The 115,343-nt window shown below is 47.8% G+C and carries 111 protein-coding genes, 3 pseudogenes, 2 riboswitches and 1 other annotated feature; of the genes and pseudogenes, 31 read left to right on the top strand and 83 right to left on the bottom strand.

The genetic code is table 11. The annotated features are described in order from the left end of the window. Positions 1-74: 74 nt before the first annotated feature. The 5 genes from KJS65_RS01115 to KJS65_RS01095 all read right to left on the bottom strand — a co-directional run bounded on the left by KJS65_RS01115 (position 75) and on the right by KJS65_RS01095 (position 6,020). Positions 75-1,268 (bottom strand): zf-HC2 domain-containing protein, encoded by a 1,194-nt coding sequence (locus KJS65_RS01115; RefSeq protein ID WP_213648217.1) that lies wholly within the window; start codon positions 1,266-1,268, stop codon positions 75-77. Then, the gene (locus KJS65_RS01110) at positions 1,265-1,813 is read right to left on the bottom strand and encodes an RNA polymerase sigma factor (protein ID WP_136606587.1); all 549 of its coding nucleotides are present in this window, start codon (positions 1,811-1,813) and stop codon (positions 1,265-1,267) included. The genes KJS65_RS01115 and KJS65_RS01110 overlap by 4 nt, the downstream gene beginning before the upstream one ends. Before the next feature lie 273 nt (positions 1,814-2,086). After that, positions 2,087-4,747: a ComEC/Rec2 family competence protein gene (locus KJS65_RS01105; protein WP_213648216.1), complete on the bottom strand. Its 2,661-nt coding sequence runs from the start codon at positions 4,745-4,747 to the stop codon at positions 2,087-2,089. A 97-nt stretch (positions 4,748-4,844) separates the two neighbouring features. Then, on the bottom strand, positions 4,845-5,363 hold the full coding sequence (locus KJS65_RS01100) for a deoxycytidylate deaminase (RefSeq protein WP_136606588.1): 519 nt from the start codon (positions 5,361-5,363) through the stop codon (positions 4,845-4,847). 54 nt (positions 5,364-5,417) lie between these two features. Next, positions 5,418-6,020 (bottom strand): helix-hairpin-helix domain-containing protein, encoded by a 603-nt coding sequence (locus KJS65_RS01095; protein WP_213648215.1) that lies wholly within the window; start codon positions 6,018-6,020, stop codon positions 5,418-5,420. Positions 6,021-6,210: 190 nt separating this feature from the next. Between KJS65_RS01095 and comER the strand changes: the two genes are divergently transcribed. Next, on the top strand, positions 6,211-7,041 hold the full coding sequence (gene comER, locus KJS65_RS01090) for a late competence protein ComER (protein WP_213648214.1): 831 nt from the start codon (positions 6,211-6,213) through the stop codon (positions 7,039-7,041). 98 nt (positions 7,042-7,139) lie between these two features. Here comER and leuS read toward each other — a convergent pair whose 3' ends face one another. Then, positions 7,140-9,581: a leucine--tRNA ligase gene (gene leuS, locus KJS65_RS01085; protein ID WP_213648213.1), complete on the bottom strand. Its 2,442-nt coding sequence runs from the start codon at positions 9,579-9,581 to the stop codon at positions 7,140-7,142. Between the two features lie 145 nt (positions 9,582-9,726). Continuing rightward, positions 9,727-9,971 (bottom strand) — a binding site (T-box leader). A gap of 244 nt (positions 9,972-10,215) precedes the next feature. On the opposite strand from leuS, the gene KJS65_RS01080 reads away from it, so the two are divergent. Next, complete coding sequence (locus tag KJS65_RS01080; protein ID WP_127601769.1) at positions 10,216-10,374, top strand: asparagine synthase; 159 nt, start codon at positions 10,216-10,218, stop codon at positions 10,372-10,374. Positions 10,375-10,505: 131 nt separating this feature from the next. Here KJS65_RS01080 and KJS65_RS01075 read toward each other — a convergent pair. From KJS65_RS01075 to spoVAC, 23 genes and pseudogenes are all read right to left on the bottom strand, one after another. Then, positions 10,506-11,114 (bottom strand): annotated as a pseudogene (locus tag KJS65_RS01075) (PhnE/PtxC family ABC transporter permease); the annotation flags it as partial. A gap of 1 nt (position 11,115) precedes the next feature. Then, positions 11,116-11,268 (bottom strand): annotated as a pseudogene (locus KJS65_RS29675) (carbon-phosphorus lyase complex subunit PhnI); the annotation flags it as partial. Then, the gene (phnH, locus tag KJS65_RS01070) at positions 11,256-11,864 is read right to left on the bottom strand and encodes a phosphonate C-P lyase system protein PhnH (protein WP_213648211.1); all 609 of its coding nucleotides are present in this window, start codon (positions 11,862-11,864) and stop codon (positions 11,256-11,258) included. The gene phnH and the pseudogene KJS65_RS29675, both read right to left, overlap by 13 nt. A 12-nt stretch (positions 11,865-11,876) precedes the next feature. Continuing rightward, positions 11,877-12,302 carry a phosphonate C-P lyase system protein PhnG gene (phnG, locus tag KJS65_RS01065; protein ID WP_213648210.1) on the bottom strand — a complete coding sequence of 142 codons (426 nt, stop codon included), beginning with the start codon at positions 12,300-12,302 and terminating at the stop codon, positions 11,877-11,879. Positions 12,303-12,325: 23 nt separating this feature from the next. After that, a complete protein-coding gene (locus tag KJS65_RS01060; protein WP_213648209.1) occupies positions 12,326-13,027 on the bottom strand; it encodes a GntR family transcriptional regulator in 702 nt (233 codons plus the stop codon). A gap of 21 nt (positions 13,028-13,048) precedes the next feature. Further along, positions 13,049-13,690 (bottom strand): DapH/DapD/GlmU-related protein, encoded by a 642-nt coding sequence (locus KJS65_RS01055; protein ID WP_213648208.1) that lies wholly within the window; start codon positions 13,688-13,690, stop codon positions 13,049-13,051. Next, positions 13,653-14,552 carry a PHP domain-containing protein gene (locus tag KJS65_RS01050; RefSeq protein ID WP_213650582.1) on the bottom strand — a complete coding sequence of 300 codons (900 nt, stop codon included), beginning with the start codon at positions 14,550-14,552 and terminating at the stop codon, positions 13,653-13,655. Before KJS65_RS01050 ends, KJS65_RS01055 begins: the two co-directional genes overlap by 38 nt. 269 nt (positions 14,553-14,821) lie before the next feature. After that, complete coding sequence (locus KJS65_RS01045; protein WP_213648207.1) at positions 14,822-15,550, bottom strand: 3-ketoacyl-ACP reductase; 729 nt, start codon at positions 15,548-15,550, stop codon at positions 14,822-14,824. A gap of 137 nt (positions 15,551-15,687) precedes the next feature. After that, the gene (locus tag KJS65_RS01040) at positions 15,688-16,458 is read right to left on the bottom strand and encodes a class I SAM-dependent DNA methyltransferase (RefSeq protein WP_213648206.1); all 771 of its coding nucleotides are present in this window, start codon (positions 16,456-16,458) and stop codon (positions 15,688-15,690) included. A gap of 26 nt (positions 16,459-16,484) precedes the next feature. Further along, the gene (locus tag KJS65_RS01035) at positions 16,485-17,396 is read right to left on the bottom strand and encodes a CvfB family protein (RefSeq protein ID WP_136606595.1); all 912 of its coding nucleotides are present in this window, start codon (positions 17,394-17,396) and stop codon (positions 16,485-16,487) included. After that, a complete protein-coding gene (gene rsfS, locus KJS65_RS01030) occupies positions 17,393-17,740 on the bottom strand; it encodes a ribosome silencing factor (RefSeq protein WP_136606596.1) in 348 nt (115 codons plus the stop codon). Before rsfS ends, KJS65_RS01035 begins: the two co-directional genes overlap by 4 nt. After that, the gene (gene yqeK / locus KJS65_RS01025; RefSeq protein ID WP_213648205.1) at positions 17,737-18,315 is read right to left on the bottom strand and encodes a bis(5'-nucleosyl)-tetraphosphatase (symmetrical) YqeK; all 579 of its coding nucleotides are present in this window, start codon (positions 18,313-18,315) and stop codon (positions 17,737-17,739) included. The genes rsfS and yqeK overlap by 4 nt, the downstream gene beginning before the upstream one ends. Continuing rightward, a complete protein-coding gene (locus KJS65_RS01020) occupies positions 18,287-18,889 on the bottom strand; it encodes a nicotinate-nucleotide adenylyltransferase (protein ID WP_213648204.1) in 603 nt (200 codons plus the stop codon). The genes yqeK and KJS65_RS01020 overlap by 29 nt, the downstream gene beginning before the upstream one ends. A gap of 15 nt (positions 18,890-18,904) precedes the next feature. After that, positions 18,905-19,195 (bottom strand): ribosome assembly RNA-binding protein YhbY, encoded by a 291-nt coding sequence (gene yhbY / locus KJS65_RS01015; RefSeq protein WP_213648203.1) that lies wholly within the window; start codon positions 19,193-19,195, stop codon positions 18,905-18,907. Between the two features lie 54 nt (positions 19,196-19,249). Next, on the bottom strand, positions 19,250-20,116 hold the full coding sequence (aroE, locus tag KJS65_RS01010; RefSeq protein ID WP_213648202.1) for a shikimate dehydrogenase: 867 nt from the start codon (positions 20,114-20,116) through the stop codon (positions 19,250-19,252). Positions 20,117-20,153: 37 nt separating this feature from the next. Continuing rightward, positions 20,154-21,281 carry a ribosome biogenesis GTPase YqeH gene (gene yqeH, locus KJS65_RS01005; protein ID WP_213648201.1) on the bottom strand — a complete coding sequence of 376 codons (1,128 nt, stop codon included), beginning with the start codon at positions 21,279-21,281 and terminating at the stop codon, positions 20,154-20,156. Beyond that, complete coding sequence (locus tag KJS65_RS01000) at positions 21,278-21,805, bottom strand: YqeG family HAD IIIA-type phosphatase (protein WP_213648200.1); 528 nt, start codon at positions 21,803-21,805, stop codon at positions 21,278-21,280. Before KJS65_RS01000 ends, yqeH begins: the two co-directional genes overlap by 4 nt. 98 nt (positions 21,806-21,903) lie before the next feature. After that, positions 21,904-24,132 carry a transglutaminase TgpA family protein gene (locus KJS65_RS00995; protein WP_213648199.1) on the bottom strand — a complete coding sequence of 743 codons (2,229 nt, stop codon included), beginning with the start codon at positions 24,130-24,132 and terminating at the stop codon, positions 21,904-21,906. Continuing rightward, positions 24,129-25,373, bottom strand: a complete 1,245-nt coding sequence (locus tag KJS65_RS00990; RefSeq protein ID WP_213650581.1) for a DUF58 domain-containing protein — start codon at positions 25,371-25,373, stop codon at positions 24,129-24,131. The genes KJS65_RS00995 and KJS65_RS00990 overlap by 4 nt, the downstream gene beginning before the upstream one ends. Positions 25,374-25,379: 6 nt before the next feature. Continuing rightward, entirely contained in the window at positions 25,380-26,336 is a 957-nt protein-coding gene (locus KJS65_RS00985; RefSeq protein WP_213648198.1) for an AAA family ATPase, read from the bottom strand. 245 nt (positions 26,337-26,581) lie between these two features. After that, the gene (gene spoVAE / locus KJS65_RS00980; protein ID WP_136606605.1) at positions 26,582-26,932 is read right to left on the bottom strand and encodes a stage V sporulation protein AE; all 351 of its coding nucleotides are present in this window, start codon (positions 26,930-26,932) and stop codon (positions 26,582-26,584) included. 2 nt (positions 26,933-26,934) lie between these two features. Continuing rightward, positions 26,935-27,948, bottom strand: coding sequence for a stage V sporulation protein AD (gene spoVAD, locus KJS65_RS00975; protein WP_213648197.1), 1,014 nt, complete (start codon positions 27,946-27,948; stop codon positions 26,935-26,937). Beyond that, positions 27,945-28,448 carry a stage V sporulation protein AC gene (gene spoVAC, locus KJS65_RS00970; protein ID WP_244864345.1) on the bottom strand — a complete coding sequence of 168 codons (504 nt, stop codon included), beginning with the start codon at positions 28,446-28,448 and terminating at the stop codon, positions 27,945-27,947. The genes spoVAD and spoVAC overlap by 4 nt, the downstream gene beginning before the upstream one ends. Before the next feature lie 435 nt (positions 28,449-28,883). Here spoVAC and KJS65_RS00965 point away from each other — a divergent pair, with 435 nt between their 5' ends. Then, on the top strand, positions 28,884-29,957 hold the full coding sequence (locus KJS65_RS00965) for a M42 family metallopeptidase (protein ID WP_213648195.1): 1,074 nt from the start codon (positions 28,884-28,886) through the stop codon (positions 29,955-29,957). Between the two features lie 126 nt (positions 29,958-30,083). On the opposite strand, the gene KJS65_RS00960 is transcribed toward KJS65_RS00965, so the two are convergent. Next, complete coding sequence (locus KJS65_RS00960) at positions 30,084-30,632, bottom strand: NADPH-dependent FMN reductase (protein ID WP_213648194.1); 549 nt, start codon at positions 30,630-30,632, stop codon at positions 30,084-30,086. Between the two features lie 159 nt (positions 30,633-30,791). Between KJS65_RS00960 and KJS65_RS00955 the strand changes: the two genes are divergently transcribed. Continuing rightward, on the top strand, positions 30,792-31,151 hold the full coding sequence (locus KJS65_RS00955; RefSeq protein WP_213648193.1) for a LytTR family transcriptional regulator DNA-binding domain-containing protein: 360 nt from the start codon (positions 30,792-30,794) through the stop codon (positions 31,149-31,151). Positions 31,152-31,224: 73 nt separating this feature from the next. On the opposite strand, the gene KJS65_RS00950 is transcribed toward KJS65_RS00955, so the two are convergent. The 6 genes from KJS65_RS00950 to KJS65_RS00920 all read right to left on the bottom strand — a co-directional run bounded on the left by KJS65_RS00950 (position 31,225) and on the right by KJS65_RS00920 (position 35,880). Next, positions 31,225-32,046: an SDR family NAD(P)-dependent oxidoreductase gene (locus KJS65_RS00950; RefSeq protein WP_213648192.1), complete on the bottom strand. Its 822-nt coding sequence runs from the start codon at positions 32,044-32,046 to the stop codon at positions 31,225-31,227. Positions 32,047-32,394: 348 nt separating this feature from the next. After that, positions 32,395-32,904 carry an RNA polymerase sporulation sigma factor SigK gene (gene sigK, locus KJS65_RS00945; protein WP_374706164.1) on the bottom strand — a complete coding sequence of 170 codons (510 nt, stop codon included), beginning with the start codon at positions 32,902-32,904 and terminating at the stop codon, positions 32,395-32,397. Then, positions 32,822-34,516, bottom strand: coding sequence for a recombinase family protein (locus tag KJS65_RS29670; protein WP_244864344.1), 1,695 nt, complete (start codon positions 34,514-34,516; stop codon positions 32,822-32,824). Before KJS65_RS29670 ends, sigK begins: the two co-directional genes overlap by 83 nt. 90 nt (positions 34,517-34,606) lie before the next feature. Next, positions 34,607-34,774 carry a hypothetical protein gene (locus KJS65_RS00930; RefSeq protein ID WP_213648191.1) on the bottom strand — a complete coding sequence of 56 codons (168 nt, stop codon included), beginning with the start codon at positions 34,772-34,774 and terminating at the stop codon, positions 34,607-34,609. Positions 34,775-34,855: 81 nt separating this feature from the next. Continuing rightward, the gene (locus tag KJS65_RS00925) at positions 34,856-35,305 is read right to left on the bottom strand and encodes an ArpU family phage packaging/lysis transcriptional regulator (RefSeq protein WP_213648190.1); all 450 of its coding nucleotides are present in this window, start codon (positions 35,303-35,305) and stop codon (positions 34,856-34,858) included. Positions 35,306-35,433: 128 nt separating this feature from the next. Further along, positions 35,434-35,880 (bottom strand): hypothetical protein, encoded by a 447-nt coding sequence (locus KJS65_RS00920; RefSeq protein ID WP_213648189.1) that lies wholly within the window; start codon positions 35,878-35,880, stop codon positions 35,434-35,436. A gap of 95 nt (positions 35,881-35,975) precedes the next feature. On the opposite strand from KJS65_RS00920, the gene KJS65_RS00915 reads away from it, so the two are divergent. Beyond that, complete coding sequence (locus KJS65_RS00915; RefSeq protein WP_213648188.1) at positions 35,976-36,209, top strand: hypothetical protein; 234 nt, start codon at positions 35,976-35,978, stop codon at positions 36,207-36,209. On the opposite strand, the gene KJS65_RS00910 is transcribed toward KJS65_RS00915, so the two are convergent. Then, positions 36,187-36,369: a hypothetical protein gene (locus KJS65_RS00910; RefSeq protein ID WP_213648187.1), complete on the bottom strand. Its 183-nt coding sequence runs from the start codon at positions 36,367-36,369 to the stop codon at positions 36,187-36,189. The two genes, KJS65_RS00915 and KJS65_RS00910, sit on opposite strands and share 23 nt — an antisense overlap. A gap of 37 nt (positions 36,370-36,406) precedes the next feature. Between KJS65_RS00910 and KJS65_RS00905 the strand changes: the two genes are divergently transcribed. The 4 genes from KJS65_RS00905 (at position 36,407) to KJS65_RS00895 (ending at position 38,331) form a co-directional block, all read left to right on the top strand. Further along, entirely contained in the window at positions 36,407-37,192 is a 786-nt protein-coding gene (locus KJS65_RS00905; protein ID WP_213648186.1) for an FtsK/SpoIIIE domain-containing protein, read from the top strand. A 55-nt stretch (positions 37,193-37,247) separates the two neighbouring features. Next, positions 37,248-37,376, top strand: coding sequence for a hypothetical protein (locus KJS65_RS30040; protein ID WP_280531299.1), 129 nt, complete (start codon positions 37,248-37,250; stop codon positions 37,374-37,376). Then, positions 37,373-37,972 carry a replication-relaxation family protein gene (locus KJS65_RS00900; RefSeq protein WP_213648185.1) on the top strand — a complete coding sequence of 200 codons (600 nt, stop codon included), beginning with the start codon at positions 37,373-37,375 and terminating at the stop codon, positions 37,970-37,972. The genes KJS65_RS30040 and KJS65_RS00900 overlap by 4 nt, the downstream gene beginning before the upstream one ends. A gap of 77 nt (positions 37,973-38,049) precedes the next feature. After that, positions 38,050-38,331, top strand: coding sequence for a hypothetical protein (locus KJS65_RS00895; protein WP_213648184.1), 282 nt, complete (start codon positions 38,050-38,052; stop codon positions 38,329-38,331). Positions 38,332-38,468: 137 nt separating this feature from the next. On the opposite strand, the gene KJS65_RS00890 is transcribed toward KJS65_RS00895, so the two are convergent. The 6 genes from KJS65_RS00890 to KJS65_RS00865 form a co-directional block, all read right to left on the bottom strand. Further along, complete coding sequence (locus tag KJS65_RS00890) at positions 38,469-38,897, bottom strand: hypothetical protein (protein ID WP_213648183.1); 429 nt, start codon at positions 38,895-38,897, stop codon at positions 38,469-38,471. Further along, complete coding sequence (locus tag KJS65_RS00885; RefSeq protein WP_213648182.1) at positions 38,890-39,267, bottom strand: LexA family protein; 378 nt, start codon at positions 39,265-39,267, stop codon at positions 38,890-38,892. The genes KJS65_RS00890 and KJS65_RS00885 overlap by 8 nt, the downstream gene beginning before the upstream one ends. Next, on the bottom strand, positions 39,264-39,500 hold the full coding sequence (locus KJS65_RS00880; protein ID WP_213648181.1) for a hypothetical protein: 237 nt from the start codon (positions 39,498-39,500) through the stop codon (positions 39,264-39,266). The genes KJS65_RS00885 and KJS65_RS00880 overlap by 4 nt, the downstream gene beginning before the upstream one ends. A gap of 118 nt (positions 39,501-39,618) precedes the next feature. Continuing rightward, positions 39,619-39,933, bottom strand: a complete 315-nt coding sequence (locus KJS65_RS00875) for a hypothetical protein (RefSeq protein ID WP_213648180.1) — start codon at positions 39,931-39,933, stop codon at positions 39,619-39,621. A gap of 91 nt (positions 39,934-40,024) precedes the next feature. Continuing rightward, positions 40,025-40,678 carry a helix-turn-helix domain-containing protein gene (locus KJS65_RS00870; RefSeq protein WP_213648179.1) on the bottom strand — a complete coding sequence of 218 codons (654 nt, stop codon included), beginning with the start codon at positions 40,676-40,678 and terminating at the stop codon, positions 40,025-40,027. Between the two features lie 271 nt (positions 40,679-40,949). Continuing rightward, positions 40,950-41,195, bottom strand: coding sequence for a hypothetical protein (locus tag KJS65_RS00865; RefSeq protein WP_213648178.1), 246 nt, complete (start codon positions 41,193-41,195; stop codon positions 40,950-40,952). A 668-nt stretch (positions 41,196-41,863) separates the two neighbouring features. Here KJS65_RS00865 and KJS65_RS00860 point away from each other — a divergent pair. Then, positions 41,864-42,646, top strand: a complete 783-nt coding sequence (locus tag KJS65_RS00860; protein ID WP_213648177.1) for a hypothetical protein — start codon at positions 41,864-41,866, stop codon at positions 42,644-42,646. Positions 42,647-43,244: 598 nt separating this feature from the next. Here the strand turns inward: KJS65_RS00860 and KJS65_RS00855 are convergent. The 7 genes and pseudogenes from KJS65_RS00855 to KJS65_RS00825 form a co-directional block, all read right to left on the bottom strand. Then, entirely contained in the window at positions 43,245-43,823 is a 579-nt protein-coding gene (locus tag KJS65_RS00855) for a hypothetical protein (protein WP_213648176.1), read from the bottom strand. Positions 43,824-44,022: 199 nt separating this feature from the next. Continuing rightward, a pseudogene (locus KJS65_RS00850) lies at positions 44,023-44,223 on the bottom strand (RNA polymerase subunit sigma-70); the annotation flags it as partial. Between the two features lie 242 nt (positions 44,224-44,465). Beyond that, complete coding sequence (locus KJS65_RS00845) at positions 44,466-45,098, bottom strand: VOC family protein (protein WP_213648175.1); 633 nt, start codon at positions 45,096-45,098, stop codon at positions 44,466-44,468. Positions 45,099-45,272: 174 nt separating this feature from the next. Continuing rightward, positions 45,273-45,875: a response regulator transcription factor gene (locus KJS65_RS00840; RefSeq protein ID WP_213648174.1), complete on the bottom strand. Its 603-nt coding sequence runs from the start codon at positions 45,873-45,875 to the stop codon at positions 45,273-45,275. Continuing rightward, positions 45,872-47,014, bottom strand: coding sequence for a sensor histidine kinase (locus KJS65_RS00835; protein ID WP_244864343.1), 1,143 nt, complete (start codon positions 47,012-47,014; stop codon positions 45,872-45,874). Before KJS65_RS00835 ends, KJS65_RS00840 begins: the two co-directional genes overlap by 4 nt. Before the next feature lie 58 nt (positions 47,015-47,072). Next, positions 47,073-48,137 carry a Delta(5) desaturase DesA gene (desA, locus tag KJS65_RS00830; RefSeq protein ID WP_213648173.1) on the bottom strand — a complete coding sequence of 355 codons (1,065 nt, stop codon included), beginning with the start codon at positions 48,135-48,137 and terminating at the stop codon, positions 47,073-47,075. 264 nt (positions 48,138-48,401) lie between these two features. After that, the gene (locus KJS65_RS00825; protein WP_213648172.1) at positions 48,402-49,472 is read right to left on the bottom strand and encodes a lactonase family protein; all 1,071 of its coding nucleotides are present in this window, start codon (positions 49,470-49,472) and stop codon (positions 48,402-48,404) included. A 160-nt stretch (positions 49,473-49,632) separates the two neighbouring features. Here KJS65_RS00825 and KJS65_RS00820 point away from each other — a divergent pair, with 160 nt between their 5' ends. Beyond that, positions 49,633-50,280 (top strand): 3'-5' exonuclease, encoded by a 648-nt coding sequence (locus KJS65_RS00820; RefSeq protein ID WP_213648171.1) that lies wholly within the window; start codon positions 49,633-49,635, stop codon positions 50,278-50,280. Between the two features lie 132 nt (positions 50,281-50,412). On the opposite strand, the gene KJS65_RS00815 is transcribed toward KJS65_RS00820, so the two are convergent. The 3 genes from KJS65_RS00815 to KJS65_RS00805 all read right to left on the bottom strand — a co-directional run bounded on the left by KJS65_RS00815 (position 50,413) and on the right by KJS65_RS00805 (position 54,109). Further along, entirely contained in the window at positions 50,413-51,390 is a 978-nt protein-coding gene (locus KJS65_RS00815; protein WP_213648170.1) for an aldo/keto reductase, read from the bottom strand. Positions 51,391-51,575: 185 nt separating this feature from the next. Then, a complete protein-coding gene (locus KJS65_RS00810; protein ID WP_213648169.1) occupies positions 51,576-53,291 on the bottom strand; it encodes a GMC family oxidoreductase in 1,716 nt (571 codons plus the stop codon). A 23-nt stretch (positions 53,292-53,314) separates the two neighbouring features. Beyond that, the gene (locus tag KJS65_RS00805) at positions 53,315-54,109 is read right to left on the bottom strand and encodes a gluconate 2-dehydrogenase subunit 3 family protein (protein ID WP_213648168.1); all 795 of its coding nucleotides are present in this window, start codon (positions 54,107-54,109) and stop codon (positions 53,315-53,317) included. A 152-nt stretch (positions 54,110-54,261) separates the two neighbouring features. On the opposite strand from KJS65_RS00805, the gene KJS65_RS00800 reads away from it, so the two are divergent. Beyond that, the gene (locus KJS65_RS00800; protein ID WP_213648167.1) at positions 54,262-54,978 is read left to right on the top strand and encodes a hypothetical protein; all 717 of its coding nucleotides are present in this window, start codon (positions 54,262-54,264) and stop codon (positions 54,976-54,978) included. 72 nt (positions 54,979-55,050) lie between these two features. Here the strand turns inward: KJS65_RS00800 and KJS65_RS00795 are convergent, their stop codons facing one another. Together KJS65_RS00795 and tatC are read right to left on the bottom strand one after the other, a co-directional pair. After that, a complete protein-coding gene (locus KJS65_RS00795) occupies positions 55,051-55,251 on the bottom strand; it encodes a twin-arginine translocase TatA/TatE family subunit (protein ID WP_213648166.1) in 201 nt (66 codons plus the stop codon). Next, a complete protein-coding gene (gene tatC / locus KJS65_RS00790; protein ID WP_213648165.1) occupies positions 55,244-56,002 on the bottom strand; it encodes a twin-arginine translocase subunit TatC in 759 nt (252 codons plus the stop codon). The genes KJS65_RS00795 and tatC overlap by 8 nt, the downstream gene beginning before the upstream one ends. Positions 56,003-56,248: 246 nt before the next feature. Between tatC and KJS65_RS00785 the strand changes: the two genes are divergently transcribed. Both KJS65_RS00785 and KJS65_RS00780 read left to right on the top strand, forming a co-directional pair. Beyond that, complete coding sequence (locus tag KJS65_RS00785; protein WP_213648164.1) at positions 56,249-56,998, top strand: SDR family NAD(P)-dependent oxidoreductase; 750 nt, start codon at positions 56,249-56,251, stop codon at positions 56,996-56,998. A gap of 97 nt (positions 56,999-57,095) precedes the next feature. Beyond that, the gene (locus tag KJS65_RS00780) at positions 57,096-57,509 is read left to right on the top strand and encodes a GNAT family N-acetyltransferase (protein ID WP_213648163.1); all 414 of its coding nucleotides are present in this window, start codon (positions 57,096-57,098) and stop codon (positions 57,507-57,509) included. Here the strand turns inward: KJS65_RS00780 and KJS65_RS00775 are convergent. Next, entirely contained in the window at positions 57,506-58,111 is a 606-nt protein-coding gene (locus tag KJS65_RS00775; protein WP_213648162.1) for a pentapeptide repeat-containing protein, read from the bottom strand. The two genes, KJS65_RS00780 and KJS65_RS00775, sit on opposite strands and share 4 nt — an antisense overlap. 282 nt (positions 58,112-58,393) lie before the next feature. Between KJS65_RS00775 and KJS65_RS00770 the strand changes: the two genes are divergently transcribed. From KJS65_RS00770 to KJS65_RS00750, 5 genes are all read left to right on the top strand, one after another. Further along, positions 58,394-59,362: an ABC transporter permease gene (locus KJS65_RS00770; RefSeq protein ID WP_213648161.1), complete on the top strand. Its 969-nt coding sequence runs from the start codon at positions 58,394-58,396 to the stop codon at positions 59,360-59,362. A 20-nt stretch (positions 59,363-59,382) separates the two neighbouring features. Further along, positions 59,383-60,270, top strand: a complete 888-nt coding sequence (locus tag KJS65_RS00765; protein WP_213648160.1) for a carbohydrate ABC transporter permease — start codon at positions 59,383-59,385, stop codon at positions 60,268-60,270. 67 nt (positions 60,271-60,337) lie between these two features. Beyond that, positions 60,338-62,017 (top strand): type 2 periplasmic-binding domain-containing protein, encoded by a 1,680-nt coding sequence (locus KJS65_RS00760; RefSeq protein WP_213648159.1) that lies wholly within the window; start codon positions 60,338-60,340, stop codon positions 62,015-62,017. Between the two features lie 98 nt (positions 62,018-62,115). Further along, positions 62,116-64,023: a sensor histidine kinase gene (locus KJS65_RS00755; RefSeq protein ID WP_213648158.1), complete on the top strand. Its 1,908-nt coding sequence runs from the start codon at positions 62,116-62,118 to the stop codon at positions 64,021-64,023. 1 nt (position 64,024) lies between these two features. After that, positions 64,025-65,569 (top strand): response regulator, encoded by a 1,545-nt coding sequence (locus KJS65_RS00750; RefSeq protein ID WP_213648157.1) that lies wholly within the window; start codon positions 64,025-64,027, stop codon positions 65,567-65,569. 86 nt (positions 65,570-65,655) lie between these two features. Here KJS65_RS00750 and pgmB read toward each other — a convergent pair whose 3' ends face one another. The 7 genes from pgmB to KJS65_RS00715 all read right to left on the bottom strand — a co-directional run bounded on the left by pgmB (position 65,656) and on the right by KJS65_RS00715 (position 75,258). After that, positions 65,656-66,324 (bottom strand): beta-phosphoglucomutase, encoded by a 669-nt coding sequence (gene pgmB, locus KJS65_RS00745; protein ID WP_213648156.1) that lies wholly within the window; start codon positions 66,322-66,324, stop codon positions 65,656-65,658. A gap of 38 nt (positions 66,325-66,362) precedes the next feature. After that, positions 66,363-68,564 (bottom strand): alpha-L-rhamnosidase-related protein, encoded by a 2,202-nt coding sequence (locus KJS65_RS00740; protein WP_244864342.1) that lies wholly within the window; start codon positions 68,562-68,564, stop codon positions 66,363-66,365. A 33-nt stretch (positions 68,565-68,597) separates the two neighbouring features. Next, positions 68,598-69,437: a carbohydrate ABC transporter permease gene (locus KJS65_RS00735; protein WP_213648155.1), complete on the bottom strand. Its 840-nt coding sequence runs from the start codon at positions 69,435-69,437 to the stop codon at positions 68,598-68,600. 14 nt (positions 69,438-69,451) lie between these two features. Then, complete coding sequence (locus KJS65_RS00730; protein WP_213648154.1) at positions 69,452-70,348, bottom strand: carbohydrate ABC transporter permease; 897 nt, start codon at positions 70,346-70,348, stop codon at positions 69,452-69,454. 107 nt (positions 70,349-70,455) lie between these two features. Further along, the gene (locus KJS65_RS00725; RefSeq protein ID WP_213648153.1) at positions 70,456-71,772 is read right to left on the bottom strand and encodes an ABC transporter substrate-binding protein; all 1,317 of its coding nucleotides are present in this window, start codon (positions 71,770-71,772) and stop codon (positions 70,456-70,458) included. Between the two features lie 25 nt (positions 71,773-71,797). After that, entirely contained in the window at positions 71,798-74,140 is a 2,343-nt protein-coding gene (locus tag KJS65_RS00720) for a glycoside hydrolase family 65 protein (RefSeq protein WP_213648152.1), read from the bottom strand. Positions 74,141-74,247: 107 nt separating this feature from the next. Continuing rightward, positions 74,248-75,258 (bottom strand): LacI family DNA-binding transcriptional regulator, encoded by a 1,011-nt coding sequence (locus KJS65_RS00715; protein ID WP_213648151.1) that lies wholly within the window; start codon positions 75,256-75,258, stop codon positions 74,248-74,250. A gap of 196 nt (positions 75,259-75,454) precedes the next feature. Here KJS65_RS00715 and KJS65_RS00710 point away from each other — a divergent pair, with 196 nt between their 5' ends. The 8 genes from KJS65_RS00710 (at position 75,455) to KJS65_RS00675 (ending at position 86,121) form a co-directional block, all read left to right on the top strand. Further along, positions 75,455-77,062 carry a response regulator transcription factor gene (locus tag KJS65_RS00710; protein ID WP_213648150.1) on the top strand — a complete coding sequence of 536 codons (1,608 nt, stop codon included), beginning with the start codon at positions 75,455-75,457 and terminating at the stop codon, positions 77,060-77,062. 5 nt (positions 77,063-77,067) lie between these two features. Then, the gene (locus tag KJS65_RS00705; RefSeq protein ID WP_213648149.1) at positions 77,068-78,870 is read left to right on the top strand and encodes a cache domain-containing sensor histidine kinase; all 1,803 of its coding nucleotides are present in this window, start codon (positions 77,068-77,070) and stop codon (positions 78,868-78,870) included. 6 nt (positions 78,871-78,876) lie between these two features. Then, positions 78,877-79,860 carry a substrate-binding domain-containing protein gene (locus KJS65_RS00700; RefSeq protein WP_213648148.1) on the top strand — a complete coding sequence of 328 codons (984 nt, stop codon included), beginning with the start codon at positions 78,877-78,879 and terminating at the stop codon, positions 79,858-79,860. 43 nt (positions 79,861-79,903) lie between these two features. Further along, positions 79,904-81,205, top strand: a complete 1,302-nt coding sequence (locus tag KJS65_RS00695) for an extracellular solute-binding protein (protein WP_213648147.1) — start codon at positions 79,904-79,906, stop codon at positions 81,203-81,205. 311 nt (positions 81,206-81,516) lie between these two features. Beyond that, entirely contained in the window at positions 81,517-82,893 is a 1,377-nt protein-coding gene (locus KJS65_RS00690) for an ABC transporter substrate-binding protein (RefSeq protein WP_213648146.1), read from the top strand. A 95-nt stretch (positions 82,894-82,988) separates the two neighbouring features. Further along, positions 82,989-83,891, top strand: coding sequence for a carbohydrate ABC transporter permease (locus KJS65_RS00685; protein WP_213648145.1), 903 nt, complete (start codon positions 82,989-82,991; stop codon positions 83,889-83,891). A gap of 27 nt (positions 83,892-83,918) precedes the next feature. Then, entirely contained in the window at positions 83,919-84,764 is an 846-nt protein-coding gene (locus tag KJS65_RS00680; RefSeq protein WP_213648144.1) for a carbohydrate ABC transporter permease, read from the top strand. A 133-nt stretch (positions 84,765-84,897) separates the two neighbouring features. Next, positions 84,898-86,121, top strand: coding sequence for an MFS transporter (locus KJS65_RS00675; RefSeq protein WP_213648143.1), 1,224 nt, complete (start codon positions 84,898-84,900; stop codon positions 86,119-86,121). Between the two features lie 37 nt (positions 86,122-86,158). Here KJS65_RS00675 and KJS65_RS00670 read toward each other — a convergent pair whose 3' ends face one another. After that, complete coding sequence (locus KJS65_RS00670; protein ID WP_213648142.1) at positions 86,159-88,207, bottom strand: methyl-accepting chemotaxis protein; 2,049 nt, start codon at positions 88,205-88,207, stop codon at positions 86,159-86,161. A gap of 256 nt (positions 88,208-88,463) precedes the next feature. Here KJS65_RS00670 and trhO point away from each other — a divergent pair, with 256 nt between their 5' ends. Next, complete coding sequence (trhO, locus tag KJS65_RS00665; RefSeq protein ID WP_213648141.1) at positions 88,464-89,363, top strand: oxygen-dependent tRNA uridine(34) hydroxylase TrhO; 900 nt, start codon at positions 88,464-88,466, stop codon at positions 89,361-89,363. Between the two features lie 532 nt (positions 89,364-89,895). Here the strand turns inward: trhO and KJS65_RS00660 are convergent. The 7 genes from KJS65_RS00660 to KJS65_RS00630 all read right to left on the bottom strand — a co-directional run bounded on the left by KJS65_RS00660 (position 89,896) and on the right by KJS65_RS00630 (position 100,037). After that, positions 89,896-90,657: an AAA family ATPase gene (locus tag KJS65_RS00660; RefSeq protein WP_213648140.1), complete on the bottom strand. Its 762-nt coding sequence runs from the start codon at positions 90,655-90,657 to the stop codon at positions 89,896-89,898. A gap of 118 nt (positions 90,658-90,775) precedes the next feature. Beyond that, positions 90,776-91,750: a diaminopimelate dehydrogenase gene (locus KJS65_RS00655; protein ID WP_213648139.1), complete on the bottom strand. Its 975-nt coding sequence runs from the start codon at positions 91,748-91,750 to the stop codon at positions 90,776-90,778. Between the two features lie 129 nt (positions 91,751-91,879). Next, complete coding sequence (locus KJS65_RS00650) at positions 91,880-93,802, bottom strand: DUF2207 domain-containing protein (protein WP_213648138.1); 1,923 nt, start codon at positions 93,800-93,802, stop codon at positions 91,880-91,882. Between the two features lie 171 nt (positions 93,803-93,973). Beyond that, on the bottom strand, positions 93,974-94,192 hold the full coding sequence (locus tag KJS65_RS00645) for a hypothetical protein (RefSeq protein WP_213648137.1): 219 nt from the start codon (positions 94,190-94,192) through the stop codon (positions 93,974-93,976). 113 nt (positions 94,193-94,305) lie between these two features. Further along, positions 94,306-95,292: a hypothetical protein gene (locus tag KJS65_RS00640; RefSeq protein WP_213648136.1), complete on the bottom strand. Its 987-nt coding sequence runs from the start codon at positions 95,290-95,292 to the stop codon at positions 94,306-94,308. A 208-nt stretch (positions 95,293-95,500) separates the two neighbouring features. Beyond that, complete coding sequence (locus KJS65_RS00635) at positions 95,501-98,830, bottom strand: DEAD/DEAH box helicase (protein WP_213648135.1); 3,330 nt, start codon at positions 98,828-98,830, stop codon at positions 95,501-95,503. Between the two features lie 142 nt (positions 98,831-98,972). Continuing rightward, complete coding sequence (locus tag KJS65_RS00630; protein ID WP_213648134.1) at positions 98,973-100,037, bottom strand: undecaprenyldiphospho-muramoylpentapeptide beta-N-acetylglucosaminyltransferase; 1,065 nt, start codon at positions 100,035-100,037, stop codon at positions 98,973-98,975. 166 nt (positions 100,038-100,203) lie between these two features. Between KJS65_RS00630 and KJS65_RS00625 the strand changes: the two genes are divergently transcribed. Together KJS65_RS00625 and abc-f are read left to right on the top strand one after the other, a co-directional pair. Next, a complete protein-coding gene (locus tag KJS65_RS00625) occupies positions 100,204-100,353 on the top strand; it encodes a hypothetical protein (protein WP_168928783.1) in 150 nt (49 codons plus the stop codon). 92 nt (positions 100,354-100,445) lie between these two features. After that, the gene (gene abc-f, locus KJS65_RS00620; protein WP_213648133.1) at positions 100,446-102,347 is read left to right on the top strand and encodes a ribosomal protection-like ABC-F family protein; all 1,902 of its coding nucleotides are present in this window, start codon (positions 100,446-100,448) and stop codon (positions 102,345-102,347) included. Between the two features lie 65 nt (positions 102,348-102,412). On the opposite strand, the gene KJS65_RS00615 is transcribed toward abc-f, so the two are convergent. From KJS65_RS00615 to pulA, 8 genes are all read right to left on the bottom strand, one after another. Further along, positions 102,413-103,033, bottom strand: coding sequence for a 50S ribosomal protein L25 (locus KJS65_RS00615; RefSeq protein ID WP_213648132.1), 621 nt, complete (start codon positions 103,031-103,033; stop codon positions 102,413-102,415). A gap of 193 nt (positions 103,034-103,226) precedes the next feature. Beyond that, on the bottom strand, positions 103,227-103,679 hold the full coding sequence (locus KJS65_RS00610) for a cupin domain-containing protein (protein WP_136606661.1): 453 nt from the start codon (positions 103,677-103,679) through the stop codon (positions 103,227-103,229). A gap of 223 nt (positions 103,680-103,902) precedes the next feature. Next, a complete protein-coding gene (locus KJS65_RS00605) occupies positions 103,903-105,390 on the bottom strand; it encodes a carboxylesterase/lipase family protein (RefSeq protein WP_213648131.1) in 1,488 nt (495 codons plus the stop codon). 177 nt (positions 105,391-105,567) lie between these two features. Next, positions 105,568-106,254, bottom strand: coding sequence for a thiamine phosphate synthase (gene thiE / locus KJS65_RS00600; RefSeq protein WP_213648130.1), 687 nt, complete (start codon positions 106,252-106,254; stop codon positions 105,568-105,570). Continuing rightward, positions 106,251-107,063 (bottom strand): bifunctional hydroxymethylpyrimidine kinase/phosphomethylpyrimidine kinase, encoded by an 813-nt coding sequence (gene thiD, locus KJS65_RS00595; RefSeq protein WP_213648129.1) that lies wholly within the window; start codon positions 107,061-107,063, stop codon positions 106,251-106,253. The genes thiE and thiD overlap by 4 nt, the downstream gene beginning before the upstream one ends. Next, positions 107,060-107,893 (bottom strand): hydroxyethylthiazole kinase, encoded by an 834-nt coding sequence (thiM, locus tag KJS65_RS00590; protein ID WP_213648128.1) that lies wholly within the window; start codon positions 107,891-107,893, stop codon positions 107,060-107,062. The genes thiD and thiM overlap by 4 nt, the downstream gene beginning before the upstream one ends. After that, positions 107,890-108,588: a thiaminase II gene (gene tenA / locus KJS65_RS00585; protein WP_213648127.1), complete on the bottom strand. Its 699-nt coding sequence runs from the start codon at positions 108,586-108,588 to the stop codon at positions 107,890-107,892. Before tenA ends, thiM begins: the two co-directional genes overlap by 4 nt. A 128-nt stretch (positions 108,589-108,716) precedes the next feature. Further along, positions 108,717-108,822, bottom strand: a riboswitch (TPP riboswitch). Between the two features lie 75 nt (positions 108,823-108,897). Continuing rightward, the gene (pulA, locus tag KJS65_RS00580; protein WP_213648126.1) at positions 108,898-111,240 is read right to left on the bottom strand and encodes a type I pullulanase; all 2,343 of its coding nucleotides are present in this window, start codon (positions 111,238-111,240) and stop codon (positions 108,898-108,900) included. Positions 111,241-111,473: 233 nt separating this feature from the next. Here pulA and KJS65_RS00575 point away from each other — a divergent pair, with 233 nt between their 5' ends. After that, the gene (locus KJS65_RS00575) at positions 111,474-111,878 is read left to right on the top strand and encodes a GtrA family protein (RefSeq protein ID WP_213648125.1); all 405 of its coding nucleotides are present in this window, start codon (positions 111,474-111,476) and stop codon (positions 111,876-111,878) included. Positions 111,879-111,939: 61 nt separating this feature from the next. Here KJS65_RS00575 and gcvH read toward each other — a convergent pair whose 3' ends face one another. The 4 genes from gcvH to KJS65_RS00555 form a co-directional block, all read right to left on the bottom strand. Beyond that, a complete protein-coding gene (gene gcvH, locus KJS65_RS00570) occupies positions 111,940-112,332 on the bottom strand; it encodes a glycine cleavage system protein GcvH (protein ID WP_213648124.1) in 393 nt (130 codons plus the stop codon). A 59-nt stretch (positions 112,333-112,391) separates the two neighbouring features. Next, positions 112,392-113,315 carry an L-serine ammonia-lyase, iron-sulfur-dependent, subunit alpha gene (sdaAA, locus tag KJS65_RS00565; RefSeq protein ID WP_213648123.1) on the bottom strand — a complete coding sequence of 308 codons (924 nt, stop codon included), beginning with the start codon at positions 113,313-113,315 and terminating at the stop codon, positions 112,392-112,394. Between the two features lie 7 nt (positions 113,316-113,322). After that, positions 113,323-113,997: an L-serine ammonia-lyase, iron-sulfur-dependent subunit beta gene (sdaAB, locus tag KJS65_RS00560; protein WP_213648122.1), complete on the bottom strand. Its 675-nt coding sequence runs from the start codon at positions 113,995-113,997 to the stop codon at positions 113,323-113,325. Positions 113,998-114,182: 185 nt separating this feature from the next. Next, positions 114,183-114,292, bottom strand: a riboswitch (glycine riboswitch). 195 nt (positions 114,293-114,487) lie between these two features. Beyond that, positions 114,488-115,324 carry an ROK family protein gene (locus KJS65_RS00555; RefSeq protein ID WP_213648121.1) on the bottom strand — a complete coding sequence of 279 codons (837 nt, stop codon included), beginning with the start codon at positions 115,322-115,324 and terminating at the stop codon, positions 114,488-114,490. Positions 115,325-115,343: the final 19 nt, after the last annotated feature.

The raw sequence follows: 115,343 nt of genomic DNA, 5'->3' as shown, positions 1-115,343 counted from the left end.
TATATCCTATTCTATATCTCCAATTATTGTGCATATAGCAAACCGGTTTATTTTTTATATATTCGGTTCACTTTTCAGGGATTTGAAGAATCCGAGCCGTTAACCTGATAGGTTTTGCTCGTCGTTGCGCCCTGATCATCCGATGTTTGATAGGTAAAGACCGTGCTGTCCGCTGACCATACCCCAGACACCCAAGTGCCTGGCAAATCGATGGTCTTGACTGCCGTCTTCTGCCCGTCTTTATCAGAGACATTATAAATGACCAACTTCTTCTCTTCTACGGAAGCGGCATATTTGCCGTCAGGAGAGTTGAATTGAGCCGCTGCGGCCTTATTAAAACTAGTAATACCCATGGTCATATTATCTTCTTTGACACCCGGATCCTGATCTTTGCTATTCGAATCCGCAGCCGGTGTTTCCGGAGTGCTGCTGTTATCTGCCGCCTTGTTATCCTGGCTGCTGCCACCGTTGCCGTTGTCCACCGGAGTCCCTTGTTCCGGATTTGAGGATTCCGCCGGAGTACCTGAATCCACAGCACCGCCGGAAGCCGATTTTTTCCCTATTCCCGTATCCGCGCTCCGGCTTGTTTTATCATCCGGCTTGACTGGAGGTTCGGTTGACCGCAACGTCTGATCCTTGGACGCATGGTCCGCGGAAACATCCGGCGTCGTCAATTCTGCATCTCCGCTCCCAGCGGAGGATCCATCTGTCGTGTCCTGTTTCACCGGATCACTTTGCTGTTCATCCTGCTTGGGCTTAACATCCTGCTGCCCTCCGCCGCTGCCCGTTGTTGACTCACTTGCGGAAGAAGCTGTTTCGGCCATCTTTTGCTCGGCTTTAAAGGCAGGCTCTTCTGCTGTTGATAAATGCTTCGGAGAATAGTTATATATAGCCACTCCCAGAATAATTACAGCTGCTACCGCACCCATGGCCGTACGACCGGCAACAGAGTTGCGGAATTTGCTTGTACGTACTGGCCGTGTTGGTACGGGAACCATCTCGGCAGGAGCTTCCTCGCGAGAGGCGCTCTTTTCCTGACGGGCCTGATCTATGGCATCGAGCTGAGGCATAATGGCATCGACAATACTGAATTTGGGCGTTACTTTGGGGAGATCCTCAAGATCTCGGGACAATGACTTCAGCATCCGAAAGGTATCCGTACATTCAGGACATTGTTTTAAATGCTCATATAACTGAACGGTCTCTTCTTCGCTTAGATCATAATCCAAATAACGGTGCATCCATTCCACCACCTCTGGACATTTCATCCTGATACACCACCTTTCTGATGCTCTTGAAGCATATTTTGTAGCTGCTGTCTGGCCCTGAACAAATAAGACTTCACCGTGTTTAAGGGAAGGTTCAGACAGTCAGCAATTTCATTGTAGGAAAAGTCCTGCAAATATCTGAGAACAATAACGGTCCTGTGATGATCAGGCAGCTGGTCTATCGCTTCCTGAATATCCTGGGCCAGGTAAGAGGACATCACAGATTGCTCTACATTCTGTTTATCCTGAAATACCAGTTCATGCTCATCGATAGAAACCGTAGGTTTCGTGCGCCGGAATTTATCAATACAAATATTGGTCACGATCCGTTGAACCCATGTTTTAAATTGCGCTTTTTCTTCATAGGAGCCTATCTTGGTGTAAATGCGAATCAATGCTTCCTGAGAAGCATCCATTGCATCCTGTTCATCGTTTAAAATGTAATAGGCTGTTCGATACACTTGATGCTCAATTTCTCTTAATAGGGTGATTAGAGCGTCGCGATCGCCCGATTGAGCGGCTCTTATGAGTCCCTGCTCTACCACAAAGGATCCCCCTCTCCCTGCAATCTTACAGACGTGTAAGAGTGTCAAATTGTTGCAAATTGTAACCAACATTTTTTATCCGTTATAAGACCCTAAAATCTTATGTACGTGAAGATGGCTTTCACCCGCTAATTGCATGGCAATCCCCAATTAAGAATACCAAATTCTAGTGGGCGCGTCACCTCTAATATAAGAGGCACCAACTTATCCATTTTACGTGTTTTTTTCGGTTAATTCTTTAAGATTTTGTTAACAAATGATCTCTTTTCAAATTTAATGGATTAAATCCAATTTAAAGCGGGTTTGTATATTTCCCCGCTGCACAATCATCTGCACTTCACCGCTTAAATCTGTCCGGAATAGTTGGGCCTTTTCCGCAGCAATCCGTTCCACAACATCCGCATGCGGATGCCCGTACAAATTGTTTACACCCGCTGAGATGACCGCTGCTTTCGGCCGCCAATAATGAAGCCAGTCTTCGCTGCTCGACGACTTGCTGCCATGATGGGCAATTTTGATCACATCAACACTGCCTTCCGGCATAGAAAAGGCTCCGGCAGGCATAGATGGCTGCGAAGTCAAGGCAGCTTGTGCGTTTTTCAATCCTATACTCAGTATATCTTCTTCCGCCGCTTTATCCATATCTCCGGTGAATAAAAATCTTCCATCATTCATGGTCAGTAGAAACGCCACCGAGATGTGATTCTGATTTTTTTCGACAGGGACTTCATCCTGCTCCATTTCTTCAAGGAGCGGAGATAAAAAGGAGAGATCGGTATGATCATCCATTTTTAGCTGCATGCCCTGATGAACGGCATATACTGGAATCTTACGGTGAAGAGCCGTATCCATCAGCTTATCGAAGGAAGAGGTTCCCGCCAACGTGCCATTAAAGAGCAAAGCCTTTACCGGAATCTGATCCAACACAGCCTGTATTCCGCCTGCATGGTCTTGATCCCCATGGGTAATGATGACCGCGTCCAGATGATGAATTCCACGCTGCTTTAACAGCGGCACAACAACCTTAGCCCCGACCTCAAAGGGATTTTTTCGTTCCTTCCAGGTATCCTGGAGCTTCCGGAAATTAACGGTGCCTCCTCCATCCACTAGGATATTGCGTCCTCCCGGTGTCGTGATCAGAATGCTGTCACCTTGTCCCACATCCAGGAACTGAACCAAGCCAGCACCATGCAATGACGATGGCCTGTACTCCCAATATATCAAAAATATAAAGACAAGCATAATTGTGGCCATAAGAGATGCAATTTTATAGTTTGGCGGAGACGGAGAGTACGCGGCCCTGCCGGGAGACCCCACGCCTTCAAGCTCAACGGTATCATTTGCATCTCCAGCTGGCAATCTGCTTTTATGGCCAATCAGGTACCGGCTTGCTACATATAAAAGTAGATACAGTACGGCAAAGTAAGTTAGAATCCAAATGATTGAAGGCGATCTCCATATCGTGACAAATTGCGGGTATCCGTTCATCCAGCGGACCAGCCAGAAGGTTCCATCATTCAGGATTTCGGCTATCCACCCTACCGACCTTCCCGCAGGCAGCCAGATCCAGCCAAGCAGCAGCGCTGCAGCGCCCAGAGGCAGCGTGAGAAAAGTAATCAACGGGACCAATACAAAATTGGCGGCAAAAGACAGCAAAGAAAACTGGTTGAAATAATAGATTGTGAGCGGGAAGGAAACAACCTGAGCGACCAGCGTCACCCCAGCGGCTGCTGCGAAGCGCTTTGGAAGAAAGCGAAGAAGCGGGGTCACGAGCGGTACATACAGCATGAGCCCTGCCGTTACGAGAAATGATAGCTGAAAGCTGACACTCAGCATATAATACGGATTCCACAGCATCATAAGGAGAGCTGCCGCTGCCAAAATATTCATGCCATCCTTCAGCCAGCCCTTTCTGGCAGCAAATAGCCCAATCATGCCCATAATGCCCGCCCGCACAACCGAAGGACTCACCCCGGAAATGAGCACGTACACCGGGATCATGATCATAACAATTAGCAGAGACCTCTCTTTCGACACCTTGAACAAAGACAGCAAAAACAGCAAGCTGGCGACATAAACAGCAACATGCATGCCGGATATGGCCAAGATGTGGGTCAACCCAAGCTGGGAAAATTGAGTGTACGTCTCCGGGTCAATATCATCCTGCATACCGATAAGCAGTCCTTTCATGTAGCCTGCATGAGGCTCTTGAAAGATTTCCGCAATTTTACTTCCCAGCCCGCTGCGTATCCGGTCATTCCAGCGGAAGATCGTAAGCGTACTCCAGTGGGAAGGTGGTGAAGCCTGTACATTTTGTATGCCTTTCACTTTATAGAGCCAATGAATATGCTGGGTGCGCAGATACGCCGCATAATCAAAGCCGCCGAAATTTCGTGCAATAGATGGAACCTCAACCGATCCGTTTAGTTTAATCCTGTCCCCCCGCTGCCAGCTTTCTGCTAACCTCTGCTGGTCCTTGCTTTGAAGTTTAACTTGGACCATAACCCGCTCAAGCAACGGAAGCGACTTCATGGAGGATGGTGAATCGCCTGTATCTGCATTCTTTTGTATCATTACTTTTTTCAGTTCAACCTGTAAATCCGCCCTGTCTCCGTCCACTTCGACGGATGAGACGATTACGCCTTCGGCTTGCAGCAGCATTCCACCCATATCAGCGATATCCATGGCCACAGCCTCCGGCAGCACGGTTACATTCCGTGCATCGCTCCACTCCCAGTATATTCCCGATAACGTCAATGCTACCCATGCAATTAACATGCTGCGGAGCAGGTTTCTATGCACCAGTGCAGGAATAGCAAGCAGCAGCGTCATTCCGGACCAGATCATCAATAATCTTAATCCCGAGTATTCGTAGGCCATACTGCTTCCTACCATCCAAGCGATGGTCCAGACGATTAACGGCCTTCCTCTCATCTAATTCCCTCCTTCTATCTAAAAAGGAAGGACCTCTGTCTGCGGCTTAAAGCCGCGGCGGCAGAGGTCCTTCCTCGATTTCTCTTTTTATCCTGTTCTAGTTGGAGACGGTCATCATTGTTTCACGCGGCGGTTCATAGGTTGAAAGTCTGCGAAAAGTGATCCCCTTCTGCTTCATCATCTCCGTGACCTTATCTGTATCCTTTGGATAGGATCGGTGAAATACAATTTCCGTTACCCCGCTGTTGGCCAGCATATTGGCGCAGGTCCAGCAGGGCTCGTCCGTTACATAAACCGAGCTGCCTTCACGGTCAATCCGGTCGGTAAAAAGCAGGAGATTCTGTTCGGCATGAATCGTACGCACGCAGCGCTGCTTTTTGATCATTTCCTGTTTACCGTCATGCTCTACCATTTCGAGTTCCTCTGCAATCATGCAGCCGGCCTCAGAGCAGTCCGGAACGCCCGATGGGGCCCCATTATAGGCTGTGCCCAGCAGTTTTTTTCCTTGAACCAGCACGGCACCAACATGCCTGCGGGGACAGCGGGAACGCGTAGAAACCATGTAAGCAATATCCATAAAGTATGTGTCCCAGTCTTTGCGCGTTTCGTCGTTCACGTTTATCACCTGTTTTTCATAGAATGATTGTAAACATTGTAGCACATCTCCGGGCTAAAGCTCTACGTAGGGCTTCATTTTCTCAAGCATTTTAGCACCAATTCCCTTAACCTTGTCCAGATCGCCCACCTTTTGAAATGGACCATGCTGATTTCGATAGTCGATAATGGCCTGTGCCTTCTTTGCTCCAATGCCTGGTATATTTGTAAGCTCGGAAGCCTGTGCCGTGTTAACGTTTATTTTGCGGACAGATGACGATTCACTGCTGGGAGGATCGGTTGAAGGATTACCCGCTTTATTTTCTGGAACGCTGGAGCTGCTTGCCGAAGAGCCGTTTGAAGCTGCTGTTTGAGACTCTGTAACTCCGGAAGCCGTTCCTGCAGGAGCAGAAGAAACCGCTTGAGTGGTTGGCTCGGTCTTCACAGGTTCTGTAGATGTCTGAGTTTTGTCTTTAGCTGCATTCCCGCCACTTTGCGCTGCTTGTCCTGTGCTGCTCTCCGGTGCCGGCTTATGTTCGTCCTCTAAAGCAGCAGCGAGCTTGGCGTTCAGCGGTTTCCACGCCTCTGCTTCATCTCCATGCTTCATGCCAGACAATAAAATCACGGCGCTTCCTATTATGGCACAGCATATGCTGATCCCTACAGTCAAACGTTTCATGATACACCTCATTTTCATAGAAATGTCTGTCTTTACTTGAGAGAAGCTCACACCTTCTGATCTCTGAAAAAATAAAATGCTCTGCCGGAGCAGTGCCTGCCGAAAAACCGTCATGAGGTGCAGGTTCATACGCATACATTAAGGAGAAGGATTGCGCCGTTACCGCAAAGCACGAAAGGAGGGGACCTATATGAAGGTAGGATTCATCGGAACCGGCAGTATGGGAAGCATGTTGCTCGATACCTTCATTGCTTCCGGTGCGCTCATGCCTCAGCAAATCTTCGCCAGCAACCGTTCATTAGAAAAGGTGAATTTGTTGGCTCAGCGTCATCCCGGACTGAATGTATGCAGCAGTAATGTAGAGACCGTCAAAAATAGCGAAATCGTATTTCTATGCGTAAAACCGCTTCAGTATAAAGTCTTGATCGATGAAATCGGGGATGAAGTGAAGCCTAACCAGATCCTTGTATCGATCACGAGTCCGGTCCAAACACATCATCTCGAAAGCGCACTGACCTGCAAAATTGCCAAAATCATTCCAAGCATCACACATTTAACGCTGAGCGGTGCTTCCCTTTGCATGTACGGCAGTCGTATTCATGCAGAAGACAGGCTGCTTTTGGAAAATCTCCTGGGCTTCATCAGCAGGCCCCTGGAAATCCAGGAATCCCATGTGCGGATTACCTCGGACTTTTCCAGCTGTGGACCTGCATTCATCAGCTTCTTTCTGGATCAATGGATTGAGGCAGCGGTTGAAATGACAGGCATCGGGCGTGAGAATCTCACAGAATTGGCCGGCGAAATGCTGCTTGGAACGGGCAAGCTGCTAACGGAGGGCGGCTTCAAGCCTCATGAGCTTCAGGAAAGGGTTGCCGTCCCTGGCGGAATCACCGCAGAAGCCCTTGCCCTGTTAAAGCATAGTCTGGATGGTGTATTTCACCAGCTTATCTCCACGACTCATGCTAAATACGATGAAGATTTGAGTAAATGCAATACGCTTTTTGGCGATTCCAAAACTTAGCCGTAAAGCAAATGTCTCAATAAAGCAGTGATTCCAAAAAAATCCCCGTACAAAATTAATTGTACGGGGATTGAATGCTTTTCGATCCTGTTTATGATTTAGTTGGCTACAATATTAACCAGTTTACCTGGTACAGCGACCACTTTGCGTATAGTCTTGCCAGCAATGGCCTGCTGGACATTGTCCTGAGACATGCTGTATTCCTGCATAGCTTCCTGGCTCATGTCTTTGGCAATCATGGCACGTTGTACGATTTTACCGTTGACCTGAATGACAATTTCAACCTCGGAATCAACCGTCCATGCTTCATCAAAAGCTGGCCATGCAGCATATGCGATGCTTTCCTGATGTCCGAGACGTTCCCACAGCTCTTCGGTAATATGCGGTGCAAATGGCGCAAGCAGCTGCGTGAAGTCCTCAATCGCTTTGCGCGGAATCGAATCAGCCTTATAAGCATCATTGATGAAGATCATCAGCTGGCTGATCGCTGTGTTGAAACGCAGATGTTCCATATCTTCAGTAACTTTTTTGATCGTTTTATGCCAAACGCGTTTGAATTCATCGCTGCCTTCATTATCCGTAATTTTTGAATTCAGACTGCCGTCTTCATTAACGACAAGACGCCATACACGGGACAGGAAGCGGTGCGCACCTTCCACACCATTTTCGTTCCATGGCTTCGTCGCTTCGAGCGGCCCCATGAACATTTCATAAATGCGGAGCGTATCTGCGCCATAATTCTCAACAATTTCATCGGGATTGATGACATTGCCGCGGGACTTACTCATTTTCTCATTATTTGTTCCAAGAATCATGCCCTGGTTCACCAGCTTCTGGAACGGCTCCTTGGTGCTGACAACGCCCAGATCATATAGAACCTTATGCCAGAAGCGTGCATACAGCAGATGAAGCACAGCATGCTCAACTCCGCCGATGTAGAGATCTACCGGCATCCATTCGCGTTCTTTCTCCTTCGAAATGAGCTCCTCTTGATTATGAGGATCAATAAACCGCAGGTAATACCAGCAGCTGCCTGCCCATTGCGGCATGGTGTTCGTCTCGCGGCGTGCTTTCATGCCGGTCTCCGGATCCACCGTCTCAACCCACTCGGTTACGTTCGCAAGCGGCGATTCTCCTGTGCCAGATGGTTTAATCTGATCAATATCCGGCAGCATCAAAGGAAGCTGGTCCTCCGGAACGGTCTTCATGGTGCCGTCCTCAAGATGCAGGATCGGAATCGGCTCTCCCCAATAGCGCTGGCGGCTGAACAGCCAATCACGCAGACGGTAGGTAGTTTTCCCTTGGCCATTTCCGTTTTCCTCAAGCCAGGTAATCATTGCAGGGATGGCTTTTTCTGTGCCCAGGCCGTTCAGGAAGCCGGAGTTGACATGCTCTCCTTCACCACTGTAAGCCTCTTCCTGCACATTGCCGCCTTTCACGACTTCAATGATTTCTAACCCGAACTGCTTCGCGAATTCCCAGTCGCGTGTATCATGGCCTGGAACCGCCATAATAGCGCCTGTTCCATAACCGGCAAGTACATAATCGGCGATCCAGATTGGCAGCTTCGCGCCATTCACTGGATTGACCGCATAAGCACCTGTGAATACACCGGTTTTGTACTTAGCCAGATCCGTACGCTCCAGGTCGCTCTTACGAGCCGCTTGATCCTGATAAGCTTTTACAGCTTCGAGCTGATCCGGCGTTGTAATCTCAGCTACCAGGTCATGTTCAGGAGCGAGCACGCAGTAGCTGGCGCCAAACAGGGTATCCGGACGGGTAGTAAACACGGTAAGCTTACCTTCATGCCCTTCAATATCAAAGTTCACTTCAGCCCCTTTGGATTTACCAATCCAGTTGCGCTGCATATCTTTAATGCTTTCGGACCAGTCCAGTTCCTCCAGATCCTCAAGCAGACGTTCTGCATATTCGGTAATTTTCAGCACCCATTGTCTCATCGGCTTCCGGACAACCGGGTGTCCACCGCGCTCGCTCTTGCCGTCAATAACCTCTTCGTTTGCAAGCACGGTACCCAAAGCCGGGCACCAGTTCACAGGCAGTTCAGATACATAAGCAAGGCCTTTATTGTACAGCTGGATGAAAATCCACTGCGTCCATTTGTAATAATCCGGGTCTGTCGTGCTGATCTCGCGATCCCAGTCGTAGGAGAAACCCAAAGATTTGATTTGGCGGCGGAAATTGTTGATATTCTTTACCGTGATATCACGTGGATGTTCACCTGTATCGAGAGCATGCTGCTCTGCAGGTAGTCCAAATGCGTCCCATCCCATCGGATGCAGCACATTGTAGCCGCGCATTCTCTTATAGCGGGATACAATGTCGGTTGCCGTATAACCTTCAGGATGTCCTACATGGAGGCCCGCACCGGATGGATACGGAAACATATCCAGCGCATAAAACTTCGGTTTGCCAGATTCCTCTCCCGTTTTAAACGTATGATGCTCATCCCAATACTTCTGCCACTTCGGCTCAATTGCCTGGGCCTGATATCCCTGAGCCTGCTGCCCATTTTCACTCATAATCTGATGTCCTCCTCATACAGTCAGGCGGCCTTGCTACAAGCCGCGATCCAATACTCTTTTTTCATTAATCTTAAAACTTCATACGCCGTTCCTTTCAGAACGGAATCCATTAAAAAAACCCCTGCATCCATAGCGTATTAGCGCTAGGGACGAGAGGTTTGATTCCCGTGGTACCACCCTAGTTAGCGGAAAATATACTTTATTCTCCACTCCCTTTGCACCCTTATCGGAGGTGAGGCGATGGTTCTTCGCGCCGAATCATAAACATTCCGCGTTTCAAACCATGACTCCAAGGCGAGTTCATTCCGCTTCGTCAACCGGCTTGCACCAACCGCCGGCTCTCTGTGTGACACCGCTGAAACTAATACCCCTCATCATTGTCAGAAGTTATTGAATTTGATCAAATCTATAGATTGAGCTAAAGATTGTCTCGTTTTTAGTTCATTCTACGTTAAGTAAAACTACATTAAGTCATATTATATATAAAACCGTCAGGACAGTCAATCGGGTGCATGCTGCGATCTCCGGCATTTACCTTCACCCTCGGCGCGATAAGAGCGTATATTCGAGAGCGCTTTCTGCATACTAAGCATTGTCTGTCCAAACTTATTGAACCAGGGGGAGTGTTCGTATGCGTGAAGGTTTGATTCCTGCCGTTCTTGGAACTGTAGTCTCAGCTTCTGGCGCCGCGCTGCTCGGCAGCAAGTATAAGCTTGCCGCCACGGGAATTCTAGGTTTCGGCCTGGCTCATATCGTGCTCGGGACGATCGATCTGATCGAGCACCGTTAATTCGTTTGGAAGACCGTCCGGAAGCTTTTCGCGCTTCGGGCAAAAAAACCTTGGACATCTGCTGTCCAAGGTTCTTTGTATGCGCAGACTGCTTCATTCACATCGATATCCTGCCTTGCGGCTACCAGATTTTATCCCTGCTTCAGCTTTCTCTTCGCGCGGTTTGCGACGATTTCCAGCAGAATGGCAAAGCCCAGGATAAAGTAGGTGATAGCTCCGATTTCCTGCAGATCGAAGTAGAAGCCGCTGGCCATAAACATATCGTAGCCGATCCCTCCTGCCCCAGCCGCCGCTCCCATCGCAATAGCGACGGAGAAGTTGATTTCGAACCGGAGCAGCGTCCATGACATCAGATAGGATAACGAAGACGGTATGATGGCTTGAAACACGATTTGCCACCAGTTCGCACCGCTCGACTTCAGCGCTTCGATCATCCCCTTGTCCATTTCCTCAAAAGCTTCCGAGTAGGCCTTGATCAAATAACCAATGGAGTGAAAGGTCATGCCGATGACGGCAGCGACGCTGCCAAGACCCGCTGCGACGGCGAATATCAGTACCCACATCACCGTAGGTACCGCTCGGATAAACGCAACCAAGCTTTTAATGATGGCGGCTGCAAGCGGTGAAGACAGGTTGCGGGCTGAGAACAGGCCGAGAAACAGTGCAATGATCGCTCCGAACAAGGTCGCAAGAAAGGCAAGACCCAGCGTAATCAACACTTCGAACAAAGCCGAGGCGAAGGCTCTCCGACATGATCTGGTCGATCAACCCTCTCATCCCGCCTTCGATACGGCTGACGTCCAAAACCTTTCCTTGCTTAATCCGCTCGAATTTGATCCGCTTCAGGGATTCCTCGATCGCCAGCGTTCCGCCTTTTACCGCTACATATCCCATAGAAGCACCTCCCTCTCCTCGATTTGCGTCGTCCGGGGCAGGCATAGCAAATTATTGTTTTCGTCAACGACCAGCATATCTAGACCCAGAGGGTACTCCGCATTTTTCTCCGCCCGCGCTTCAAGCCATCCGGGAGCCAGTGAGATCCGGACAAAGCTTTCGTTCTCGATGCCCGGGCCTTTGAGGCTGAGCTCAAAATCTCCGGACAGCTCTCCCGATTCCACGATCACGGTGGCAGAGGTATGCGGGTCTTGCAGAGTGCCGAGTTTGGCGCTTTGCAAAGCCTTCAGCAGATCCCCTTCATTTGCATCATGCAGGATAAAAATATAATCCGCCTTCTCCGGCTCTGTCCGGGTAGCAAAGGTCAGCTGGTTCAGGAGCCGCGTAAGCTCGTGTTCCCGCTGCGAGTAGATGCAGAAGGTAACCTCCGTATCCAGCAGCATCAAAGCGAGCACCCAGGTGGCGGGCAAACCGCCCCATTCGGCATCGGCATTGTCCGCTTCAGCCGTCAGATCCGAGATCCATCCGGGTCTCGATATGGAGTCCACCACTTTGCGGTAGGCTCGCTGTATATCATGAACCGCGTCAAAGTTCATCGCTCTCTCCCCCTAATCCTCATCCATCGTTTCAAAATCGACCTTCGTTTTGGCGATTTCGCTGAAAACCCGGCTGCGCATGGCAACGATCCGGGCTTCTTCGGCAAGCAGCGCCTGATCCCATGCCCTTGTCTCCTCCAGTCCCGCCTGATACGCCGCGTCGATGATCGCGAGCTGATACGCCAGCTCATGATCATGCCCTTTGACCAAGCCGATGCCTAAGCTGCCTCCGACCTGTGCCTTGCATTCACTTACCAACACTTCTCCCAGATAGAATAGGCTTCGCTTAGCGGTCTCTCTCACTTTGACCATGACCAGTCCCTGGCTCGGCTGCTCGACCAGCTTCACCTTATAACGGTCTGCAATGTCCTGCGCCATGCTGGTAGCGAGATCCCTGGAGCCTTCAATCAGAATTTCGGTCCTTTGTCTTCGTTTCATCCGTTCCAGACCTCCCTAATCGTTTAAAGCTCGTACGTAAAGTAGTCACTCCGGTACATAATCCTCGTATATTCAAGTGGTCTGTTCGTCAAGCTGTCCAGACAGCCGGTCTCCACCACGAGCAGCGGAATAAGGCTGGTGCAGGCAAGCAGCTCCCTCTCGTTCCTCCCGGGATAGGTCACACTGAGCAGCGTCTTCATCGACTCGAACCCCGTATAGCCTCTGCTATGGTAGTAATCGAACATCGAGGTGATTTCCCTGCCCGTCTTCCCAATGTCCGGGAACATCGACTCAGCCACATACGACGCGTGAATCGCAATCGGACAGTTGTCGATGAGGCGAAGCCTGCCAATCCGGAACACCCGCTCTTCAGGCTGCGCTTCAAGCGCTTTATACACTTTGTGGTTATACTCGATGGGGTCGCAAAAAATGTTGCGTGATTGATAATCATATCCCATCTGGATCATCTTCCGGCTGAAGCTTTCGTTGCCCGAGAAGAGTAGCGGGATGCGCTGATGCTGGTCGCGGACAAAGCTGCCCCTGCCCTGCCTGGAGTATACATATCCGAGGTCCTGCAGCTTTTCATAAGCTTTCCGGGCAGTCATACGGGGCACTTTGAACAGCCTGGCCAAATCGTTCTCCGACGGCAGCTTGTCATCCGCCTCATAAATCCCTGCCTCCATATCGGATATGAGCTTATCCATGATCTCCATTTCGTCATGCATCCCTGTGCTCGCCTCCTCTTTTTAGCCCCCGTACTTCCGGATAAAGGAGGCCGTATCGCTCAGCTCTTCGAACCGCTCCATGATGACCTCCCTGGGCCAGTCCCACCAGGCGATCTGCAAGAGACTTGAGATGACATCCTCCGAAAATCTTTTTCGGACCGGTTTGGCCGGGACGCCGACGACAATGGCATAAGGTTCGACGTCTTTGGTGACGATGGCACCGGATCCGATCACCGCTCCGGTGCCGATATGAACCCCCTTCATGATGATCGCCCCATGACCGATCCAGACATCATGGCCGATCGTCACCCGGTTGCTCCGTCGCCGTTCAAAGATCGCCTCATCATCGGTGGTGGCAAAATCGTAATCTCTTCTCCGGTAGGTCATATGGTGCTGTGTGACCCGCTCCATGGGATGGTCCACCGGATTGATGCACACATGCGAGGCAATCGAAGTATATCTGCCTACTTCGGTGTAGTTGATCGTCACGTCGTCCATCGTGTAGGTGTAATCCCCGATATGGGATTCGATGATTTGATTTCTGGGACCGACGGAGGTCCATGATCCAAACATGCTGTGAAGAATATGCGCGCTTTCGTGAATCTCAGGTTCCGGGGTCAGCGGTTTACTTTCCGCAGGGCGATGAATCGGGTGCTTTTCCATGCATGTTCCCCCTTTGCTTCGGTCTTCGGTCCTTGAGCTCTTGGATGCAGGACATGCCCGGATCCTTGCTCCCCAGCCGGACCTCCTTCTCCCCGTAAAACCCATGGAAGTCGGATCCTCCGGTCATGACAAGATCGTAAAGCCGGGCATACTCCATGGCCCGCTCCTCATCACCGGCATCGTGGAGCGGATGCCACACTTCGATGCCCTGAAGTCCCATGCCCACCAGCTCGCGGACAAATTCGAAGTTGCCGTATTGGCCCGGATGGGCCAGAACCGGTATCCCGCCTGCCTGAAGGATGGCCTCGATGGCGTCACGGGCGTGAAGGTAGTCCAGCCGGACGTAAGCTAAGCCGGGCTCCTCACCGTTTCCCCCGCGGGAAAACAATTTTGTGTACAGCTCGCCGTATATGGATTTCGCATAGCCGTTGTCGATCAGCGCGTGCATAATATGCTGCTTGTATACGCCGGTTCCCCCTTCCGCATACCGCAGAACCTGTTCCCAGGTGATGCCGTATCCGGCCTCGATCAGGCGTTTAACCATGAGACGGGAGGCTTCATGCCGCTTTTCTATCATCGGGGTGCATAACTGCTCAAGAGCCGGATGTCCCGGCTCAATGAAATAGCCCAGGATATGCACCCTCTTGCTTCTTTCCAAGTCAAAGGCGGATATTTCGATCCCCGGAATGATTTCGAGCCCGAGCTCTCTTCCCCGTTCTACCATCAAGGCGAGGCCTTTGGTTGTATCGTGGTTCGTTACCGCCAACACGTTAATGTTTTCTTTCAGGGCTGCCTCGGCCAATTCATCAAATGAATGCGAGCCGTCCGAAATGGTCGTATGACAATGCAGTTCCGTCTTGATACCTCAGCACCACCTTATCTTAGAATAAGCAGACAACTGCTGCCGAAACTGATCATGCCCGCTTGGCTGTATCGCTTCGGCTGTCTGTAGTGACAGTCTAACTTGGTGCCAAGTTGCAAGGGTTAAGGCACGGTAAAGCTTCTGTAAAAAAAACGTCGTGACTGTAAAATTTGCAGCGTCTCAAGTTTTTTTCATAGCAAAAAAGCCTGCCTCTTGGCAGATCGGTATCCGATCCAGAAGAGACAGGCTTTAAAGCCATTGATATATTTTTATTGTGGATTGGTTGTCCAAATACCTGCAGACTTCACAAAAACACGGGCTGGAAGCTTTAAGGAGGCCAAAGCGAGCTCAGCCACATCCTCCGGCTGCATCATCCGATCCTCGTCTCCAATGTTCAAATTGTTGTCACGCGCCAAATCTGTATTCACCGTGCTTGGAGTCAGTGCCATTACACGAATGTTCTTTTTGCGTACTTCCTGAAGAAGTGACTCTGTCAGTCCCATGATTCCGAATTTGGATGCGCAGTATGCGGAACCTGTTGCGAATCCTTTTTCACCTGCTGTCGATGAGATATTAATGATATTGCCGCTGTTTTGTTCCATCATGGTTGGCAGAACTGCCCGGGATACGTAATACGTGCCCATCAGGTTTACTTGGATGATACGCTCCCATTGCTCCGGATCCATTTCAGCCACCGTACCAAACGCAGCCATACCTGCATTGTTGATTAGGATATCTATGCTTCCAAGCTCCCGCCCCAGTTTCGATATGGCATTATCTACCTCCGTACGGGAAGATACATCCGCCGTCGCGGTATACACGGAGACTCCATACTCCTTGGTCAAAGAATCACTTAGCGCGTCTAGATCGGAGGCGGTTCTAGCCATCAGACCCAGATGAACTCCTTCTTTGGCTAATGCAGTCGCGATGGCAAGGCCGATTCCCTTTCCTGCACCTGTAATGATCGCTGTTTTATTTTTTAAATTAGTGAGTTTCATTTTCTTCCATCCTTTCTTCTACGAAGCTTCTTTTTATTACCCAGAATACCATGTAGCAAAAAGCCCCGGAAGCCGTGTTCCGAGGCATTATGTTTCCCATTTCCGGATACGGCTAATCCGAATTAGGCTATGCATTGCTATTTAACAGCCACATAAAAAAGCCGCTGGGCATCATCTCCGGCTTCCACCCATTCAAAATCAGCATAGCATTTCACGTCGCGGAATCCCGCCTTGACCAGTTCCGTCTTCATCCATTCCGGATCATAGGCTCGCTGGACATGCGTTTCTTCAAACCGGCGGTAGAGATCGCTCTGCTCTTCCTTCGCGAAAATGCTCAAATGATGTTCGATTTCACACCGGGGAGCATCCAGCTCGCAGGTCCATATGTAAGATACAGACCTGTCATCCCAGACAAAAGGCTGCTCTTCATCGTAACGGATCATCGTATTCGGATGATGCACATCGAACAGAAAAATCCCTTCGGGCTTTAATCCCTTATAGGTTTGAGCAAATGCAGCGGTGACATCTCTCTCTTCCAGCAAATAACTAAAGCAATCGCAGAAGGAAATAACCGCGTCCACCTGCTCCGGAATTTCCCATTCCCGCATATCCTGCTGCACCCAGCGTATCGAGCCTTCACGGTAGAGTCTGCTGCCCTGCGGCGTGCTTTCCATTTTTCGCCTTGCCACAGACAGCATGTCCGCAGATAGATCGATTCCCGTCACTTCGAAGCCTGAGTTGACGAGCGGGATGGTAATGCTGCCCGTACCGCAGCCGAGCTCGACTACGCTTTTCGGCATACTGCCATGTTTATCCCAAGCCTGACGGGCAAAACGAAGCCAATCCGGATAAGGCATATCCTCCATCAATTCATCGTAGACATATGCAAATTTTCTGTATGAAGACATGATGACACCGCACTTTCTGTTCACTTTCAGCTTTCAGTGGAATTTTCCTGTTTCTCAGAATCCGATTTGGCTAAATACGTCCAATTTTCCTTCTGAGTCACAAGTCCTTCCTTCATCAATTTACCCAATGCCCGTTTAAAGGCGGATTTACTGATGCCAAAGCGCTGCTTGATAATATCCGGAGGCGTCGCATCCGAATACGGCATGCCGCCGGCAGGACGTTCCTTCAAGAAGGTAAGAATTCGTTCCGAATCCATGTCACGGCCAACTTCCTTGCGCTGGGCCATAGATAGATTTACACGGCCGTCTTCCCGGATATGACTGACACGGACTTCCACTTCCTCACCGAGTCTTAACAAATTAAGACGCTCTGAAGAGTGAATCATACCGATGACACCGAGGCCTACTACGCCACCATCTACGATGACGAAGGTCCCCATCTGCAGTGGTCTGTATACCGTGGCCTTGAACCATTGGTTCAGCCAGGATACAGGGGCACTGAAGGCATGCCGGGACAATTCCTGCTCTCCCGCCAGTTTGGCACGAAGGCGTCCCTGTTTGTCATGCTCCATAACCACGAATACCGAGTCCCCTACTTGAGGACGGAGCTCCTTCAATTCAGGCAGCTCGCGAATCGGCAGCAGAAGTTGACGGCCGAGACCCATTTCAAGAAAGCAGCCCAGGCGCGGATGCACATCAGCTACTACCAGCTTCGCCATTTCACCAAGTGTAAGGTATGGCTTCTTCATTGTAGCTGCAAGGCGGTCTTCCGTATCGTAGAAAATGAATACTTCAACATCATCGCCCGGTTTGATCTCATGTGTTAATTCCGTATAGTGCAGGAGAACGTCCTGGTCTCCCGCATCCAGAAAGTATCCGTATGGCGACACTTCGCGGAGCACTTCATACGTCTCTATCGTTCCTGCAACCGGACTCATACGTTCTCCACAACCTTGGCATCCGACCACAAGCGTTCGATATTGTAATAATCGCGTTCATCCCGGTGGAAGACATGAACAATAACATCTCCAAGGTCAATGAGTACCCAACGTGCGGAGTTCATACCTTCAATTCCGCGTATTTCCGAGCCAGTTTCTTGAACCCGCTTGCGGATTTCAGTTGCAATAGATTGGACCTGCACGTCTGAGTTACCGTGACAAATCACAAAATAATCCGAGATCAACGAAACGCCTTTCAAATCAAGCGCCACGACGTTCATTGCTTTTTTATCTTCAGCAGCTTCTACTGCCAGGTTTAACAATTGTTCTGATGTAAGGGTCATGAATTCGCCTCCAACTGTTTTATAAGATCATTACGTGCAAATACCGTCAGCGGATAAATAATCTGCCGCCGCGATACTAGCAGGCTAATTGTTGAATCAAAACCTGCAATCAGCCCTTCTTCAAGGCTATGGTGAGCCAGTTCGCGAATATTATTCACGCCGGGAAAATCCCTTCCCGGCTCAATATAATCTGCCAGGCATACCACTTTATCCATGAGTGTCATGCCAATCCGCCCGGATGTATGATACTTGATCGCATCAAGTACCTCCGGGTCTTCAACTCCGTAATCCCTCTTGGCGACAAAAGCTCCCACTTCTGCATGCCAAAGCGATTTATCATAAAACAAAAGGTCCTTGGACAAATCATTCTCCCGGATTACCAATTCCATCTGCTTGACGGGCCAGTATTTGGCAACGTCATGGAGAATCGCAGCTCTTTCCGCTTTTACAGGATCTGCTCCATACAGCCCGGCAAGCTTGACTGCTGATTCCATCACACCCTGTGTATGCTGCCAGCGCATGGCCGGCATCTGCTCCGAAACCAATTTAATCAGTTCTTCCCGGCCGAATTCCATACAATCCGCTCCTTCTGATATAGTCATAGACATTGTCCGTTACCATATAACGGATCGAATGACCTGTGGCCAGCCTTTCCCTGATTTCTGTAGAAGAAATATCAACCTGGGGCATGTCGGCAAGAAGCACCTTTCCTTTTAAATAAGGAGGCAGTGCATCCAAATCCAGCTCGGAACCCGGTCGTCCGACACCGATAAAGCTCATGAGCCCAACCAGTTCCTCAATGCCTTCCCATTTGGGAAGGTAATTGACCATATCGGCACCGATGATAAAGTGGAAATCTATATTTTCAAAAGAGCTGCGGATATCCTTCACCGTATCAATGGTATAGGAAACGCCGCCCCTTCTGATTTCAATATCCAGTGTACGGAAACAAGGATGATCGGAGATCGCTTCGGCCACCATGCCGAGCCGATCCTCTCCGGCAGCTCCGGCCTGTTCCTTATGGGGCGGAATATGGCTGGGCATGAACCAGACCTGGTCAAGCCCGAACGAATCCCTTGCCGCTTCTGCTGCCAGCAAATGGCCGATATGAATGGGATCAAAGGTGCCGCCCATGATACCTACCTTCATGGTGAACCCTCCCGCTTATGGCAATTCTATTTGTTTGTAATCTTTAGATTCTTTGTAAAGAATAATCGTGCTGCCAATAATCTGAACCAGTTCTGCTTTGGATTTCTCCGCAAGCTCTTCAGCAATCTCATTTTTATCGTCAAGGCAGTTGTTCAAAATACTGATTTTCATTAATTCTCTTTTCTCAATCGCATCGTTAATATGTCTTACAAGCTGGTCATTGGTTCCACCCTTGCCCACTTGAAAAATCGGATCCAAATGGTGTGCGAGGGATCGAAGATATCGCTTTTGCTTACCCGTTAGCATGTATATTCATAACTCCTTAATATTCATCTGTTTTGATTTCCCCAAAAAAGGGAGCTAGCCAGCCATACTTTTCAGTACAGCATTTCTCATTGCTGCAACCGGTGCCGGCATGCCGGTCCAGTATTCAAGCGCATAGGCGCCTTGGTTGACAAACATGCCCAGGCCGCCATGCACCGTGCAGCCTTTTTTTTCACTCTCTGCCAGCAATCTGGTTTGAAGGGGGTTATAGATCAAATCGCTGACCACTGTATTTTCCGATATCAAATTCACATCCACCGGCGCTTCCGACATATTCGGATGCATCCCGACCGATGTCGTATTGATCAGGATATCGATATCCTTCAGATACGACGGCAGCTGCTGCATGGATATCCCCCGGATATCGGCAAGCTCCTTCCATTCATCCGCCATTGCTTCCGCCTTATCGGCTGTACGGTTGGCAATGAAGATGCTGTCCGGGCTTTCCAGCGACAGAGCATACACGATGCCTCTCGCCGCGCCGCCCGCACCCAGGACCATGATCTTCTTCCCTCTTAGTTCAGATACCGCCTCTTCTTTAAGTGAACGCACATAGCCAATTCCATCCGTATTATAACCGGTCAATATGCCATAATCGTTGACAATCGTATTGACGGCTCCAATCCGGAGTGCCGTTTCATCCAGATGATCCAGATAAGGGATGACCTCCAGCTTATGAGGAATGGTAACATTAATTCCCCGGAACCCGAGAGCCTTGATCCCTGCAATGGCTTCACTTACCTGCCCAGGCTTCACATGCATGGAAACATAAGATCCGGGCAGCCCCAGCGCTGACAAAGCAGCCTGATGCATGACAGGCGACTTGGAATGAGCTATAGGATCTCCGATAACGCCAAGGAGCAGTGCACCGGTACTTGCGAGTAAATCCGTCTTTGTTATCATGTCAATCATCCTGCCTCTCCCGAATTCTAGTCATGCATCAGATCAGGGAAGGTCTGGCGAGTACTTTCACACCTTTAGGTGCATGGATAGCCGTTAAAGCGCCCTGATCGCTGTTCACCTTCAGCCAGCCGAGACCAGAGATGAACAGATCCATTCTCGCACCCTTGGGCACGCGGATTTCATGTCTTGTCCAATCCGGCATCTGGCCGAGGTTCTCCTTCTCAGGCGGCGCCAGAAGAACTCCCGCATGCTCTTGATATAAAGCGTCGGCCTTCTCTAGCTTGGTTCTGTGAATGTTGAGTCTGCTGCTTAAAAAGCAAGTGAAGGATTGACGGGCACCCTGAATAAAATCAAAGCGGGCCATACCTCCAAAAAACAAGGTTTGTCCCTCATTCAACTGATAAACCATCGGTTTCAGCGGATTTTCCGGCATGATCGCCCCCAAATCCTTGCGGTCCACGAGCTCGCTATAACGCCATGGATATACGATCCCCGGGGTATCGATAATGTGGTGTCCATCATCCAGCGGGATACTGACCATATCCAGGGTAGTTCCCGGATAGCGTGACACGGTGAGTTCTTGTTCCAGATCACTATAATCGCGGATTAATCGGTTAATCAGTGTGGATTTGCCGACATTCGTAGCCCCAACCACATAAACATCACGGTTGCCACGGTATTCGGATACTGTTTCAAGAAGACGCTCAAAGCCCAGATTCCTCTTGGCGCTGCACAGGATAATTTCTTCAGTCTTAAGTCCCTGTTCCTTGCATTGTTTCTGCACCCAGTTAATCACTTTGTTCCAGTTTGTCACTTTAGGAAGCAAATCGATTTTGTTCACGGCGAGTATAACGGGGTTGTTCCCCACAAAACGCTGGAGCCCCGAAATCAAACTGCCCTCGAAATCGAACAGATCGACAATATGAATGACGAGTGCATTCTTGCCGCCGATTTGGCTCAAGAGTCGTAAGAACTCATCCTGGTCCACTGTAACGGAAGAAGCCTCGTTATAGTTTTTAATACGGAAGCAGCGCTGACAAATAACAGGCTCTCTGCCCAGCGACTTCTCCGGTAGGTACCCTGGCAAATCGGGATTTAGCGCCTGCAGCTCAATGCCGCAGCCGCTGCACTTTTTGATGCTTTGTCCGCCCATCGGGTCTTTCATTGATGTTTTTCCTCCTCAAGCCATAGTCCTTTTTTACGCAAACGTTTCAGTGCAATCTTCTCCAGGCGGCGGTTGATTCTTGTTGCCCAGCCTTCATCCGCGATGGAAACCGGAAGCACCAGCACCGTAAAAAGGCCCATGCGGTTGCCGCCGTACACATCGGTCATCATCTGATCGCCGACCACGATGGTTTCTTGATCACGGAGTCCCATCATGCTGATGGCCTTGCGAAATGGCGCATTCCGGGGCTTACGCGCCTGATGCACAAACTGGATATCCAGTGGAGTGGCAAACGCCGCTACGCGATCCATGCGGTTATTCGACACAATGATCAGCTTAAACCCGAGCTTTTTGACCCGCTCGAACCAGGTAATCAGCTCCGGTGTAGCCAGCGGCATTTTTGCGCCAACCAGGGTGTTATCCAGGTCCGTGATGATTCCCCGGTAACCCTTGGCATACAGGTCTTCCAAATCAATATCAAATACCGTATTCACCCTTAATTTAGGGATTAGTATTTCGAACAAATTGTTGTCACCTCAGTTTCATAGGACAAACTATACCATAATCTACGTGGTTAGTAAAAAAGAAAACGCCCGCGAGGGCGCTTTGCGTAAGGTCCCGATTATGCCGCCGGATCCTCTGCCTTTTTAAGGGCTGTTTTAAGATTACGGCTGTGATCGTATACGCTTCTCCATTCGGCTTCCGATACCGAAGAGGGACTATATCTGGCTTTCTCAAACAGCATCAGAAGCGGTCCAAGTGCCGGAGATAAGGTCGGCATTTCCTTTTCCCAGCGATTTACGGATTCACGCAGCGTTTCGTTTGAGCTTCTCCGGATACCTTTTCTCTTCAGTTTATTCAGCCATTGTTCGGTCATCACGATCACTTTCTGATCCTCGGTAAGCTTTCTGCCTTTACGGATGCCGATGAGGAAAAATCTCACACGGATGCGCAGCATCCAAAGGGTATATATTGCAAGCAAAACAATGATAAGGATTGTAATCCAAGCAATTGCCGCACCGGAAAGTCCAGAACCATTCGTACCAGTTCCTGCTGTCGTTGTCTCCTTAAGCACGTCCTGCTCTGCTTCATCTTCAACTTGTGGAGCCGTGACAGGCTTGCTGTCTTCCTTATGCGTAAGTAGCGGCATGTTGAATCCCGGCGTCGCTTCGACAGGCACCCAACCATAAGATCCAAAATAAACTTCTGCCCAGGAATGGGCATCCGCGTTGGTCACGGTATAAACGCCTGTATCAACCACTTTACCCTGTCTCTGAAGTACATCATCCGAATTCATCTGCTGCTGGCCAGGAGCGTACCCTTTGACCCAGCGGGCTGGAATGTTGAGTGATCGTGCCATCATGACCATCGAAGTGGAGAAATAATCGCAGTAGCCTTCCTTAATATCAAATAAAAAGCTGTCCACAAAATCATCGCTTGTCTTTTTGGACAGGTCCGGCTGATTTGTGTATTTGAAGTTATTTATTAGGTAGTTTTGCAGTAATCCTATTTTTTCATACGGGGTATCTGCAGATGACGTCACCTGCTCCGCCAGCTTGCGCGTTCGTTCGGGAAAGCTCTTAGGAATCTGCAGATACTTGCCATCCAGTTTATCTCCATTATAGAGGTTCTTGAATGTTTTACTGCGAATCTCATCTTCCGGAATGACCGGCACTTCCGAAATAACGGTATAGGTCTTCGGATATTGAGGTTGTTTGGAATCGGTATTCCAGTGCAGAGTGGACTGGTTGCTTTCCCACAGCAGTTTGCCTGCATTTACATCATCCATCTGCTTGACCTGGGATACATTGAAAGCCCCAAACAGGACGGGGTACACATTGTCATTCAGCATCGTTACGGTCTGCTCTAATGTCTCCGTCTCTCCTGATGCTCTTGGTTCGCTGCTTCGCAGAGCAGTGCCGATGTTCACATCATCGTAGTCGCTTCCAGAACGTTCATCTGACCAGCCGCTGCCTGAGTACACCTGTCTGGTTTCCCCTCGCCAGTAGCTGCGCTTCTCGGACTTCACCGACATGACAGGCGTATAGTCAAAATTAAAACCTCCGCCCAGGTTATTGTCGTTCCGGCTGTACCCTGAAGTGCTTTTCACTTTCTCGCTTGTCAATTCGCCGCTTACATCCGCAGTATTGGAGCTGCCCCCGGGGGTTCCAACCCAGGCGGTATAAGGATCCGTAAGCGTCGGAGGAATGTTTGGCATGCTCACTCCGGCGATAAAGATAACGGAAAACAAAACGGCAGCATGGATGAAAATTTTAAGGGGGTACTTTCGCAAATGTTTCCATCCAGCAGGAAAGCGTGCCTGAAAACGGCGAAAATGCTCACTGACCAGCCATCCCATTGCCGCAAAAACCGTCCAGGCCACTTCCTGCCACAGATCGCTTATCGTAAAAGAGTCCAGAATACTAAAGGCGATCACGTTAAGACTGGAAAAAACAAGAACCCTGCGCTTGGTATTGACTAAAATGGCGCTGAGCGTTAGCAAAACCCAGGCCCCCGCAGCAATCCAGATATAGGGTGACAAGTGATCCACATACTGCTGAATACGGTTTGCCATTGTACCGGATGGCATGTACACCCAATATTTGACCAATTCTTTATGGATAATATATAAAATAACTGCTCCTTCAAGGATAACACGATACATTCTTTTGGCAGGAAGCAGCATCTCTATAACAATAATAGCAGTCATGCTGATCAGAACGATCGATTTCGTTTCGGTGTACCATGTGAAATCCATAAAAGAAATCCACTGCAATCCCATAATCCATATCCATAATAGAGACAGGGAATAAAAGAGCGAATTTCTTATATAAGCACCCCATGCTTTCATGGCCTTCCACCTCCCAACGCAGCGGGCAGATCATGCAAGCTGGAGACCGAACAACCGAATGTTCCCCGCGCTTTGAGCATGGAAACCCAACCCTGCTTGGCATTACTCTCGCTTTCTGAAGATGACACCAAGATATGGGATGGAGTAAAGCCACGCGTATCCGCCCAGCGCAGCAGTTCCAGTGCTTTTTTTCCACTCTGCGGACTGATGAGAATGAACATGGCGCCGGAAGGGATAAAGCGTCCGCTTTTCTCCAGCTTCGGCTGCAGATCGCCATAACCATCTGCGGTCACATCCACCAAATGATGCATCATCCGCTGACGGTCGCTGTAATTTTCACTTGGTGAAAACATCTTGAACTGATCACCTGCAGTTGCGAGTCCCATGCACAGACGTTCACGTGATGCATAATTAATAAGTGAGGCTGCGGTTGAGACTGCGAGCTCAAAATGGTTGTCCGACTCATAATGGGCTGAAATAGCATCCAGAACGAGCATAATCTTGGGAACGGAATCATATTCGAATTCTTTGGATTTCCAGGAGCCGGTTTTGGCGGTTGCATTCCAGTGGATACGTGAAATCCGGTCGCCGTAGACATATTCCCTCACACCATTAATTTGCGTCGTCTCCCGGCGGGATGCAGCGGCCCTTTGAGGACCTGCAAGCCTGGAGTTCTTGTCCATAATCCTCCACCCTGGAATGGATACTGTCCGCGGAAAAACGCGAAACTGGCCGGGGACATGAAAGCTCCCCTTATGCTCAATAAGTCCGAAAATATCCTCCGTAACGCATTCAGTCTCGGTAAAATAATACCTCCCGCGTTCCAGCGGCGGAGTTTGAAACATCAGCTCGCCGCCTCCACGGAAATCAGGAATCACGGATTCTTCAAAGGACCAGGTCTCTCCGTTATGCCGCTTCATGACTTCACGAATAATGAGATATGGCATCGGAAGGAACCCCGGAACCGCAAAATTCAGACTCACTTTAACCTGCTCTCCTGCATGCAGCGCATCTCCCTGCTCCTGCTCTGCGGAAAGACTGCGTTGGCCGTGGACCCGGCGGATTCCACCCAGGCCGCCTGCAATCAGATATACTACCAGAACACTGATCATTACAAGCAGCATAAGTGCGGTTTTACCTCCCTGAAACAATACGAACAGCAGGCTGGCAGCCCATACTGCAAGCACAATCCAGAAGCGGAGATTCCGTAGAATCGACCTGATTGTCTTCAGCAGCGCCATCATCATTCATCGCTCCAGAGCTACAGGCACATGCACCTGCTGCAGAATATTTTTTACGACGGATTCTGCACTGACGTTATCCAGACGAGACTCAGGACGCAAAATAATACGGTGTGAAAGAACATACGGAGCAAGTACTTTGATATCGTCAGGAAGGACAAAATCACGCTGCTGTATGAAAGCGTAGGCTTTGCCTGCCATCATCAGAGAAAGTGAAGCACGCGGGCTGGCACCGAGGAGAACGGACGGATGCTGCCGGGTCATGCGGACGATTTTCAGCAGATAATCGGCAACGGCATCATCAATAAATATGTTTCGGATTTCCTTCTGCATCTCTGCGATCTGGTCCATGTGGGTTACGGGCTTCAGCTGGTCAACAGGCTGTCCATGCTTATGCTGCTGCAAGAGGCTTCTTTCGGTAGCGGCATCAGGATAACCGAGGCTGATTTTCATCATAAAACGGTCAAGCTGCGCTTCCGGAAGCATGTAAGTGCCTTCAAAATCAATCGGGTTTTGGGTGGCACACAGCATAAACGGTCTTGGCAATTCATACGTCTCTCCATCTACCGTAACATTCCGTTCTTCCATCACTTCAAGGAGAGCCGATTGCGTTTTCGTTGTTGCGCGGTTGATTTCATCAGCGAGCAAAATGTTTGTCATCACCGGACCCGGCCGGAAAAAGAAACGCTCTTCACGGGGATGGAATACGGAGACGCCTGTGATATCGCTTGGCAAAATATCAGGGTTGCATTGTACACGTCTGTAATCTCCGCTCATGGATTTGGCCAGAGCCTTGATCATCTGTGTCTTGCCGGTTCCCGGTACGTCTTCAATCAGAATATGCCCTTCTGCCAGGAGAGCAGTAAGCAAGAGCTGGATTTCAAAGGCTTTGCCTAAGATGCAGGATTCAAGGTTAGATCTAACGGCTGCAATGGTTTGCAGGGATTCGCTGCTTACGGGCATATATTCATGCCTCCTTATATCATGCTATTTTGTGAAACTGTGGAATTGCTTGTGCAGCAAGTTCTGTTAAATCCTGAGATAACAATCATATATCTTACATTGTACATGATATATTCCCCTAAAGTACATTGTGCAGGACTCCTAAATTACTCGTATACCCCAACATACCCTATGGCCGATACAGCAAAACACCCTGCTCCGTATGGGATCAGGGTGAGTGGGATCATGCATTTTCAGTTGTAGTCTTATCCCCGCGGACGAACGACCAAGGCGGCCAAAAACGAGAATATGATCGCCGCTGATATCCCTGCGCTTGTAACCTCAAATATGCCGGTGACAATACCAATCCAGCCGTCTCGCTGCAGCTCGGATAAGGCCCCGTGAACCAGAGAACTGCCAAAGCTTGTAATCGGTACAGAGGCTCCGGCTCCGGCGAATTTAACTAAAGGATCATATAGCCCAAAACCGTCTGCAACCGCACCCGCTACCACCAATGTACTCATCGTATGTGCCGGGGTCAGCTTGAATAAATCCATCATTAATTGTCCGATGACGCAAATTAATCCGCCAATGACAAATGCCCATAAAAATTGCATCATTAACCCTCCATTTCTAGTGCTACCGCATGTGCGATACACGGTATGCTTTCGCCCTGCTGGTAGGACAGAGGAGAAAGCAAAGCCCCGGTTGCAACGACAAGCACTTTTTTAATTTCCTTATTGGTCAGCCGTTTCAGTAAATGGCCATACGTCACAACAGCGGAACAGCCGCAGCCGCTCCCGCCCGCTTTCACATATGTTTGTTTCTGTATATCGAAGACCAGCAGGCCGCAATCATTAAATTCCGTCTCATTCATGGCGACCTCCGCTTTCTGCAGCAATTCCCCGGCAATCGGCAATCCCACGGAAGCTAAGTCCCCGGTGACTACCAAATCGTAATACCCTGGAGTAAGCCCCGTATCCCGGAAATGGGCTTCAATCGTGTCTGCTGCAGCAGGTGCCATCGCGGCCCCCATATTAAACGGATCTTTGATGCCCAGATCCATCACTCTGCCGATGGTGGCCCTGGCAATCACCGGACCGCTGCCCCCCTTGCCAACAACGCCGCATCCGGAACCTGTAACCGTATATTGGGCTGTCGGCGGTTTTTGGGATCCGTATTCCGTTGGATAGCGAAACTGCTTCTCAGCCGTGCAATTATGACTTGCAGTCCCTGCGAGCACACGCTCCGCCGCCCCTGTGTCCACGAGCAGCGCCGCCAATGCAAGACTTTCCATCGATGTGGAGCAGGCGCCGAATACACCCAAATAAGGGACTCCAAGTTTTCTCGCAGCGAAAGTGCTGCTGATGATCTGATTCATCAAATCACCGCCCACAAAAAACTGGATTTGTTCCTTGGTCAGCTCTGCCTTCACGACAGCCAGCTGGGAGGCCTGTTCCAGGAGCTTGCGTTCAGCCTTTTCCCATGTCTTTTCATTGATCTCGATGTTATCGTAAATATAGTCAAAATCACCGGAAAGCGGTCCCTGCCCCTCTTCCGGTCCCACCACTGTCGCACCCGCAAGAAGGGTCGGTCTGGAAGTGAATTCCCAAGTCTGGCCTTTCAGCCTCATGGATGATGCACTCCCTCCAGCCCCAGAATCGCGTACACCAGCCCGACAAAGAATGCCGCAACCGTCCCGAACACGATGACAGAACCGGCAAGTTTAAACATATTGGCACCTACTCCCAGCACATAACCTTCGGCCTTATGTTCCAAGGCGGCGGAGCACATGGAATTGGCGAATCCCGTTACAGGAACAGCGGTTCCGGCTCCCGCAACCTGCGCAATTTTGTCGTATACGCCAAGGCAGGTCAGAATAACGGAAATAATAATCAGGACTGCAACCGTAGGACTGCCCGCTTCCTTGACCGACATGTCAAACCAGGTCATAAAACCCAGCTGAATGGCTTGGCCGATAAAACAAATGCCACCGCCAATTAAAAAAGCTAACACGCAGTTTTTAAAGATACTCCGTGCAGGCTCGTGCTTCTGCGCAATGTTTTTATACTCCTGATGGGTCAGGGTATCCAGACTGAATTTGGCCCCTTTATTTTTTGTATTCGCAGGCAATACCAGCACCTCCTCTTCATCATTCCCTTTCATTATTTGTCATACAAAGGATTGTTATGTATTGATGGAATTAGCGGCTTGAACACACAGCAAACAGCCGCCACAAGCTTTAGCCCAGTGACAGCTGTCTTGGAATGGAAGATACAAATTAATTGCATCCGCCACTCAAACAATTAGAAAAAACACATCAAAACAACGACAAGCAAAATCAACAGCACGAAGACAAGAATCATTTCTTTGTGTGAAGGCATGAACTCCATGGTGATGCTCCCTTCTGCGCCTGAGCTGGGCGTTCATCTATACTTATCGTATTCCGAAAAATTGACGTTGGTGCTTCAGCGGGTCAACATGGACAATCCGACTTCAGGAGTTCATACTATAGGATGGAATTACATACCGTAAGAATAGAACATAAGCAAAGGAGAAATTGAAAGCATGGATCAAAAAACAATGGACATGTTCCGCAAGCTGACGGAATTTTCTGCAGCTTCAGGATTTGAAAAAGAGCTTCGCGCTTATGTAAAGGAAATGATTACCCCATATACGGACGAATTTGTCCAAGACCGCCTAGGCAGCCTCTTCGGCGTGCTTCGCGGAGATGAACAAGGCCCTAAGGTCATGGTAGCAGGACATTTTGATGAAGTGGGCTTTATGGTTACCGGCATTTCCGAAACCGGTATGGTCCGTTTCCAGCCGCTTGGCGGCTGGTGGAGCCAGGCCGTGCTGGCACAGCGTCTGAAAATCATGACACCAAACGGTCCAGTCATCGGCGTGGTTGGTTCCATTCCAACCCATCTGCTGGATGAATCCCAGCGTAATAAACCGGTTGATATCAAATCGATGTATATCGATGTCGGTGCGGATAACCGCGAAGACGCTGAATCCTTCGGTATCCGCCCAGGCCAACAAATCGTGCCGATTTGCGATTTCACACCGCTTGCCAATCCCAAAAAGATTATGGCCAAAGCATGGGACAACCGCTATGGTGTAGGTCTTGCCGTAGAATTGCTGGAAGCTCTTCATAAGGAAAAGCTTCCGAATACCTTGTACTGTGGTGCAACCGTACAGGAAGAGCTGGGTCTGCGCGGGGCTCGTACCGCCGCCAATATGATTCAGCCTGATATTTTCTTTGCTCTGGATGCTAGTGCAGCCAACGACATGACTGGGGACAAGAGCTCTTTTGGCCATATCGGGGAAGGTGTGCTGCTCCGTATTTTCGACCCTTCCATGCTGACACATCGTGGCCTGGTTGAATACGTTCAGGATACTGCCGATACGCACAAGGTCAAATATCAATACTTTGTATCTCAAGGCGGTACCGATGCCGGCCAAGTGCATTTGAGCGGAATCGGCGTTCCGTCAACCGTTATTGGAATCTGCTCGCGGTACATTCATACATCATCCTCCATCATCCACACGGATGACTACGATGCAGCCAAAGAGCTTTTGATCAAGCTCGTGAAAGGTCTGGATCAGACCACCCTGAATACGATTTTGGAAAACGCATAAAAAGAATCCTTCGTAAAATTAAAAGCCTGCGAGCCATCTCCGTTTATGGAGAAAGCCGCAGGCTTTTGCATGATCTGGTTGCAATTGAAAAATGCAAATCTATAACACTCCCTGAGAAGAGCTTACTTACTCCTTCGCCGCCTGTCCCAACTGATTGAGCATTGTCATTAGCTTCTCTCTGAGAAGCTCATCAGAGACTTCATACTCTGTATTGATCTTCTTATTAATGAAAGGGATGCATAGCGATCCACCGGGAGTGATCCGCGCTGTCATCATAAGCAGGGTTAAGAGGAGGGAATCATGCGCTTTTTCTCCGCCGGTCTCCAGTGGTGAGGCACTAAGGACCATCAGCGGCTTTTCATATAATTCTCCTGATGGAACGAGCCAATCCAGTGCATTTTTCAATACACCCGGGATTCCATGCGCATATTCCGGTGTGCTTATGATTAATCCGTCAGCTTCTTTCATCTGTTCTCTGAAACGTGTTACCGAAGCAGGCGGCTCATCATCCAGTTCCGGATTAAAATGCGGCAAGTCTCCAATCCCGTCAAAGATAGATATTTTCATATTCTCAGGTGCCAGCTCTGATAAGGCACGCAGCAGATTTGTATTGGAGGATTTATTTCTCAAGCTCCCTGAAATCCCAACAATATTAAGAACCGTAGTTGAGTTCATACATCACAACCTCCCTCATGTCATGCGATTATAAGCTTTTTTTGTCCAAGCCTACAAAAAAATTAATAAATTTCACAAAAAAAGTATGATATCCTGCTCGGAAATATGTTAAAATGAAAGCGCTAACAGCTATCATCTTCTAAAGGGGGCTTTTGAAAGATGAACCAAACCGATAAGGTGATGAACGAGTATCAGAATTTTGATCCGGTCACCGATGCTTTTTTCTTCAAGACGGGAAGTCAGGAGCAGGTTATTTTTCACGGCAGGAATTACATTATAAAAAAGAGATTATCCGCCGCCGAACAAACTTCGATGAAATCCCTGCCCAATTTTGTACGTGCTGCATCAAACCTCTACGTCAATGTGAACAAAATTACAAATATCGACGGCAACACACTGCATTTCCGTGATGAATTTGCTTATCCCCGCACCATTACGGTGTCCAAGCGAACCCTGGAACACATTAAACAACGCATGCCTCGCACTCCCGGTTTTCTATCTCCGGAGCAGATGATCTAAGCGAAGACTTGCTAAAAAGCGGCAGCTGCCCGGTCATTCGGAGCCCTGCCGCTTTTTAATCGGTTGCTAGATTTCAATTTACCCGAAAGGGTCTGACTTTTCGATATCCCCAAGAGGCTTCGCCGTCCTCAGGCATACCCGGTAGAATCAAACCGCCGTCGATCCGGATCGTAATGCCTGTTATATAGGAGGCATGCTCCGAAACCAACCACAACGCCGCCTGCCCAATGTCTTCCGGCACACCAATTCTTCCGAGTGGAATCGTGGCGCCCACATGATCATGGAGAGGCTCACGTTCCCTCACGAGAATTCCTCCGGGTGCAATGCAATTGACTCGGATTCCATATGGAGAAAGATCCAACGCTACGGATTCCGTCGCCCGTTTCAGCGCGGCTTTGAGCCCTCCATACACAGCATCTCCCGGGTAAGCCCGCTCCGCATGCGTTGAAATGATATTAATGATATTGCCCCCGCGTCCCGCCTCGATCATTTGCTTGGAAGCCTCCCGCATCAGCAGCATCGGAGCACGGAAGTTCAGCTGCATCGTAAAATCCAGATGTTCCAACGGTAACTCGGTTATGGAGGAATACATTCCAATGCCCGCATTATTGATGAGGACATCGATATGTCCCATTACCTGAATCGCTTCCGCTACCGTTCTTTCCGCTTCTTTTGCATCCCTCAGATCACCCTCGCGTACGGTGCATACCCAACCGGACAGATGGGCAATTTCCTCCGCAGTTTGATCCGCCGCCACATCATCCTGATAATGAGTGATCATAATTTCATAGCCGGCTTCAGCCAGCGCCAGGGCGATTCCCCGTCCGATTCCACGGCTGCCACCCGTAATGAGCGCGGTTTTTCTCTTCACAATTTCTTCGGATTGGTTTTGCATATCGTGCCTCCTTTTTCATGCTTGAAATGAATCCGAAAGCCAGGGGCTCACCTCTTTTCATTACAGGTAGACGTTAGCGTTTTCAAAAGATGCTATATACTGATAAAACCCCATCAAGAAAAAAAAGTCAAATTTGGTTAATCATTCAACCAGATAGTGTACAAACCTTAATACGTTATATTTTAAATGAAATGAGATTGAAGAACCTCATCCGAGCAAACACAGAGCTGCTAATTTCCTATATCCTCACATATAAAAGCCACAGGCAGCAGCCAGTGGCCTTTATATTAGGAGGGTTTCTCCTAACTCAAATCAAAAATATAATCTGGGAATTAATCCTTTAAGTACTCAGCCCTTCGCCTTATAAAACTCGTGATAGAGCTTCATCAGTGCTCTCTTTTCAATGCGGGACACGTAGCTGCGGCTGATGCCGAGCTCCTTGGCAATTTCCCGCTGCGTCCGCTCCTCGCCGCCATGCTCCAGGCCGAATCGGCCTTTGATGACCTCCTGCTCGCGTTCATCCAAGATGTCGAGGTTGCGGTAGATCTTGCTCTTCTCAATTTTAAGTTGTACCATATCCGCCACATCATCGGCTTCACTGCCGAGGATATCAATTAATGTGATTTCGTTGCCTTCCTTGTCAGTTCCAATCGGATCATGGAGAGACACATCTTTTCTCGTTTTCTTCAGGGAACGCAAGTGCATAAGTATCTCGTTCTCAATACATCGGGCTGCGAAGGTAGCCAGCTTCGTACCTTTATTCGGCTGAAAGCTTTCAATCGCTTTGATCAGGCCGATCGTTCCGATCGAGATCAGATCCTCCAGATCTTCTCCCGTGTTGTCGAACTTCTTGACAATGTGTAGTCAATACAAGGTCACCTCTATCAATGCCGTAGGTACTGATTTTGCTCAGATACCCGACCAGAGTCAATGTGAACTCATCCTTATCCTCATCGTAATTCAGCACTATTTCATCGACGAGCATATCAAGGATTTTTCTCTTTTCTTCAAATTCTAAATTATCTTGGTTCAGGATCTCGTAATATTGGTCAATACTCTCCTTGATCTTTTCTTTAGAGAGCGACTGTCTGCTGAGCTTTGATCTCTTATCCTCGGCAGATCGTATGTCTGCTTCGATCTTTGCAATCTCTTTATTAATACCGGTCATATCCTGTTCAAACTCTGCTTCACTTATTAGATCCTTACGGAACATCAGTTTTATTTTTTCGCGTTCTTGTTCTTTTTTGCTTAATTGGTCGCTGTATACCTCGATGATATTCTGAAATTCAGCTATTGCATTATTATCCCCGCTGGTTAGGAAATCTTTTATTTCATCTGGGCGTTTCAATGCATCAGCGATCATTTGCCAAACAAAGCTATCAAGAATATCGGCTCTGATTGTCGGAGCAGGACACCTTTCAACATCTCCACCATATTTTTTAGGATACTTATTGGGGCATCTGTAGACTGGGTACCCCATCATCTCACCGCCCTTTTTCGATGGATAAGTTGTCCCATTCCAAATTCTTCCGCATTTTGCGCACCTAACAATGGATTTTAATAGATATTGATTCTTTACATTCTTACCTTTTCTGGTGAAGTTTTTTTGTTTTTGTTGCTGTGCTAGTTCAAACGTACCTTCATCAATAATCGGAGGAACATCGATTGATAGCCATTCAGATTTTTCTCTGATGGAGTACGTTTTCTTTGGGTTTCCTGCTTTTGTCCGTTCCCCTTTAATTTTTTTTGTTTTTCTTCTGTTGTAATAGTATGTTCCGATATATAACTCCGAAGATAAAATTTTACCTAATGAGCTCGCGCTCCAGTTCTTGCTTTCAGCCCTTTTAGGCATTACCCCTAATGAATATAATTCGTTCCCAATTTCCGAAAATGTTTTTTTGTCATAGACGTACCATTGAAATATTAGCTTAACGAATTTGGCTTCATACTCATTTACCACTAAAGCACCATTAACTAGATCATAGCCGTAAGGAGAGATTCTCATGGGCATAACTTTATTTTTGTTAACGGCATTCAAACGTCCCCGCACAGTTCTTTTTTTGATCTGTGCCGATTCATATTGAGCTATGCTGCTCATTAAGTTAAAAAACAATTGCCCTTCTGGAGTATTAACATACTCTGTATCAACGAAAACAAGTTCAACATCTTTTTTCTCAAACTCACGACATAAAGTAAGCTTATCCGTTAAATCTCTAGTAAATCTGTCTGGATGTACACAAACAACATGCGTATACTTCCCCTCAGCAACATCATCTCTTAAACGCGACATTTCAGGTCGTTCTATATCTTCCCCGGTGAACCCCTCTTCCCTGTATACCTTGAGTTCATTTAATGTAAATCCCATTCCGAGACATTTATTAATGCACAAATCTTGTTGAGTTTCGAGACTCGAACCATCTACAGCTTGCAACCCTGTTGAAACACGGACATAAATTGCTGCTGATTTCATATAGTTACACACCTCATTTTTTTGTTTCTACAACACTTATTTATGCTATTGTATTATCAAAATCAACAACATTGCAATAACAAAGCGGTGTCATTGGACACCGCTTTTTGTATCACTGGTATTTGAGTTGTTGAGTTTGCTGAATATTAACTTATATATCTCTCTTAATGGTTCCTTAGAGTTTTCTCTTGCTTCATCCAGTTCCTCCACAGGATCTACAAGAATAATTTTCATGTTTATAACCTTTTCTCCCTGCATCACACTCACTCTCCAATCGTGAGACACACTTCACACTTTACATTTATGTTGAAGGATATTTGTCCTATTACTAAACCGTGATCAAGGTAAATTTGTCTTTTCCACAAGCACATCAAAATTCGAAGCCAATTTATAAAAAGCTTTCCAGCGAATTTTGCTATACTTCCCCTCACTGACCGGCGGCTGAAATACATGATTATATACATGCTGATCAGTGATGTAATCATGCTCATTAGTCATGTACCTTTCATGGATCAGAAATCCCTCCATGCGAGGCATCCTTTTGACGACACGTTCGACCCGTTCACAGAAGGCCTTTTGTTTTGCCTGGGTGTCGACATTATAAATTGCAATGCTGGCCGTTTGATCACTAGTTGTCCCTGTGAAACTCCTTGGAATATCACTTATGCTAGATGTCGTATTTGCCTCACGATCTTCAAAGGAGAGGAACTTATACATCCTGTATCGTTCAAGAATAGCTTCAACGGCCTCCTGGGTTCTTTTGCGATCAATTTCTGGCAAGAAGCTCATCTGACCCACCTTTTCCTCACCTCACAGTATCCAAGGGGATTCCCCGACCGAAGCCGGGGCCATGTAGCAATTAATTAAAATGGCAGATCATCATCACTTTCAGGCATCGTCGGACCATCTTCCCCTTGTTACTCAGAACCCGCAGCAACCTCATCGAGAGTCATTTGGTTCTTATCATCCACATCGACGGTACCGTCCTGGTTGATCTGGCCGCGAACGCCTTCACGGTATTGTTCCTGAGCCTCCCGGAATTCGTCGATATCCATCTGAGACTCCGTAATCGTGAGTTCCACGTCCGTACCTGCCTTCTTGTAGAATTCGAAGGTCTGAGCTGCGGAAGAGTCGCCTTTCACTTCAAACTCCAGAACTGTCTTTTTCGAATCCTTGGCGGATTTCTTAAACTCGGCTGTGAGCTCCACATCATCAAGTCCAGCGATCTGCAGAATAACAACCTCCCGAGTCAGCTGGTTGAGCTCCGGACGTTTCTCGTCCTCTCCTGTTACGTAGAATTGGACTTGCTCCTTTTTGGAGTCCTTCGTTTGCTTATTGAAATGGGCTTTGATTTGAATTTGCATGGATTATTTCCCCTCTCTGTTTAAAAAAGTAATGAAATTCAATAGGATATGTTGTCTTCACCGAAAAAAAATAAAAAATTTGGAGTTGAAAAAAAATGAAAACAAAATTTATTCAAATCAGCTGTTATTCTCATCTGGATTGCAATGGTGACTGTTCATACCACATTACTGCATTGGAAATATTCATTAAATTAACAGGTGGACAGATCGAACCAGGATCGCTTGTTCAAGATTTTGAAATGTTTTTTGAAGATGGTAAGCCTCATACATTCATTTCAATTGATGAGCAAACGTACTTAGATTATGTTAATACTCTCCGCCACTCATAATATACCTGCCGCTGTATCCCTTCCGTGGGGCAGTGATCTCATATTGAAGATCGCTGCCTTTCGGTGCTGGCGGCTTGTCCGCGCCGATTGCCTTCAGGTGTGCGGCCAGGCGCTCAGGCGACCATGTTTCGGTTTTAAGGCCGTTGTCCAGAACTTTCACAGTTTCGTCCCTCCATGCTTTTGTTCTGCCGGTGGGAATGGATCCTAGGAACGTAAAAGAAAACGAATGGTTATTCAGGCAGGTGTTCGGCGCAGCTGCAGAATTGTCCGGGAGTGAGGACGCAAAGACATTTGTAATGTGCATATACAGTACCTCTGTGGCTCCATATGAGTATGTAGCGGCCAATGTAGATGAATGTACTGCCGGGATGAAACTTCCCATCTACGTGGGGCGTAGTCGTTCTGGTGATGTGGCGTATGACATGTTAGAGCATCCGCACTTATTGATTGCCGGGGAGACTGGCAGCGGAAAGTCTGTGGCGCTACGGTCTGTTTTGACAACATTGATCCGGTTGGTCCCGGAACTCGAGCTGTATTGTGCCGACATGAAGCGTTCTGAATTTCATTTATTCCGCGGAGTGGCCCGGGATGTCGTTATGGATGCATCAGGATTGAAACGTATCGTAATGAAGCTGCGGCGGGAGCTGCGGGCCCGCGGTGATCTGCTAGACCGACACGAGGTCGCCCACGTAAATGATCTGCCGGAATGGGAACGGCCGCCATATATTGTCCTCGCGGTGGATGAAGTGGCGCTGCTCAAAAAAGAGATGGACATCATGGAGGGGATTGATGAGATCTCCACGATCGGCCGAGCGCTTGGCGTGTTCTTGATCCTATCTATGCAGCGTCCGGATGCCACTGTGCTCGATGGTAAGCTCAAAAATAACCTGACTGTCCGGATGGCTTTTCGCCACGCGGATGAAATCAACAGCAGGATTACGATAGGTAGCGGGGAGGCTGCAGAGATCAAGCAATTAATCTGAAAAGGGAAAGCTGGTCTTCAAGCTCGATGGCCTGAATTATGTGCAGGGGCCGCACTTGGAGCTGACCAAAGCAAAGAAGCTGCTTGAATCATACCTCCTGGAAGAATCAAAGCCTGAACAAATAGAAAGTGCGGTGCGACTGCCAGAACATGAGGAAGAGTATGTGGAGGTGGGGCTGTTATGATTGCACGAGACAAGGCCATTCTGGCTGATTTGGAGCGGTTCCGATGCTTGTCCCGGGACGACATTGCCGACCTTCATTTTGCATATACCAAGCATCCGGTAACTCACGCGAACATGGTCCTAAAGCGGCTGCGGCGGGACGGCCTGATCAAGTGCTCGACTGAGCGACGGAAGTGTATCTATTTTCCAGCAGAACGTACGATCAAGACGGACTCCCAGAAGATCAATCATTTCCTCGCTATCGCAGACTTCTATAAGCAGGTACGAAGGGCTGAGCAACCTCGGGTGTTTACCGTTGAACCTAAATACGGGAAAGGGATGCCAGAGCCAGACATCTTTATGATTTGGAAGGCAACTCCATGGTTTGTAGAGATCCAGAGGACACATTATACGGATCGAGTCATGTCAGAGAAGTTGAATCGATACGAGCAGTATTTTATCAACGGTGCGTGGGGAAATGAGCCGTGGCAGCCGGTGGGTAAGAAGGTGTTTCCATATCTTTGGATTGTAGGAGTGGGACGGTACAAGGTTGAGGGGCGCCCATTCAAGTTATTTCAGAGTTCGGTAGAGGAAATGATCAGACGAATTAGGACTTGATCAATATATCCAAGATGGTAAACTTTAGGAATAAGAGCAGATCAAGGGGGATGTAAGTGAAAAGGTGCGTTTTAGTAGTGGCGATGTTAATTATCGTACTAAGTGGATGTGGCGGGGGGAATGACAACAGAACTGAGTTAACTATAGATGACCTCGCTCTTGATGCAGTAAACCTATACTTGAAATTTCATGATCTCGGAGATCAATCCAAGGAGGATGCAATTAATTTTATTCATGAACATCGAGAGAGCCTAAGTAATCCAACCAAATTTGATGAACTGGCTAACCTTTTAGATAAGAACGATCTGGTGAAAGCTGAGGAAGTATACAATGAATTAGGTGGAAAACCTATAAAATAAGGTGCACTACTTGAGCCATCGCAGATGATATCTGCGGTGGCCTTTTTGTGTTGGTGGAACTGGATATGTATTTCGACTCCTATGACGTGTGACGCAAAATTATTAACTATTATATTCAAATACCTATAGCTCAATAATTAAAAGTCAGTCTCATCTACTTGAGACCGACTCTTAAACTTATTCAAAGCAAATCTCGTTGAAATGCTCATATTCATAACTATTTCAATATCAGACATCTGAACAATAAAATGTTCGATATCTGCTAAACGGAACGATGGTGTGTACTGTTCACCTCTAATTTGATTAAGCCTTTTCTTTACGCGTGGCATATAAATGCCAAAATGATCAGGATGCTTCACACTCATGACAAGGTCAGTCTGTACTATAGAAAGTCCGAGAGCATAGTCGTTAATTTCATCCCTCGAAAGCCGCTGGAATGGTGCTTCTATGTGAACATAGAGAGTCTCAGCACTCCAATTAATATAACCGCTTTCTGGCTTTATTACCATCCAAGTAGGATACACTCCGTCATAGTTGTAATCGTATATGACTGATAAATTAAACATCAAATTCTACCTTTGTTACTTGTCCTTGAATAAGAACATCACCTATTGGGAAGGGGCGAGGCGGTATTCTTTTGTTTGAGGCTCGAAGGACGATTGTATCGTCTTCATAATAAACTCTCTTTAAAGTCCCTTCATCACCATCAACAATAACAACGCCAATTTTTCCGTTTTGGCAGTGATTTTGCTTTCTGACAAGAACGCGCATTCCTTCATAAATACCCTCGTCTATCATGCTGTCCCCTTTAACGATCAAGTAGAAGTACTCTCCGTTTCCAACGGAATCGCGTGAGGTGAATTCATAACCAACTACGTCCTCTTGTGCAAGTGAGCCATACCCAGCTCTAATTTCACCGTATATCGGGATTTTCACGAGCTCAATTCCAGGTATATATGATGGAGCGGACTCAGAGTCTGAATCTTCTTCTGCTCAGACCTGATCTCGGTGTTGGTATAGAAGCTGGTGTATTCATGATGACAATGAGGGCAAACAAAATAGTTCATCTCAATGCCGTCGTTTAACCTGCGAGACAGAAGCTCCTTGATCTCGAACTCTTGGTCACATTCATTACAGTCGACCCTTTGATACACTTCATTCATTTCCATGTCGTCGCTCCTTTCTATTACGTGGTGGCTTTGATGCAGCAGATGTTCTTTTGATCAACCATTTAATCCATTTCATACGGATCAATCCTTTCCAAAAATAAAAAAGCCGCTGTTTTATTCAGCGACTTCTATCCTTATTGGTTTTGGCCTCAAGATCATATAGAGTCCAATTTTCTACAGGATTGTCTTTTTCCGACCTTCCTGGCTTAATGCAGTGATGTTGAATTAAATAATCGACAGGGTACCCTCTACCTCTCAAGTAAGTGGCACATTTACGTCTCATTTCCTGTAGTCCATTCTTGTGGTTATCTTCAACTGGCTTAAATATAACCTCTGTGTCGCTCTCAACTTCGATGAGCTTTCCAGAATAGAACCCACTTTCTTGGTCACCTTCGGTCACAAGGATATGGGGCAGTTTATAGCGTTGATCCATAATATCTTACCTCCAAATTGTGGAATGTAAGAATATTATAGCAGGCTTAGGCGGCCATTCTTTCTAGGTTTCACATTTTATTTAAGTCACATCAAACCGCCTTGGTGCAGCATGTAGGAACGCTATGATATTCCCATTGTTTGCTCTTTGGCAGCTCTTTGAAATGCTCCATGATCTCAGCTTCCCATTCCTCTGCTGTAACTCCAAAAGACTGCAACTGATCGATCTGCTCACCTATGGTTTGATATTGCTCTTCTGTAATTCTCATGTGCTGTTTTTTCTTATTCATAGCATAGTGTTTCAGATAGGTTTTAAAGTATGGATTCTCTATGTTTTCAAAAGCGATGTATTTATTAAATCTTTTATCATTCGTTAGTATATATCCATTAGTTACTAGCGTTGGATTTTCCACAACTGGAAAACCCGATTCTGGACGTAATGACGGGCTTTCAAAAATATCGAGTTCCCAGGACATGATCTTGCCACGCTCATTTTTGACCGGATATCTGTTTACGTACCCCAATTGCTCGAGCTCCTTCATGCCGGTGCGGATGCTATCCTTTTTCTCAGTTGTGTGCTTGATCAGCTCGTCCAGATAAAACCGGAATGTGTCCGGCTTTGATAGCATGTAGGCGAGTAGGCCACGAGCTTTGAAGCTGAGACGTTCATCATGCAGCATGCTGTTGTCGATCCGGGTGAATGGTGGCGGATCCTTCCCTGCCTTTTTAACTCGATGTGTCGCCACGTCACTCCCTCCAAAATATTAAGAGTTGTGATATAATATTCCAAACTCTACCAGCCCCTGTTTCAGGGCTTGCCCGGGATGGGGAGATGGTTGCTAGCCTGAAGCAAACCACTCTGGAGGAGTGAGGCAATGAGAAGTCGAATTCGATTCGATTTCACCATCACTGTCGGTGATGCACTGGCTTTCATCAGCCTTTTCATCGACATTCTGGAGCTCCTACGAATGTAGGGGCTTTTGCCATTTCAAAAGAAAAAGCACCCATTCGGGGTGCTTAGCTGTTTTTTTCAACTTCATCGATTCCATGAGCTGTAATGATAAATTCCGTGTATCTTCCACCTGGAAATCTCTTTTCGAGTAAGTGCTTTTGTTCAAGATATTCATAAGCCAGATTCGTTTCGCTATCCGACCGAAGATCTTCATTTGAATACTTTTTACCCGATCCATCTTTTTCAAAGTAAATGTCGTATAGCTCCTGAAGAAGTTTGCTCCTCAACTCGATTCTTTCTTTTCCGTCCAATACAATCACCTCCTCGACATCACATTTCGACACCAAGGAGAGATTTTCCTTTTTGAAAGGAGCCCACCACAAACTCAACCACGTAAAACGTAACCTGTGACAAGCTCCTGCATATGAGCCCACCTCCAACAATACAGTTTGAACACAATATATTATCAGTGGACAGGATCGGCGAGGTCGGAACTTTCACCACCAATAGGAAAAGGCCGGCTCATTGGCCGACCTGGTAGATGGGGCATTCATGCCCCTGTGGTGTCCTCTTCTCAATTTTCCATGTTACAAATATATCACGTTTAAAACCTAATGGTTCACAAGCTTTTCGCAATTTTCCCGCAATATTTTCGCAATTGTTTCTTTCAAACCATAAAGATCGGTTTCACCCGGCTTATTTGTATTCAACTTATTTCCTTTTCCCAGCGACTGCTTAGCAATACCAACTCGATCAGAGATTGCTATCTGCAATATTCATGAGCGCTTTTTCCAAAATTATTTCCATTCCGAAGAATCCGCTGGTAACTGACAATAGCAGCACTTTATATCAAATTTTAAAACTAAAAAAGTAAGTTGGTATCTAAAAATATCATTTTTTGTTGGATTAATAGGTAAATGATGGTATGATTATATCCGGGTTAGTAATTTAGCCAAATTATACTAAAAGGAGGATTTATATGAAAAAATTATTACCCATTATCTTTTCCACGTTTTTATTATTTAGTAGTGTGGGAGTAGCATCAGCTTCTAGTGTTGTCCCTCAAGAAGTAGAAGAAAGCAGCAATGTTGCTGTTAGTCAGGATGAGATCAACAACCTTTATATCGACCAACTCGATAGACTAGCTGACTATGTTAAATCTAATAATCATGAGGATGTCTCTAAATCTGTTTCGGATTTTTTAAGCCAAGACACCCTCAAGAATAATGATGAATTAAAGACTTATTTTAATCAGAAAAGTAAAAAATTGAACATCCTCAGTCAAAAACCAAAAGAAGAGGTTGCTCTAAAAAGTATTGAAATTGATGCAAAGACAATTTTGACAACATATGATGATGGAACTCTTTCTATAACAAAAACTACGATGGAACCAGTTTCTAATAGCACTCTGGCTACATATACAAAATGGGGACAATCTACTAAAGATTACTATTCTATTGTTGGAATGAAATTATTTACTATTGCGGTTGGAATTGAGTGTTATTGTGACGGTACAAAGGCTAGTCCTACTGGAATTGATAAGGGTTTTTATGAACGAGGATTTTTATCAGTTTGGCAAGTAAGTGACTGGAAATTTGAGAAGCAAGCTTTCTACCAAACTGATTACGGTGCTTATGTCCAAGGAAACTTCCACTACGGATTTGAAGTTGAGGGAGTGGGGATAGTTATACAAGATAAATTTATTAAGCACCAAGTAATAATTCATAAGGATTGCTCAGTCTCAACAAGTAATAATTTTTAGTTAGGTTTAGGAGGTGGGGCGAATTATCGCCCCACTTTTTTTTAAACCTCCGGGAATGTATAATTATTTTAATGAGAGTGTGAGGAGGGAATTAATTTACGATGTTTAAAAAAGCATTTTGGATAACCTATATTTGTATCGCATTTTTGTTTTTATTGTTTTTCGCAGCGCAGCTTCTAGAACCCACAACATTTGAAATTATAGCTACAATCTTATTGTGTCTTGTAACATCCTTTATTCTTACTGCTCTTATATTCTTAATTATAAGGTTGTTCAAAAAAATCACAAAACACGGCTAAGAGGGCAAAATCTCGAGAAAATTAAAGAAAACCAAAAAACGTCCTCTTCGCCATCGAGGTGAACAGAGGCCGTTTTTGGTTTTTATCGACGTTGAAGATGCTCCTGGAGCTACAGGCGATGAGATTAAACTAGGACAGGGCGCAATCATGCGGACTGCTTATACAGACTCCAGTAAGTCACGCATTTTTTTCTTCTGTTCCATTTTCCGTTTTTCAACAAACGCCCTGCGTTCCTTCCATTCTTCCCAACCTACAGCCCTTCAACCTCTCCCCACCTGATTCATTTCCATTGCCATTAATTATATCAGCTCTTCTTTCGGCCTATAAGTATAAATACTCGGCAATTCAGGTTCATTCCCGGACTTGATGGCAAGATATCGCTCCACTGTCCTATCGTTCAAGACATCATAATCATACTTACCTTCGTCTGTATCAAACCAGAACGTCCAGAGAGCGCCACGTACCTTAACATCTACTACAATAGTTGGTGCGTCGATCTCTTCACTTTCGTCGGGATCACACCCAAAGTCGTCAATGGAGATAACCACACGTTCCAACTCGCGAAGTCTGGTTACATTCTCAATTTCATCCATCACAAAATGTGTGAAATCAGCATTTGTCAGATCGCAGATTTTTCCGTATTCGATACCGTCCTTTGTTTCAAAGACATCTGTAAAATGGACACTGTTGAACCCGTAATCTCCGAAACCCTCTAAATAGACATCGGTGGAAGATTGATAAATTTCAACACGATCAATAATATACTCTGTACCCTCTGTTAACTTCTTAGATGCTAGTTCAGCCTCACCGCCCCATCCTCCCTGACCAGTAAAGCGGACCTTTGATCCTTTCCGAGCTTTAAATATGTTCATGCTCATGTCAACGCCCCTCCTCCTCACTCATAATAATTAGTTGAACATAGCCAAAGTTTGATTTATTTCATTACAGCTTCTCTACAAACTTCTTCGATATTCCGTGGTATTGTACTTCCGGTTTTATGTGAAGAAAGCCTGAATATCGATGTTATACACACAAGAGCATTATCATTTTCGTTACCTTGTTTTGTGACTATAACATTTTGACAATGTGTGCCACCAGCCGCAAATTATGCTCGATCAGCATATTACGGGCATGGGCGTCTCCTTCGGCCATTAACTGAAGGTATTTGCTCTCCTCTTTTTCCGTCAGCGGCTGAGGAAAAGCATTATTTTTTACATAAGATACCAGCAGCGTTAGTTCTTTGATAAACAGGGCAATAAAGCTGAATAATCCAGGCATAAGATGACACCTCCTGCTGAATGACTAGGCACCGCTATTTCATCTCGATGACTCCACGCTGACAAGTGCGGTCTGTTCATTCTATGTAGGCGATGACCCAACTGTGCCTGTACGGGCAATTTTTAGCACATCATGTTGATTTTCGAAACAGTCTTCAAATTGCCGTTCAGAGAGGTTCAGCATATAGCTGCAAAAAAATAAGCGCAACCATGCTCACGCATAAGTGCACTTATTAAGAAACCTCAGTTAAAATTCATAGTCCCATGCCCCGACACACATACGGTTACTGGGAAAATCTCCGAATCCTTTTCGGCAAAGTACCAACGCCGATCTTTTTTCACGATGATGAACAACCCATGCTCATCCCCAACCGGAACAAAGCTGTCACTGCCCTCTCTCCATTTGGGAAAGCCTTCGCTCTGTAATTCTTCCACAAAGAGAGGAACTTCGTCTCTCACAATCCCGATTTCACTCACGCACAGCAGACTTTCAGAGGTAAAAGGCTCTTCTGAAGCATTATCCAGATCATGCCTTGCGATCAGTTCCACAATGTTACCAGCCGGATCTTCAAAATAAACTGCATGGGCATTCCAAGATTCGAAATCAGCCTCGTCTTCGCCTTCCTCACGGTTAAGCTCTACTTTATCCAAAAGCCAGACTTTCGCTTCCTTAAACTGATTTTCCGGAATATTGAAGGCATAGTGATAGAAAGGCTGCCCCTGCTTGGCTTGTTCAAACGTTAGCCTTGTCTGGCCAATTCGCACCGAAAAGAATCCGTCTTGATCTTCAACCACCGGCAATTCCAACGTATCCTTGTAAAAATGTTTCAAAGGTTCCAATTCTGCTGTTTTCAGCTTGATTTCATCAAAAAACATGATGTCCCCTCCTTAGGCACAAAAAAATGATATTATCATTCGGTCCACTTGATCCGGCTTTTCCAATTGCCTCTCGGCTCTGCCATCAAAAGGACCCACCGCCTGCCTCGGCAGCCAAAAAAACCGCCAAGTACATGGATTGTTGTACTTAACGGTTTTTTTCGAATTTTACAGTCATTTGAACCAGCCCTTCTCTTTAAAGCGCGTAATGGCTTCCACGCGGTTCGTGACCTGGAGTTTATCGAGAATGACGGAAATATAGTTCCTCACAGTTCCTTGCGTGATATACAATTGACTGGCAATTTCCTTGGTGTTTCTCCCATCCGCGATCAGGCCGATGACGTCCTTCTCCCGCTGGGTGAGCGGATTTTCCTCTACAGTGACATCATCATCCACCAGCTCCGAGGCATAGATTCGCTTTCCTGCCATGATACTCCGTATGGAGTCCGCCAATTCCTCACTGGGGCTGTCCTTCAGCAAATATCCATTCGCTCCGGCTTTAATAGCCCGTTCAAAATATCCAAACCGCGCAAAAGTCGTCAGGATCATCACTTTGCAGCCGCTGCCCTTCAGCTCCTCGGCGGCCTCAAGTCCGCTCTTCCCTGGCATCTCGATATCCATAATACAAATATCCGGCTTCAGCTGGAGAACCAGCTTCACGGCATCCTCACCGTTGCTTGCTTGGCCCACGACCTGCATATCCTCTTCCAAATTAACCAGCGAAGCAAGCGCACCAAGCACCATCCGCTGGTCTTCAGCGATTACAACTCGAATCACAGTACCACCTCCTTATTCGGGTGTTTCACGATGTTCGGCACTTTTATGATAATCTTCGTACCGGGGTCTTGGTTCGAAGCCACCGCCATGCTGCCGTTCACGAATTCCAGCCGTTCTTTCATTCCGCGCAGTCCACTTCCTTTGGCCAAAAGAGGATCCCCTCCCATACCAATTCCATTATCTATAATTTGAATTGTCAGCTCCGTTGTTGACGAATCAATGATGATCGAGCAGACCGTAGCATTGCTGTGCTTGACCACGTTCGTGACCGCTTCCTTCAAACACATGCTGAGCACATTTTCTACCAGAAGCGATGTGTTGCTTAGAATCGGGTCTCCTGTCAGCATGAATTCAATCTCCGCTGCCTTCAGGATCTGCTTGATGCGGAACATCTCATCCTCCAGGCGCGTGCCGCGCATTTTCGTAACCATTTCCCGCACCTCATTGAGAGCGTTTCTGGCCGTGTGACGCACATCGTTGATCTCAGCCTCCGCCTGGGCCGGGTTAGTCCTCATTAGTCTGCCTGCTAAATCACTCTTCAGCCCGATAAGGGAAAGCTTTTGTCCCAGCGTATCATGCAGATCACGGGCGATTCTCTGACGTTCCTCCAGCTTCACCAGCTCGGAAATCCGTTTGTTGGCATCCTCCAGCTGTATTTCAAGTTTTCCCCGCTTGTTCCGGTAGTATGTGGTAACGGGCAGGAGAATCACTGCGATGAGACTGATCAGCACAAACGGAATTTGCGTAATCATAACAGGATCTTTTGTAACGTAGCCATAGTTAATCGTCGCGATCGTCGTGACAAGATGAATGGTATACAGTACCACAAATCCAACCCGATGATGGAAATTGCCGATAAAAAACGCGACGAAGAGCGCGAAATATACGTAGCCAAAAAGCAGCGTCATCGCAATCGAGATCAGCATCTGAATGGATGTCCAGAAGTACACCAGCCAACCCTTTGAGACAAAGGACAGCACATAGCATCCAAAAAAGGCCAGAATCATCAGAACGCCAAACACCACATGAACCATTGACGAAGATCTAAAAATGAAATAGAAAGGGAGAATATAAAAGACAACCCACACATAAGGGCTAAGTCCAGTGCTCCTGTGGAATATTTGATACCATTTCTGCAAGGCATTTCCTCCATGGCACGATAGGTTACGTTTATTGTATCATAATCCGAGACGAAGGTTATTCCCCTTGCATGCTTGCCCTTGGACTTGGGCTTGGAACGGGTTTCGTTTCTCGTTTAGTTTGTCGCATGGAGCTTTTGAACTGTTTGAAGCTAATGAAAGCCTTATTCTGCTCATCCCACAGACGGAATCTCAAAGAAGCCAAGCTCGTTAGCAGCGTAATCGTCGTGGCCTTTTGCAGCGGCGGCGTTGCATTATGTGCTAACTCCAGGTTGTAATTAGGAACCTTCGGACTCAGGTGATGAACATGATGAAAGCCGATGTTACCCGTTAACCATTGCAGCAATTTTGGCAGTTTATAATACGAGCTTCCTTCCACCGCCGCCTTCACGTAGCTCCATTCGTCCTCATTTTCGAAATAAGAATCCTCAAACTGATGCTGTACATAGAATAACCAGATTCCGAGCATCCCGGAAACGAATATAATAGGAAGCTGAATCATCATAAATGCCTGCCATCCAACAGCCCAGCAGAGCAATGCATACAGAATTACAATCGAAGCGTTCATGACATATGTGTTGAGGCGTTCCTTCCGCTTCGCTCCTTTGCGGTTAAAACGGTATGACAGCACAAACACAAAAATCGGTCCAAGACCAAGCATGACCACCGGATTACGATAGATGCGGTAAGCCGTGCGGCGGATAAAAGATGCGGCAGCATATTCTTCCACCGTCATCACCCACATATCACCGATCCCCCGTTTATCCAGGTTACTGCTCGTCGCATGATGAATGGAATGCGTGTTTTTCCACTGTTGATACGGAACCAGCGTGAGGACACCCGTAATAGTACCGATGATTTCATTCGCCCGCCGGTTCTGAAAGAATGAATAATGACAGCAGTCGTGAAATATGATGAACGTCCTGATCACGAACCCTGATGCAATGATCAGAATGGGAAGGGTAATCCAATACGATACAGACAAGCTTAAATATGCGGAGTACCAGAGCAATAACAATGGCCCAAGCGTTGATATCATCTGCCTGATGCTCGACTTTGTATTGCTTTTTTCAAAGGGAGCCATCTCTTTTCTTAAATTCCTTACTTTCGATTGCTGCGTCATATGTCTTCCTCCCTGAGTGGATGCATGGAAAGCGTTCACGGCATATCCATGAACGTCTTCTATCCTCAGTATAGGAAGCAACTCGTTTCCCGGGTAGTCATGAACATCAGGTAGGGAGTATGACAAATGTCATATAGTCGATTGTCAAATCGGTGGAGTGCTTTTCGTTCTAGCTGCTCGCTATGAAGTGTGGTATGAAGAAAAAGCCCCGGTTATCCGGGGCTTCAAGCGCATATGCGCAAACGGCTATTTTACGGGAATGAATTAAAAACGGTCTGCCCACACGCATACCGGCTTCGATATCTCCACGGATTTTCCTGTGTAGGACAGCTTGCCGGTTTCCGAATCTCTCGTAAATACCACAAGATTGTTCGTATCCCGGTTCACAGTAAGCACATACCGGCCGCCCGGTACGATGGAGAAATGCCGCGGATGCTTGCCTTCTGTAGACACATGCTGGACGGTATCCAGCTTGCCTGTCTCCGGATCAACCGCGTAAACAACAATGCTGTCATGCCCACGGTTGGAACCGTACAGAAAACGTCCATCTTCCGACATCGTAATTTCCGCACAACCATTTTCCATATTTGCGTTTGCCGGCAGGGTAGATACCGTCTCAATCTCCGACAAAGCTCCCTTATCCGCAGCGTAGCGGAAAGCAGTCACAGTCGAATGAAGCTCATTGATGACGTAAGCGAATTCCCCGTTCGGATGGAACACCAGATGACGCGGTCCCGCGCCTTCCTTGACCTTGGCTTCTCCTTGCAGAACGAGCTTTCCTTCCGCCCCATCGATCCGGTATGTATATATCGTATCCAGACCCAGATCACAAACGAACAAGAAGCGTTGATCCAAGCTGTAGAAGGAAGAATGCACATGGGAAATTTGATCTGGCTGCTGCCCTTTATGCTCACGGATATCCAGCACCTGACCGACTGTACCGTCGTCCTTCAGCTCAACGAGACTGACCGATCCTTTATGATAGCTCGCGAGTGTCAAATAATGATTATCGCTGCTTCGCTGGATATGGCAGGAGGGTCCATTCAGTGCGTTTGCACGGCTTGTCTCCACAAGTTTACCTTCCTCTGGAAGGATATCAAATGAAACGGCATCGCTGAGTTTTGTTCCATCCGCAACAGCCGATTCACTGATTGCGTACAAGCGGCGCTGCGTTGTGTCCACATTTAGGAAGGTAGGATTTTTAAGTCCTGCCACCTGATCCAGACGGGTTAGCTCCCCATTCGTTTCATCAAATTCATATACATAAACGCCGTTTGAGGATTCCTCCGCATAAGAACCTACGAATACGAGCATACGTTGATTATCCACTGTCATGGTTATCGCCTCTTCACTTTATTTTTTACATTTAATTGTATCATTTTCAGTATGATTCCCGCAAAATCAAATGCAAGATTGTATTTCTACCACTCCTGCTATAGTATGGAATATACCTTTTAATCCGTTCTAACGATTTTATCAGTAAGGAGTTTTATATATGGATTTTGTTGCTATAGACTTTGAAACCGCGAATGCGAACCGTTCAAGCGCCTGCTCCCTTGGTCTTGTGGAGGTACGGGACGGCGCTATTATATCGGAACAATCCTGGCTTATCGATCCGGGACAGCCTTTTGATTACTGGAATATTCAAATACATGGCATCACGGAATCAATGGTTCAGGGAATGCCTTCTTTTGGCGAGCTTTGGCCAACGCTTGCGCCGCTGCTGGAAGGCAAGCATATCGTCGCGCATAACGCCTCATTCGATATGAGCGTGCTCCGCTACTGTCTTGATCAAGCTTCGATCGATTATCCGAGCTTTCAATATTACTGCACGTATTTGCTCAGCAAAAAGATGCTGAACTGGATGTCTTCCCATAAACTGAACGTACTTGCTGACTGGTATGGCATTCCGCTCCATCACCATGATGCGCTTGATGATGCCAGAGCCTGTGCACATGTCCTGCTGAACCTCATCCGGCAGGAGGAGCAGCCCTCTGCCGAACAGCTCTCACTTGCCCAGGGATGCAAAATCGGTGCCATGTATCCGGGTGGCTACAAGCCTTTCTCCGCACCGGCGAAGAAAAAACCGAAAACAGCCAAATCCCGTACACCGTTTGGTACGAAGAGTTCTTTTAGCGGGTGAACAAGATTGATATTATGCAGCGAAACGCCTTTTCATAAATAGTGATTTCACTAAAAGACCGGCCAAGGATAATCCTTGGCCGGTCTTTTTATATATATTATTTCAAATCGCATAAGGTCATGATGAAAATCACTACTTCTCCCTACCAATCGCACTCATATAGAGGATATACCATTCATCCCGGGTCATTAATCCAGCCTGGCGTTCAGCGTCCTTGCAGGCGGCAATCCGCTCCTCGTTTGATGTGCCGATAATGGGCTGAATCATCGCAGGATGCTTCATCAGCCAGCCCAGAACGATGGCTTCAGGCGTTGTTTCCTTCTCCTTCGCCATTTGGGAGATGAGCGCTGCGGTCTTCTGCACGTTTTCCGGCTCATGATCCAAGGAACGGCCCGAGAAACGGCCTTGAGCGAGGGGTCCCCATGCCTGCAGCTGGATGTTTTCCATTTGGCTGAACTCCATGATGCCTTCACCAAAATTTACGCCCGTTCCCTTTTGCTGATTCACGTAAATCGTCTGGTCTAGGAAATCCGTATGCGCAAGACTCATTTCCAGCTGGTTCACGGCAAGCTGATCCGGCAGGCTGCGCTGCAGAAAGCGGATCTGGGAGACATTCATGTTCGAAACGCCAAAGTAACGAACCTTGCCGGCAGCTTTCAATTTACTGAAGGCTTCGGCTACTTCTTCGGGCTCCACCAGCGGATCCGGGCGATGCAGCAGCAAAATATCCAGATACTCGACACCAAGCCGCTTCAGCGATTCGTCAACGGCTTCAAGGATATGCTCCTTCGAAAAATCAAAGCGACCTGGCGCGTTTTCATCCTGCAGACGAATGCCGCATTTGGACTGAATAATGATTTGTTCACGGAGCTCCGGACGATTTTTCAAAATTCCGCCGAAGGTCTGCTCCGCTTTGCCCTGAGTATAAATATTAGCATGATCAAACATATTGATTCCGATCGATAGGGCCGCATCAACGGCCTTTTCGGCTTTAAGGCGGTCCTCTTTCGTGATTGGATCATTGCGGTCCCAAGTGCCCCCCATAGGCATACAGCCCAGAACAAGCTGACTGGCTTCCACTCCGCGTTTGGCTAACGGCATGATTTTCATATAAGTCCCTCCTTAAATATCGAACTGCTTGTTTTATTATAAACAGAAATAGTATACTTCCAAAACATCCCAATACATAATTTCTACATCCACGTACTGCTATATAGTCATACATTAAAAGATTTCCACAACAAAAAAGGCCATGAGAGGAAAACATCCATTCATGGCCTTGCATTGATAGTTCCCTAAACGAGACTGCCGGGATTTTTATGATATTTGAGAATCCCTTCGGCTGCCCGGTAAGACAGTGCTCCCATCGTTCCAGTAGGATTGTAGCCGCTGTTATGCGCAAACGCAGAAGCGCCAATCACAAACAGATTTTCGGTATCCCACATTTGCAGGTAATTGTTCACAGCTGATGTATCCGGGCTGCTACCCATGACCACACCACCGGTATTGTGGGTTGATTGATAGGTTGTGATTTCATATGGCGCCAGTTCCGTGTTCGCGACGACTTTATCCGCACCCATCTGCTTCAGGATATCGCCGCATTTGGCTCCCATGAATTTAACCAGCTCACGATCCTGATCCTCGAAATCAAACGTGATCCGCATCAATGGATCGCCGAATTCATCCTTATAGGTTGGATCAAGATCCAGGAAATGGTGACGGAACGGCATGCAGGACCCTTGAGCTCCCACGTTGATGTGACGGTTTGCATATTTCACCGTAGCAGCCTTGTAGTCCTTGCCCCAGGTCGGTGTTCCCGGAGGAACCGTATTGTTCTGGATTGGCCGTGCACCTGTTTGGCTGTATGAGATGTTAGCCCCATGGATAAACTTCAGATCCTTATGGTCAAAATTGTCCCCGTTGAAGTCATCGATACACATGCCCAGTGAGCCCGCGCCAGCGAAGATGTTGAATTCCTTATCCTCGAAAAATCCGACACCCGCTCCCTTTAGTACCTGGTAGGCATAGTTTCTGCCGATAACGCCTGTTCCGGTCTTAGGATCATACGGCTTGCCAATATTGGACATGAGCAGCAGACGTGTATTATTGAAGACATAGCTTGTCATCACGACAATGTCAGCAGGCTGCTCGTATTCTTCTCCCGTCGTCGTATCAATATATAGCACTCCGGTTGCTTTACCGCCTTTATGTAAGATGCGTCTTACATTCGAATGTGTGCGGAGTTCAAACTTGCCGGTATTCTTTGCAACCGGGATCACTGTGACGACCGGATCCGCCTTGGCCCCATACTCGCATCCGAAACGTTCGCAATAGCCGCAGTATTGGCATGCTGCACGTGCAATTCCGTCCGGATTCGTATACTGTTCCGACAGGTTCGCTGACGGCATGTGATACGGATGATAATTCAAGCCTTTGCAGGAGTCGCTGAACATCTTCATGCCGGGTGTTGTTTTCATCGGAGGGGTCGGATATTTTTCCGACCGTTTACCACCGAGCGGATTTTCATCTCCGGATATGCCAGTCATTTTCTCGAATTTGTTGAAATAAGGCTCGAGCTGATCATACGTAATGCCCCAGTCCTGAATCGTCATGCCATCCGGAATTTTACTTTTTCCATAACGTTCAATCGTCTTCGATTTAATCTCAAAATCATATGGTAAAAACCGGAAGGTTTGTCCATTCCAGTGTACTCCGGAACCACCAAGCCCGTCGCCGAGCAAGAAAGAGCCGTATGAGCGCATAGGCAGCGCTTTGATCTTTTCATTTCCGCGAAACGTAATCGTTTCCCGGGACAAATCCTGAAACATCTCGTACCGCAGCGCATAGCGAAGTTCATCGTGAACCATATAGTAGTCTTCTGTTTTCCGCTCCTTGCCACGCTCCAGACCCACGACGGACAAGCCGCCTTTCGTCAGCTCCGACGCGATAATCCCGCCGCCCCAGCCGACACCTACAATTACAACATCTGTTTTAGGCAGTTTGGTTGCCATTCATATCACCTCTGATTTTAATTTTAGGAATGTGGTAGATGTTCTCTCAAGCTGACAGGCTGCATTTTCTCGAATTTATCCTGCTCGATGATTTTCGTATAGGACATCTGGTTGCCGGGGAAGTTCTTAAGCTTCCAGCCCGCCATATTCCCGTTTCCACCATACAGTGGATCCGCATAGGCGCCTTCCATGGTGCTTCCGAAAATCGTTTTGAAAAATCCGCTTGCGGAAATCGTGGTGAGCTTGACTTCATCCGTTTCAAAGGCTTTGAGCACGGTATCCTGCTGCTCAGGCGTAAGGTCCTTGAATTTTTTCTGGAATTTCTTATTGCTGTAGTTCTGCATTTCCTGAAGTCCAATATCAAAGATCTCTCTGCGCTTCAGGCGGCCCTGGTACCCTTGCGTCGTTTCGCCTTTGAAAAACGGCCCTTGCATATATTCTCTGCCGTTGACTCCCCATTCTCCAGCCAGTTGGTGATCGATAAAGTAAGCAACCCCAAGCTCTTTAGCCCCGGGTCCGTTATCATCCGCAGGGAAAATGCGTTCTGTGGCAGCCTCCATAATCAGAAATTGCTCCTGGGTGAAATGCATAAGCGCCTGGTTAAAATTGACCGCTTCGTTGGCAGGAGCTTTTTCTGTTGTATTTCCATTATTATTATTATTGGTTGTGGATTTGTTTGGAGAACGCAGCAAGCTTCCTACAACTCCACCGACAATAAGACCACCCACGGCATATCCAGAATTTTTCAAGAAATTCCGACGGGAATGATCCGGTTCTTTATGATCCTTCAAATCCTGTTCTTCGGTTTCGTTAGCCATAAAAGCAACCTCCTACTTAATGTGAGTGTTTTCCAATACAGATTGGGTTTAACATCATTTTTTTGTTATTTTGTCGAAAAATCCCACAAATAATACATCTTCCAAAAGATAATCATAATCATATCTTCAACATATCCAGGGAGGGATTTTAAATGAAAGGATCATGGGCAAAAATGGCCGTTCCCGCTTTCTGTATTGCGATTGCCATGACCGGCTGTAACACCAACATGCATCAGAAGGCGCAAACAAAACCTGTCAGAATTCAATCCAACACGCATCATACGAACATTACGGAAAGCCATCCTCATGTGAACAGCATCAAGGTGATTCCAAGATTTGATGGAGAAAAGGTCCGCACGACCAACAAGAATGGAACGACTTATAGTGGTATGGGCTCGGGCATCTACAGCCGCATCGGCACATCCAGCCTGCATGATACTCCCGAATCCAAAACGCTTGAAAATCGCTTAGAAGCTGCGGGCATTACAGGAATTAATGTGCTAACGCTCGGAGACTCGGTATATATTGGTGATCCTGAAAAGCATACCCATACGAGGAACTCCAAGCCTCAGCCCCATAAGGTACTGAGCCCGAATGAAGGTGCATCCGGCAAAGGCTATATGAGCCAAAAGGGAACGGGCTACTCTATCGGTCAGCGTGACATCACTGAAACTAACCTGAGCTTGATCCGCCAGGAGGTTGAAGGCGTCTACGGCAAAAAAGTGAAAATTTACACGGTTCACGATGCCAAGGCGATCAAGGCCATTGAAAAAATCAAAACTGCGATGCGTGCAGGAACTCCGGTCAATAAAATGAACGGTGAGCTGCAAACCATCAAAAAGAATGCCAATTTGCATACCAGCAAATAAAGCGGGCTTGATATATGAACACCTCCTCTAGCGCTAAGGGCGTTATAAGGAGGTGTTTTTCTTTTTAAAAATTTAATTTTTCTCAGCTAGCTTTTCCGGCTCAATCGTTGCCTCGTTTGTAATTTCCTCAACAACGCCTTTTGTCGACGAACGGAATTCCCGCAGTGTATCTCCTACAGCCCTTCCGAGCTGTGGAAGCTTTGATGGACCGAACACAACCAGGGCAATCGTCAGAATGATGAGCAGCCCCGGTAATCCGATATTGTTAAACATGGTTGGTGCCTCCCTTCGGATCAATTAATGGATTCTCCATCTCCTTCCGGTGCAGGTACCACCGGGAAACAAGAATACTGAGTTCAAACAGCATAATCAGCGGAATGGTCACAGACAGATGGGACACAAAATCTGGGGGTGAGATCATTGAGCCGACAACAGCGAGAGCTAGATAGACATATTTCCTGGCTTTTCTCAGCAATGCTGGCCTGAGAATTCCAAGCCGGGTCAAGAACAGGACAACTGCCGGCATTTCAAAAGCCAAAGCGAGTGGAAACACGACGCTGAACATCAGTGAAAAATACCTGTCCATTCCATAAGTCTCCACCGCTCCAACCGTTTTGTTCATCTTGGAGAGAAAAGAAACCATCATCGGAAATGCGACATAAAAGCTGAATGCCACCCCGACTGAAAACAAAACAAAAGCCATCGGAACGAACCAGAAGGTTTTTCTTGCCTCATCATCGGTCAGACCGGGCCGGACAAATGCCCACACATGATAAAGCGCCAGCGGAACGGTGAAAAACACAGCCACCAGGAAGCCGCATTTCATGTAAATGAACATGCCATCCGTCAGGGAAAACACATTCCACGCGATATCCGCGGCGGCAGGCCGGTTTTTAATGTACAGCAGTACTTTAGGCGACATATACAAGCCCGCAGCCAGTGTCAGGATAAAAAAGAGCATCACCCAGATCAGACGTTTTCGAAGCTCTGTCAGGTGGGTAATCCACTCATCACTGTTAATCAATGAACCGCCTCCTCTTGTAGCGCCTGCTGTGACAAGATTGAGTCGAGGCTCTGGCGCTCAGCGATAATGTATATTGTATCCAGAATTTGCAGAATTATAGCTGAATATGTCGGAAATACGCGAGACATATGATTAGCTCTATGTCCAGTGTTGTCACAGGTTCTCCACAGATTTGATTTGCAAATAAGTAAACATTACAATAAACAAGTAAGTTACTTAATTATCTATTTTTGAGGAGGCCTGTACATGAAATTCACAGACAAAACAATCCTTGTTACCGGCGGCGCAGGCGGTATTGGTAAAGGTATCGTTACAGCACTTGCTAAAGAAGGAGCACACGTTGCATTCTTTGATATTAATGAGGAAAAAGGTAAAGCAACCGAAGAGGAAATCAGCAAAATTTCCGAGTGCATGTTTGTAAAAGTGAACTTGATGGAGAAGGACGACGTCGTAGCAGGCTTTCAAAAGGTGATTGATAAATACAAGACCATTCATGGTCTCGTAAACTGCGCACAAGCATCCATAAATGTACCTTTCTTGGACACTACGGAAAAGGAATTCGAGCTTGCCTTCGGCACAGGTTTCTGGCCTACATTCCATCTTATGAAGCTTAGCTATCCTTACTTGAAAGAAAACGAAGGCTCGATCGTCAACTTCGCTTCCGGCGCAGGGCTGAAGGGCATGTTAACACAAACGTCATACGCCGCAGCCAAAGAAGCCATTCGCGGCATTTCCCGCGTTGCAGCGAATGAATGGGGTCCAGACAACATTAACATCAACATCGTGTGCCCGATCGCAGCTTCGGAAGGCGTTGCAGAATGGAGACAGCACAATGCCGATGCCTATGATCAAATGGTGAGTGCGATCCCGCTCCGCCGACTTGGCGATCCGGAGCAGGATATCGGCCGCGTTGTTTCCTTCCTTCTGAGCAAAGACGCCAAATTCATGACAGGCCAAACGATTATGGTTGACGGCGGAAGCGTCATGATGCGCTAATTCGATAAGAAAGAATGCAAAAGGCATCCGGGCTGGTGACAGTCCGGATGCCTTTGTTTTATGATGAATCATATAAGTGAAGAGAGGATGCTGCATCATGAATGAACAGATTACAATCGGATATGAGCCTCCAGAAGCGGAGGAGTATGTAGATCTTCGCCTCAAGGCAGGCTTAAGCGGCAAGGATATGGAGGCATCCCGCCGGGGACTGTCCAATTCCCTGTTCGCCGTTACTCTCAGACTGGACGGGGAACTGATCGGCATGGGCCGGGTCATCGGCGACGGCGGCTGCATGTTTCACGTCGTTGATATCGCCGTATCTCCTGCGTATCAAGGCAAAGGGCTTGGTAAAAAGGTGATGTCTGAGATTACCGCCTACCTGGATCGGAATGCGACCAAAGGGGCTTACGTCAGTTTAATGGCAGACATACCTGCAGACCGCTTGTACCAGCAGTTCGGCTTCGAATATGGAGCACCCGCGTCCGTCGGCATGTATAAAAAATACCCTTAATCCACCTTTGCCCCATAGGAGCGGGCCACATTCACGGCCTGCTCCAAATCTATCCGCACACCTGTCAGATCAAACGCACGATAGTCTATCCTATCCATCTTCGCTCCTCTGAGATCGGCTCCTTTTAACACCGCCTTGGAGAGCTTGGCCCCTGTCAGATCAGCCTCCCGCAAATCAGCCTTTTGAAGATTGCTCTCACAGAGGTCCGCTTCCATCAATCGGATCCCCTTCAATTGCTGCTTGGACAAATTCACCTGCCGCAGATTCGTGTATGACCAGTCTCCCCCTTGAATCGTAATCCCGTCCAATTGAGCCCCGGAGAAATCACTGCCGATCATCTTGCAATCCTCAAATTTGGCTACGAATAGATTGGTTCCGGCAAACCGGCAGTTTGTAAAAGCAGAACGCGCATGTAAGGATGCGTTAAAGGTTGCTCCGCCAAAATCACATTCAATAAACTGGCAGCCTCTTGTCCATATTTCATCCATCGCCGTGCCGCGGAAGATACATTTGATAAAGGTGCAGCCCTTCAGTTCTCCACTCTTCAAATCTGCCTGACTGAAATCCACTCTCTCATATTCCTGGTCTATGTATTGGAACATAATCATGCTCACTCCTCATTATTCATGATCCTGCATTTTTTGATCTTTTTGCTCATCGTAACAAACATACGTTCCTTCCACAATGACGTATCCGGCATATTATTTTTGCAATACCCGAAAAATGCAACCCTAAAAACGAAATTTCACACCTGTTTCTTCCTTCCATCCCAGCCTACAATGGAAAGTACATAATGAAAGCACTTACACTAGGATTTTGCAATAATGCCATTAGGCGGTTTACAAAGCGGCGTTAGCATTATCCCACACAGGAGGATGAATCCCATGAGTGCCAAACTAGGCGCTGAGCTCACGCAGCCCCAACCCCATATCTCTGAAGGCAAACAGAGAACATTGCTGCGAAGGCTGCTCAATCAGAAATATTTGCAGGTGATGGCACTGCTCGGCGTCGCCTGGATCATTATTTTTAGTTACATACCCATGTACGGGGTCATTATCGCATTCAAACAGTACGTTATCACCCATTCCATATCTGATGCACCATGGGTAGGACTTGAAAACTTCAAAGCTTTTCTGGATGACGATGAACTGCCGAAAGTCATATGGAACACGCTCGGCATGAGTTTTTTTAAGCTTCTCATCGGATTTCCTCTTCCGATTCTGTTTGCACTGTTTCTGAATGAACTGAGGTCACTCCGTCTGAAGAAGGCGGTCCAGACGATCTCGTATCTGCCCCATTTTCTGTCCTGGGTTATTCTTGGCGGTATACTTGCTACTTGGCTCGCGGATGTCGGGATTATCAATCACATCCTCATGGGTCTCCACATCATCAAGGAGCCTATCAGTTATCTTGCAGAGCCCAGCTATTTCTGGAGCATCATTATTACCTCGGATATCTGGAAGGAGCTTGGATGGTCGGCGATCATCTATCTCGCAGCCATAGCCGGAGTGTCACCCGACCTGTATGAAGCAGCCACCATCGACGGTGCAGGGCGTTTTCAGAAAATGTGGTATGTGACTCTACCGGGCATCAAGGGAACGGTCTCGATTCTTTTCATCTTGGCAATCAGTGGCGTTCTGAATTCGAACTTCGACCAGATCCTGGTACTTCGCAACTCGCTAAATGAAAGCGCGAGCAATGTTATCGACATCTACGTGTATCAAACAGGCCTCGTGAACAGCAGATATTCCTATTCGGCGGCCGTCGGGTTAATCAAATCGCTCATTGCATTGGTACTGCTTCTGATCGCCAATTCTGTATCCAAAAAGTTAAATGAAACATCCCTATTCTGAGAAAAGGTGGTTGGAACCCCATGCTTAAACTGAATCGAAGAACCGCCGGGGATGCAACGTTTGATGCCATCAACGTGATTATCATGCTTGCGGTATGCTTTGTCACTCTCTACCCGATCTGGTATGTGCTGGTTAACTCCTTCAATGAAGGACAAGATGCCATGCGGGGTGGAATTTACTGGTGGCCGCGTGTATTCAGTATCGAGAGCTATCAAGCGGTATTCAAGAGCAGCGGTATTATGACAGCGATGGGTGTAACGGTTGCCAAGACGCTGCTGGGCACAGCCCTACATGTGTTTTTCACCGCCATGGTTGCCTACGCCTTCTCTCGTAGGGAGCTCGTTGGGCAGAAGGTGTATATCTTACTCGGTACAGTGACGCTGTTCTTCAACGGAGGCCTGATTCCTTATTATCTGCTCATCCGTGATTTGCATTTACTGGATAACTTCTTAGTCTATATCATCCCGGCTATGTTCAACTTTTTTGACCTAATCATATTCATGACATTCTTCCGGGAGATTCCAGATGGCCTGGAAGAGGCCGCAAGAATTGACGGTGCCAATGATTTGTCGATCTTTGTTCGTATTATTATTCCGGTATCCATGCCCGTAATCGCTACCATTGCCCTCTTTCACGGGGTATATCAATGGAACGATTACTTCACCGGCATGATTTATATCAATAATATGGACCTGCAGCCGATCCAGACGTATTTGTACCGGATCGTTGCCCAGTCCAGTTCGAATCAGATGGCCGCTGCGATGCCTGGCGGAATATCAAAAAACGTTACGTCGCAATCCATTAAGCTGGCTACCATGGTTGTTACGACCATGCCAATTGTTCTTGCCTATCCATTCCTGCAGAAATATTTTGTTAAAGGACTCATGATCGGTTCGATAAAAGGATAGGGATAAGGAATTTTTTACCTGGACGGTAACACAGGAATCACCAAATATATCAAGAGGGGTAAATAAGATGAGAAAAAGCTATTTCCGCAAAAGCAGCATACTGCTCGTTGCTTTCACACTGATGCTGTCGCTCGCCGCATGCGGCGGTTCTTCCAAGGATGAGCCCAAAGCGGCGGAGCAGCCGGAAAACAAAACCGAACCTGCAGCTGAAACGAAAACGGTATCAGCAGATGAGCCGGGCTGGAAGGCCGACACATCACCGATCACATTTGACTGGTATTTGAACTTCTCCTGGTTCGCCAACAAATGGGGTGTGGATCCGACCTCCCAATATGTTACGAAGAAAACCGGCGTCAATCTTAACTTTATCGTGCCTGCCGGCAACGAAAACGAGAAGCTGAACACTATGATCGCTTCCGGAAGTCTGCCTGACTTCATTACGCTCGGCTGGTGGGAAGACGGCGTGAAATCGATGATCGAAGGCGATCTGGTGCTCCCGCTGAATAAACTTGCGGATGAGTATGATCCTTACTTTATGAAGGTGGCCGATCCGGCCAAGATGTCTTGGTACAAACAGGATGACGGCAATACGTATGTTTATCCGAACTCTTCCTCTTCGCCAAAGGATTTCGAAAAATATTCGGGGGAATATCTGTCGAACCAAACATTCCTGGTCCGTAAGGATATGTATGAGGCGCTCGGCAAACCGGATATGCGCACGCCGGAAGGCTTCCTGAACGCGCTTAAAGCCGCGAAGGAAAAATTCCCTCAGGTGGAAGGCCAGCCGCTGATTCCATTCGGTCTGACCGAATTCGGCGACACGGGCAATGGCAGCCTTGAAGGCTATCTGCAGAACTTCCTGGCTATTCCGTATGAAAAAGACGGCAAGCTGTACGACCGCACGACCGATCCGGAATATATCCGTTGGCTGAAAACCTTCCGTCAGGCTAACGAGCAAGGCTTGCTCGCTAAGGATGTCTTTATCGACAAGCGTCCGCAAATGGAAGAAAAAATGGCCCAAGGACGCTACTTCGCCATGATGTACCAGCGCAGCGACCTGACGGCTCAGGAGAACGCTTTGTACGCGAAAGATCCAAATTCCGTTTACATCGCGGTTGACGGCCCTGCCAACTCGAAGCTGGATCCGCCTACCTTGGCTGGCCCTGGCATCTCCGGTTGGACGGTAACGCTGATCTCGAAAAAAGTAAAAGACAAAGCCAGAGCCATCAGCTTCCTGGAATACCTGATCAGTGAAGAAGGCCAAAAGGACCTCTTCCTCGGTGAAAAAGGCGTCAGCTATGACAACATTGACGGCAAAGACCAGTTTAAGCCTGAAGTGCTGGAGCTGCTGAACAAAGACCGCTCTGCTTTTGACAAAAAATACGGTTCCTCCCTCACCTTCTGGATGATGCAGGATACAAACATGATTTTGCAATGGCAGCCGCAAAGCGTCGAACCATTCAAGCAAATGGAAGACTGGACCAAAGGTAAAACGAAGAGCTTCTCCCAATACGATAATATTAATCCGACAGGCAATTCTGAGGAAGGCGTCGCCAGCAATAAAATTGCTCAAACCTGGGGTAAAACGCTGCCGAAGCTTCTGCTCAGCAAATCGGATGAAGAATTCGATAAAACCTTCAGTGATTTCCTCGAAAAGCGGGATAAAGCAGGCTTCGATAAAGTTGAAGCCTTCAAGCAAACCAAGTTTGAGGATAACGTAAACAAGCTTCAGGAGTTTCTGAAATAATTGGTTCACATTAAATATCATCCAAAAAGCCCCATTTTTGCGTGGGCTTTTTGGATTTTCGTCTTGTAATCCCAAATATTCTCCCGGATGTGATGATATTGCTCAGACGCTTACGCTCATTGGTACAGTATTTCATACAAAGGCTCGAGCATTATTCACTGCAGCAGCGCCTTTTTTTCTCCTATATCATCATCATTTTGATTCCGAGTATTGTGTTCTCACTGATTATTTTCAGGCAGCTGAATGAAAGCTTCACCAAAGAAGTGATGCGCAAAAGCGAAAGTTCGATCGAAATCGAGAAAACCAACATCAGGAACAATATGGAGACGATGGAACGGGCAGTGCAGTTGGTTCTTTCCGATCGTGATGTCATGTATTATCTCGACCGCTCAAGTGAGCCGGATACATCAGAGCTGATTGAGTTCAGCAATACTACCGTGAATAATATTTTGCGGCTCCAATTCAATAATCCGGATATTGAGCATATCCGCATTTTCTCGGATAATCCGTTCATCAGCGAGATTTGGCCGGTTTTTTTGAAAGAAAGCCGCGTTCAAATTGAGCCCTGGCATGAGGAGCTGAACCGTCTGGATGGGGCTGGTTTATGGCAAATTTCCGAGCGGGATAAGGAACCCATTCATAATCTCATTCTGGATGAAAAAGAATTCCGCCAGAAAATGTCCCTGCTTCGAGAACTTGAATATCCAAAAGGAAAACATGTGGGCTTGATTCAGATTGATATGCTGCTGACTAGTTTTTTTCCGAGTACCTATAAGATTCACGATAGCGATCAATCACAAATGCTCATTATGAATGACACCGGACGGTTGTATTACGCTGACGATCATCCCCTGCTCACCGTCACTGATCTTGCTGATGCGAAGCTTAATGAGAAGCTTTACCATACAGACGAGAAAACCTTGTCCCACTTTAAACTGAGCTTGTCCGGCAAGCCTTATCTCGTCGTTTATACGTACATAGACAGCATCCAGGCGTACGTGGTGCATATGACATCCATGCAGGCCGTGCTGGCTGAGCTGAATAACACACGCAATACCATTTTGCTCGTGAATGTAATCCTGATTGCGATCCTGTCTGTTTCCACCTTTTTTCTCAATTCACTGATTTTGAAAAAATTGCGGCAGCTGACGCTTTCCATGAAAAAAATCCGCCTCGGCGATTTCAACATCCAGCTCCCGGTGGGCGGGGGCAGCGAAGTCGGTGAGCTCACCCATCACTTCCGAAAAATGATCAACAAGATCAATGAATTAATTGCCGATGCGGTCAATAAGCAATCCGCTACGAAAGAAGCCGAGCTGAAAACACTGAAGAATCAGATCGATTCCCATTTTCTTTACAACACGCTGGAAAATATCAAAATGATGGCCGAGGTGGAAGATCAGCGGCCCATATCTGACGCATTGACCTCTCTTGGAAGCATGATGCGTTATAACCTGAGATGGAGCAGTGAATATGTGCGTTTGCGTGAGGAAATGAATCATATCCGCCATTATATTGCTTTGATGAACCTGCGTTTCGACCAGCGGATTTATTTCCATACGGAACTGCAGGAGCAGGATCTCGACCTTGAGGTTCTGAAAATGTCCCTGCAGCCAATCATTGAAAATGCGGTTAAACACGGCCTGCGCAGCAGTGCTTCAGGCAATGAAGATTTGAATATTTCGCTAAGAACCTGTGCCGTCAACCGGACACAGGTCATTGTCATTGAAGATGACGGAGCCGGAATGTCATCAGAGAAGACCATGCTGTTAAACAATAAAATCCGTTCCTTGGAGTCGGATGATCCGGTTACCTCATTGATTGAGACAAGTGCTTCTCCACACGGCATGCGTAGCGGCAACGGCATCGGCTTACGCAATGTTCACCAGAGGCTGCAGCTATTCTACGGCCATGAGTACGGCTTGTGGGTCGAGAGTGAGGAAGGAAAATACACGCGGGTTATGATGAAAATCCCCTACTTCAACTTGAATGGAGGCGTATCCTGATATGTACGGACTTCTAATTGTCGATGACGAGAGAAACATTCGAACAGGCCTGAAGGCCATGATTGAAAGAGAGTATCCATCCAAGTTCAGCATCAGGCTGGCCGCTGGTGGGTCAGAAGCGCTTGAACTGTATCGCGGGGAAAAGGCGGATATTATTATTACCGATATACGTATGCCAGGCATGGATGGCTTGGAGCTGATCCAGGAACTGAATCGTGAAACCTTGCCTCCGGCAGTCATGATTTTAAGCGGTTATGATGATTTTCAATATGCAAAAGAAGCTATCACGTATAAAGTCCGTGAATATTTGCTGAAACCTATTGTACGCGAAGAATTGCATCAGGCTTTAAACCGGATCACGGGTGAGTTGAAGCAGATTCAGGCTTTAAACCGTGAACGGGAGGAAATGAGTAAACACCGGGAAGAGCATGCTGCTGACCAGCTGAACTATATATTTCTTCATCCGGATCTTCCAGAGTTTGAAATTCAGCGCCGCTGTGCCAAAGCCGGTCTTCAACTCTTAAATCAGCCTTATTTCACAGCAATTATGAAGGGAGAGCAGCAGCACAACAATGCCTTGAAAAAGCTATGGTCTGAGTATTTTAACCGTGATCATTCCATCTGCTTCGAGGATAAGGATCAAAATCTAATCGTTATCACTTCCAATGAGGATGTTTTTCCCGCCTTCATTGAACATTTACATGACAAACGGCTCCTTGTCTGGATCGGTATCAGTGCAAAGACCGCAGGACCGGGACAGGTTAAATACAGCTATATTCAGGCGAAGCAGGCTCTAAAATATAAAATTCTGCAAACGAAGCCAGGCACAGCCCTGTTTTATTATTCGGATAATACCCACGATCTCTCCATACCGCACGAGCCTCCAGAGGAAGAGATCCGCAGGCTGGCCAATTTGCTGGGAACCGGAAGAAAGCAGGCAATCCAAGAACTGTGGCATGAGATTATGGATCTGCAGGAAATCAAACGTTACGACATCTCCTATCTCGAAAATCTCAGCCGCCTGCTCAACGAGCTCGTGTTTGACCAGGTGTTTACAAGCTACGGGGAAGCCTCGGTAGAAATTCTGAAGAGCTATAAAAAAATAGGCTATCTATATCACAACGAGACCATTAGCGGCTATATCCACGATGCGGAGGATCTGCTGCTGCGGCTGGACGGTTATATCAAAGACATTAAGGATGCACATATCGGGCATGCCGAAATGAAAGCAGCCATCGATTATATCGGGCAGAATTACGATAAGCCGCTCAACATGGCCACCGTCTCCAATCATGTGTCGCTGAATTACTCCTATTTTAGTGAAACCTTTAAGCATGTTACAGGAATGAGCTTTGTCCCTTATCTAAAAAAAGTTCGAATTGAAAAAGCCAAAAGCTTACTGGAAGAAACACACCGGAAGGTATATGAAATTGCGGAGCAGGTCGGGTTCGAGAATGTCAAGCAGTTCAATCGGGTATTCCGTGAGCTCGAAGGAATCTCTCCCATGGAATACCGTGAAAAAGTATGGCTTCATTCCTCGAATTGATTGAATGCTGTCCTACGGAGGTTAGATAGAGAAAACAAAAAGGCAGTCCCAAGTCAAATGTCTTGGGCTGCCTTTTCTTGATGGCTCTAGATCATATGGGCTGCAGCGAGCAGCCGCTGAAGAGTAAGCTCCTCTGTGGATTCAAATACGATATCGGCCCCGGACGGTCTGAGAATTCTGTCATCGCCAATTCCCACCGCATACATGCCGGCTGTTTTGATAGCCTCAATGCCAGCCTGGGAATCCTCAACCCCGATGCAAAATGACGGTTCGGCTCCTGCCTGCTCTGCACCCTTCAAGAAGATATCCGGTTTGGGTTTGCCGGGAACTCCGCTTGGATCTACAATGGAATGAAAATAAGTATTCAGCTTGAGTGCCTCCAGAATCAGCGGTGCATTTTTACTGGCTGACGCAATCACTGCGCAAACCTTGTTCTCCTGCAGTTCTTGAAGAAGCTCCTTAATCCCCGGGTAGGTATCTTCAGGCGTAAGGTTTGCCAAAAGAGATACATACTCCTCATTTTTCACCTGGGCAAGGCCTTCCTTCTCAGCTTGTGAATACTTCTGCTCCTGCTGCCCGTGAATCAAGATCCGCTCCAGTGACTGCATGCGCTCAATGCCTTTAAGCGACTCATTAAAATCACTGTCAATCTCTATTCCAATCCGCTCCGCCATCTGCCTCCATGCTGTAAAATGATATTTTGCCGTGTCGGTAATGACTCCATCCAGATCGAATAATACAGCCTGTAATTTCATTATTATGCCTCCTTGCTTGACTATCCAACTTCTAGGTTTTACAGTGTAATCGACAGCTGCTTCTCTTCCGATATATAAGTTTGACCATTCCACTCCAGAACAATCTTATATCCGGATGAATTGATAATATCCGCCCGTAATGTTCCCTGATTACTTAGCAGCATAACATCAACCGTGGCGTCTCCGATCCGCATATGTTTTAACGTGATTTTTTTGCCTTCCCATTCCGTTGGGATCAGCGGTGCTATATGCAGCGTACGCATATGTGCCATCGGCTTGATCCCTACGAAATGACGAATGAGCGGAACAGCCATCGCGTACACCGTCCAAGCCTGCACTGCACAGCCATAGTCCGGTGACATTTCGTTCATGGAACCTGGCAAAGCCTTGGAGAATGTGCCCATCATCCGCTGCAGCAAATCCAGAGCTGCATCCGCATTGCCATAAGCTGCCTCCGCGGCGGCATGCACTCCTGTTGAGATCGTCATGATCTCATTCCGGTATAACCCGGATAAATACGTGCCGTAATCTCCGATAAACTCACTGGTGCGCATCCGCTCCAGAGCACGTCTTCCCTTCTCTTTGTCAGCAATTCCCGTTTCCATCGGAGTCACGATGACCCAGTTTTTGTTGAGAAGCCAGCCGCGGTCAGCATTCTCATCTTCATGACCGCCGAGCAGCCCTTCCAAATACTCACGGTATCCGGAAATACCATGCTTTTCAGCGATACGGACCAGGTGATCCACCTTCGGAATGATATCCTTTTTCGGAGCGACCGCATCAGCGAACAGGCTTTCGCCTTCTATCCAGTACATATCGTTGATTGCTGTTTTCATCCGGTTTGCGAGTGCTTCATATTCATCAGCATTCCCTGTATCCCCGAGCGTCCGGCTCATTTGAGATAATGCCCCTGCTGCTTGTGCCGTATATACTGCGGAGTCAATCAACTCCATGTTAAGTCCGGAGATTTCGATGATGCCGTAGCCCGAAGGGAATAAATCCTGGTCTGGATCCATTTCTTGAAGCAGCCAGTCAAAACCTTTGACGCAAATCTGGTAATTTTCCTGTAAAAAGGCGATATCTCCGTTCCAGCAGAACATATCCCAGATCATGGCAATAAAATGAGCCGTTTCTTGCGTGTTTCCAGGATTCGCTACCGCACCCATCGTCGTAATTTCATGGACAATTCTCCCGTTGCCGTTGGTTTCCCAGGACATCCTGCGCAGAATATCCACGGTATCCTTCGCAAGCTGGAAATCCCCGATAGCCATCAGCCCTTGAATGGAATAAGAGTTGTCACAGCCAAACCACCATGGATAATGTGGTGAACCTGCGGTCAATCCCCTCCCAATAAAGTCCACACGCTGTACGAGCCACTGGGTGTTCCATTTTACCCAACTGAAAATATCATTGAGCCGACTCTTTCCCTCCACCTCAAAATGGGACATCGAGTCAACTTGCTCGTATTTCTCCATCTTTTCGGCGAACAACTGTTCATGGCTCTGCAAACGGGCATACGTGGCTTCACAATCATCCCTTGAGGTATAAGATCCGGCAATATAAACATAAAATGTGTACACCGTACCTGGTGCAAGTGTTATCTCTGATGTGATCGAAAGCCCCGTTCCTTTGCCTGCTGTCCATTCCGGTCCAATCAGATCATCCCCCGAGTTCAGCTGCTGCCCCGTAACGTCAGGCATATCTGCTCCAACCATAACGTACCAGTCATTTCCGCTGTCCTTAGCCATACCAGACCAATCGGATACCTCTACGAAGCTGTCCTTCTGCCCGTCCTGAATTCCGATTTCTTCCGAAAACCATACTGGCCGAAGATCGGTTCGGCAAAGCAGTTCAAGCTCAAGCTCCGTAGGCTGATCCGAATAATTATGAAGCTCGTAGCGCACGACCATGCCCTTTTCAAGCTCCGGTGCGAACTGGGTTCGTTTGATCGAGATCGGTATATGTCCAAGGCCATGGTCGTAGCGGAATTCACTGCCCCACGCGTAATTAATGAATTCATCGGCTTTCGTCCATACGGAAATATCACGTTTTTTATCTTTTACCCGAAGCCAGAAGCCGTCCAGCAGCTTGATCGGATGAAGCCAAATACCGCCCATTTCTCCTGCAAGATGATGCCCGAAATCCGGGAAATATCCATCCTGCGTCCCGATGGTTTTGATATATTCTCCTGACGTTAAATAAACCGGAAACGGATGTCTGCTGCTCACCTGCTTCATCATATTCCCCTCTTCTCTCCGTAATCATTTCACAGCCTATCCCTTCATGGCTGACGACAAGGAAATACCTTCAATAAAGTATTTCTGCAGGAAGAAAAATACGATAATGGCCGGGAGCATAATCAGCACCGTTGCCGCCATCAGCATATTCCATTCCACATTGTACAAGCCCTTGAACATGGATAATCCGAGTGCAAGTGTATACTTTGTATTCGTATTCAGATAAATGAGCGGCCCCTGGAAGTCATTCCACACTCCCATAAAGGTAAAGATGGAGACCGCAATCAGCGGAGGCTTGCTCAGCGGCAGCATTATCCGTGTGAAGATGCTCCATCGGGATGCCCCATCCATGAATGCCGCTTCGTCGAGGTCCTTAGGAATGCCGCGCATAAACTGACGGATCAGGAAGATGTTAAATGCCCCTCCACCAAAGAACGCCGGTATGATCAGCGGTAAGAAGGTATCCACCCAGCCAACTTCCTTGAACATGATAAACATCGGGATCATGGTGACCTGTCCCGGCAGCATCATTGTCGCAAGCAGGACCAGGAACAAAAACTTCTTTCCTCTAAATTTGAAACGAGCAAAACCGTAACCGCACAGCGCTGAAGAGAACACCGTTCCGATCATGACCGGAATGAGGATCAACAGTGTATTTTTCAGGAACAGAAAAAATGGAACGGCTGTAACCGCATTTTTATAGTTATCCCAGTGCCATACCTTCGGAATGAATGATTCCTGAAACACTTCCGCAGGTGATTTCAGCGAGGTAGACACCGTCCAGAGCAGTGGAACAAGAACAATCGCGGCCCCCGTAATCAATAGAAGAAGTGTTATGATCCGTGCCAGACTCCACTTATGATGTATGGTATGCATAGCGTTTCCCCTCCTTAATCTCGTTCATCATCGCCATTGTAGTAGACCCACATGGAAGAGCTGCGGATGACAATGAGGGTGAAGATCATGATGATAGCGAACAATATCCAGGATAATGCCGAAGCATAACCCATTTCATAGCTCACGAACGCCTTGTTGTACAAATACAGGTTATAAAAGAGAGTTGAATTCAGCGGCCCGCCGTTGGTCATAACAAAGGCCTGCGTAAAGTATTGAAACCCGCCGATAATCCCCATGATGAGGTTGAAAAAGATTGTCGGCGAAATCATTGGCACAGTTACGCTCATAAATCGCCGGATCGGACCCGCACCGTCGAGCTGAGCAGCCTCATACAGCTCATCCGGAACGCCTTGGAGACCGGACAAATATATGATAATGGTATTGCCTACGCCCCAAATTCCCATAACGATTAATGCCCCAAGCGCGTAGCTTGGATCCTGAAGCCATGCAGGCCCGTCGATGCCGAACCATTCCAGCGCACGGTTCAAGATGCCGTACTCCGGATTAAAGATCATGATCCACATCATGGAAACGGCCACGGCTGGGATAACGGAAGGCATAAAATAAATCATTCTGAAAATTTTCATACCCCGCGTGCGCATATTAAGCAGCAGTGCAATCAAAATAGAAACTACTTGATACAGCGGCACCGACACCAGTGCAAAGATAAACGTGACTTTAAGCGATTGATAGAATAGCTCGTCGTGAAAAATCGCTTTGAAATTATCCAGTCCTACAAACTCGATGGAGCCAATCCCCGTGATGATGTCCCACTTGCTGAAGGAGAGTACAAGAGAAAACAGCATTGGTCCTAGTGTAAAAATTAATAATCCGAGAAACCAAGGAAGAATGAATAAGTAGCCAGCTCTCTCTGATCGTGGATTTCGCATGGAGACCTCCTTGACTGTACAGATGCAGGAACGGTCCAGAAACGGACCGCCTCATCCAAAGTAGCGCAAAGGGTGAAACGGTTTTACCACCGCCTCACCCTGCCGCCCTATTTCTTAATTTTGCTATCTACTGTTTTAGCCGCTTCATCCAATGCATCCTTGACCGTGGATTTATCGAGCAGTACTTTTTCAATCGCTTTATTGAATTCTTCTGTGAAGATTGGAGCATTGGCTGAACGCATGGAGATCGGTTTTTTCGCATAATCCATCATTTCGATGACAGGTTTGTCGACGACTTCCTTGCTCTTCACCTGATCAAGCTCAGCAACGGTAGCAGGCAGCACTTGACCTTTTTCGGAACGGGCCTTCTGTGCTTCGGTGCCGGACAACCATTTCATCAGCTCAAAAGCTTCCTTCTTATGCTTGCCGTTGGCATTCATAGCCCAGCCGGCTGCTGCGATAATGCTGGCGCGGTCGCCTCCCTCGCCTGTAGGAATGAGAGCTGATCCGTATTGTACATCCGACTTATCGAGATCACCCTTAACCCAGCGTCCCGTAACCATCATGGCCAGCTTATCCGTCATGAACATGGAGGAATCTCCACCAAGCGTCTCGGTATCCTGCGGAGTTGGAGATACGCGGTCATCTCCCTTTGACAACGCCACATATTTCTCCATCGCTGCAACCGTTTTGTCACTGTTCATGAAGCCTTCCGCTTTCGTTCCATCCTCATTACCGATATCCGTACCGTTCAGCCACAGATAAATATAGATTGGATATTCCCATTTCGTCGCATTGAAGCCGAATTCCTTAACCTTGCCTTTATCGTCCTTCTTGGTCAGCTTCTTCGCCGCGCTGATCATATCATCCCAAGTCCATTTGGCATCTGGATAAGGAATTTTCGCCTCATCGAACATCCGCTTGTTATACCAGAGAGCAAGCGGGTTAAAGTCTTTTGGCAAATAGTAGAGCTTATCATTAATCTTGCCCATATTAATCAGATCGGGCTGGAAGATATCCGTCTTGAATGAACTGTCTGATTTCAAGTAATCGTCTAATGGCTCGACAACGCCCTTATCCACATATTTGAAGTAATCACCTTCGCCGATCAGGAAGACATCAGGTGCCTGACCTGCTGCGAGTGATGTTGTCAGCTTTGTTCCGTAACCATCACCTGGTACCGGCTCAAAGGTAACCTTGATATTGGGATGGGAGTCATTGAATTGGTCAGCCAGCTTTTTCTCTACTGAATCGGCTGTGAGCTCTCCCCAAGTCGTGAATTTCAGTTCAACGACTTTATCGGTACCCCCATCACTTTTTTCTTCCTTGCCAGAGCCGGTTTCTTTGGAAGTACCGGATGAACATGCGCTCAGCACCACGCTGAACATTAGAATAAATGCGAGACCTGCAGACCATTTTTTCATAAAAATTGACCTCCCTGAATGATAATTAAATGTGTATCATTTCAAATTGCAGCTGCCCGGTAAAACTCATTTTTTTTCCATAGATGACAAGGTGTACTTCGTCTGTGCAATCGGTCTTGATCTCTAGTTGATCCTTCGTGATGATACACTCCAGCTTTGATCCCTTCCAATACAGTGGGAAGGCGAGTCGATGCCATGATTCAGGCATTCTCGGATGAAAGTGAAGCTCTCCATCCAGCATTCGGACACCGGCAAATCCCATAACAACGCATTGCCAAATCCCGCCGAGCGAAGCGGCATGAACGCCAGCATCTGATGAGTGCTCATGCGGTCCCAAATCGATTTCGGTAGCCCTGCGGAAAAGCTCGTATGCCAATCTTTTATCATCGAAATCACTTGCCAGAATACTGTGTGTTGAAAAGGATAATGAGGAATCATGCAGCGTTTTGGGTTCGTAATAATTATAATTCGCCCGCTTCAGCTCCGGTGCGAACCGGTTCTCCAGAAGATAAAACAACATCAGAATGTCAGCCTGCTTGGATACCTGCATTTCATTAACCTGATCAAGACTGTAGTCCTGAAATAACGATCCGACCTTGCTCTGCGATTTATACGGTGCCAGATCAAGAAGCTGCTTCTGCAGATAGGTATCATCCTGAGCAATGATTCCCCGTTCATCCGGCTTCGGGAGGTAAATGGCATCCGCCTTCTCCTTCCATTCCTGTGAGGAATGTGCCAGATTGAGTATGGTATCCAAGCGACTAAGCAGCTCTGGATTGCGGGTCTTCAGCTCATCATAATAGTGGAGCGCAAGCTGCATATTAAAATGCGCCATATAATTTGTAAACGCATTGTTGTCCACATGCTCCTTGTATTCATCCGGACCGATAACCTCGTTGATCTCATATCTGGAAGCCTCTTCATTCCATTCCAAACGGCTGGCCCAGAAGGTAGCCGTATCGAAGATCATCTCGTAACCGCATTCATCCATGAAACTCTGATCCCCGCTAGCCTGATAGTAATGCCATACTGCATACGCAATATCAGATGTGATATGCTGCTCGATAAAACCTGACCATATCTTGGTCTGTTTACCTGTAACGATATCTACAGCACCCCATACCGGTGTCACTTCTCCATCGCTTGGCCAGGCCACTTCCCAAGGATACATCGCTCCTTCAAATCCGTTCTCCTTTGCCTTCCTTCTCGCACCCTCAAGACCAAGATATCTGTATTCCAGCAGCGATCTTGCAATCTTGGGCTCACTATAAATAAAGAATGGAAGGATAAAGATCTCGGTGTCCCAGAAGGAATGCCCTTTATATCCTTCGCCGCTGAGCCCCTTGGCTCCGATTCCCATGCGGTGATCATGTACGGGAGTCATCACCATCAAATGATAAATGGCGAATCTGAGGGCCAGCAAATCAAAGCGGTTGGCGGAATCAATCTCAAAGCTGTATCTGTCCCATATTGCCGCCCATTCCTGCTGATGCTGTTCGAACAACCTGTCATAGCCCGCTGCTTCTGCCTGCTTAAGCGCTTCCAGTGAACAGCTGCGAAGACTTTCGAGATTTGCAGATGCATGGGAATCCGAGTCGCGGCTGGTATGAACCTGGACCAGTTTATGCATCTCAAGTGTCTGCCCGGCCTTCAGCTCCATGGTGTACGCCATTTCCATCTTGCGGCGTTCAATCTCCATTTGCGGCTCCAGATCAACATGACATCCGTCAATCCAGAACTGATGCAGGGCACTTAGAACAAAATCAACCTTGGATTCCGTCGTCGTCTGAACCAGCTGGAGATATTTTTTGTTAAATATGCGCTTTTCGCCTTCATGAAAATGCTGGCTGCCCGAATTGCTCATCTGTGCGTTAATACCAGATGCCAGGCGGAGCGTTATGCCTTCATCCAGCGGTGTGACCTGAAGCTTTATTCCGATCAGATGAAGATCATGCTTTGAGACAAAACGCCTGAACTCAAATTGGATTCTCTTCCCCTCATCACTCCTCCATACGAAGGCACGGGTCAGCTCGGCATCACGCAGATTCAGTGTGCGGTTATAATCGGTAACATTTCCGGTCTCCAGGGAGAACCGCTGCCCGTCAATGAACAGCTCCACCTGCGTCACATCTGCTGCATTCGGAAGCTCCGTCACCTCCAGTTCATCAAATCTGTTGAACGTTCCGTTCACGAACAAATTCCGGGTTGCCCCTATATAGGCTTCCTCTGTTGCCGAACGAAGGCCCATATATCCATTGCCAAGGGACATGACCGATTCACATTTGCCTTGAGCCAGTGAATTAAATTCCGTCTCCGTAAAGCTCCACTGCTCCATTTCGGACCTCTGTATGGCATTGTAGCTAAGCATGTGTCTCAACTCCTGTCTGTGTCTAAAGCCTTGATCCCATTGAGTCGAAATCGATTTCGAACTCCTTAAAAAAATATTCACTCATTCTGAAAGCGCTTCCGGTGAGATTATAGCATCGCCACAGATTCCCTGTCAACCAGTTGAAATGAAATTTTCTGATGCCGCCCTGCTTCCTTCTTTTCAAGAATACGAATGACCTGCTCGAAAGCCATAAAAGCCATGTGTTGAAAATCCTGATGAATGGTTGTGAGCCTTGGAGTTGTGTAGCTGGATAAAACGATGTCATCGAAGCCGACGATAGACAGTTTCTCAGGAACATGAATATTAAGTTCGCGGCACCTGCTCATAAATCCGATCGCCATCAAATCACTGGCAAAAAAAACAGCCGTCATCTCCGGATGGGCCTGCAGATAGGTTTCAGTCAATTCATAAGCATATTCCTCGGTATAATCACCATTCACGACAAGAGACGGATCGTAAGCTATGCCACTTTGCTCCAATGCTTGGCGGTAGCCTTCCTGACGTTCCTTACTTACAACTGCATAGTTGTGTCCGTTCACCATACCGATATGGCGGTGACCATGGTTGACCAAATGCTTTACAGCGCATTTTGCCGCTTCAACGTTATCGGTCATTATGGAGCCAGTATGTGTCCCGGTAATATCCGCATCAATAACGACGCAAGGAAAATTGCTGTCCACGATTTCCAGAAAATACGGATCTGTCGTCTTTAACCCGGTAATGACGGCTCCTGATACCTTATGCTCTTTGCAGAACTGCCAGTAGGATTTATCCTGCTGTTCAGACAAGCTGCGGGTGTAGAGCAATACTTCATAATTGTAATGTGACGCCGCCTCAAAGATCCCCGTCATCATCTTGAACAAAACGCCGTCTTTGCCGTTGGAATACTCAAAATTCGAGAATATAAGTGCAATGGATTTTGTTACCTTTTGCTTCAGGTTTTTGGCCAGCATATTCGGAGAATAATTCAGCTCCTCAACGGCCCTCAGCACTTTCTTCCTTGTCTCTTCACTTACATCGGTATACCCGTTTAATGCTTTGGATACGACAGTAGTCGATACATTCGCAAGCTTCGCCACATCTTTAATGGTTGTCATGATGTTCACCTCCTGTATTCAGTATTTGTGCATTGATCACATATTCACATATTAAATCATAGTGCCGATATCCTGTCAAAATCGAAAATGCAAGCGGGATGTACCTGAGAAATCCAGTATTCACAAATCTCCTTTTAAAGTATAATTATTCCATATGAAGCCTTACGAAATCGCAAATAGACAAGGGGGGACACCGATGTATAAGGTTTTTATCGTCGATGATGAAGCGGTTGTCCGGGATGGGTTAAAAAGAACGATTAACTGGCAGGAGCATGGCTTTGAGCTCATCGGAGACTATGCCAACGGCCGCGAGGCACTTGAGATGATGGAGCATACGGTACCTGATGTGATCATATCCGACATTTCCATGCCGTTTATGGACGGGCTGGAGCTGGCTTCCGCCGTGTCGAGGAAATATCCATATGTGAAGATGATTATTCTTACCGGCTTTGATGAGTTTGAATATGCACAGCAGGCCATCCGGCTCAAGGTGTCCGATTTCATTTTGAAACCGATTACGGCTCATGAAATGAGAGATTTACTGCATAAGGTCAAGCGCGAAATGGACGAGGTAGCCCAGCAGCATGAGGACTTAAGCCGTCTGTACCATCAGCTGAAACAAAGCCTTCCACTGCTTAAGGAGCGCTTTTTGGAGCGGCTTGTCGTGAATGGCCTCAGGACTTCAGAGATCGATGAACGGTTTCAATATTTCGGTCTTGCCCCGCTTTCTCCGCTTCAGCTCGTGATGGTGGCAGATATCGATGATTTCGGCACGCGCACCATCCGGACCGATACCGGACATGATACCGAAATTCTCCGCTACGCGGCATTTAATGTTTTGGAGGAAATAGCCATCCGTGAAAATTTGCTGCTTTTTCGGACACGTGAGGAACGGCTGGTTTTGGTATTCTCCGGTGAGACAGAGGAAAGCGCTCTCTACGAGCAAGCCTATCATATTGCTGAAGAAGCCCGGTTTTATATCGATAAATTTTTAAAATTCACCGTCAGTATCGGCGTCGGGCAAGCCTGCAGGTCGGCTGAGGAGCTTCCTCTTTCATATCGAAGCGCCCTTTCTGCGCTGGACTACCGTTTTTTGCTTGGCAAAAACCGCGTGCTCAGCATTTTGGATTTTGAAGGAAAGCCGGCATTTGAGAACCATTCCCGGCGCGATTGGGACCGGCAATTGGCCTCCGTAGTCAAGACTGGCTCCGTCCAGGAGGTTCATCAGCTCATTCATGAATTTGTGGCGGATCTTAAAGAAAGCATGGTACCGCTCGACTCCTGTCTTTTGCATATTCAGAAGGTGATCCTTTCATTGATGAATACGACACAGGAGCTGGGTCTTGAGGGCAGCCGCCAGATCCACCTGACTGATGTGTATAAATACAAGACTTTGGACGAAATTGAAGTTTGGCTTGAAGAGACGGTCTCCTCCGTCATGACATCCATCGCGGATAACCGCAACCACTATACCCTGACACAAATCCGCAAAGCGGTTGAATATATCGAGACCCATTATGCTGAAGAAAAAATGTCGCTGCAGGATCTGTGCCGCCATGTGTTGATGAGTACCAGCTATTTCAGTCTGGTGTTCAAGCAGCATACCGGCGAAACCTTTGTCGAATATCTGACCCGGATTCGGATGGAGAAGGCTAAGGAAATGCTCCAACACACAACCATGAAGTTTTACGAAATTGCCGGGAAGGTCGGCTACGGGGACCCGAATTACTTCAGCATCCTGTTCAAAAAGCATGCCGGCATGACGCCAAGGGAATACCGCGACCGGCACTCCAAGGAGATCTGAGCCTGATGTCCAAATATAAAAAGCGAGACTCCTTCATTCCCTTTCTGCCGTTCAAGAGCATTCAGTCGAGCATTTTTTTCACGTTCTCCTGTCTTATTCTGGTTACGGTCATGGTTATCAGTTTGAACAGCTATCATTTATCCGTTGATGCGGTTGAAACAAATTCCCAAAGCTACGTGCAGGAAATTATCAAGCAGGTTAATTCCAATATTCAATCCTATATCGACAACATGGAAAATATCAGTATTCTGGCGATGACCAACAAAGACGTCAAATATTATATTTCAAACAACAGCTTTATCAGCAAAAGCGACCGCAGGCCTTACGAGAAACGGATCTCGGACTTATTCCAGGCCATCCTCTACTCGCGCAAGGATATCTCGGCTATTATGGTTTTCGGTTATAACGGCTTTTCCGTTTCGGATCGAAGGATCACCCTCCTCAATCCGTACACTAAGCTCGAAGAGCAGACCTGGTACAAGGAAGCGAAGAGCAAGGGCGGCCAATCGGTCATTTCTCCTCCGCATGTCCAGAACATTATCCAAAATGAGTACCGCTGGGTCGTATCCCTGAGCCGGGAGCTGAAAAGCACGGACGGGATCCGTGGTGAAGGTATCTTTCTCGTCGATTTGAACCTCAGCATCATCAACGACATCTGCAACCAGATTAACATGGGCAAAAAGGGTTATGTCTTTATCGTCGACAACAACGGCAATATTGTATATCATCCGCAGCAGCAGCTAATATACAGTAATTTACGGTCTGAACAGATTTCAGAGGCGGCTGCGGCCAAGAGCGGCACCTCTTTTACCGTCGATGATGATAAGGGCAAACGCATTTATTCTGTCCAAGACACGAATTTCGGCTGGAAAATTGTTGGCGTCGCTTATACGGAAGACTTGATTGCCAATGAAGGCACGATCCGTAACTCGATTGTAATGTATGCCATTATCGGTATCCTTTTTTCACTTTTATTATCACTGTTCCTATCGTACCGCATGTCCAAGCCTTTGCGGATCTTGCAGCGTGATATGAAGAAGGTTGAACGAGGCAATTTCGATGTCCGGACCAATATTGAACCCATTAACGAAATCGGCCAGCTCGGGCGTTCCTTCAATTTGATGCTCGCGCAGATCAAGAATTTGATGCAGGAGATCATCAACAATCAGGAAAGCAAAAGAAAAAGCGAGCTTATGCTCCTCCAATCTCAGATCAATCCCCATTTCCTGTATAATACACTCGACTCAATCATCTGGATGGGCGAACAGAAAAAGAATGAGGAAGTCGTACTGATGACTTCTGCTTTGGCAAAGCTTTTCCGGGCAAGCATTACCAAGGATAAGGAGCTTGTGCCCATCCGGGTGGAAGTGGAGCATATCACCAACTATCTTTTGATTCAGAAAATCAGGTATGACGAGCAGCTTGAATACGAGATCGATATTTCTGAAGATATTATGCATTACAAGACCCTGAAAATCCTTCTGCAGCCATTTGTGGAAAACGCGATTTACCATGGCGTGCGCAATAAGCCGGAACCGGGTAAAATTACGATCCGCGGGCGCGAGAACGATCAGGTCATCATTTTCGAAGTTGAGGATGATGGCATGGGCATGACTCCGGAGCAGCTGGAAGGCATCTGGACGGTACATGACAAAGAGCACAGAACGAAGACGACAAGCGGAATCGGAATTGGTAACGTGAACGAGCGGGTCAAGCTGTTCTTTGGCAGCATGTATGGTATTCAAATCCAGAGCGAGCCGGAAGAAGGTACGACTGTGACCATCACCATTCCGAAAATAAAGGAGTAGCAGCCTATGCGAATACAACGTGCCACTCTACTCATGACCATCATTTTTATTGCATCTGTTGTGTATATCATTTTGTACTTCAAGCTGTTTATCCCGACTCCGGAGCAGGAACGCAATATCACGGTGATCCTTAAGGAGCATAATATCCGTTCGGATTTTTGGCAGACCGTAAGTGCCGGGGCCGAAGCGGCTGCCAAGGTATCCGGAGCAGAAATTACGATTACCGGCCCGCTGCAGGAAACCGATATCGAAGCACAAATCAGACTTCTGGAAGATGTTCTGGAGCAAAAACCGCAGGCTGTGGTGATCGCACCGATCAATGATGACCGGGTCACAACGGAATTAAATAAGATTCAAGAGGCCAAAATACCGCTGGTCATCATTGATACACCGGTTAGTCTGGACTCCACCCCGGCCATAGTTTCTAATGACCATATTGCTGCAGGCATGCAGGCAGGCAAAGTGACGCTAGAGCAGACCGAAAACCATCCTAAATCGGTCATTATCAGTGATTTCGTCACTTCAGGTGTGTCCAAGGAAAGGGAGAAAGGTGTCCATAAGGCTCTTCTTCCCTATTCTGAAAGCGTATACGGAACTTATTACTGCTCCGATTCAGAGGAACGCGCCTATCTGATTGCCAAAATGATTATGAAAGATCATAGTGATCTGAACGCGATTATCGCCCTGAACGAATCGGCGGCACTTGGAGCGGCCAAGGCCATTAAAGATGCCAATAAGACCGGTCTTGTCAAGCTCATCGGCTTCGATACCTCCGTATATGAGATCCGCCTGCTGGAGGAAGAGACGATGAATGCAACCATTGTGCAGCAGCCATTCAACATCGGTTATTTGGGTGTACAGACCGTGCTCGATCTACTGGACGGCAAAAAGGTCAAGCCGGTAACCTACACGAACTCGATCGTTGTCACGAAAGAAAATATGTATTCTCAGGAAAATCAAAAGCTGTTATTCCCTTTTATCGATAAATAACCATCATCATCTATTGATCCTAAAAGAAAGGTGTGAGAGCAAGATGAACATCCGCCTGCTAACCAGCCTGGCAAAGTTATCCTTCTCCCTCTTGGTCATACCACCGCTGCTCCTCTCCTGCTCCAGCACGGATCAAGCTAAGCAAACCGTGAAGCCAAAGGAGGATCCGCCGGCGCTTATTAACTTCGTGGCATCGGAATACAGCTCGCAAACCAGACCGCTGCTCGAAAATCTGGTACAGGACTTCATGCTTAAAAATCCGGATATTGTCATTAACCTTCAGGTTGCGAACTGGGATATTCTCGATATCATCTATACCACCATGATCAGCAAAAATCAGCCGCCGGACCTCCTCAATACGAATGTATACACTCATTTTGCCAATGACGGTCTGCTGAATGACATGGATGATATCATCTCACCCGAGCTGAAGAAAAAGTTCTACCCGGATTTGATGAAGCTCGATAACTGGAACGGAAAGCAATACGCCATTCCTTACGTGTCTTCGACCCGAAAGCTGTATTACAATAAGGAACTCTTCCGTGAAGCGGGCATTGCCTCATCTCCAAAAACATGGTCCGAGCTTAAAGTGGATGCCGGCAAAATCAAAAAGACCGGCAAGGCCCGTGGCTTTGGGGTGGATTTGACCGACAATGAAATCCAGGCCTATCTCTCATACTTTTTCCTCGGCGCGGGCGGCGGCTGGATCAAGGACGGGAAGTGGACCATCAATTCACCTGAAAATGTGGAAGGACTGACTTTCCTAAGGGACATGTATGTTCAAGGCTTAACCGATTCCGATCCAACAGTGACCACCCGGGATGAGAAGCAGCGCGTGCTTGGTGACGGGAAGCTTGGGATGATGATATCGGGCAATTATTTCAATTTGGTTGTTCCCCGTGAGTTTCCGGATTTAGAATACGATAAAGGACCGATCCCCGTAAAGGATGGGGTCAAGCCGATTAATTTTGGTGTCCAAGACACGTTGGTTTCCTTCAAAACCGATCATACGAACAAGCAGGCTCTTTCCAAATTTCTGGACTATTTGTACTCCAGCCCGATCTATGAGGAAATTATCCAGCAAGAAGGCTTCTTGCCTGTAACTCAGCTTACGGGCGAGCGTTTGGGATCAGCCAACGTGGACATGAAGGCAGATTTGGCCGCTTTGCGAAGCGCGAGCTACTATCCAATCCAACAGCCCGAATGGCAAGCCGTGATGGATACGGCACGGAAAATGGGAGATGCGGTTCTCCATGATCATGTTTCGCCCCAACAGGCGCTGGATCAGCTTCAGAAGTTTGCCGAAGAGGAGCAACAGGAGATTAAAAGCCATCATCGGCAGTAAAAAAAGCATCTATCGACGCGTTCTTCATACGCTGCATTCTTTATGAAATCTCTAAAAGAGCCGGACAAACGTCCTGCTCTTTTTTCGTGTTCTTACGAGCTTTTTTCAGTACCCCTTCTATTTTGGATTGTCCCGAATAAGCTATGGGTAGATTTATACGGAAAATTTTCGAGAAAAGAAAATAACAAAGAATTCGTGGAAGAATTTCGATGGAGCCGCACGTCCCATCTCACTATGATAAATGTAGGCGCTGTAATTCAAGACAGTAGACAAATATAGCGTTGAACATTATCTAAGGGAGGTTAGCCTTTATGGTGTCAAAAACAAAATTGGCTGCGCTGGGTATTGCGGCTTTACTGGCCGTAGCTCCACTTGCAGGCTGCGGAAGTTCCAAAGACGAAGCTACCAAACAACCGGAACCCGCAAAATCGGAAGAACCGGCTAAAACAACGGATGAAGGAACCAAAACAGCAACAGACGACGGCGCGAAGAAACTGACAGGCGACTTTGAAATCCAGTACTTTGTTGGCGGTTACGGTGACAAATGGTGGAAGAAAGTCATCGCTGATTTCCAAGCTGCAAACCCGGATCTGAAGATCAAAGAAAGCGGCGGCCCTAAAATCAACGATCAAATGAAGCCCCGCTGGGTTGGAGGCAATCCGCCGGATTTCGTATACATCGACGGACCTAACTTGAACGACCGCCAAATGGTTGAAGACGGACAGCTCGAAGATCTGACCGACTGGCTGAAGGATGCCAAAAATATCGATGGTGAGAAAATCACAGATATTCTGGCACAACCTGCTCAGGAGTTTGACGGTAAAGTGTATGATATCCCTCTCGTACTGAACTCTTGGGGCGTATTTTGGGATAAGGCACTCTTTCAAGAAAAAGGATGGGAAGAGCCAACCGACTGGCAGTCCTTCCTGGCTGTGAGCGATAAGATCAAAGCTGCCGGAACGACACCTTTCATCCATACGGGTAAATATCCTTATTACATCAACGGTGCTATTTTGTATCCGGCTATCGTTTCTGCTAATAACAACGATATTTCAATCCTTCAAGATATGGCTGCTTCTAAGGTCGAAGCGTTCCAACAACCAGCCGTACTGACAGCATTGAAAAAAATCGTGGAGCTTCGCGATAAAGGATTCATTGACAAAGCTTCCATCCAAATCAACCATACGGATTCCCAAATGCTGTTCCTGCAGCATAAAGACGCTTTCATTCCAAACGGCCTCTGGCTGCCAAACGAAATGGCTAAAGACATTCCTGGCGGGTTCTCCTTCGGCTTCATTCCTTCGGTTACTCAAGATGCCGGCGGTAAAGTCGTTGCGAACACTTCCACAGCTAACGTAGCTATTGCGAAAAATGCGAAAAACAAAGATGCAGCAAAAGCATTCTTACAATTCGTATTCTCCAAAGCTCAAGCTTCCCAATGGGCAGAGCTTAGCGGCGCTCCTTCCAACATCAAAGGCGATATCAGTGCTTCCAACGCGCCTAGCCATGTTAAAGACGCAGCTAAATACCTGACCGATGCTAACACTGTCGTTGTACCTGCCATCACGTTCAACGCCGACGTTGATAAAGCAATGCAAGATGCTACCGACGCTTTGACTATCAGCAAAATCACCCCGGAACAATGGGTTGAACGTGTAGTAGAAGTAGCAAAAAAAGCAGCTAAATAATCATAAATAGCTACAGACGATAGAGACGGAGGATGACGAGGATATACTCTTCGGTCATCCTCCTTAAATTATTTTGGAAAGGCAGGTTTAACCGGATGAAATTGGGAACAACCAAGTGGCAGCGTAACCTGTTTATCGCAACCTTCATACTTCCTACGTTTCTGTTCTTCTGCGTGTTTACGATATATCCCGTTGCACAGGCGATGTATTATTCCTTGTTTGACTGGTCCGGATCGTCGGATAATAAAACGTTTATCGGTTTGGACAACTTTAAAGAAATGATTCACGACCCCATTGTATGGAACGCGATGGGCAATGATTACTTCCTCGTCATTGGGAAAATTATCGGCATTATGATTCTGGCAACCTTTTTTGCTGTAGCATTGACCCGGTTTCGCTTTAAGCTTTCGAATTTTTTTCGGTCCATCTTTTTTATTCCGAATGTTATTTCCGTTGTCGTTATCGGCGTACTTTGGAACTTCATTTATAACCCGCAGATCGGATTTTTGAATTCTTTCCTCTCCTTGTTCACGAAGGATAAGGTAGACATTACTTGGCTCGGCTTCACGAATCATACGATTTGGATGCTGCTGCCACCGGCCATCTGGGCCGGGATCGGCTTTTATATGATTCTCCTGATCGCGGCGATTCAAAGCATTCCGGAATCCTATTATGAGGCATCGGGTCTGGAAGGCGCAGGTCAATGGACACAGTTCCGTTACATCACCCTGCCGCTGATCTGGGAGCAAATGAAAGTATCTATTTTGAATATTATGATGACAACGCTAAACGGATCCTTTGTCATCGTTTTAATTATGACAAATGGCGGACCCGACAATTCGACACAGGTCATGGGTTCCTACTTATATCAAATGGCGTTTAGCCAGTACCACTTCGGTTATGGTGCGGCCATCGGCGTATTGATATTGATCGCTTCACTCATTACAACCGTTATCATGCAAAAATTAATGCATCAGGAAACTATTGAGGTCAGCTGATTTCCAAATGCCCAGGAGGAACCAATTATGAAATCAGGCGTTTCAAACCCGATTATCAAAATCATATTCTATGCCATTCTAGTGATATGGGGAATTTCCGTTATTTATCCGCTTCTTTGGACGCTGCTGGATGCCCTTAAGAACAACGATCAATTTTTCCGGAAAATGCCATGGTCGCTGCCGGACTTCCCGCTGCTCTGGAGTAACTTTACTTATGTGTGGAGTGAATTCAGCTTCGGTACGTACTTCACGAATTCGGTTGTCGTTACCCTTGGTTCGACTCTGCTAGGATTGTTTTTGGCAGCCTCAACCGCATATGTTTTGGCACGCTATCCTTTTAAAGGAAGCTCTGCGCTCTTCCTGCTTTATATTTCTTCCATGATGATTCCTTTCAGCTTGGCATTGATTCCTTTATTCTTCTTGTTAAATTCCATGCACCTGACGAACTCTTCCTTTGGCCTGATTCTGGTATATGCATCCACCCTGATCGCCTTTGGTATCTTCGTATTGGTTGGTTTTTTCAAGAGCTTGCCTAAGGAATTGGAAGAAGCGGCTTCTATTGATGGTGCATCATACTACGGAATATTTTTCAGAGTTATGCTCCCTCTTTCCCAGCCTGGACTGATTACCGTCGGCATCGTCAATGTTCTGAATATATGGAATGAATATATCATCGGAACCATACTGGTGAATGATCCTGTACACTACACGCTGCCTGTCGGCATCGCTATGATGCAGGCACAGATGCAGTACCGTACGGAATGGGGTCCACTCTTTGCAGGACTACTTATCACGATCGTTCCTGTACTGGTTATGTATATGTTCTTCCAGAAGCAGATTGCCAGCGGAATTACGGCAGGCGCCGTGAAATAGCCGGAATACGGCTGAAATGCTAGCCATGAATATCATATTGAACAAACCTTAGTCTGGTGAATCCATGCTAAGGTTATTGTTTTTTTGGGGCTCAATTTACATTTATCTCCATCACGAAAAGGGAGCGGGCAACGTGTCAAACGATATACGAAAACTGCTGATCATGAACATCATCAGCTCGATCATCTCCATATATATCGCCATCTTCGTTAATTTGTATATATGGGAGTCCAATCATGGAATCGGTGAAGTTTCCCTTTATAATCTGTCCATGTACATATGCTGGGGGCTGACGTTTGCGCTCGCCTCAAAGCTCATCAGCAAATATTCCATCCGGGTGCTGCTTGCGATATCTGCCGTATGCGGAGCCATGGCGTTCATGTATTTAATGACCGTTCAGCTCGATAACCGGCTGCTCTGGATTACGCTGCTCGGGATTCCGGTTGGCATGATGTTCGGATTCTCCCAATCCTCTCAGAACTTAGGGATCGCCATGCAGGGAAAGGAAAACGAACTTGCGCCCTACTTTGCCGCTATTAACATTACATCTCAGGCGCTGAATATGGCCGTTCCCATCCTTTCTGCGGCAGTCATCCAAGGTTTTGGTTATAGGGGTTCATTTATTACAATGTTGATTTTTATCGCTGTGATGCTTATCTATTCGTCGAGAATGCCGCGGATCTATCTGCCCCCTCAGACTTCGCCCATCGAGATGCGTGAACCCATCTATACCTTAGGCTTCCGATCGGCCTTCAGCTACCCTGGTGCCAAATGGGTTCTGCTATCGCTGCTTGCAGCCGGAGTGTTTCTCCAGTTTCAAAATTTGTTCGCCCTTCTGTTCACCTTTTCCGTCACACAGAACAAACTATGGATTGCATTATTGAATTTACTCTATACCCTATCTTCCCTGCTTGGACTTTTGCTCTACCGCCGTATTAAATTCAATGAAATGAAGTGGCTTTGGATTGGGACGCTGCTGCTTGCCTTCGGGTTTCTGATCGCTCTGCTTCATAATCCCATCATGCTGATCGTATCCAATATCTTTACCTCCGTCGGCATGTTCTACTTTTCCATCGTATGGAACGCGCAGCAGTTCAAATATATCAAACATCTGAGCCCGACCACCAAGCGAACCTTTCTCGTATGGAGAGAATGTATTCTCGTATTTACACGCTGTCTGCTGCTGAGCCTGACCTTTTCGCTGACCGAAATGCAGGGCATGGCCTTCGGCATCATCGTGATGATCACGATTGCCTGCCTGGTCGCTATCCCTGTATTCCAGGGGCTTGCCGGACGCGAGAACAGTAAAATGAATCAAACACCTAACACCAGTAAAACCGAGCAAATGACAGTGTAGATTGGTTTATAAACGAAAAAAAGACTCCCGCCCGGAGTTAAATCTTAAACCGGGACAGGGAGTCTTTTAACACTCCGGAAAGTACTTGAAGCTTCTTGGACAGATGAACCAGACCTGTGCTGATGCCAAGCTGTTCGTTACTGAGTGATGCTACTTCTTCAGAGGTAGCCAGCGATTGATCCGATACGATACTGACGCCCATCATCGCATCCGACAGCAGCAGCTGGGACTGCTCCAGATCAAGAATAGAACGGTTAACAAGCGCTAAATGACTCATCAGCTCACCCATTTGCGAACCGACCTGATTAAAGAGCTTGTCGGCGTTTTTCACCGATGAGATTTGCTGCATAAAGATAGGGCTTGAATCACTCAACACCAGGGCGGTTTCCTCTATATCCTGTTGTATGGCTTCTGTGATCTGACCAACGGCATCTACCGACCGCTTGGCCTGCTCGGACAGGGCACGTATTTCGTCAGCCACCACTCTGAAGCCTTTGCCATAACTCCCCGCTCTGGCTGCTTCAATCGTAGCATTCAGGGATAAGACATTCGTTTGCTTCATCAATTGTGTCAGTATCTCCAGCACTTCAGAAATAGACTCCGTGCTTTTCTGCAGCTTCGAAACCTTGCCGGTGATGGAACTAATTCGTTCCTCCATATCCCCGGTTTTCTGAATCAGCTCGTCCATATACTCCGTTCCCATACGGCTAGTTCCATTTACATCCTCCGCAAGACTCTGCATTTCCCTGCTGGTCTGGACAAGGGTTTCCGTCTGTTCCTTGGACCTTTGCGCCAGCAGCTTGCCATGCTCCGCATCGCTCGCCAGCCCTTCGCCGCCTTTGGCGATATCTGAGGTGGCAGATGCAATTTCCTTTGCTGTCTCTTCCGTATTCAGGGATACATGAGAAAGTTCGCTTGCCATTGCCAGCATCTCAGCAGCAGAGTCTCCTGTATGATGCACTAGATCGGTTAAATGCAGCATCATTTCATCAAAGCTTCTGCCTACCTGGCCGATTTCGTCCTTCGATGACGCATGGGTTCTGACCTGCAGGTTGCCGTCTGCTCCCTGTTTCATCAGCTCCCGCAGACTGTTCAGCGGTTTACCGATCATTCGGGCCACCATCCAGCCAATCAGAATGGCCAGTATAAATGCACAGCCAACCACCCACAGCGTTGCTTGGAAAATCTGCTTGGTATCCTTCAGCATCTCACTCACCGGAATCATTCCGATGGTGAACCATCCGTTCGTTTCTGATTTAGCCATCACAACCTGTTTGGATTTATCCGGAGTGAGAAAAGAATATTTTGGATTGCTCATCCCTTCTGGAGGGAGTGAAATACCGGACGTTTTCCCAAGCTGCGAGGATGCTTTACTGTAAATAATCTGATTCTGGGGACTAATGACCTGAATGGCGCCTCCGTCACCCATATGCACATTCTCCACCTGTTCCTTAATGGCTGCCAGGTCGATATCAATAAGAATGACACAATATCCGGTGGATACGCCTTCTCCGGAAATCACTCTGCCCAGCGTAATGGTCGGATTCGTATTCCGGTTTCCTTCCAGATTATGATCAATCCAAACGGATTGTCCGCCGCTCTCCACGATTTTCTTAAACCAGTCTTCACTGCTGTAATTTTTGCTAGCAAGAAGACCGGATAGCGTTGGAACGATTGTCCCATCGGTTTGCAGCACTTCAATGGAAGTTATATACGTATCTGAAAACATGTACGATTGCAGTATGGTATCCAGTGTATCCGCAAGCTGCGTATATTCTACCGGATTATCCTTTTGTTCTAACATTTCAAGGACCGTATTCTGCATCGGTTTGTCGACCATCATCTGCAGCAAAATCTTATTAAAGGAATTGTACAGAAAATCGAGCTTCTGACTCGTTTGCAAAGCGGTCTCCAGATACGCACTGGTGACCTCACGTTCTAGCGCTCTCTTGGAGATTTGATATGATACTACGCCTGTAACCGCCACAAAAGCAATGATAGCAGCGACAATAATCAGGGCAATTTTCGTTCCGATTGACCGCAGCGGGTTCCAGCGGAACGGCTCTCTTAATGATTTTCCATGCATTGGCAAGTCCCCCTATATTACCGTACAGTCTATTTAAATGGTATAATCTTACTATATCGGTCTTTACGGGCACTCTCTATGGATTATCTTCTTCATTTTCTTGAAATTATTCTCTTACCGATCCGTTCTTTCGAAATCGGTTAAGCCTTTGTTTAATTGCCGATAATGGAAATGTTCCATACTTTTTAAGTTGACTATGTACGGCAGATTCATCTACAATGAAATATGATAAATTTACAAGACAGGTGAAAAAATAATGACAGCATCTAATGATTACCGTATTTTGCTATATTATAAATTTGTAAGCATTCCTGATCCAGAACAGTTTACAGCTGAGCACCTTCAATATTGTAAGGATCTTGGCGTCAAAGGACGCATTTTGATAGCATCGGAAGGCATTAACGGAACTCTGTCCGGTACTGTGGAACAAACCGAAAAGTATATGAATGATATGAAGGCCAATCCATTGTTCGCCGACACGGTCTTCAAAATCGATGAGTCCGAAGGACATGCGTTCAAGAAAATTTTTGTGCGCTACAAAAAGGAACTGGTCACTTTCCGTTATGAAGAAGAGCTTGACCCCAATGTCATCGGTGGCAAGAGACTGTCTCCGGTAGAATGGCATGAAATGCTGCAGAAGGAAGACGTTGTTGTCATTGACGGCCGTAATGATTATGAGTATGAAATCGGCCATTTCAGAGGCGCCATCCGTCCTGATGTTGGTTCGTTCCGCGAGTTTCCGGAGTGGATTCGCAACAACATGAGTGAATACAAGGACAAAACAGTACTCACTTACTGCACAGGCGGCATCCGCTGTGAAAAACTGACAGGCTTCCTGATCAAAGAAGGTTTCCAGGACGTATCCCAGCTGGAAGGCGGCATTGTCACTTACGGTAAGGATCCTGAAGTACAAGGTCATCTATGGGATGGCAAATGCTACGTGTTCGATGAGCGCATTTCGGTGCCGATTAACCGTACGGAGGAAGATACGATTATCGCCAAATGCATTCACTGCGGCACAACGGAAGACCGTTACATCAATTGTGCGAATCCGGTATGCAACAAACAGCATGTTTGCTGCACCGATTGTGAAGAAGAGCATCAATCCTTCTGCTCCGATGAGTGCAGAGAAGCTGTTTTGGCTTTGCAGGCGTAAATTACAAGTTCTGGTTAATACGCAGGTGGCTGTACTATGGGAATGTTTTGATTCCTACGGGATGGCCGCCTGTTTTTTTGTTTGGAGCATGTGGAGCGTTTGGAGTGCTGCGAGGTCAGACGATGCTCCCATCGCTGTTGTCTCCAAATTTTCATGAACTATTTTTAAAGGTGAAAATCCGGAGACAAAGGCGACCGCTGCCGCTTGTCCGCATTCGTCTGCCCTCTTCGCTACTTCGAGAATATCCATTCTTTATAACATTAGGTAGTGCCGCATGGTAGCGGAGAGAACGAAACGATTCCGAAAAAGCGTAGCGGTCGCCTTTGTCATCAAATTTCTACTTCAGAAAAATTAATTCAGGAAATTTGATGATAACAGCGATTATAGGAACGTTTCGTACATGGAGCGTCTCATCGAGCGTTAAGACTTATTCAAAAAGCCATTTCATTCTAATGTGCTACTTAGCGCAATTTGTTTCGTACAAAATAAAGGCTGTCCCGTTAGTTACGGGACAGCCTTTTCACGTACAATTTTATGTCTCTTCCTCCAGCAAAATGTCCAGCATTTGCTCGCGGTCATTCATCATTTTCCGGGTAATAATGTAATGCTCTGTGTCCTCCAGCGCCACCTGGCGCATCCCTTCTTCGTCCAGCAGCCAGATCTCGGCATGCGGGTATGTCATCAAGATCGGTGAATGCGTAGCGATCACGAATTGCGACTGCTTGGTGACCAGCTGATGCATGCGCGTCAGCATAGACAGCTGCTTCAGCGGCGACAGGGCTGCCTCCGGTTCGTCCATGAGATACAGCCCCCTGCCTCCGAATCGGTTCATGAATGTCGCGAAAAAAGATTCGCCATGAGACTGCTCATGAAGAGATTTGCCGCCATACGAATCCTTGATGGGAGGTCCTGATCCCCACTCAGCATCCAGCTGATCAATGTTGGTTGCTACGTTATAATAGCTCTCCGCACGAAAAAAGAAACCATCCCGAGGACGAACTACTCCCTTGGCGAGACGCATATAGCGGTACAGCTCCGAATGTGATGACTTGGTTTCGAAAGAGAAGTTCAACGTTCCACCTTCAGGATTAAAGCCCCAGGCGACAGCCATCGCTTCAAGAAGCGTAGACTTTCCCGATCCGTTCTCCCCGATAATGAATGTCACCGGCTTTTGAAACGAGAGACTGTAGAAATCGTGAACTGCCGGCAGACTAAAGGGATATGTCCGGAAGGAAGGTACCTCCTCCCTTTTCAGCATCATACTCCGCAAATATAATGATCGCGGGTCTAACATGAGGACTTCAGCTCCTTTCGTCTCTTACCTTTCACATTGCATAAATGATCATAAAAGGGCACCATCCAACCTTATTATGGATGGAATGATGCCCTTGATACGACTTGTCCAGTTAAAATTACAGCAATTCCTTGCGGAGCTGCTCTGCGGATTTAGGTGACAGCAGGCCAAACGGAATATCAAATACCGTCTTGGCGCCTTTATCACCCTGTGCAGACAGCTTCGCAGCCGCACGCGCATAAGCTACCAGCACGCTGGCAGTAAATTCAGGGTTACTATCCAGCTTCAGGCCGAATTCGATGATTTGGGTGCTGTTCTCACCGGTCCGTCCGCTGCGCAGCACGGTACCGCCGTGAGGCATAGCGGAGTGGTTAGCCTTCAGTTCATCTTCACTGATAAAGTTCACGGTTGTGTCATAGTCAGAGAAGTAATTTGGCATTTCTTTAATTTCTTTTTCGATGCGGGCTTGATCCGCTCCTTCTTCTGTCACCACGAAGCACTCACGCAAATGCTTTTGACGAGTGCTCAGCTCCGGATTTTCGCCGGCGCGTACTTTGGCAACCGCATCCTCAACTGGAATGGTATACTGGACGCCATTTTTCACGCCTTCAACGCGGCGGATCGCATCGGAATGCCCTTGGCTGACGCCGCGGCCCCAGAAGGTATATTCCTTGCCTTCAGGCAAGATCGCTTCTGCAAGCATCCGGTTCAGTGAGAAGAGACCTGGATCCCAGCCCGTAGAGATGACACTGACATGCCCAGCAGTAGAAGCCTCTGCGTCCACAGTAGCAAAATACTCAGGGATACGCGCATGCGTATCAAAACTGTCGACCGTGTTGAACATTTTGGCAAACTCCGGACCTTGTTCTGGCAAATCTGTGGCGGAACCACCGCATAGAATCATCACATCGATTTTACCGATGTATTTTTCCGCTTCCGAAATATGTACAACAGGCACGCCAGCCTCTACGCCGTTCGGCTCGCGGCGGGTGAAGATGGCTTCAAGCTGCATATCCTGATTTTGACGGATCGCCTTTTCCACACCTTTGCCCAAGTTTCCGTATCCAACAATACCAACCGTAATCTGTTTCATATAATCCTCCCAAAGCACTCAATATAGTGTCTTTTCTCTTTCTTTCTGTTTTCTATTATAAACAGATTTGTGGATACATGTCATCCGATGTGAGAAAAAGCACAAATTTTCCGTATAATAATACAGGGACTAAAAAGCCCCTGTACCTCCGCCGCCTCCTCCTCCACCGCTGTAACTGCTGCTGCTGGAGCTCGAAGAACCCGAAGCAATGAAGCCGAGATGACTTTGCGTGTACATCATGGACGACAGAATATCGGCGCTGAATAAAAGCGGAATGGCAGCGGCGTAAGCTGCGGTGTTGCCCGGCTCTTGTTCCTTGATCCGCTTTACGTATTGAGGAAGGACACCAAGCAGAACGGCGTGTTCTGCATCCCGCTCCACATGGGTCGGATCCCATTCAGCTGTATCTCCACCTTGTCCGAGCTCCCTTCTCCAAGTCTTGAGAGCATACCGGTACTGCTGTGTCTTCCTGGACATGAGATATCTCGGAAGCAGCGCGGCGAAGAGTGCGGAACATATAACTAGAAGCATGTAGGAGCTGCAAGCATCCTCATGGACGATCTGGGTTCCGATCGCTAAGCAGGCAGCATGGTAAAGCAGAATCCATAGCTTGGATTTATATTGGAGGCAGGTCCAGATCCCTCCGGCGCCCAGGAAAATAGCAGTCAGGAGTATACTTAAGCGGGAAGCAACATCCACGTAGTACAGATAAATCAGCATAAGATAAAGAATGATAACCATCAGCGGAATCAGCAGTTTGAGCAGCTTATTCGTTCGCACCTCTTCCGCATACGGCTCTGTGTGGGCTAAAGTTCTGCTCCATGTTCTAAACTGCTTGGCATGTTTCTCCGACTTTAGGCGATATTCTGCGATCAGCTTCGAATCCTGCTTTTCTTTAAATGTGGGCCCTGCGACGGAGTCCAGCCGGAATACATTTTCCTCGTTAAACAGCCATTCGACCAACTGACGGTCGGCCGCATTCAGCTGCTCCACATTACCTTGAAAAGTGAACAGCAGGGTTGTGTCAGGTGCTGTCGGCTCCTCCAAAAAGCGTTTTGATGACGGCACTTCCCGGACCGTAACGAGTCCACGCTTGCGTAGGGATAGAAGGCCTGCGATAAAGTCTTTCTGCTTCAGCTTGCTCTTGCGGAGAATATACGTTTTCAATAGGGGATCCAGCTTCTCCAGCTCATCCTTGTTAACCTGACGGCGGCTTGACCAGGCTGATATGCTTTTCCATGACAACAGGTACAGAATTGAACCCAGAAGGAAAATAATCGTCAGCACCTGAATGACCTTAACCGCTTCCTGCATTCTCCCCTCCCGGAGCTGCATCCGGTCTTCCCGCTTCTGTTCATTCGCGAGCAGCTGTTTTAGAGATATACCCTTCTGGTTATTTTTCATTTGAGTTAACTGATCCTGCGGGAAGAGAACCAGCATCTGGGCATCCCCATACTTCGAAAGATTTTCGTTTTCGTAATGAACCGCGGGCTCTTCTGCGGTCGTAATACTTCCTCCCGTCCGATCATGCAGATAGGCATGCACATCGGCTTTTTTGTAATCAGACGGCAGATATACATCTACTTTGACATGATGAATGTCCTGATTACTTTTCTTAAAAAAGCTATAATCCAACTTACCTGCATCACTATATCTAACAGCGGCCTGGTTGATGCGGTACCGGTAATAGACCTGCTTCACCTCATCATTAGCCGCATTGTATATGTAATAGGTATCGTTATCTCCATCCCACTTCACATCCAGGGGCTCCAGATTTTCATCCTTGAATTCACCCAGCTTCTTGCCTGGAGGCGGAGCATAGGCTTCAAAAAACTCGATCCCATTCTGTTCGCCCTGATCGATATACCTGGTGGTGCCTTGAAAATTGCCTTTGAAATTGTATGTGAATAATTCCTCCACATATAAATCCCCATCGGGCATGACATAAGCTCTCGTATCAACCTGATCCATGGAGAAGCTTTTTTTGTCGCCACAGCCTGTCATGACCAATATGAAAACAAGACCTACCATCGCCAGCATCCATTTCTTCATCCACTCACTCCTATTCCAGTACTCTCGGTGTTTTTCTCTCTGGTTTTATTTAATGTTTCTTTATATATTAACAAATGTTGCCTATGGTGAATCAAGAGGATAAGGTACCAATATGCGATAATCAACCATCCTCTTCCAAACACAAAAAAAGAAAAGCCCCGCACACTGCATTCAATCCATTTGCAGCAGTGCTGGGACGCAGTTTGGCGGGTTAAACCGGATTATCGATTCATAGTGATATTGGGATCTGCCCAGGCAAAACTTTAGGCACACGGTCATAGGTGAGCATTCCAAAATTTCCTGTTTCACATCCGCGAGCTGCTTATCACATAAGCCGTGAATAATCAGCGTACGGTGAAGCGGTCCGATCACGACCCGTAGATGATTCAAATCATCCTCTTCATTGTCTGCTCTTCCGTAAAAAAGCCGCTGCCATGTGCATTTGCCTCCGATATACCTATCAGGCTAAATACCACAAAACAACGGCGTGATCTTTTATTTTTTCAGGGCCATGTCAGCTGCTCAACCGGATCAAAGCCTGTGGAAGAATCATACTTGATATGATGTCGAAATTGCTCCAGCAGCTGTGGACATGCCTCCTGCTCCATATCCACATTGGATAACATGCCCCGTTCAAATTCAACAGATAGCACGGTTACATATTCCTCCTGCCCCGTATCCCGGACAACCTTCGTATCCCTGGCATGAACGAGAACCGTATCCAGCGGCAGCACGGCGAACAGCTCCCTGGCAATCCGCAGTACGGAACCGCATACGTATTTACGCTCCATTTCATGCTGTTCCTCTATGTCAAGCGGACTCGCCGTCAAGATCCCTTCCCCAGTCAGCTGCTTCGACTCCATTGGAATCATCTGCCCTGAGTTCACATCCATCTCAACCTCTACTGCGGCCGCATTCAGAACGTTAAACTCCAAGCCGCTTCCCAAGGTTAGCAGATCTTCCAGCGGAGCCATTTCTTCAAGCACACGCAGATATGCCGTTCGGTTACCTTCGAGAATGCTGTGGGCAAAATCCGTCAGATTTTTCCACTGCAGATAATCTTGCTGATCCTGCTCTCTGGCCTTCGTTATCTGTTCACTCAGCTCCTGCATCATTCCGGCATCCTGTTTCAGAAGCTTTTGCATCCGTGTCGGTTTGAAATCCCTGTAGTTCTCCTCGGCCAGCTTTTCGCGCGGTCCCGTCTCTCCTCTTCGGAACGGCGCAGATGCGGCCGCAATCTGATCCCAAGAAATCGGTTCCCCGCATATTTGATGAATGGATGTAATCCATTCCAACTGATTTTCGTACCATTCAACTTCAAACGCTGATTTCTCGGCTTCGCTCCAATCAGCCTGTTCCTTTTGTCTGGCATTTCTTTTGGCGACCAGCTCCAGACGTTTCAAACAAGCGCTGCTTTGGACTCTCCGGTCGAGAAATGGCTGCATGAACGTAACACCTGACACTGCCGCTTCATCGTATCTATATCCCATATCATTCTTCTCCTCACAACAAAATCCATGAATTGATCACAGATAATAGGTCAAATATACTAGTGCTATGTAGGTAAATTTCGCCATTCCCTCCGAAATTCCTTCACAAATCCTTATATAGAAAAATAATTCGATGACATATGAACAAAAAAGAGGAAAAACCCAATGTCGAAACAGGATTTTTCCTCTATTTATGCAAATCCATCCTCTACAGAGCAAGCAGCTCGCGGATTTCCTGTTCTGAGAGTGCAGTCTGCACCTCTGAGCCAGGCTCCATCACTTCGCGAATGAGATCTTTTTTCCGCTTCTGGAGATCCAGCATTTTTTCTTCCACAGTCCCTTTCGTCACCAGACGGATGACCTGAACGACATTCTTCTGTCCCATCCGGTGAGCCCGCCCTGCAGCCTGCTCTTCCACAGCGGGATTCCACCATAGATCATATAAAATAACGGTATCCGCCCCAGTCAGGTTCAGTCCCGTACCTCCGGCTTTGAGTGAAATAAGGAACACATCATTCTCCCCGCTGTTGAAGCGTGCACAGGTATCCACGCGTTCTTTGGCTGGTGTCTGTCCATCGAGATAAAAAACCGGAATGCCCAGCTTGCCGAGCTCACTCCGGATAATTCGAAGCATGCTGGTGAACTGGGAGAAAATCAGCATTCGTCTGCCGCTGTCCAGGCAATCCTGAGCAACCTCCAGCAGCTGCTGGAGCTTCCCGGACTCACCTTCATAGCCGTCAACAAACAAGGCAGGATGGCAGCACAGCTGGCGCAGTCTCGTAATACCGGCCAATATTTTCATGCGGCTCCGCTGGAAGCCCTCGAATTCTAGATCACGCATCGTTTCTTCCTTAAATTCCTCCAGATATGCAGCATAGAGCTTCTTCTGTTCCTTGCTGAGCTCGGACTGCTGCACCGTCTCGATCCGCTCAGGCAGCTCTTCCAGCACATCAGCACGCAGCCGCCGCAGAATGAAGGGCTGCACAATCCGTGCAATTCGGTCACGAGAGAGACCACGGAAGTTTTTAAGTCCGGCAAATAGCCCCGGAAATACAGCGTCGAAAATCGACCACAACTCATCAACGGAATTTTCAATCGGTGTTCCGGTCAGCGCAAATCTGCGCCCTGCCGTTACTTCCCGCACGGCCTGAGCCGTTTGGGTAGATGAATTTTTGATGGCTTGGGCTTCATCCAGAATCAGTGTACTGAATGTCATTTCCCGGTAGATTCGGATATCCTTGCGCAGTGATGGATAGGATGTAATGATAACATCCGCATCATAGTCAGGCATGTTGTCTTCATCATCCGCTTCAGGGTCTGCTTCAGGGTCTGCCTCCACATCCGCCATACGCAAAAGCATGTCATTTCGTTCCTTCTTCGCTCCCAAAGCCACTTGAATGTTAAGGGATGGGGCAAACCGGTGAAACTCATTTTCCCAATTGTAGACGAGCGACGCAGGGGCCACAATCAGCACAGGCTGACGCGTCGACTGCTCCCGAATTTCTGATAGAATAAAGGCTATACTCTGAAGCGTTTTTCCCAGCCCCATATCATCCGCCAGAATTCCGCCAAATCGGTATGATCCAAGCGTTTTTAGCCACTGATATCCTTCCTTTTGATAATCACGTAGCACATTAGACAGCTCTTCCGGAATAGAAAATTCCCCATGCTCAGGACGCAGCATATGATCCAGCAAACCGCGAAGTGATTTTCCGAGCTGGAGACTGCCGCTATCTAGGTCCCGAAGCTGGAGTCCCCTGAATACAGGAAGCTGCATTCGGCTGCCGGTGATATCCCCTTTTTTCATTCCCATCTCGTCGTACAGCTCACCGAACAACTGGAAGGCATCTCCCTCAAGCGACAGGTATGCTCCCTCAGGAAGTCGGTAAAATTTCTTCTTCTCCACAATACTCAGCAGAATCTTGCGGATTTCCTTTTCGCTGATTCCGTCCAGCTCAAAGCTGATCTCCAGCCAGTTCGTCGTCTGGTCCGTATCCGCCTTGATTTTGGGAGCCTTCCGGCCCGTATGCATCATCTGTTTAACTCTGTCCGTAGCGTAAACCTCAACCCAGGCCTCAAGCTTCGGCAGCATATGGAATAACACATCGTACATGCTTTCCTCCTCGGAAAGATCGAGCGACCACTCCTTGTCGAAACGGATAAACTCGCTCGCATTCAGCATGTCCAGCAGCTTTTTCTCCTTTTCCGTATCTCTTACCAAAATCAGTTCTACATCTTTGCGAGCTTCCCAATCATCGGCGAGCGCATCAATGACAATTCCCCCGTACACAAATTCCACTCTGGCGAAAAGGGAGGTTTCATCCCGGTCCAGATAAAGCTTGGCAGATAGTGCAGGCTGCACTATTCGGTCACGAATAGCCGAATCCACCGAAACTCTCCCGATTTTACGGAGGCCGGGAACAACCCTTTCCATCAGGGCATCCATTTGATGAGGTGAAACCTGAATCTTGGTATGATCTTGGCGGTACAGCATGGACTTCATCTCCGACACAAGATAAAGCTCCCGTTCCGCAAGAAGAAATATCTTCCCTTCCAGAACGGCACAACTGTAGGCATTCATCACCATGACTTTTTTTAGTCCCCGAATTTCAAGACCGTAAGCATTGCCGGTTCCACTACTGATTTCAAAAGAGATTGGCAGCTTGTCCTCTGCCGCAACCATCAGGACCGGTTCGCCGATGTCCCGCTCCAGAAGAGCTCCTGCAGCAATCAAATGCGGCAGCAACGTCCCCCAGGCAAGTGGTGGTACGGTTAAGAGTCGCTGATTCCCGGAAGATGAGAAACCGCCGTAGAACCTTCCCGTCTCGTCATAAGCAAATTCGCTGTCTGCGATACGCATCAGTTGTTCTATGACTGACCAGTCCTCATCCCGGAATGTATGCAGGCTTGGATCGTAAGTGAACAGCTTGGTGAAGGGAAGCTGCTTTCCTTCCTCGATATGAAGCAGGAGCTGCCGAATGTTCTGCACGACATACAGCCGTTTCAGCCCTACCTTCATTTCAATCCTGAACTTGGGATCCGGCAGATATTCATCCGTAATTTTGCAAACAAATTCGACACTGAGTGTTTCCTTCAGGGCATTTGCAAGCCGCTGCCCCGCTTTGATGCGATTATGATCTGCAGCTTTGTCAAACAATTCAATTAAGCCGCCAGCCAGACGGATATCACGGGAGGTGATACTGGGTGTGGGAAGTGGCAATACCTCGCCTCTGCGATGGCCCTCCTCCACTCCGTTTTTCTCTTCCTCAAGCATGTTGATCATCACGGCTGCAATATGTTTGCAATACGGATAGTAACCCCCATATGCGGCACATTCGCATTCCGCACTAAAATCTGCCCCGTCAATATCGATATGAACATGAAAGACCTCCTGGTCCTGCACAACAGCCTTCTGGCAGCGGTCCTCTTCGTCGCGTTCCAATACCATAACCTGTCCCTGCTCTACCATCGTCTCTCCGCGTTTGAAGCCTGTGACTCCGCAAAGAGTCTTGATTCGTTGAGCGGTAAATGCCAGCATGTATCTGTCCTTTCCGAAATATCCATATTCCTATATAAATTGAACGAAAGAAAGCCTTGTTCAATATTGTGATTGTCTTTTCAATATACCATAAACAGAGGAAAGGAAGCGAAAAATTGAGAACTCCCGTTCCCTCATTTATCTATCTTGCCGTCTCCTTAATTAATTGGAATACAGAGGAAAGGGCTTCAGATTGTTTGTTTTTTCTCATATTGCCGATGAAACCTTCACGTTTGTTATATACTTCCATCACGCCTGCAACAAGAGAGGCTGCGGTCATCTCTTCCTCTTCCAAAACCTTGCAATATCCGGATTTTTCGAAAGAACGGGCATTCAGAATTTGATCGCCCCTGCTCTGCTGCTTGGTCAGCGGAATGAGGAGCATCGGCTTTTGAAGCGACAAAAACTCAAATATGGAATTGGAACCGGCCCGGGAAATCACCATATCACACATGGCTAATACATCCGGCAGCTCTTCGTTTATGTATTCATACTGCTGGTATCCACTGAGTCTTATACTCGTGTCCAACTGACCTTTTCCGCATAGATGGACAATCTGGAATCGCTCCGAGAGATCAGAGAGCGCAGCTCTGACGGTTTCATTGATTTTACGGGCTCCGAGGCTCCCGCCCATAATCAGAAGAACAGGTTTATTCGCATGAAATCCGCAAAACCTTCTTCCTTTATCCGCATGACCCTGATGAAGTTCCTTTCGAATGACGGCTCCAACATAGCGGGTTTTTGCTTTGCTGATTTGGCCGGCTGTTTCTGGAAAAGTCGTGCATACGGCAGCCGCAAGCGGAATGGAAATACGGTTTGCGAGGCCGGGCGTAATATCTGATTCATGAATGATAACAGGCACTTTGTTCAACCATGCCCCTATGACGACCGGTACAGATACGAATCCCCCTTTTGAAAATAACACCTGCGGCTTCCGTTTGTGAATCAATCGATAGGCTTGATATACTCCCTTGGCAATCTTGAACGGGTCCTTCATGTTTTGAAAGTCCAAATACCTTCGCAATTTACCTGTTGATATTGGAAAATAATCCACCTCGGGAAGGGAGCTGACAAGCTGTCTCTCAATGCCCTGAGCAGAACCTATATATTCCACAGACCAGCCCTCATTCAGAAAAAGCGGCATTAACGCCATATTAACGGTCACATGGCCTGCGGAGCCGCCGCCGGTAAACATAATCTTCTTCATAAATACCTCCTGCTCGTTGACTTCTTGTTGTTTTATTGTATTATACAGCCGATATTTATATAAGTACCGGTGCCTCCTTCTCCCATGCCTTATGACTGCCCCTTGCTATCTGAGGGCAAAACATATAGAATAAACATAACTTTTTTAAACAGGAGGTGAGGTAGCAGTGGCACAACATTTTTCGAACAACCGGATTGATCAGCTTCCGATGACGTTATCCGGCATTTTTTACAGAGCAGCACTCAACGGGATCCGTCTGTCCAATTTTAAATATCCGGTTGTTCTAAAAAAATGTGAAATGCCGCTCCTACCTTAACTTCAACGGAAAATAAGCGTTGAACGTTCAGCCGCAGGGACATTTCCCTGCGGCTTTTTTTCTGTAGTTCCGGCATCTATGGAGGAAAAACAATGATGATTCAATGTAAAAATGTGCAAAAATACCACGGCGCCCAGTTGGTGCTGTCAGATATCAGCTTCGAAATCGCAAATGGGGAAAAAGCAGCTCTGATTGGCCGCAACGGCTGCGGCAAGACGACCTTATTTCATCTATTAAAGGGAGAAGATGCCCCCGATCAGGGGAGCATCGCTATCCAAAAAGGAGCTCAGATCGGTCTCCTCGCGCAGATCCCGGAAGCATCCGCTCAAGAAACGGTGTATGAAGTGCTTCTTAAGCCTTTTGCAGCCGTACTCGAATGGCAGAGCCGGATGCGGACGCTGGAAATGCTCATGTCAAATCCTGCCGAGGCCAGTGAGCCCGCAATCCTCACAAGCTGGCTGGAGGAATACGGCAGGCTGCAGGAACAGTTCGAAAGAGCAGACGGATATGAGATCGAGTCTGCCGTCACCCGTGTGGCAGGCGGACTGGGCATTCCCTTCCAGCAATTTTCGCAGCCTTTCCCCTCCCTGTCCGGCGGGGAAAAAACGAAAATCGGACTGGCGGCACTACTGCTTGAAAAGCCTGATGTCCTATTGCTGGATGAACCGACCAATCACTTGGACATGGCCGCCATTGAATGGCTGGAGCAGTTTCTCGCTGAATATAGCGGTACCGTACTGGCTATCTCTCATGACCGCTTCTTTCTCGACAGGCTTGTCTCCAAAGTAATTGAAATCGAGGATGGAGAAGCCCACATCTATCACACCAACTACAGCGGTTATCAAAAGGAAAAGGAAGAACGTCTCCTGCTGCAGTTTGCACATTATCAGGAACAGCAGAAAAAGATTAAGCAAATGCAGGAGAGCATCAAGCAGCTGATTCAATGGGGCAACGAGGCCAATCCGCCGAATGCGGGCTTCCACCGCCGGGCAGCATCCATGCAGAAAGCACTGGACCGCATGGTCAAGCTAAAACGGCCTCTGCTCGAACGCAAGAAAATGGATCTTCAACTTCATCAGGATGACCGATCCGGCAAGCAGGTGCTTCTCATCGATCAAGTGGGCAAAGCCTTCGGGGACCGTTTCCTGTTCCGCGATGTCAACGGACTGCTCCGTTACGGGGAAACCGTCATGCTCCTGGGGCCAAACGGCTGCGGCAAAAGCACCCTGCTTCAGATGGTTCTTGGGGAAGAAGAAGTTTCAGAAGGAGCCATTACCGTGGGCTCCCGCGTCCTTATAGGCTATCTTGCTCAGCAGGAGCAACCGGAAAACACCCGGCAATCCGTGCTTCAATTTTATCGTGAGCATGCAGGGATCGAAGAAGGAGAAGCCCGTGGCAAGCTTGCACGTTTTCTGTTCTATGGAGCCGATGTATTCAAAGGTGTCTCCAGTCTCTCCGGAGGCGAATGGACGCGTCTGCGATTTGCCATATTGATGGAGCTGAAACCAAATTTGCTGATCCTCGATGAACCGACCAATCACCTGGATATTGACTCCAGGGAAGTGCTCGAGGAAGCACTGGAGGAGTTTCCTGGGACCATCCTTTCGGTATCTCATGACCGCTATTTCATAAACCGGCTTGCCGATACGATATGGAATCTGGAGCAGGGGAAGCTACGGATGATTGCGGGTGGATTTGATGAATACCAAACACGTTCACGCCATGAAAAAGCACAAGTGATTCCAGAAGTGAAGATTGTTCCTTCCGCCCCCGTTTCTGGGAAGCAACGCATGTCCTCGCCAAAATCCGCACCGGCATACTCGGAAAAGGATATCCTGGCAGCAGAGCAAAGGCTGCAGGAGCTGGAAACGCAGATGATGGATGAGACCATCGCCTGCGATGCAAAACAACTTGCGGAGCTACATGAAGAAAGCGAACGGCAAAAAGAACGGATTCAGAAACTGTACGAAGCCTGGATGAGTTCCGCGGAATGAATGCATGTAATAAAAAGCCCGGCCAAATGGCCGGGCTTTTAGACATGTATATTAAACGTTATACGTTATTCCTTCGATTCTTCTGCAGAAGCTTCCGGAGCTGCTTCTTCGGTTCCTTCATCGCCTTGCGCTTCCAGAACCGCACGAGGAGCGGTTACATGTGCAATCAGCTCTTCAGGAGAAGCGGTCAACGTTACGCCTTCAGGCAGCTTGATTTCTGAGGCCACAAGCTTGTCGCCCATGTTCAGATGGCTAACGTCCACTTCGATGGAAGCTGGTAGATTCGCTGGTAGTGCTTCAACCTCAAGCTCTGTTTCCAGATGCTGAATCACGCCGCCCGACTTGGTTCCTTCCGCAGTTCCGTGGAATTCAATCGGAACACGAACTTTAAGCGGCTTATTAGCGGAAATTTGCAAAAAGTCAACGTGGCTCCATACCCCGCCTTTTTTCTGGAAATCCTTGATAATGACATTCAGATCAGAGGAGCCCTCTACTTTAAGCTTGAACATTTCCGTACGGCCCGTTCTGGCAATCTTCACGAGTTCCTTAGCGTCTACGCTAAGCGGAATGTTCTCGGTTTGTGATCCGTATACAACGGCGGGAATACGACCGCTTTCTCTGAGGCTGCGCAAGCTCGAATGTTTGTTGTCGTTTCTTCGTTCTGCTGTAAGTGAATGAGATGACATCTTGAATAACCTCCTTTGATAGTTGCATATCTGTTACCGCAAGCTAGACGGCATATCTATGTATTACCCATTCCAGAGACAATACAAACGTTTCTGCCAGAAAGGATTCCCCATAAGGCTTATCTTTACGCAAAAACCCTGCTGCGAAATGCCCACAGCAGGGTTTTTGCCACTAAACAATAGAATGGCCAGTTTAATCAATCATGGTAAAGTCATCAAAATGAAACCCCGGAGATACAACGCAGGACACGAGAACCGGTTCATCTCCAAGCGGACGGGCTTCCTGCCACACATTGGCCGGAACCAAGGCCTGAGGAACCTGGCCGTTTTCCAAATCCATGCCGAGAATGATTTCCTGCCGCTCAGCCGGGTCCTCTCCGTCACCGCCAAGCGCAAGCATCAGCGGACTTCCAGCATGCCACATCCATAATTCATCGGAGTAAACCCGATGCCATTTGGAAAATTCCTGCGGATGCAGCAAGAAATAAATGGATGTCGCTGCCGGACGGGGGCCGGAATATTTGGGATCCAGTACTTCCTTGGGTATTTCAAAGGACGCCTCCCAAAGCCTCTTGTACCAGCCGCCTTCAGGATGGGGCTGAAGATCCAATGTCTTTATCAAGGGGGACAATAATGTTTCAGTCATGTTCTGCCTTCTTTCTGTGTCAGGATTTTGCAAAATCCTCATGTAAGTAACCCTGTACCAACAGGGAATCTGCCATTTACTTTATCAAATGTGGTACAAGGTGTAAATCGTCAGATTCCAATTATGATGAAGGTGCTTAGCCCCTTCATTTATGATTCCCCGTTTTTCCTCCTATTTTCAAAAATTAGATGCTGTGCGCGCTTGTCCGCCCTGTTCATATGGTTTAGTTCCCTGCTGTCAGCTTACGCCGTTTTTCGGCTTCCGGATCCGCATCAACCCGGCTTTCTTCAGCAAACAGCATGGTCCAACGCTTGTCGCTGTCATAAGCTGGCCATTCCAATGTTTCCGTTGACGGATTACCTCTCTTTGCAAAAGCCGTCCATGCATCCTGCATCTGCTCAGCCATAGCCCTCATTCTCTCATCGACAGGAAGCCCCGCTCCTTGAAGAAGCTCCAAGTTGTTAAGCACAAATGGAATTTCTGCTGAATGGAATGCCTTGCCCAGCAAAGGATGTCCCGGAATCATCGCGAAATCGTAGCGGTACATCCACACGGATGCATGGCTGCGCTGGGCATCGGCAAATAACAGCGCCGATCTAAAGAAGTACAGATCCGTCATCGCCTGGCGCTGGCCTTCAACCGTAACCGTATAATCTTCAACCCAAGAAGCTGCTTCTGGCGTTCCCGTCATTGAGGTATATGCTTTGGCATTTTCCTCCTTAGACAAGAGCGGTGCGCCCTCTTTGATAAACAGAGCACCTTCATCCTTATTAATTCCGATGATGATCTCTACTCCTGCCGCTGAACCTTGAGAGATTGCCTGCAGAGGAGAAAGGGGTAATTCCTTACCGTCAATGACAAGTTGGAACAGCATGACAGCGCTGGCGCCTGCAGCTTGTTTCAGCCTGTCCCCTGCATGCAAAATTTCTTCTGCAGGCACATTTGTGAGCTTTTCCAGTCCATCTTCCGAAACGTCGAGCATGTCAAGCAATGCCTTCGCCAGAAGCCGTCCCTGCTGATCCGGGATAGCTTGTGAAGCACCGCTCTGCATAATCGCCCGGCTGAACAGCCCCTTTGCCGCGGGCATCGCCAATAGTGCCGCAATACTCATGCTGCCTGCCGATTCGCCGAATACCGTCACCTGCTGCGGGTCCCCGCCGAAAGCGGCTATATTGCACTGAACCCACTGCAGCGCCGCGATCTGATCCAGCAGTCCGGCATTGCTGACATACCCGTCTTCTTCTCCATTGGAATAAGGCGCCCAATGCGCAAATCCAAGCGGACCAAGCCGGTAGCTCAAGGTGACAACAATCAATCCGCCCCGCCGTGCGAGTACAGAACCATCATAGATCGGCAGACCGCCGCCACCCGTTACGAAAGCTCCACCATGTATCCATACCATGACGGGTAGTGGCTCCTTCGACGGATGATCCGGCGCCCAGACATTGACATACAGGCAGTCTTCCGACTGGGGAATTCCACCGCGCTTCAGACCGAAAACTCCTCCAGCCGGGTCCACCGGCTGAGGTGCAAGAGGACCCGGGGTATCCGCATTTCTTATTCCCTGCCATGACTGGACGGGAGCAGGTCTCCGAAATCTCCGTTCACCGACAGGTGGTTCAGCGTACGGGATTCCCTTCCATGCTTTTACTCCGTGCTGTCTAATTCCTTGTATTACACCGCTATGTATGCGAATGATGAGATCGTCCAAATCTGACATCCTTTCTGAATGAAATACGATACTTTCATATTACCACCAATTTTAATGCTTACCCAATGTCCATCCGATGGTCGATTTCTATCAGGGTACATCTAGATTACCCTATATAAAAAAAGAACCTGCCTCATGGCAGATCCTTCATCTTATTTTTGTCAAATCATCCTCCTATTAATGTGAAAAGGAACTGCCCCGCCGTTCTATCGAAGCGGTAACCTCGCAGACAAGCTTCTGCGCTGCGGCACCATGATCGACCGCCCCTGTAATCGCGGAAATCACGGCAATTCCATCAGCTCCAGCATGGATCACTTCCGAGGCACGCTCCATTGAAATTCCACCAATACCTACGATAGGCAGCGTCACATTCTTCAGCTTCATTTCCCGGATCACGCCAGGTCCCTGGGCCTGCCGGGCATCGTCTTTGGACAAGGTCGGAAAGATCGGCCCAACGCCCATGTAATCCACGATCTGATGATCTGCTAGCTCTGCTTCCTCTATGGAATGAACCGATAATCCCAATATTTTATCTCCGATTCGTTTCCTCACTTGACCCGCCGGCTCATCCTCCTGTCCGATATGAACTCCTTCGGCATCGATTGCAATGGCGAGGTCAACGTCATCATTGATGATGAGCGGGATGCCGAATCTGCGGCATACTGCTTGAATGCGCCTCGCAAGCTCCTCCTTCTTGGTTCCCTTTAGTGCATTCCCGCCCTTTTCCCGGAATTGTACCAGTGTAACTCCGCCGCGGATCGCTTCCTCCACCACGATAGCGGGATCAATTTTGCAATTTGTACTGCCGAGCACAAGATAAAGCCTCAGAGATTCCCTTAACTGTGATACTTCAAGACGGCTCATCGGACAGAGTCCTTTCTGCGGCTGTACGCCCAATGATTCGTTGGCCCATTGCCTTTTCCAATTCCAAGCGTATCCTCAATCGCAGCCTGGATAAAACTGCGGGCCGTAAGGACGGCTTGCATCACGTTCATCCCTTTTGCGAGTTCTGCCGTAATGGCTGCTGAGAAAGTGCAGCCTGTCCCGTGAGTATGCCTTGTTGCAATTCTCCGGCCTTCAAGCAGCGTGAATGAGTATCCGTCATACAGCAGATCCACGACTTTCTCCGTCACTGGATCATGCCCCCCCTTAATCACGACCATACGCGTACCATATTCGGATATCTTTATGGCCGCTTCACGGCGGTCTTCCATGGTCGTAATCGGCATGCCCGCGAGTGCTTCCGCCTCCGGTATATTGGGTGTGACGATCAGTGCTAGCGGAAGAAGTCTGCTCTTCAGCGCGTCAGCAGCATCTTTGCGCAGCAGCTCCGCTCCTCCCTTCGCCACCATCACAGGATCAACAACAACATTCTTCCATCCGAAGACTTCAATCTGGTCAGCCACAGCCTCGATAATATCAGCGCTAAACAGCATTCCTGTCTTGATGGCATCGACACCCAAATCTGTGCCAACTGCGTTGATCTGCTCTGCTACCGCCGCAGCCGTTAAAGGGAATACGCCTTGGACACCGAGCGTATTTTGAACCGTTACTGCCGTAATAGCCGACATCCCAAACGCATTCAGCTCCTGAAATGTTTTGATATCTGCCTGAATTCCTGCGCCTCCGCCGCTATCTGAGCCTGCAACCGTCAATGCTCTGGCTATACTCATTGCAAGAATCCTCTTCCCGCAGAAACCCGGTGACAGATTACCGCCTCTTCCGAAACCGGATATTGATCCATTTCGGATAAGGCATCCAGGAATGCAGATTGGAAGCTGCCCGGCCCACGGTAGCCGGCAGCCTGATAAGCCCGGGCTGCAGCTTCTCCATAAAAAGCCAAAGCCGCAGCTCCGGCTGTCAGCAGATCAGGTTCTACGGCGGCAAATGCACCCATGATGGAGGTCAGCAAACACCCTGTACCCGTTACCTGAGTCATGATCGGATGTCCTCCACGAATGACATAACCTTGCATACCATCCGTAATCACATCTTCCTTTCCTGTAATGGCAACGATGGTGCCCATTCGATTTGCAGCCCGCGCGGCAAGACCAACCGGAGCTTCATCCTCAAGACCGTCCGCATCGACACCCTTGATGGAAGCTGCTTCACCGATCAAGTGAGCGATCTCTGCTGCGTTGCCGCGTACCATGGAGATGCGGACTTCCCGCAATATCTCCAGAGCTGATTTCGTCCGGAATGGGGTGGCACCAGCTCCTACAGGATCAAGGAGAACAGGGACGCCATGCAAATTTGCCGATCGCCCCGCGATAATGGCCGCTTCAACCAATTCTGCGCTAAGCGTGCCCAGATTCAGCACCAAGGCACCCGCTATTTTGGCCATATCTGCTACTTCCTCGCGGGCGTACGCCATCACGGGTGACGCGCCCATTGCAAGCAGTCCGTTTGCTGTGAAATTCGTGACGACCACATTCGTCACGTTATGTACAAGGGGACGCTGCTGCTTGACGATGCGGGGGAGATGCTGCATATCAGAGATCATCGTCCCACCTCTGTTGCTTCCAGCAGGTCAACCGGCCAAGCCTCCAAGGCAAAGGCCATGTCCCAGAACATATACTCCAGCTGACAGCTGGTCAGAAAATGCTCCTTCAGCCGATCTTTACGTGCCTGGGATAAGGACTCTGCCCACTCATCCAGCAAACGGCGCAGCTGCTCCGTAATTCCAAATTCCCTGTCTCCGTAAAAATGCATCCATTCATAAAACGGATGGGATTCATCCGGGTTCACTTCTTCGATTAATTTTTGTCCAATCTCCATATAAGTCCAAGGGCATGGCAGCAATGCAGCAATCACATCTTCCAGTGCACCCTCATGAGCGACATTAAGCATGTGGCGGATATAATGATTGGCAGATGGGGCAAGAGGATATCCTTGCATTTCTTCATAGGTCACGCCTGCAACATAGCAAAAATTCTGATGTGGATGCGTTTCACTATTGAGAATAAACGAGATTTGTTCATTAAAAAGAGCCATGATTGCACGGTCTTCGCATCTGGAGATCGCAATTCCGTAAATTCGGATATAAGCGTTCAGATATTCGAAATCCTGTTTCACATAATGGATCAGCTGTTCCTTTCGTAACGTTCCATCGGCAATTCCCCGGACGAACGGATGATCAAAGATCGCTTGATAGATCGGATCCGCTGCGCTTCTGAGTTCTTCGGTAAAACGGGTCATTTTGAGCACCTCCGTATACATTTGGATGAAATCCATACAGGGAGCACCGGAGCAGCATACAAAAAAGCCGCCCCGAAATGGAGCGGCTTCGCCTATTCATGATGAAAAAAACATCAATCAGAAACATGTGAAGTCCGTCTCCACTTCCCTACGCCGGTATGATCCGGATCAGGTTCAAAGGGTCCAAGCATCCTTGTCTCAGCCGCTCTTAGCGCGGCTCCCCTAGTGGATTTCATATGAAGTTCGATTTCACGTTATACTTTAGCTTCGTTTATACATCTTGTCAAACCCATTTTCCATCATGATCCATCAGCTGATCTTCTTCCAATCATCCGAACCGCTGCGGATTAGAACAGTAATGGCACTTTGGCTGTGGCCCAGCTCAATAAAACAATCCTGGTCCACATCCTTCGCTTCCCAATCATTCAAACGCACGATATAACCGATTCTCTTCACATATGCAGGGACAGTAAAAGAAGCCACAGCTCTGCCATTTTCCGTCCGTTCAAAATCAACCCGCTGTTCGCGGAGTCCGGTGCCCCATACCCACAGGTTCCAGCCGTCATATTTGCCGTCGGGACGCTCGTATTGCACCTCGACTCGTTTGGTTGGCCGCGGCACACCTCCGACTTCTTCGAACAGCACCATCATCGACAATTCCGGTACGCTCACCTGTTCATCCACCAGAAAATCAATCGCCTTGTTTCCGGCATGCTCCTCATTCACCGCAATCTTCCATCCGGTTTTGGAAAAAGGAAGCTCCATCTTAATCTCATGATAGTTGGCATTATAGATCACAACGATATTTTTCCAGACATCACCATTTGCAAAATCCTTCAGCATATACGCCACCGTGTTATCCTGACAGCGGAGTACCTCCAGATGCTTCTCTACCTGCTCCTTTGAAGTCATGCGGAATGCAGGATGCGTTTTTCGAAGGTCGATCAAGCCGCGATAATAATCGAAGACGGGTTTAAATCTCCGCTTATTCTCCCATCGGATCGCATTCACGAGATCACCGCTGCGGTAGCTGTTATGGTCGCCGTATTTCGTGCGCAGCAGCTCATCGCCGGCCTGGATCATGGGAATGCCCTGGGAAGTGAGCACGATTCCATTAGCCAAAATAGCTCTCTTCACGGACTCGCTTTTCATCATATAATCCCTGTCTACGCTTCGGTATGGCTCTGAATGCTTCACAGCTTCCTCCAGGCTTTCTCCGTTCGTCAGCTCACCATTCCGGATCTCCTTGAATCCTGCTTCATTGCGGAGACCCTGCGTGGTCAATACTTTATCCCACAGGTTTAGATTATCGTGCACGGTTACATAGTTAATCGTTTCCAGTGGAGAAGCTGTAAAATCATGCACCGCGCCTTTTACCCCTTCAAGAATTGACGCTTCCATTTCGGGTTGGCCTGTGGCAAAGCCTTTTCCTCCGCCATCGCTATCGCCTTTTATGGCTCCTCTAAAATGATCATTGAATACGGCAAAGCCTTTATTCATTTGGCTGCCCTTCAATGTTTGCTGCTGCAGAGGCGTATCGCCTCCTGTCCATGGCTCACCATAGATTAAAATCGACGGATCAACCTCGCTGTGCAGCTCCCTGGCGATCTGGATAATCGTTTCGGTGTCGATCAATCCCATCAGATCAAACCGGAAGCCGTCGACGTGATATTCCTCCGCCCAGTACCGGACCGAGTCCAAAATGTACTTCCGCACCATCGGCCGCTCCGTCGCCATTTCATTACCAACGCCGGAACCATTCGTCAGTCTTCCCTCAGCATCCCTACGGTAATAATAGCCAGGCACAATCGCCTCAAAAGGCCCGTCTTCCACGCCAAAGGTGTGATTATAAACGACGTCCATAATGACGCGGATACCTTTGCGGTGTAATGCCATGATCATTTCCTTGAACTCAAGAATCCGTACTCCCGGATTTTGCGGATCGGTCGCATAGGATCCCTCAGGCACATTGAAATGCTGCGGGTCATATCCCCAGTTGTATTTCGGTTCGATTGAATCGGGATCATCCACGAGAAGCTCATTCACCGTTTTAAAATCAAATACCGGGAGCAGATGAACATGGGTCACACCAAGCTCCTGCAGATGATCGATACCCACCTTATTTCCTTCCTGGTCCCGAAGACCGGTTTCCGTGAAGGCTTTAAATTTGCCTTTATATTTAAATCCCGATGCCGGATCTGCCGAAAAATCCCGTACATGCAGCTCATACAGCACGGCATCCTGAAGTCCCTCTAACGGTGGCCGCTTTTCTCCCTCCCACCCTGGAGGACTCCAATACTGCAAATCAACAACAGCCGATCTGGCCCCGTTAGCGCTCACCCCCTTGGAATAAGGGTCTGTTACGTAACGAATACTCCCGTCCGGACCTTCTATTTTATACATATAGTATCGACCGGCGAGATCTCCATAGAAACGCAGGAACCAGACACCGGCTTTCCAATTCTTCATACCGATCTCCAGCCCGTCCGTATGAACAGCAACCGCTCCTTGGGCATTATAGCTTCCCGCATCCTGATAGAGAGCCAGCGTTACTTTTACCGCGTCCGGAGCCCAAAGTTTAAAGATGCTTTCTGTTCTGGAGTAATTGCAGCCCAGATCACGGCCATCGTAATAATCTGTTTTTTCATTCATGATTTGTACACCACCATATAATTGACATTCGATGTATGCAAAATCGCCTTCAACACATCCTATGTGTCTTTGTTGCCATTTGCAAGGGTTTATATGCGTTATATCGGCCCAAATTCGAGCTAGCTGAATAGCTTAGGGCATATTTGGGGAGCAGCAGTTGCACAAGGATTCGAAAAAAATACATAATAGAGACAGAAAAGCTAGTGTAGGCTGCCAGGTTGGGAGGAACGGTAATGATTGAAAAAGCGGGCCGGAATGAAGTCAAACGCTTCATTCGCTTTGGCCTTGTCGGCGTAATGAATACAGTGGTGGACTTCATCGTCTTTTTCCTTGTGCATTCCTTTCTCGGCAGCATAGCGGGTCAAATCGTTTCTTATACGGCGGGAATGCTAAACAGCTATTTCTGGAACCGTCGCTGGACCTTCGCACAAAAACGGACACGCGACTATGGTCAAATGCTTCGTTTTACCGCTGTGAATGCGGCCATAGCCGCGGGGACAGCGGTTCTGCTGCATCTGCTGGAAGGCCATCTGCCGCTTGCAGCAGCCAAGCTCCTTGTCACAGCCGCAGGCGTTTTCATTAATTACTTTCTGAGCCGTTCATGGGTATTCCGTCCACATAAAATTGAAGATAAATAGATAAAAAAACGGCGTGCCGGATGACAAAGTCATTCCGGCACGCCGTTTTTTCGCTCAGATATTACTCTTCCAGGAACTTTTCATACTGCTCTGCGCTCAGCAGTGTCGACAGATGCTCATCCAGTTCTCCCGGAACTTCAATCTCTGCCATCCAACCGCCTTCATAAGGCTCGCTATTCACGAGTTCAGGCTCATCATTCAAGTTTGAGTTGATTTTCATGATTTGACCGCCAACAGGGCTGAACAGATCCGATACGGTTTTTACGGATTCAATCGTTCCGATCGTCTCCTCGGCTTTGACTTCTGTGCCTTCATCCGGGAGCTCTACAAACACAATATCACCCAGCTGATGCTGTGCAAAATCACTGATACCGATCCGCACGACGTTTCCGCTTACCTTTTCAACCCATTCATGATCCTTGCTGTACCAACGGTTCTCTTTCACATTGCTCATTCTTTTCAACTCTCCTTTGATTAGTATAATCATCTATGACTAGTACTGTAGATGAGCCATTAATTCATGTCTGACGGCGGCTGCTTGGCTTCTTTGACTTTTCTGCGCCGCTGCTCCACCAATTCTTTCGTCAGCTTCCGCCCCGTAGGTGTTGCGGCCAGGCCGCCCTTGCCAGTTTCCCGGTGTTTGGTCGGCATGGCACTGCCGACTTCCAGCATCACGCCGATAACCTCATCGGCTGGAATAACACTTCCCACGCCGGCCAGAGCCATATCGGCAGCCGCCAGCGCAGTAACAGCACCCAGACCATTGCGCACAATGCAGGGTATTTCCACAAGCCCTGCTACCGGATCGCAGATGAGGCCAAGGCAGTTTTTCAAGGCGAGACCCACAGCGTGAACCGCCTGCTGTGGTGATCCGCCTCTTAGCTCTACCATGGCCCCGGCCGCCATACCAATCGCCGATCCAACCTCAGCCTGGCATCCACCTTCCGCTCCAGAGATGGAAGCGTTATTTGCAATCACAAATCCGATTGCACCGGCAGTGAACAAACCGTGAACCAGCTTGTCGTCATCCCAGCCGAAACGTTCCTGTGTACTGACGAACACGCCAGGGATAATTCCGCATGACCCCGCCGTAGGCGTGGCTATGATTCTGCCCATAGATGCGTTGACTTCGGAAACAGCAAGTGCGTAAGCCATCGCAGTGGCAGAAGGCCCGCCAAGGCATGGTTCGCCCTGCTGCATGTAATCCGCCACTTTTTTAGCGTCTCCGCCCGTCAGTCCGCTTCGTGATTTCGTGTTGCCGGTCAACCCCTTCTGAACGGCCTCCTTCATGACCTGGTAATAATCAGCCATCTGCCGGAATACCTCATCCACAGGGATATTAGTTTCCTTGGCCTGATCCTCCATCATCACTTCAGCAATCGTTTTGTTCTCATTCAGGCAGATGTCTGCCAGCTGTTCCAGCGTCTCAAATCTCATCGGTCAACTAGCTCCTTTGGGTCAAGTCTATCATCGTCACTTCCAGAATAAACGGCTGATTCGTCATCTCTTTGATGATGTTCTCCGCAGGGGCAGAATCCAGCTCAAACACCGTCATGGCTGCTCCGCTGCGTCCCTTGCGGTCCACATCCATATACCCGATATTGATTCCTTCCCGGCTGAGCAGAGCCGTCAGGCTGGCAAGCACTCCCTGGCTATCAGAGTGGGTGACGGCGATCGTTGGATATTCTCCGGTAATCTGTACATCAAAACCGTTCAGGGAGTAAACAGCAATCGTGCCGCCGCCGATGGAAGCTGCAACAATCTCCGCCTTGCTCTCTCCCGCCCAAAGTGTGATTTTTACAGAGTTCGGGTGAGGTCCGTTGCCTTTTCCCTGCACCCATTCCATGCTCATGCCGGCCTTTTCTGCTTCGATATCCGCTTCGGGAATCCGTTCATCATCCGTATCAAAATTAAGTAATCCGGCCGTTAAAGCCAAATCCGTTCCATGTCCCCAATACGTTTCTGCAAAAGATCCGAACAGCGTGATCTGCGCCTTCTCCGGCTGACTGCCGAGCAGCTGGCGGGCCACTCTTCCGATGCGCACGGCACCGGCGGTATGGGAACTGGAAGGTCCTACCATGGACGGACCAATGATGGAAAATACATTTTTGAATCTCAAGGTCTTCCACGCTCCTGTAATGATATTGAAGTCAGGATATTGTTAAGTCTTCGCATGGCAGCAAAAAAAGGACAGCAAAAAAAGGTATGCAGCACCTTTTCTCTGTCCCTTGTACCTGAGAGTTTAAACGGAAATTCAACGTTTCCGCGTTCCCCTTGGGTGGCTGACGCTCTCTCCAGAGCCGCGTCCGGCGACGGTTCCTTGTACCTGAGAGATTAGCTGCCTGTATGTGCGTACCTGCAGCTTGCTCCTTCGGTGCCGCCCGTTACAGGGCAGTCTCTCCCGTTCGCTTTCATCCGCTAATATATGGAAATCCATGATATCCTGGAACCATTTACAATCCTATTCCCCTTAAGAATAAAGCAGAGCGAACAGCGGTGTCAATATAACACAACCCCCATTTTGATGTTTCGCCGAAATCCCCTTTTCAAGATATACGTAATGATAATATTTGAAGTCTCCGCTTCCTTATCCATCAGTAAATTCCCGCCTAAAGCTGCATGCCGCTGCGCATATATTCCATAGCTCCGAGAGCTACAATGCGTTTGTTGTCTTTTGCCGGAGTGATCAAGCAGTGGCCGAACATATCCGGCAGTGTATGTTTTTCGGCGGTTTCAAGCGCCTGCTCCATATAACCGGGATAAGTAGCCGTGCTTCCACCGATCACGATTACATCCGGATTGAACAGATGTATCACATTCGTCAAAGCCAGCCCGAAGTGAACCCCCGCCTTGGCCAGCAGCTTCTCTGTGCCTGGATCCTTGCTGCTTATCCGTTCGAGAAATTCCTCGATACCGCATCCTGCCTGCATCAAAATTCCGATACCACCTGCCAGACTGTCCAATGTTTTCGGTCCGTTTTCCGTTGGTATTACACAATAACCCAGTTCTCCGGCAAAGCCGTGCGCCCCTGTAAACATGCGTTCTTTCGAATAAACGCCCAGCGCAATACCGGAACCCGCCATAATAACAGCAATCGTGTCCTTGTCTGTATAATGGACGGTTTCCGCCACCGTAGCAGCTTTGACATCATTGATAAACCGGACCGGAAATCTTCCCCCGCCAAAATAATCTGTCGTTATGCCTGTCAATGAACGGATATCCGAAAGCTTCACCCGGCTATCTCCCTCCACAAGACCCGGCACTGCCATACCTAGACCCTCAGGCACAAAAGGCAGACCCTCAAGGAAGGTATCAATATCATGCTTCAGCTGCTCCCTGGGACAATCCAGCCCCGTCGGTACTTTCTGTTCCACATGCTCCCCGTTCACCTGCGCATAAAGATACATTTTCGTACAACCGATATCGACACCGACCACTCTCTCCACGCTTGATCCCTCCCGGAAT

Origin of the sequence: Paenibacillus sp. J23TS9, from assembly GCF_018403225.1 — a bacterium.
Taxonomy (GTDB): domain Bacteria; phylum Bacillota; class Bacilli; order Paenibacillales; family Paenibacillaceae; genus Paenibacillus_AQ.
This window is presented reverse-complemented; position numbering and strand designations above follow the sequence as displayed.

Excerpts from the sequence above, each read along its gene's own strand:
- KJS65_RS00795 (WP_213648166.1), bottom strand. The coding sequence starts at position 55,251 with ATGTTTAACAATATCGGATTACCGGGGCTGCTCATCATTCTGACGATT.
- KJS65_RS00765 (WP_213648160.1), top strand. The coding sequence starts at position 59,383 with ATGCTTAAACTGAATCGAAGAACCGCCGGGGATGCAACGTTTGATGCC.
- KJS65_RS00705 (WP_213648149.1), top strand. The coding sequence starts at position 77,068 with ATGTCCAAATATAAAAAGCGAGACTCCTTCATTCCCTTTCTGCCGTTC.
- thiD (WP_213648129.1), bottom strand. The coding sequence starts at position 107,063 with ATGAGTATAGCCAGAGCATTGACGGTTGCAGGCTCAGATAGCGGCGGA.
- pulA (WP_213648126.1), bottom strand. The coding sequence starts at position 111,240 with ATGAATGAAAAAACAGATTATTACGATGGCCGTGATCTGGGCTGCAAT.
- rsfS (WP_136606596.1), bottom strand. The coding sequence starts at position 17,740 with ATGACCCTTACATCAGAACAATTGTTAAACCTGGCAGTAGAAGCTGCT.
- phnH (WP_213648211.1), bottom strand. The coding sequence starts at position 11,864 with ATGAACTTTGACGCGGTTCATGATATACAGCGAGCCTACCGCAAAGTG.
- KJS65_RS00965 (WP_213648195.1), top strand. The coding sequence starts at position 28,884 with ATGGATCAAAAAACAATGGACATGTTCCGCAAGCTGACGGAATTTTCT.
- yqeH (WP_213648201.1), bottom strand. The coding sequence starts at position 21,281 with ATGAAAGACCCGATGGGCGGACAAAGCATCAAAAAGTGCAGCGGCTGC.
- KJS65_RS00700 (WP_213648148.1), top strand. The coding sequence starts at position 78,877 with ATGCGAATACAACGTGCCACTCTACTCATGACCATCATTTTTATTGCA.
- KJS65_RS00875 (WP_213648180.1), bottom strand. The coding sequence starts at position 39,933 with ATGGATCAACGCTATAAACTGCCCCATATCCTTGTGACCGAAGGTGAC.
- leuS (WP_213648213.1), bottom strand. The coding sequence starts at position 9,581 with ATGAGTGAAAATGGGCAGCAGGCTCAGGGATATCAGGCCCAGGCAATT.
- KJS65_RS00810 (WP_213648169.1), bottom strand. The coding sequence starts at position 53,291 with ATGGCAACCAAACTGCCTAAAACAGATGTTGTAATTGTAGGTGTCGGC.
- KJS65_RS00955 (WP_213648193.1), top strand. The coding sequence starts at position 30,792 with ATGAACCAAACCGATAAGGTGATGAACGAGTATCAGAATTTTGATCCG.
- KJS65_RS00660 (WP_213648140.1), bottom strand. The coding sequence starts at position 90,657 with ATGTTAGACCCGCGATCATTATATTTGCGGAGTATGATGCTGAAAAGG.
- KJS65_RS00800 (WP_213648167.1), top strand. The coding sequence starts at position 54,262 with ATGAAAGGATCATGGGCAAAAATGGCCGTTCCCGCTTTCTGTATTGCG.
- KJS65_RS00990 (WP_213650581.1), bottom strand. The coding sequence starts at position 25,373 with ATGGCGCTGCTGAAGACAATCAGGTCGATTCTACGGAATCTCCGCTTC.
- KJS65_RS01105 (WP_213648216.1), bottom strand. The coding sequence starts at position 4,747 with ATGAGAGGAAGGCCGTTAATCGTCTGGACCATCGCTTGGATGGTAGGA.
- KJS65_RS00960 (WP_213648194.1), bottom strand. The coding sequence starts at position 30,632 with ATGAACTCAACTACGGTTCTTAATATTGTTGGGATTTCAGGGAGCTTG.
- KJS65_RS00860 (WP_213648177.1), top strand. The coding sequence starts at position 41,864 with ATGAAAAAATTATTACCCATTATCTTTTCCACGTTTTTATTATTTAGT.
- KJS65_RS00720 (WP_213648152.1), bottom strand. The coding sequence starts at position 74,140 with ATGCTTAGCTACAATGCCATACAGAGGTCCGAAATGGAGCAGTGGAGC.
- gcvH (WP_213648124.1), bottom strand. The coding sequence starts at position 112,332 with ATGAGCAATGTGAAAGAGAACCGTTGGTACAGCAAGGATCATGAATGG.
- KJS65_RS00925 (WP_213648190.1), bottom strand. The coding sequence starts at position 35,305 with ATGAGCTTCTTGCCAGAAATTGATCGCAAAAGAACCCAGGAGGCCGTT.
- KJS65_RS29670 (WP_244864344.1), bottom strand. The coding sequence starts at position 34,516 with ATGAAATCAGCAGCAATTTATGTCCGTGTTTCAACAGGGTTGCAAGCT.
- KJS65_RS00680 (WP_213648144.1), top strand. The coding sequence starts at position 83,919 with ATGAAATCAGGCGTTTCAAACCCGATTATCAAAATCATATTCTATGCC.
- KJS65_RS00995 (WP_213648199.1), bottom strand. The coding sequence starts at position 24,132 with ATGAAAGCATGGGGTGCTTATATAAGAAATTCGCTCTTTTATTCCCTG.
- KJS65_RS00985 (WP_213648198.1), bottom strand. The coding sequence starts at position 26,336 with ATGCCCGTAAGCAGCGAATCCCTGCAAACCATTGCAGCCGTTAGATCT.
- KJS65_RS00950 (WP_213648192.1), bottom strand. The coding sequence starts at position 32,046 with ATGCAAAACCAATCCGAAGAAATTGTGAAGAGAAAAACCGCGCTCATT.
- KJS65_RS00820 (WP_213648171.1), top strand. The coding sequence starts at position 49,633 with ATGGATTTTGTTGCTATAGACTTTGAAACCGCGAATGCGAACCGTTCA.
- KJS65_RS00690 (WP_213648146.1), top strand. The coding sequence starts at position 81,517 with ATGGTGTCAAAAACAAAATTGGCTGCGCTGGGTATTGCGGCTTTACTG.
- aroE (WP_213648202.1), bottom strand. The coding sequence starts at position 20,116 with ATGATAACAAAGACGGATTTACTCGCAAGTACCGGTGCACTGCTCCTT.
- KJS65_RS00930 (WP_213648191.1), bottom strand. The coding sequence starts at position 34,774 with ATGCAGGGAGAAAAGGTTATAAACATGAAAATTATTCTTGTAGATCCT.
- KJS65_RS00635 (WP_213648135.1), bottom strand. The coding sequence starts at position 98,830 with ATGCTGGCATTTACCGCTCAACGAATCAAGACTCTTTGCGGAGTCACA.
- yhbY (WP_213648203.1), bottom strand. The coding sequence starts at position 19,195 with ATGCTAACGGGTAAGCAAAAGCGATATCTTCGATCCCTCGCACACCAT.
- sdaAA (WP_213648123.1), bottom strand. The coding sequence starts at position 113,315 with ATGAGATTTGAGACGCTGGAACAGCTGGCAGACATCTGCCTGAATGAG.
- KJS65_RS00750 (WP_213648157.1), top strand. The coding sequence starts at position 64,025 with ATGTACGGACTTCTAATTGTCGATGACGAGAGAAACATTCGAACAGGC.
- comER (WP_213648214.1), top strand. The coding sequence starts at position 6,211 with ATGAAGGTAGGATTCATCGGAACCGGCAGTATGGGAAGCATGTTGCTC.
- KJS65_RS00805 (WP_213648168.1), bottom strand. The coding sequence starts at position 54,109 with ATGGCTAACGAAACCGAAGAACAGGATTTGAAGGATCATAAAGAACCG.
- yqeK (WP_213648205.1), bottom strand. The coding sequence starts at position 18,315 with ATGGAATTCGGCCGGGAAGAACTGATTAAATTGGTTTCGGAGCAGATG.
- KJS65_RS00730 (WP_213648154.1), bottom strand. The coding sequence starts at position 70,348 with ATGCGAAATCCACGATCAGAGAGAGCTGGCTACTTATTCATTCTTCCT.
- KJS65_RS01040 (WP_213648206.1), bottom strand. The coding sequence starts at position 16,458 with ATGTCTTCATACAGAAAATTTGCATATGTCTACGATGAATTGATGGAG.
- KJS65_RS00770 (WP_213648161.1), top strand. The coding sequence starts at position 58,394 with ATGAGTGCCAAACTAGGCGCTGAGCTCACGCAGCCCCAACCCCATATC.
- thiE (WP_213648130.1), bottom strand. The coding sequence starts at position 106,254 with ATGAGCCGTCTTGAAGTATCACAGTTAAGGGAATCTCTGAGGCTTTAT.
- KJS65_RS00640 (WP_213648136.1), bottom strand. The coding sequence starts at position 95,292 with ATGGGATATAGATACGATGAAGCGGCAGTGTCAGGTGTTACGTTCATG.
- KJS65_RS00825 (WP_213648172.1), bottom strand. The coding sequence starts at position 49,472 with ATGACAGTGGATAATCAACGTATGCTCGTATTCGTAGGTTCTTATGCG.
- KJS65_RS00900 (WP_213648185.1), top strand. The coding sequence starts at position 37,373 with ATGATTGCACGAGACAAGGCCATTCTGGCTGATTTGGAGCGGTTCCGA.
- KJS65_RS00655 (WP_213648139.1), bottom strand. The coding sequence starts at position 91,750 with ATGAAACAGATTACGGTTGGTATTGTTGGATACGGAAACTTGGGCAAA.
- KJS65_RS00670 (WP_213648142.1), bottom strand. The coding sequence starts at position 88,207 with ATGCATGGAAAATCATTAAGAGAGCCGTTCCGCTGGAACCCGCTGCGG.
- KJS65_RS00650 (WP_213648138.1), bottom strand. The coding sequence starts at position 93,802 with ATGAAGAAATGGATGCTGGCGATGGTAGGTCTTGTTTTCATATTGGTC.
- KJS65_RS01060 (WP_213648209.1), bottom strand. The coding sequence starts at position 13,027 with ATGCATGACGAAATGGAGATCATGGATAAGCTCATATCCGATATGGAG.
- abc-f (WP_213648133.1), top strand. The coding sequence starts at position 100,446 with ATGATGATTCAATGTAAAAATGTGCAAAAATACCACGGCGCCCAGTTG.
- KJS65_RS00890 (WP_213648183.1), bottom strand. The coding sequence starts at position 38,897 with ATGTTTAATTTATCAGTCATATACGATTACAACTATGACGGAGTGTAT.
- pgmB (WP_213648156.1), bottom strand. The coding sequence starts at position 66,324 with ATGAAATTACAGGCTGTATTATTCGATCTGGATGGAGTCATTACCGAC.
- KJS65_RS00815 (WP_213648170.1), bottom strand. The coding sequence starts at position 51,390 with ATGAAAATCATGCCGTTAGCCAAACGCGGAGTGGAAGCCAGTCAGCTT.
- KJS65_RS00845 (WP_213648175.1), bottom strand. The coding sequence starts at position 45,098 with ATGTTTTTTGATGAAATCAAGCTGAAAACAGCAGAATTGGAACCTTTG.
- tenA (WP_213648127.1), bottom strand. The coding sequence starts at position 108,588 with ATGACCCGTTTTACCGAAGAACTCAGAAGCGCAGCGGATCCGATCTAT.
- spoVAD (WP_213648197.1), bottom strand. The coding sequence starts at position 27,948 with ATGAGGCTGAAAGGCCAGACTTGGGAATTCACTTCCAGACCGACCCTT.
- trhO (WP_213648141.1), top strand. The coding sequence starts at position 88,464 with ATGACAGCATCTAATGATTACCGTATTTTGCTATATTATAAATTTGTA.
- KJS65_RS00615 (WP_213648132.1), bottom strand. The coding sequence starts at position 103,033 with ATGTCATCTCATTCACTTACAGCAGAACGAAGAAACGACAACAAACAT.
- KJS65_RS00785 (WP_213648164.1), top strand. The coding sequence starts at position 56,249 with ATGAAATTCACAGACAAAACAATCCTTGTTACCGGCGGCGCAGGCGGT.
- KJS65_RS00915 (WP_213648188.1), top strand. The coding sequence starts at position 35,976 with ATGAAAACAAAATTTATTCAAATCAGCTGTTATTCTCATCTGGATTGC.
- phnG (WP_213648210.1), bottom strand. The coding sequence starts at position 12,302 with ATGAAACGAAGACAAAGGACCGAAATTCTGATTGAAGGCTCCAGGGAT.
- KJS65_RS00735 (WP_213648155.1), bottom strand. The coding sequence starts at position 69,437 with ATGCATACCATACATCATAAGTGGAGTCTGGCACGGATCATAACACTT.
- KJS65_RS01095 (WP_213648215.1), bottom strand. The coding sequence starts at position 6,020 with ATGAAACGTTTGACTGTAGGGATCAGCATATGCTGTGCCATAATAGGA.
- KJS65_RS00630 (WP_213648134.1), bottom strand. The coding sequence starts at position 100,037 with ATGAAGAAGATTATGTTTACCGGCGGCGGCTCCGCAGGCCATGTGACC.
- KJS65_RS01055 (WP_213648208.1), bottom strand. The coding sequence starts at position 13,690 with ATGGAAAAGCACCCGATTCATCGCCCTGCGGAAAGTAAACCGCTGACC.
- KJS65_RS01020 (WP_213648204.1), bottom strand. The coding sequence starts at position 18,889 with ATGAAGGTAGGTATCATGGGCGGCACCTTTGATCCCATTCATATCGGC.
- KJS65_RS01045 (WP_213648207.1), bottom strand. The coding sequence starts at position 15,550 with ATGAAACTCACTAATTTAAAAAATAAAACAGCGATCATTACAGGTGCA.
- spoVAE (WP_136606605.1), bottom strand. The coding sequence starts at position 26,932 with ATGCAATTTTTATGGGCATTTGTCATTGGCGGATTAATTTGCGTCATC.
- KJS65_RS00905 (WP_213648186.1), top strand. The coding sequence starts at position 36,407 with ATGGATCCTAGGAACGTAAAAGAAAACGAATGGTTATTCAGGCAGGTG.
- KJS65_RS01080 (WP_127601769.1), top strand. The coding sequence starts at position 10,216 with ATGCGTGAAGGTTTGATTCCTGCCGTTCTTGGAACTGTAGTCTCAGCT.
- KJS65_RS01035 (WP_136606595.1), bottom strand. The coding sequence starts at position 17,396 with ATGAGTCCGGTTGCAGGAACGATAGAGACGTATGAAGTGCTCCGCGAA.
- KJS65_RS00695 (WP_213648147.1), top strand. The coding sequence starts at position 79,904 with ATGAACATCCGCCTGCTAACCAGCCTGGCAAAGTTATCCTTCTCCCTC.
- KJS65_RS00740 (WP_244864342.1), bottom strand. The coding sequence starts at position 68,564 with ATGATGAAGCAGGTGAGCAGCAGACATCCGTTTCCGGTTTATTTAACG.
- KJS65_RS01115 (WP_213648217.1), bottom strand. The coding sequence starts at position 1,268 with ATGAAATGTCCAGAGGTGGTGGAATGGATGCACCGTTATTTGGATTAT.
- thiM (WP_213648128.1), bottom strand. The coding sequence starts at position 107,893 with ATGATCTCTGATATGCAGCATCTCCCCCGCATCGTCAAGCAGCAGCGT.
- KJS65_RS00880 (WP_213648181.1), bottom strand. The coding sequence starts at position 39,500 with ATGGAAATGAATGAAGTGTATCAAAGGGTCGACTGTAATGAATGTGAC.
- KJS65_RS00780 (WP_213648163.1), top strand. The coding sequence starts at position 57,096 with ATGAATGAACAGATTACAATCGGATATGAGCCTCCAGAAGCGGAGGAG.
- KJS65_RS00920 (WP_213648189.1), bottom strand. The coding sequence starts at position 35,880 with ATGCAAATTCAAATCAAAGCCCATTTCAATAAGCAAACGAAGGACTCC.
- KJS65_RS00710 (WP_213648150.1), top strand. The coding sequence starts at position 75,455 with ATGTATAAGGTTTTTATCGTCGATGATGAAGCGGTTGTCCGGGATGGG.
- KJS65_RS00610 (WP_136606661.1), bottom strand. The coding sequence starts at position 103,679 with ATGACTGAAACATTATTGTCCCCCTTGATAAAGACATTGGATCTTCAG.
- KJS65_RS00685 (WP_213648145.1), top strand. The coding sequence starts at position 82,989 with ATGAAATTGGGAACAACCAAGTGGCAGCGTAACCTGTTTATCGCAACC.
- KJS65_RS00575 (WP_213648125.1), top strand. The coding sequence starts at position 111,474 with ATGATTGAAAAAGCGGGCCGGAATGAAGTCAAACGCTTCATTCGCTTT.
- KJS65_RS00715 (WP_213648151.1), bottom strand. The coding sequence starts at position 75,258 with ATGACAACCATTAAAGATGTGGCGAAGCTTGCGAATGTATCGACTACT.
- desA (WP_213648173.1), bottom strand. The coding sequence starts at position 48,137 with ATGACGCAGCAATCGAAAGTAAGGAATTTAAGAAAAGAGATGGCTCCC.
- KJS65_RS00725 (WP_213648153.1), bottom strand. The coding sequence starts at position 71,772 with ATGAAAAAATGGTCTGCAGGTCTCGCATTTATTCTAATGTTCAGCGTG.
- KJS65_RS00775 (WP_213648162.1), bottom strand. The coding sequence starts at position 58,111 with ATGTTCCAATACATAGACCAGGAATATGAGAGAGTGGATTTCAGTCAG.
- KJS65_RS00760 (WP_213648159.1), top strand. The coding sequence starts at position 60,338 with ATGAGAAAAAGCTATTTCCGCAAAAGCAGCATACTGCTCGTTGCTTTC.
- KJS65_RS00855 (WP_213648176.1), bottom strand. The coding sequence starts at position 43,823 with ATGAGCATGAACATATTTAAAGCTCGGAAAGGATCAAAGGTCCGCTTT.